We start from the raw sequence: 115,343 nt of genomic DNA on the forward strand, positions 1-115,343 counted from the left end.
GCAAGAGCTCTGGCAAGCTGTTCATTGCCTTGCTGCTGCGGATAGGCCTGCAAATAGAGGGCTTCCGGGTCAAGTCCGTTATTTACGCACCATTGGGCGAATACGAGGATCATCATCTCTTCGTCGCGCTTGTAGCTTTCAACAATACGGTCTTCCACCGATTTGCGGTAATCATCCATTCTCTCTCCCCCTCTCGTGTTAGTCTGTCCTTTCCGTCAGCTGCGCCGCCAGCCTGTGGACAGGAAGCACGGACAATGCGGAAATGCCGCATTCGGACGGCTTTTGAATATGATCGAGAAAATGGTCAACCACGCCGCTGAAGCCTCTGCGCGTTAGTATCGTGTCCCAGCTTCCAAAACCGCGTACGACAGGGGACGCATTCCGGTCATAAAAAACGGCGCGTTCCATGTCCGCAATCTCCGCAGACCTTCCATGGCCGTGCAGCTCCAATTTCTCCAGATCGGCGCCGGCGTCGCGCACCATGCCGTACACGCCGGAAGCGCCGCCGCTCCAACCGAGCATGCCTGCCGCCTGAACCAGCCGGCCTTCAAGGTCGCTGTGCAGAGACCCGCGCAGAAGCTCATAATCATTCCCGCACAGCCACAGGAGCAGCTCAAGCATGTGGATAAGGTCGTCATGCACGGTTTCCCGGCTGCTTAACTTTTGCCGCTTCGTCCGATGCTTGACCGCGCTGCAGTGGGTAACTCCCCCGGCTTCATCCAGCCACGCCTTGGCCTCAGCATAAAGCGGCGCAAAGCGGCGGTTGAAGCCGACGCCGAGAAGCAGTCCTTTGCTTTCGGCAAGCTCGGCCATCTTGACCGATTCCTCCAGGCGGTAGGACAACGGCTTGTCGACATAGACCGCCAGCCCCCGCTCCAGACACTTCGTTACGATTTCGTAATGGTTCCGGGTTGGGGCATGCACAAACACCGCATCCAAATCCCAACCGAGCAGTTCATCCAGGCTGCATGTGCCCTGAGGCAACCGATAAGCGCTTACCGTACTCTCTACCGTGGAGGCCGAAGAGCTGAGAATGCCGGCGATCCGGACTCGCGGTGATTGCGAAAGCAGCGGCAAATATACTTTGCGGGCGATATTTCCGATTCCAATCAAAGCTATGTTTATGATCGCGGAGTCCTTCAATTTTTTCCCCCTCAATGGATGTTGCCACTTGATCTCATTAAGCTATTATACCCTGCCGTGAGGATTCGACAAATGAGCTTTCTTCTATTCTTCGTTTTTTTTCAGTATGATGGGTGAAGATGAAAGAGAAAGGACATATTAAGATGAGAAAATGGCTGCTGGGGCTCCTTTATGTTTCGGGTATGGGCGCCGCGTTTATCTACAGATATAACATTCTCGACTGGCTGGGAAAAGACGGACATGCGCTTCTCTCCGTCCTGGCCGCGACAGCGCTGGCCTTATTTCCGGTCGTACCGTACAAAGCCGTGATCGGACTGTTCGGTTATGTTTATGGAAGCCTGGCCGGCGGAGCGATATGCTGGTTGGCAACTACAGTCGCCGCGGCGCTGATGTTCGGCGCCGTCAAATGGCTGTTCCCAGAACAAGCACGCCGTTATCTGGCCTCCATTCCGGCGCTGAACAAATTTACGGCTGCTGTTCAGCGGCATCCTTTTGCTTCCGTAGCGGCGGCCCGTCTGCTGCCGGTCATTCCGCAAACGGCGGTCAACGCTTACGCCGGCGCGGCCGGGCTGCCCTTCCGAAGCTTTATCCTGGCTACGGCCCTAGGAAAAATTCCGGGCATCGCCCTGTTCGCCTTCCTCGGCGGACATGCCCGGCAGCATCCCGGAGCGGCTGCGGTCGCCGCCGCGCTATACATCGCGGCGCTCCTGACGTTCTTTGCGGTGATGCGCATCGGCAAGCCGCAGAGCAAGGGACAAGCCTGAAGACTTGTCCCTGGAAAGCCACCTGCCTCGGATACGCTGGCAAAAGGCATTTATATAGTTTATAATTAAATTGCAAGCTATTTAATTGCTTATATGAGTGGAGGGACAATCATGAGTGACATAGAGACTAATCGGGCAGGTGCCCGAACGGAAAAAGCGACATTTGCAGGCGGCTGCTTCTGGTGCATGGTCTCCCCGTTTGAGGAGCTGCCCGGCATTATCGATGTCGTCTCCGGCTATACCGGAGGCCATACCGTCAATCCGACTTATGAAGAAGTATGTTCCGAAACGACAGGACATGCCGAAGCCGTGCAAATCACGTTTGATCCCGCGATTTTTCCATACAGCAAGCTGCTTGAGCTATTCTGGCAGCAGATCGATCCGACGGATGAAGGCGGACAGTTTCATGACCGCGGTTCCTCCTACCGGACAGCGATCTTCTATCACAATGAGGAGCAGCGCAAAGAAGCCGAGGCGTCCAAGGTCGCGATCCAACAAAGCGGCCGCTTCTCGGGACCGGTTGTCACGCCCATTGAACCGGCTGGTGTCTTTTACCCGGCAGAGGAGTATCATCAGGGCTATCACCGCAAGAATCCGGGACATTACAAGCGCTACCGCAAGGCCTCGGGCCGGGAAGCTTTTATCGAAAGCCACTGGTCGCATAAAGAAGACAAGCAAAGCCTGAAAGAGCGGCTCACCCCGCTGCAATATGAAGTGACGCAAAATAACGCCACGGAATCCCCGTTTCAAAATGAATTTTGGGATCATCACGGAGATGGCCTTTATGTGGACATCGTGTCCGGAGAGCCGCTCTTCAGCTCCAGGGACAAATATGATTCCGGTTGCGGCTGGCCAAGCTTCACCCGTCCGCTCCGTGACTACTCGGTGAAAGAGAAAACCGATCTCAGCCATATGATGATCCGCACGGAGGTGCGAAGCAAAGAAGCCGACTCGCATCTCGGACATGTCTTCAACGACGGACCGGGGGCGAACGGTTTGCGGTACTGCATCAATTCTGCCGCGCTGCGTTTCGTTCCCGAGGAGGATCTCGAGAAAGAAGGATATGGCGAATACCGGGTATTGTTCAAATAGAATCACCTCCCTTTCCCGGGAGGAATACACAAAAATCCCCCATACCGGGCTACCGCCCGACTGGAGGATTTTTGTGTTATTTGCGTTCAGGAGGTTCCGGCGCCTGAGGCGCTTCACCAGGGTCTTCTTCGCCGCTATCCGGATTGGATCCGGGACCCCCGGATGCTGACCGCCCCTTCTCCCTCTGCCGGTTGGCTTCCCGGATCAGCACCGAAGCCTCCTCGCGGCGGCCGCGTCTTGAACGCCGGAGCCAGAACAGCACGGCCAATATGAGGCCGGCGCCAATCAGCACCGGGAGGGCTCCGGCCAAGAAGATAAAGAGCCACTGGAATGCCATGGACAAGGCATTCAGCGTTCCGCGCAGCGCGTCCGCGGCTCTGCCGAACAGCGGCTGGCGTTCATCCTTACGCAGATTTGCGATGCTCACGTCCGTCTGGTAGAGCCGAAGTTCCACCGTGGAGTACAGCACATTCTGGTCGATATAGCGCATTCTGCCCTTGATCTGCTCGATCTCCGTCTGAACTTGGCTAAGCTCATTGGCAAAAGCCACCAAATCTGAGGCTTTGACAGCCTTTTTCATAAATTCAATGTATTGGGTTTCAAGCAGCTGCTTCGCCTTGAGGCGCGCCTCAAGGTCGACATACTCTTCGGAAACATCCTGGCCCTCGATACTGCGTTGAAGCGACTCATGCTTGACCTTCTCCAGATTGTCCATGAAGGAAGAGAACCCGGTAGCCGGCACCTTCACGACAAACGTGCCGCCATGCTCGGAATCGGACACCGTTTCCGTGAATCCGATAATATAGCCGCGGGCGAGATTGACCCAATTCCGCACTTCCGTCTGCGCTTTCTCGTAATTCTCCACTTCCATGTTGAGATTGGCATGGTAGATCAGCTTCTTGTTCAGACCGGCGGCCACATCGCTTGCCGTGAATCCTCCGGCAGCGGCACTGCCGTTATCTGCCGCGGAGTTGCCGCCCTTCTGGATTCCGCTTCCCTTTCCGTTCCCCTGCGCGCCGGCAGATGATCCTCCGTCGCCGGCTGCGATCGGAGCCTCCTCGCTGGAGGCATCCGATAGAGAAGCTGTGCTGTTTTTCATCTCGGAATGTGCATCCGATTTGGCCTGATCCGCGTTATCGGCACGGCCTCCCGAACCGCAGCCAGCCAGCACAACAGACAACACCAGCAGCGTTACAATGGAATACAACCCCCGTTTTATCATGACCATCCCCCCAAATATGTCTGTTCGTCCTTACATTTAATTTCTAGACGATTCCAGCCTCTGGAAGGTTGCAGGTTGAAAAAACAATACACCGGGATCGGACTCCCGGTGTATCACTATGCCGCTCCTCACGCGCAAGTTACGGCTGAATCGCCCGCGCCTTCTTTCTGGCGTCTTCCGCGGCCGCCACCATATTTCGCAGCGAAGCCTCCGTTTCGCTCCAGCCTCGCGTCTTTAGTCCGCAGTCCGGATTGATCCAGAACTGCTCCGGATGCAGAGCCCGCAGCGCCCGGTTAATGCCGGTCTCCATTTCCTCCACTGACGGAACGCGCGGACTATGGATGTCATACACTCCCAGCCCGAGGCCTTTGTCGTATCTCATCTCCTCGAAGCTTGCAATCAGCTCGCCGTGGCTGCGGGAAGTCTCGATGGAAATAACATCCGCATCCATATCGGAAATGGCATCGATCATATCGCTAAATTCGCAGTAGCACATATGTGTATGAATTTGCGTCGTATCACGAACGAGGCTTGTGGAAATACGGAAAGCTCTTACAGCCCAGTCCAGATAATGCGTCCGGTCCTTCTCCTTAAGGGGGAGTCCTTCGCGCGCCGCCGGCTCGTCCACCTGAATCATTTCCACACCGGCGCTTTCCAGAGCCAGCACCTCCTGCCGGAGAGCGAGCGCAATCTGGTAGGCGACCCTCTCTCTGCTCAGATCGTCGCGCACGAACGACCAGTTCAGAATCGTGACCGGTCCGGTGAGCATGCCCTTTACCGGCAGCTTCGTCAAAGATTGCGCATAGACGCTTTCCTTGACGGTCATCGGTTCGGTGAAAGCAACATCGGCGTAAATCACCGGAGGCTTGACGCAGCGGGAACCATAGGACTGCACCCAACCGTTCTGTGTGAACAGGAATCCGTCCAGCTTCTCCCCGAAGAACTCCACCATATCCGTACGTTCGAATTCACCATGCACCAGAACGTCCAGACCGATCTTCTCCTGAAGTGCGATGGCGTCCGCGATTTGCAGGCGGATAAATTCATCATAGCGTTCCTGGCTCAGCTCGCCTTTGCGCCATTTCAACCGCGCCTGGCGGACCTCCGGTGTCTGCGGAAAGCTGCCGATCGTCGTTGTCGGCAGCAGCGGCAGGCGCCACTTGTCCTGCTGGCGCTTCGCGCGCTCGGTGTAGCCCGGGCTGCGGTGATCCGGCAGTTCGGCCAGGCCGCGTTCAAGCCCCGCCACGTCCGCGCGGCTGCGCTCCGGCAGCTTGCGGAAGGCATCCAGCGCCGCCTTCGCCCCGGTCCACTGCGTACCGGCAGCTTCCCTGCCTTCAAGCAGCGCCCGTTTCAGCAGCGTAAGCTCCGCCAGCTTCTCATCGGCGAAGGCCAGCGCGTTCCGCACCTCCGGCTTCAGCCGTTCCTCGCTCCGCACCGTCACGGGCACATGCAGCAGGCTGCTGGACGGCTGCAGAATCAGCTTGTCTTCCGGTACGAGCCGCTCCAGCCTTTCAGCCAGCGCCAGCTTATCCTCCGGGTCGCAGCGCCAAATGCCGCGCCCGTCGATCACCCCCGCTCCGAGCGTCTTATCCTCCGGCCAGCCCAGGCGCTCGATCGCTTCCAGGTTGGCTCCGCCGTCGTGTACAAAATCGAGGCCGACTCCCTGCACCGGCAGCTTCAATAGAGCTTCAAGCGGTTCGGCGGACTCGAAATACGTCTGAAGCATAATGGAAAGACCGGGAACAGCGGAATGAAGCGCGTCGAAGATGTAGCCTAGAAGTTCAATATCCTCTTTCCCAAGTCCGGTTACTACAGCCGGCTCGTCAATTTGAACCCATGCCGCTCCCTCCCGTTCCAGCTCCTGCAGTAGCTGTACATAAACCGGCAGGAACCGCTCCGCCACACTGCGGATTTCCGAAAGGGCAAAGCCCTTGGACAGTTTCAGAAACGTATAGAGTCCGATAACCACGGGCTTTCCGTCGATGCCCGCTTGCGATTTGGCGAACCGGTATGCGGCAAGCGGTTTGTTCTCCGTTAGAACAGGCTTGATATCGCCGATCTCCGGCACGATGTAATGGTAATTCGTATTGAACCATTTCGTCATTTCGCACGCCGCCGCCCGGGAGTTCCCGCGGGCCATGGCAAAATACAGATCCAGTCCGGCAGGTCCTCCCTCGTACCGGTACCGCTGAGGCACAATGCCGAACATGACCGCCGTATCCAGCATATGATCGTAATACGTGAAATCCCCCACAGGAATCAGGTCGATGCCCGCCTCCTGCTGCTTACGCAAATTACCCAGCTGATAACGTTCCATTTCCGCCCGCAGCTGTTCTTCGCCGATCCGGCCCGCCCAGTAAGCTTCCAATGCTTTTTTCCATTCCCGGTTCGCACCGATTCTCGGGTATCCAAGATTGCTTGTTCTTGTGTTAATTGTCATTTCTCCGTTCCTCCTATTCGTCTGGTCCTACCTTAGGCTCCCAAAAAAACATCATATTCCGTTGTTTAAGGAAGTGAACCTTTTGTCCGTCTCGGAAGAGTCGCTGTCCATTTCACGTAACTTTCCAACAAAAAGGCGTCCTTCCCCCAAAAGCGCAAGGGGAAAGACGCCTACGTTAAAATTACGTTTGCGATCTGACACCTTCCCATCTCCCGTAGGTACAGCAGTGCGTCGAAACAGGCAGGTCTCCTGGCTGCGGCGTCATCGTCATCAGCAGCCTTCCCGTCAGCCCAGGCTGACAGTGGCATAATCTGGCTGAAGACTCGTCCGTTACAGTGGCGGGACCGCGTCGGCTTTGCACCGAGCTTCCCTTTTAAGCCTCCGGAATTCTCTTGTCCGGCAAGCACCCGTTTCCGTTATTTAATGGTCTGTTACTTGAATGTTGAGTACACCATTAATGTTACGGCAAGACCCCGCGGTCCGCAATAGAAGATGGAAGCTCCAGCTATAGCAATACCTGATAACCGGTTAAAAGAAAATAATATAGACGAAGGCGGCCAGCACGATGCGGTAGATGGCGAACGGCAGCAGCTTGATGCGGTTGATCAGCTTCAGGAAGAACCGCATCGACAGCAGCGCGAACACGAAGGCGCTGATAAATCCGGCGATAAAGAACGGCAGCGCGTCCATCGTAAAGTACTGCCAGTTCTTGAGCAATGAGATAAAGCTCGCGCCTGCCATAATGGGCACCGCCATGATAAAGGTGAAGTCGGCGGCGGCGCGATGGCTCATGCCCAGAAGGACGCCTCCCGAAATCGTCGAGCCGGAACGCGAGAAGCCGGGCCACAGTGAGAAACACTGGATCAGACCGACCCCAAGCGCCTGCCCGTATGTAATCTGGTCAACGCTCTGCGCCTTGACACGCTTCGGAGCGAACAAATCCGCGCAGATCATAAATATGGCGCCGATCACAAGCCCGATCAGCACGGTCGACGTCGAGAAGAGGTACTCGTCAATGTAATCCTCGAACAGCATTCCCAGAACACCCGCCGGGATCAGACCAACCAGGACCTGCCCAAGCCTCAGACGGCCTGGCGTATGTATCTGCGGCGGTTGGCCGTCCGGGACCGGCTCAAGCGATCCCCGGCTGAAGCGTTTCAGTCCAAGCAGATCGATGAAACGATTTCTAAAGATGACGACGACCGCAAGGATTGAGCCGAGCTGTATTACGACCTTAAACGTATTGGCCGTGTATTTTCCGAGAAGTTCCTGAGATTTCAACCACATGTCGTCGACAATAATCATGTGACCCGTTGAGGACACCGGAGCAAATTCGGTCAGGCCTTCCACCAGACCCAAAATAACGGCTTTGATAATTGCGAGCAGATCCAAGCTTTCGCCTCCTTAAAGAATGATGATTTAAAGTTTCATTATTAGTAGCTTAAACATCGCCGGCAATTTCTGAAACTTACAAGCCATATTTCCAGGTAAGAATACCTAACGCAAGCATTTCGCCTCATCCTTCCGAACTTGCACTACACCCGAGGAAATGTGCAATAATGAACAGAAAGATCACATTACGGCGGAACAACGTGGGGAGGATGTTCATTGTTTGCAAGCCTGCGCGCATTTCTATCCGCCTGGAGGGATTATCCCCGGGAGGAGGGAGAGCTGATCGGAAAGCGGTACAAGGTGCTGTCCCGGATCGGTATGGGAAGCTATGGACTAGCATACCGCTGCCTGGACACGCTGGAGAATCGCCAGGTAGCCCTCAAACAGGCAAAACCGAGCAAAGGGAATGTTGGGAAAAAAATGCTGATGCGGGAACGGGATATCTTGCGGCAGTTGGATCATCCCTATATCCCTGCCTTCAGAGATTTTTTTGAGGAAGCGGGCTCGGCATGGTTGGTTAACGATTATGTAGAGGGGCTTACGCTGGAACAATTAATTTTCGAGCAAGGCCGCATATTCTGGGAGCAGGACACGCTGCGCTTTGCCTTGAATTTGATGAAGCGGGTGAACCATGTGCATGAACGAGGCTACGTCCACCTCGATCTTCGTATTCCGAATGTCATTATCCGGGGAGAGGATATTTATTTAATCGACTTCGGACTGGCCCGCCGGATCGGGGACGAAAGATCGAGCTGCGACGGCGAACCCGAGCTGGATAAAGACGGGCTGCCGAGGCGCATGCCCGCGGCCATAGCCTCCGATTTGCACGATATCGGGCATCTCATGCTCTTCATGCTGTATTCCGGTTACACCCCGATTCCAGGCAGCGAAGAGCGCAGCTGGTCGGAAGAGCTGGAGCTTACGCCGGGGATGCGGAGGATACTGCTGAGACTTCTGGAAGAATCGAATCGTTATACGGAATCCTGTGAGTTCATTCGGGAAATAGAGCAGGCTATATCCAATTCGGAGTCGAAGTCGACGGATTCATAAAGTCCATGCTTTCCGAATCTTACAAGAAGAAACGGCTTGAGCCTTCCCACAAAGGGCGGCGCAAGCCGTTTCCGCAAAATCTCCAAATTCTTGTTACGATCAACCCGGCTTCAGCTGGAGCTTCCGTGTCTGTTCTTGTAATACCCGTGTCCGCGTCCGCTGCCGTAGCCGTGTCTGCTGCTTGAAGACCTTCCGTAATGCGGCTGTCTGTGGTAGTTGCCGGAAGAACCTCTACGTCTTTCATATTTTGAGTGTCCGACGGAGTGAATGAGTTTGCCGATAAGTTTCCTGAGCATGCTGTCTCCTCCTTTTTTTCGGATACCATTCAGCTAACAGTCTTGCATTCTTACATTATTGCTATACGTAAAAAAAGCCAGCCGGTTTCGGCTGACCTTGTACTTTGCGTGTTATAACTTGCCCGCGACGGTTGCGGCGGCTTCCTGACGGCCTCGAGCTCCAGGCTGAACCCGAAGTTTCTTGCCGCGTTTCGGCTTGCCAAGCGTGGTGGTAAACGTGATCACCTGACCGGCCACAATCACCGCCATAGCCGTGTACATCGTCTCCCTCAGCGGCATGTAGAACAGCGAGAGCAGCAGTACGGCGATATCCATCATGATGAATACCGTACCTACCTTGATTCCCTTCCATTCGCTGATCAGCAGAGATAAAATGTCGTCTCCGCCGCTTGCGCCTCCACATCGCAGCACCAGTCCCGAGCCAAGCCCTGTCAGCAGGCCGGAAAGCAGCGCCGCAAGCGCCAGATTGCCATGGAAATCGAGCATCATTCCCGAGTAACGCTCCATCAGTCCGTAGAATACGGTAAATGATCCTGCGGAAATAAACGTATTGCAGACAAATCCTTTTCCTTTGAACGCCAGCGCTATCAGCAGAACAGGCAGATCAAGCAGCAAAACGGTGACGGATGGCGACAGACCCAGAATATACTTGCCGAGGAGCGACAAGCCTACGAACCCGCCTTCAGTGAGATGATTCTGATAGTTGATGTGATAGTAAGTAAAGCTTAGCAAAAACGTTCCGACCAAATTGACAAATAATTTTAGCGGCAGACGAGCACCGCTGCTTTGATTCCTCATACCGATTCCCCTTATCGTAAATGGCGGCTAAACGTCCCACCAACCTCTACGACGAGGTGAACCGGAGGTCTTTCTCCTTCGCATACCTATTCCCTTCCTTCGTAGAGGCGGTTCGGCGTCAAGTGACTTACACACCTTCTACGGGGAAGCTAAGTATAAGATAGATCATAACGTTTCCAAATCGTCCTTTGGGAATTCGTCCTTCGGGGACACATGGTATCCTGATCCTTTCTCTTATGTTTTATGTTCTGGAATCATTATACCACGGAAGACGCCTTTTCTAAACAGCCTGACAAGTTCTTCCATAAAAAAAGAACAAGCCTTAGCCCCGGAGCAGTCTGTTCACGGTCTCTCTGCGGACGCCGATCAGCTGTCCGATCTCTTCCTGGGTCAGCAGTTCGGTCAGCGGGACTCCATGCGAATAGTCATCCAGCCATCCGCTCAGCAGCTCCAGCCTTTCGGCGGGCGTCCCGACCGTAAGATGGTCCAGACGGGTCTGCATGAATCTTACTTTCTCTTGGAGCAGCAGCGCAATCTCCATAGCCTTGCCGGGTTCATCCCGCAATTGACGGTACCATTCCGATGCGGGGATGCTCTCGACCTCGCTTCTCATGAGCGCCGTGGCCGTCCCATGAGCATCCTTAGGCGATATGAGCGAATGGTGGGGCACCGTCTCGCCGGGATACAAGATGTTGAACAGCACGATATTACCGTTCTCATGCAGCCTTGTCACTTTGAACAAACCGCTCTTCACTTGGTATAGCGTATGGCAGCTGTCGCCCTGCCGGAATAAAATCTCCCCTTTGTGCAGTATCATTGCCTATTCTCCTTTGACCAGTGAGTTGTCAGATAGTTCAAGTATAATCAAAATTACCCGCCCTGCTCAAGGCGCCGGAAAATCCGTCTCATTCGCCTATACCGTATTCGCCCTGCCCGACATATCTTGAAGCATACGATCAGATGAAGCGGGTGAGAGAAGGTGGCAAGTAAAAAAAACAGTCCACTGGAAGACGAACTGTCCGCCGAAGATTATGCCATCATCGCTGCGGCGCTTGTCGCTTTGGGCGATTTCTTTGCTTTTCTGTCCCTCGTAAAAGCCAAGGAAACGACTGAGGCTGAAACGAATAAAAAAAAAGGTAAATCATGAAACAAGGCTGTCCTTTGGTTGCCTGACCGAAAAGATAGCCTTGTTTTGGCGTGTTCGCCGCACTGTTCAAGCTAATTCAAGGGGATGGCTTGATGGCTCTCGAACAGCTTACTGACTCTCCCGCTCTCCGCCTGCTCAAGCGCAGCAATCACGATCACATGTCCAAGGTCCACATGCTTCTCGTATGCCTCGGCGTCCTCTTTCGGAATTCCGATTCCGATCAGGCCGACTACGATTCCGTCCTCTCCCGGATCGTCACCGAACTCCGCGCCAGCGAGCCTCCGTGCCGCCGGTCCCGCCGCAACTGCCGTGTCCGGCAGCATGTTCAGTCCGATCGCGATCCCTTTCGCCGTACCGAACAATCCTATGCTGCCCAGTCCCTCCTGCGGTTTGGCAACGCCGGTATTGCGGCTCAGCTCGCTGACCACGCTTTTTTCTTTGGCTACTACCGAAATTTTCTTGGTTTTGATACCGCTGTCCCGAAGATCTTGAATGGCCAGCGAAGCATCCGTCTTATGTCCGAATATGCCAACGACCAGTATGGTCATAAGTGCTCCTCCTCTCAAGCAAGAACTGCCGTGCACGTCAGCTCAATAGCGCCGCAGATGTGCTTTATTGTCATATTAACTCCGATCCGCAGGATTGAACCCGAAAGGCCGAGTTTAACTATATTAGTAGACCCGCTATGAATATACATACTATTTGATCTATTTAGGAGGTACCGCCATTGCTGCTGCAGAACAAGTTCTTCCGTACCACGCTTGGAATCATATTCCTTCTGCTTATTCTTTATCTGGGCTCCAAAGTCATCGTTCTGTTCTCGCCCATCGCAACCATCATCAATCTCCTGCTCGTGCCGATGATGCTGTCCGGATTCTTGTACTATCTGCTTCGTCCGCTGGTCAATCATCTGGAAAAAAGAAAGCTAAAGCGCCCGGTCTCTATTCTGCTCATCTATCTGGTGTTCATCGGGCTGATCGTCATTTTCTGGGTTGCCGTCTGGCCGACGCTGCAGGATCAGATCCAGAATTTTATCGACAATCTCCCTTATCTGGTTCAGGACATCCAGAAACAGTTTGACCTTCTGCGCGAGAATCCGATGTTTGCGCGGTTCTTCCGGGGCGAATCGGATTTGACCGTACGTCTGACCGAGTATCTGCAAAACGCGGTAACCTGGGTAACCAACTCCATGAGCAATCTCATTACCGTCATTTCCAATATTGTTGTCGTTATTGCCACGCTGCCGGTTATTTTGTACTACATGCTGAAGGACAGCCACAAGCTGCCCCGTATGCTGCTCGGCCTCGTCCCGAGAAAATACCGCAAGGAAGGGCAGGAGACGCTGGAGGATATCGACTCGGCGCTCAGCAGCTTTATCGTCACCCGGGTTATTCTGAACCTGATTCTGGGCGCCATCCTCTATATCGGATTTCTTGTGATCGGTCTGCCGTACGCCCTGCTGCTTGCCCTTGTTTCGGTGCCGCTGAACTTCATCCCCTATATCGGCGCCATTTTGTCCGCGGTTCCGGTTGTCATCGTGGGATTTATTGAATCTCCCATGACCGCCTTATGGTCCCTGGTTATTATCATCGTTGGCCAGCAAATTCAGGATAACCTGCTGACGCCGATCATTTACGGCAAATCCCTGGATGTCCATCCGTTGACTACGGTAATCATTGTACTCATAGGCGGTGAATTTTACGGTATTATGGGTGTGCTTATTGCGCTGCCGGTCTATATGACCGCCAAAATTATTTTTCTGCGGATATACGAAATTGTCGTTGCGGAGCGGACAGACGAAGTCTAAATGACAATCATCATTTAAAAATAGAGCGCACTGCAAAAAGAACCCTGCCTGCCATATTGGCAGACAAGGCTCTTTGCTGTGATTTGCTAAGGTGAATCCTAGCCTCTAAGCGAACGGACAACAAACAGATGCGTTCCCTTGAGCAGCGTTCTTCCGTCTTCCAAAGTGACCGCCCCCTTCGTATGCGAGACAAGGGTAGTGTTGAGCGCAATCAGCCTGTCGCCCTTCCATACGGTTACCGCCGACTTGAAATAGACGGCGTTGTCAAACTGAAGCCGGTCCTTCATGATATAGCCGACCGAATACAGGACCGGAGGGAGCGCCCGTTCCTTTGGGGCAAGCGCCTTGATCATCGCGATATCGCGAATGGGAACTCCGATCTCCTGATGGCCGATGACGACGCGCCCCGCGGCGCTATCCCACTTGCGAAGCACCCCTCGCATGGAGGCATACTGTGGCTCCCGAAGATAAACAATTACCGGCTTGCCTACCCAATGTCTCATTCCAATGCCCCCTTCCTGCCTTAACAGTCCTATATATTCGGTATGGACCAGTCGATCGGTTCCAGACCGTGAGTGTTCAGAAATTCATTCGTCCGCGAGAACGGACGGCTGCCGAGGAAGCCCCGGTGAGCCGAGAACGGACTCGGATGCGGCGACTGGATGACTTTATGACGGCTCTGGTCGATAAAAGCGCCCTTCTGCTGGGCATGACTGCCCCATAAAATGAATACCAGCGGCGTGTCCCTCTCATTAAGCTTCTCCATAATGGCATCCGTAAACCTTTCCCAGCCTATTCCTTTATGAGAATTGGGCTGGCCTTCGCGCACAGTCAGCACCGCATTGAGCAGCAGCACCCCTTGCTCCGCCCAGTGCAGCAGCGATCCGTGATTCGAATTATTAGCTCCCGTATCACTGGCCAGCTCCGAATAAATATTGCGTAGCGACGGCGGAATCTTCACACCGGGCATTACCGAAAAGCTGAGTCCGTGGGCTTGGCCCGCGCCGTGGTAGGGGTCCTGTCCCAAAATAACCACCCTAGTCGCGCTGTAGGACGTCAGCTTCAAGGCAGAGAACAGCAGTTCCTTCGGCGGATAAACCGTATACTGCTTGTATTCTCCCGCCAGTGTATAACGCAGGTCCTGAAAATAAGGCTTTTGCGTCTCGTCATGCAGCACCTCGTCCCAATCGTTGCCAAACATAAAAAAGTTCCCCTTCCGCATCTCCTCTATTATGGATAGTATACATTCCCTATTTTCTATTAACCACTATTAGCGATCCCTTTGACCTGGCATGAATAGCGTTTCGTGCCTTCAGCCATAGGCTCCGGTAATAGCAATTCTTCGGAGGACGTGCTCCTCTTATTTTCTTCCGTAATCGGCCTTGATCTCCCCCCACAGCCGGGTCTGCCACTTCAGCACCTTGTTATCATATGTATGCGTCTGAAGCCAGTTCACTGCGCGGTCAATAAGTCCCCAGATCTCCTCCGTCGTATGATCGCGGGGAAGGGTGGTCGAAACCTTTTTCTCCCTGACCCATTTCATCGCATTGACCGAATCGCTGTATACCGTCTTACCGCTGCCTTCTTTCTGCAAAAGCGCAAGCGCATGCACGATAGCGAGGAATTCCCCGAGATTATTCGTGCCTTTGCTGATTGGACCGCAGGAGAAGATGACTTCGCCCGTCCGTGTATCTACGCCTTTGTACTCGACAGGACCCGGATTCCCTCTTGTTCCCACATCGACCGAAATACTGTCGTAGTCAATGGGTTCCACATGTGTCGGCGTTCCCGATCTCTTGGGGGAATAGCCTCCCTGAGCCCCAGCGCCTGAGCCGCCTTTTCCGGTTCCCGTTTGGCCCCAGTTGCCTTTCCAGCCCGCCCGGAACGCTTCCTCCGCGGCTGTTTTGGACTCATAGGATTTGTATTTCGCACCCGTGAACTGGTCCGTTTGCTGCTTGCAATCCGCCCAGGTCGCGTATACCCCCGGCTTCCGGCCCTCCCAGACCACATAATATTTCTGCTTCGCCATGATGTAGGCTCCTTCCTGCTCAATCCCGCGTAGTACCGAGATTTCATTATTGATCCATAGTAAATGACAAATGAAGAAGACACAACAGGAAAAGCAGCCTGTAAACATGAGATTTACCGGACCGTTTCGACAAACCTCCCCTTTGTTCTAAAGGCGATGTGCAAAATGTCGATACACAGCGGAGCAGACCCGATTCATATGTCAAATTTAAAATGTTAAGAGGAAGGTAAACGATTTACCGAACGACAAGTATGCAGCTTTTCAGGACCATTAGACTATTTTTCGGATTCGTATTTTTCCGACAAAAACATCTCTTCACGCCTGCTTCAAGTTCCGGTATCATACATATATACAGTACAAAAGCATACACTTTCTGAGCGCAGCCGGGTACGACCGCTGATTGAGGAAGTTATGCAACCATACATTTTAGGAGGGGCGGCTATGGTTCTCTTATTTCACAACGCAACTGCAGAAAGACTGGAACGTTTATCCCGGGATGTACAAGCAATTAATGAAGAGGCGCGCGAGGCCTCTTACGAAATGACCGTAACCAGGAAAGCCTCCGAATCCGGTTATGAATGGGAAGTCACGGTTTACGGGAGAAAGGTGAGCGTCAAATCGGAGGATATTTTCAAGATCCAAAGAAGGCGTTTAGATCTAAGTATTAAAGACATTTTCAAGGAGATCGTCGCCTGGAAATTGAAAGCGTTGTCCACATTGCAATCCTAGCATCATTCGGGCGTCAATCCTTACTATAATTTTAGTTTAATTGCCATGAGGAAGCCCTTCCCGATTACGGGAAGGGCTTCCTCGCGTCCTGCGTACTCGCCTAGACGACTCGGATTACCATAACTTGACTCCTTTTGTTATAATTAATAAGTAACTATATAAAAGGAGATGAATCTTTCAATGCCTGACAAACAACAGCTTGGACGAACAGACCTTTATGTTACTCCCATCGGACTCGGAACGAACGCAGTGGGGGGACACAACCTATTCCAGAATCTGAACGACGAGACAGGCAAGCAGCTCGTGCGCACCGCCCTGGAGCATGGCATCAATTTTCTGGATACCGCCTATATATACGGACCGGAACGGTCAGAGCAGCTGATTGGTGAAGTGCTTAAGGAGAAGGGCAATCGGGATCAAGTCGTGATCGCAACCAAAGGCGCACATAAGCCGGTCGGCGGCGAGATGGTCTTCGACAACTCTCCGGCCTTTCTGGAAGCCTCGGTGGATGCCAGCCTGAAGCGGCTGCAAACGGACTATATCGATCTGTATTACATTCACTTCCCTGACCAAAACACCCCCAAAGACGAAGCCGTCGGCGCGCTGCAGCGCCTGAAGGAAGCCGGAAAAATTCGGGCGATCGGCGTCTCCAACTTCACCATCGACCAGCTCCGCGAGGGGAACAAGAACGGCTATGTGGATGTCATCCAATCGGAATACAGCCTGCTCGCTCGACAAGCTGAGAAGGATTTGCTGCCTTATGCCAAAGAACACGGCATTTCTTTTATTCCGTATTTCCCGCTGGCCTCCGGACTTCTTGCCGGCAAATACGACCGGAACACAACCTTCTCCGATATCCGCGCGAACAATCCGCTGTTTGCCGGCGAGGCATTTGTCCGCAATCTGGAGAAAGTGGACCGGCTCCGCGATATTGCATCCGCGAAGGGAACGGAAGTCGCCGATCTCGTGCTCGCCTGGTATCTGACCCGGGACGAAATCGATGCGCTCATCCCCGGCGCCAAGAAGCCGGAGCAGGTTATCGCCAACCTCAAAACGCTGGACGTCAAGCTGAGCGCGGATGAAATCGCCACAATCGATAGCATTTTCCGCGATTGATTCAAGGCATGTCAGCCGCTCTCATCCTAAACTTGCCGCTGCACTGTATGTCAACGGTGATCGGGAAATGGGAGAGGGCGAACGGATGAAACGGAATTCCTCCCTCTTATTTATCTAAAAGCGGCTTAAACAGATCGTGGAAGGGAATTTCTCCGCTTTATTCAGGTGATTTTGCCAAAACCATAAGAAATTGGAGAAATAAACCGGAGCTTTTCCCGCATATCGTTCCGGGACGGCCTTTTTTCCGAAAATAAAAGGGACATTTTCCCGTTCATGCCTGTATCTGCTTGATAATCCAGTATTCATCTCCCGTCCAGGGGATCACGGTTACCTTTGATCATCTTAACCTAAGCAGCATTAGGAATTCTTGCTTGCCCATGGCCAGCCCTTTTGCATATCGACTCTTCCTTGTGCCCAAACCGTTTAATGAAGTCTGTGCTCAATTTCCCTGATCCGGTTTACTCAGTACATAGAAAGACCGGTATTGCATAACCTAATCAGCGGACCTGTGCAGAAAGGAATGAGATATCATGGAGGATGAGAGCAGGCTGACAGACCCCAAGGGAAGCGGCGTGGAGCCGATTCCCGATCCCGACAGCCCTCAAGCGAACAAGGAAGGGTCGACCGGCAAGGTGGAAGATATCGTCAAGGGCATTATGGACAATGTGGAGGAAAGTCTGACCGGTAACCGTGATTCACGCTCGGGCGGCAGCGGTGAAGCATAAAGCAGCCGTATATAAGAAGAAACGGCTTCGCCGTCCTCTGGAAGAGGAAGGCATCCGTTTCTCGTAAAAATATCAGGTTAAGGATAAGCGCGAAGCTTATACTTTCTGATATTTTGAAAAAGCAGCGGATCGAACGTCATTCTGGCGCCGGCCGCTGCTTTATTTTTCTGCCCTTTTTTCCATAAATGTGACCAAAATGAAAACCCATTGAAACTTTCAAAACAGCGATGTATAATTTAGCAAATTAACGCGTTCCAAGAAGCTAGTCCATAATAACAGGAGGGGAAAATCATGCCTTACACCATTATGAAAAACGCCGAATTTTTCACCGCGGCACTTTCGCAGAAGTATGTATTTGCTCTGAAGATCGGTCCTGATGGCATGTATTCTCGCGTAGGCGCCGGTCTAGTCCAAATGTTCTCCGATGAGTATGTCCGGCTTAAAAATTTTGACGGGTCGGTTGTCCTATACTCCAGATCGGACACCAAGTTTCAGCACTAGGTACTTCAATTCGCATTGAAGTACCTAGTGTGGAAAATTGCTATCCGCTTCATTGTTTCATCTCCCCAACTCCACCTTCATTATCCCTCTTCTCGAAGCTCGTAATCACAAAGTATCCGAACAGCACACCAGATATTACATTGATTGGGGCAGAAGTCAGCAATAGATAAACTGCGCCCTTCGGCAGCCAACTCATACCCCAGGGCATATACGGATAAACGCAGAACACCAGGGCAGGCAAAGCAAGAAAAATCAGCCGATACCCGTTAAATGTCCAGCTGCCACTCCGGCCGCGTTCACGAAGCAACGTATCAACTCCGATAACTAAACCGGAAAGGGAGGGGATTAGAGGGTAAAGAAAAAGAAGCTCGTCAGGGAATGGAAACTTGAAATACTGACTTCGGTATTCGGTAATCTCCTTGACAGCGAAACCAACAAGCAGAAGAACGGCGACCAGAATAACCATCTTCAATAAATGAACCAGCACATTTTTCAAGCGTCCCACCCGCTTCGTATCTATAATCATCCTCTAAATCAAAACCCCACGGTAATTTTGTTTGAGCTCTCATACTCTCCTAAAACGCTAAACGCTGTCTCTACTGATCCATCTCATCCCCGGCGCCGCCGCAGGCCGTTCTTCGAATCCGAACTTTTTGTAAAAGTCCGCCTTATGAGCCGCCGCAAACAGTTGGACCATTGGAATCTCCCGCTCTTTGCACTTCCTCAGCAATTTTTTAAGAATACCGGCACCGATTCCCTCGCCCTGTTCATCCGGCACAATAATCAAATCGCAGATCAAAGCCTGAACAACGCCATCCGAGATCACCCGGCCCATTCCAACCAGTTGATCCCCTTTAAAGGCCGAAACAATAAACCAGCTGTTGCACAGAGCAGTCTCCAGCTGTCTGCTTCCCTTCTCCGTTATTCCCTGCCAGCCCGCGCTTTCAATTAAACGGATGAACTCTTCCCCTGTCGGCGTGTACTCGCGATATGTGACGAGCTTCAAATCCTTGGACATGATAATATCCGTACCGAATTCTTCTGATTCGATTACCCGAACGCGGCGGTACCCCATTTTTGCGTAAAAATGCTCAGCCGTCAGGCTGCTGGGAACTTGAAGAACATGAACACCGCTATTCCTAGCAGTTTGTTCCAAGTATTGTATTAGGGAACGCCCCACTCCCGCGCCGTGATAATTCATATCCACAAAAACGGTGTACAGCGTATCTCCATCCAGACTTGCGGTGCCGATCACATTCTCACCTTCAACGGCAACTACCATTTTTCTTACTGCGGAAATGAGCTTTATGTACTCCGGCGAAAACAGATTAACCATTCTATTAATGATCTGTTCCGGATAATCTCTGCTGTTCACCTTAAGCAGGTTCTCTCTGATGAGCGCCGAGACTGCTTCACTGTCATGCGTACCAAAATCCCGAATTGCCACAGAACTCACTTTTTCACCTCCGGCGATGCTTATTCTTTCTTCGCGATCCATATTGTCCATCGGTCCTGTTCCTGTATGGGTTGGCCGCCAGCCAGCTTCGACCCGATAAAATTCACCAGCTCCCAAGAACTGCCCGCAAGCGAGCAATCTTCCGGCGTCCGGTCTTGGATGATGAATGTCCCGCCTGGCTTTAATACCCTATGAGCTTCTTGAAAGCACGTGGACAACCCGCTGCAATTCTCCGCCGCACCTACCAGCATTTCCGCAGAAAAATCCATTCCCGTCACATGGGCCGCCCCGGACAGCGCCAGTACCTTCGTGTAAATACCGCCGCCGCAGCCAAGATCCAGTACTCGCTTCCCTTGAAGCCGGATATGCTGCTCTATCGCTGGACCCAGCGCGCTTCCGCTTCTCTGGAGGCATAGGTAGATTGATTGTTGTGATCGTGAAAGTCGATAGGCATCCCTATTCCCCGCCTTTCCTTTAAAAATGCTTCCGATACCCCTCCACATTCTCTTCCTTATATCCCAATTGTTCGTAGAGCTTATGCGCTTCTTTCCGCTGCCCGCCCGATACCAAAATGATATAGGCGCAGTCTCTCTTCCGCGCCGCTTGCTCGATTTCCAGCATCAAATTCTTGCCGATCCCCTGTCTTCTGAAACTGCCGGCAACGACAACATTCTCAATCACCATAAAAGTCTTGCATTCTCCCACAAGATCCTGGCAGACGATTCCCATCAGCGAGCCGGCTAATATATCATTTTGAAAAGCGCCCAGCAAAATATAACGGTCATCATGCTCAAGCGATTCGAATACGTCAGACAGCTTCGCCTCATTGGTCTTTCGTCCCATCAGTTCCTCATACAGGCTGCTTAAGGCGGGCAAATCATCGCGGCCGATTTTTTTAATGGAAATCATAGGATGTCCGCCCTTCCATTTGAAGCAAATGCTTCATATAGTTCCTGCACAGTATGTATACAATCCGTCGGTCCAATGGCTTCCATCTCAGCCTCGCTTCCGTACCCGTACAAGACGCCAATTGACGATATTCCGTTGTTATGCGCTCCGATAATATCATGCTTCCGGTCTCCGATCATTACGGCGCCGGCAGCTTCCAGATCCTCTTGTTCCAGGATATGCTTAATGATCTCACTCTTATCCGACAGTGTTCCATCCAGGCCGCTCCCGACCACAGCATGGAAGAAGTGCTCCAGCTTAAAGTGCTTCAAAATCTTCTCCGCGAACACAAGCGGCTTGGAAGTTGCAACGATCAGAACGGCCTGCCGCTGAGTAAGCATACTCAAAAGTTCGGGAATGCCGGGGTACAGCTCATTTTCAAAAATACCCCTATCCGCAAAATACTCCCGGTAATACTGCACAGCCTGCCAGGCGTCCGCCTCCGAAAAACCATAAAACTCTTGGAACGAATGGGCCAGCGGCGGCCCGATGAACGGCTCCAACCGATCCAAATCGTCTTCGAAAATACCAAACTTGGCAAGTGCATACTGCACCGACTTGGTAATACCCAGCTTCGGGTCTGTCAGCGTTCCGTCCAGATCAAACAAAATATGCGAAAAATTCAAATGATCACCTTCTCCATCCTCTGAAATTATCCTATATTTTCTTCTCAAAACATAGACTGGACGGACAATCCGCGTATTCTCCGAACCGTTCAATCTCGCCGTAACCGTTCTTCTTATAGAATCCGATGGCCTCCGTCTGCTGATCTCCCGTTTCCAGCTTGATTCCCTGATATCCCTGATGTGCCGCCTCCTCTTCCAGCCGCTGCACGATCATCCGGGCGATTCCCCTGCCCCGGAACTCCGCCTCCACGAAGAAACGCTTCAACTCCACATGATCATTGTCCAGCTTTTTAATCGCTCCGCATCCGACAGGGCGGGAGTCCAGATAAGCGACGATAAAATAAATATCATTCACGTAAGGATCTTCGAAATCAACCAGATAGACTTCTTCCGGCGGGTAAAGTTCAAACAGATAACTGTCAAGCTGTGAAATCAGCTGGGCCAGATCCGGATGCTCCGGCGCCACCTGTACCAATTCAATCTTTTCCATGTACAATCTCTCCTTATTATTAGTTCAAAAAAGCATGAATCCATTGTACCCCGCTAAGCCCAAATGAAAAAGACGACAAGTATGGACAAAAGGCTTCCCCTTTTCGACGTTGGACAACATACTAAAAAATCAATGACAGGTTTAATCGTGCTATAGTAAAATATTTGATAATGATGAAAAAATACGAAAGAGGCGATGAATCTGGAATCCCATTCGAATACGGTTGTACCTCCAAAAAGGCCGAATTTTTACAGAAGGCGCAACACCGCGGCGTATTCCTTTATGGCGTGGACGGCATTTGCCATTGCGGCGGGCTTTGAATTTGTCGGAATCTACACCCTTCAAGAACCATTATCGGTAAAAGGGTATTATGCCGTATGCGGCGTTCTCATTATTATCTCATCATTTATGCTGCAAAAGGTAGTACGAGACAACGATGAGGACGACTTTTTACAGGAGCAAAATCCGTATCACCGCAAGCGGAACACGTCGGCGTTTACTTTTCTGGCCTGGGCGGGTTTTGTGATTGCCATTCTCTTTGAATACATAGGGTTATACACGTTGAAGGAGCCGCTTTATGTCAAGGGATACTACGCCATAGCCGCCGCATTCCTGGTTGTGTCCTGCTTCGTGTTGCAAAAGACGATACGCGATAATGAAGAGGATGATTACAATCTTGGAGTCAGCCCGTCTTCGGAAGGCTAATAATCAGAAGGTTAATAAAACGAAAGGACGTCCAACAGCCAAATATGGCGGGACGTCCTTTTTGTTCGTAATGAACCCGTATTATTGCTTATATGCAATGGCTGAGGGGCGCTGCAGCAGCGGCAGCAGCATGAATAACAATTTATTTCGCTCTGGCCAGCAAATACAGGAAATACGGCGCGCCGATGACGGCTACAATAATTCCCGCCGGCAATTCCGACGGCTGCAAAATCGAGCGGCCGAGCGTATCGGATATAATGAGGAGGAGGGCGCCGACAAGAGCCGAAGCCGGAAGCAGCGCCTGATTCCTCGGTCCGACCAGCCTGACGGCAAGATGCGGCCCGATCAGGCCGATGAAGCCGATGCCTCCGCTCACCGCCACACTGGAACCGGCCAGGGCAACCGCCGACAAAAGAAGCAGGCGTCTGTCTTTTTCCACAGATAATCCCAGCCCTGTCGGGGTCTGCTCTCCGAGATTCAGAATATTCAGCACCCGCGCTTTGTAGAATACATACCCGAATAGCACAATAATCCACGGAAGCAATGCAAGCACAAATTTCCAGTTGGAGCCCCAGATCGTTCCGGCCAGCCATGTAGCAACAAACTGATACTGATTGGGATCGAATTTGAGCGTCAGCACAATCATGGCGGCGCTGATTCCCGAAGCTACCGCAACCCCGGTCAGCAGCAGGCGCGTGGGCGACAGACCACGGTGTTTTTGGTATGCAAGCGTATAGATCAGCATGGAGGCCAGGCCAGCACCAATCAGCGCCAGCACCGGAAGCATAAAGACAGGCACGACTTCCCTTGTCGGATAAAAAGATATGAACAGCACCACCATCAGGCCCGCGCCGGCGTTGATGCCGAGAATGCCCGGATCGGCAAGCGGACTGCGCGTGATGCCTTGAATAATGCAGCCGGAAACGGCCAGGCCCGCGCCGGCAAGAACAGAGATAATGATGCGCGGCAGCCGGAACTCAAACAGAATCAGGGACTGATCCTCCGTTCCCATACCGAACAATGTTCGCATGACATCCATAGGCAGCAGCCTGATGAATCCGGTGTTCATGCTTATAATGAAAGTGACTGCAATCAAGATACCCAGAACAGTCATCACGGCTATATTCCTCGCCCTTCTGCTCTGTTCCGGCGGTAAGTCCTGCGGCATCGGCATCAGTTATCCACTCCTTTCCTTCGGGCCAAATACAGGAAGAACGGAATCCCGATCAAGGCCAGCAGCGCGCCGACGGGCGTCTCCAAAGGCGGGTTGATCCGGCGCGAACCCAGGTCCGCCGCAAGCATCAACAGGCTGCCCAGCACCGCAGAGCAGGGAATAATCCGGCGATAATCCATGCCGACAAGGTAACGCGCCGCATGTGGAACGATGAGGCCGACAAAGCCGACCGAGCCGACAATCGACACCGACGCCCCAGCCAGAACAAGCACGACCCCAATTCCCGCCAGCCGGATCAGCCAGGTCCGTTGTCCAAGCCCGGCAGCTACATCATCCCCGAGGCTTAGGACCGTAATGGAGCGGGACAGCGTCATGGCGGCTATAAAGGCAACTGCAACCCACGGGAACATGATCCTCAGCTCCGCCCACTCAATGCCCGACAAGCCTCCCGCATACCAGTAAGCCAAATCCTGTCCGATCTGAAAATAGATGGCCAAGCCCTGACTTAGCGCAACCAGCAGCGCGCTAACCGCCGAACCGGCCAGGACAAGACGAAGCGGAGTCAGACCGCTTCTGGAGATGGAGCCTATGCCATATACGATTCCCGCTGCGATCCCCGCTCCAAGAAAGGAGTACATCATTAGATAAGAGAAGGCAAGCCCCGGAAAATACGAATAGCAGAAAGCGAGCACGAAGGCCGCACCCGCATTCAGCCCGAGAATGCCGGAGTCGGCAAGCGGATTCCGGGTCATGCCCTGCATAAGCGCGCCCGCAACGGCAAAGGCGGCCCCCACAAGCACACTGCCGACCACACGCGGCAGCCGCAGATCCCAAATGACCTGGTGCTGCGGCAGTTCAGGATTGTAGTGAATGACCGCATCCCACACCGTATTCAGGTCGATCGTTGTTGCGCCATAGGCAATCGACACCGCCATTCCCGCAATCAGCAACAGAAGGCCGCCGATCAGGATAACGGGAAAAGCCGCCGGTTTTGCGCGGTTATTTTCCTGCGGCAGTTCCGCCCGTTTTTTCAGCGTTGTCATCCGTTATCATCACATCCTTGCCCATTGCTATTTTTGTCCGCTTAATTTCTCTGCAACCGTCTTCGCCGTATTAAGTTGGGACAACGGCGTATTGTTGAAGAAGCTGGCATCGACTATGTATACATGATTATTCTTGAAAGCATTCAGCGACTTCCAGACATCCCCTTTGGTAATATCCTCAAGTCGCTCCTGTGAGACTTCCGGCTTCTCGTCCTGCTTGCCTGTTTGAACAAAAATATGATCCGGATTCATTTCAAGTAGCTTCTCCAGAGAAATGGCAGCGAACAAATCTTCGGATTCAATGCCTTTGACGGGAGTCAGGCCAAGATCATGGTATAATACACCGCCGACACTTGTCGGTAAATTATTATAGATCCGAACCTGCTTGTCCAGCAGACGAATGAACACGACGGTCTCGTTGCCCACAGCGTTCTTCAATTGCTCCTTGTATTGGTCAACCTGTGACTGATAATCTTTCAGATAGGCCTCCGCTTCCTTCTCCTTGCCTACGAGGGCCGCGTATTGCGTGAGATCCTTCCGCCAATCCTTCGTTTCTTTAATCATAATAGTAGGCGCGATCTTGGACATCTTCTCATAAGCCTGTGTATCTTCTCTGACAAAGATCAAGTCCGGCTTCTGCGCCAGAAATGCTTCAAAGTTCAACGGAGACGATTCTCCGACCAACTGAATATCCGGGTACTTTTCTTTGGGGAAATAGGGGTAATAATCCGCGGCAGGCATTGCTTTCGGGGCAATCTTGACATTAAGATTAAGCGGAATCAGGTATTCCATAAGCTGCTGGCTGGTCGCGGCAACCTTCTGGGGATCGGCCGGTATCGTCTTCTCGCCTGTCGCATCCGTAATGGTCCTCTCCGCGGGAGTCTGCGTCTGCTGCGCATTGGCCGCGCCCTGCGTATTTCCGCCCTGTGCCGCTTCGCTTTGCGCATTCCCGCCTTGATTTCCTCCACAGGCCGACAGTACGAAAATGGCCAGCAGCAGGATTAACCCGGCTTTGGCCATCGAATTCATATCCATCCTTTTGTTCATCTGTAACACACCTCCATAAAATTTGAAAATGAAAATGAATTTCATTATCAATTGCTATCATTTTCAAATTTTATTAAACAGCCAGTTTCTTGTCAATGGTTTTTGTCGCTTTTTATCACATTTTGGGGAGGTTTTGTCACACTTATGGTGTTCTTTCTGGTGCGGCATTACCAAGCCGAATGATTGAAAAATCCAACGCCGATTGGATTAATAGGTTCCGCAAAGGATTTGAAACAGCTGCTGTTAATGTTGATTTCTTGACCTTGTCCCTGACTTTTACCGGTAAAGACCAAATCTTCTGCGTATCCAGTGAGTAACAAACAAGATGGAGGGAATGACCGCGCAGATTGCGATTAAGTAATATTGTTGTACTATTTTCCCTTCTTCGCGATGTGCGGTATAGCTCTGAACGCTGATGAGGGAGATGAACAGCATGACCACGCCAACAGGAACAGCCAATTTCCGGGGTTCCCGCACCTTGAACAAATCCGAGGCAACAACCATGGCGGCGTAACAATAAACTGTCACTTTGAAAAAGATGCAGATGATCAGGTCCAATATCACAAATGCATCCAATCTCTGGATAAAATCAGCCACATTTACGAGTGAAATGGTCGTGAACAACGGGAAGGTGGTTCTTTGGTATATCTTCTCTCCAAGCACCGACATTTCAATCGCATGCGTAAAGCTCAATAACAGCGCGCTTACTATAAGCGCGGCAAGCCCTGTTCTCCGGGCCGCTCGGCCTATTCGGAGACAGGGCAGGATGGTTGTGAAGACAAGAAGTTCCCCGAACGGAAACATCCATATGTTGGGGTACGCCGAAGCAAAGGCTTCCTTCCAATCCTTTATATGCAGAGGAAACAAATTTTTTATATCCACAAGCCCCGATGCGATAACAATTGAATTGCTGATTACACCGATCGCAACGATTGCTAGGAAATAGATTTCCGCTGTTCTGCCAAACACTTCTATTCCCTTGCTTAATACATACACAACGGCTGCAATCATGGCTGCGTTAATGATCAGGATAGGCGTCTTGTCATATGAGGCCGAGAACAGCAGATCGCCTGCTTCCCGCAAATTTCTGGAACCGCTAAACATAAGAAACGGTACGTACAGCAGGCTTAATGGCCAGCCGATCCATTTGCCCAGGATCTTTTGCATATACCCGCTTAGGATCAGACCGGGAAATTGGCGGTACAAATCGGCATAAATCAAATATAATACAATGCCTCCGGGCAGGGCCAGCAGGATGGACAGCCATACGGAGCGTCCGCTTTCAAGACCTACTGGAACCACAAGCGCCGTGCCCAGCTCAAACAGGACGATCAAGGCAAATAATTGTTTGGGGCTGATGACTTCTTTTCTCATGAACGGCTCACCCGATCCTATCCTAATATTCATCCCTGAAAGCGCCCCGCAAATTATGAGGCGTTATGGACTAGGGGGACTTGCGAAGGGTAATACTAGTTTTAGTTTCCGTCCGGAACCGGCTCTTTACATCCATAACAAAGGGGTAAACTGATGAAAATCCTTTTTCTATATGTACTGCTTTGCTTCTTGGGCTTGTCCATGACTGTCTCTGTAGATCTTATATCCGGCATGAGTCTTCTCTCGTCCCTTCAGTCCATTCGTACCACTTTCCGTACCGCGAGTACACTGGAATCCACAGCCATGGCGCTTTTTTTCTCAGTTCCGTTTATAGCAGTCATAGCGGGATCAATAAAAAACAAGAATAAGCAAAAGAAGTGACTATATCATGGAAAACTCCTACGAGTAAAGCCTGCTAATCAGGCGACAGGAACGGCTTCAGTCTCATTCCCGTACTGCGGACGAACGCTTCGACATGAAGATCCAATTCACCTTTGGCAAATGCATGATCCCAATCCTTCCCGACCGTTTCCCAGGCATTGGGATCCGTTCGCTTGAGCTCAGATCCAAAATTAAAAACGTCGCTGTTCATGCGCTGGGCGGACTGAAAGGCCTGCTTCACCTCTTCCTTCGTAGTTTCCTCAAGTTCAAGTTCAAGCTGCCGGATCACTTTCCTATCGTTAAGGTTAATCATAACCTTCGTTTCATTCATAATCCCTTCCTCAAAAATATGCACATGAAAAACGGGCACTCCCTCCCGGATATCAACTTTGACTTTGGTCTTGGAAGTGAAAATATTGACGGCAATCGCTTCTTTTTGTTCTTCTGAATCAATATTTAGAATGGTCTCATCTATCTTGTCCAGCAGCCACAATGTTCCTCTAGCCTCTGAACCATCCAACCAGCGGTCCAGCTTACCGTCCTTTAGCACACCCAGCCCGCTCATCTCGATGATCGCCGATGACTCCGTTTGTTCCAGATCCGATTTCTTCTTTCCTTCCTCCTTGTCCCCGATGAGCCGGATACCGCTTATGGTCATGTCTCCTTCCTCTGTAATTCCGCTGATAAACTCCTTAACATTGACATACCGGGTTTCTCCCCATACATTGGATGAATTCTTGGTTTTTTTGGCTAATCCAATTGACGGAATGATCTCGACCCGCTGCAAGATCTTCATAATGGAAGCGGCATCCGTATTTCTTGATATAAGCACAGCCGAGTTAAGCCTGAGTTCATGAGACCTTTCGAAAATATCAAATACATGACCAATTCCGGTTTTAGCCAAGGATTCTCCCACGACGACAAGCTGGGTATGTGCAAAAAAAAGCTGCCGGCTTACCTTCTTCGAGGCCTTCCTCAAAGCTCCGAATAAAGTAGTGTCGTTTGCCGAGAAGACTGTAACCGGGGGCTGCCCGGCAGCGGGTCCTGGATTCGATGAAGTAGCCGCCGGATTTACGAGTTGAAACGTAACCCTGTACCCCTCTTTTCCCGGCAGCTCATCAATTCCAATTCCGCTTACGATCGCAAGGTCATTTAATTCCCTGCTGTTCCAACAGCTTGTGAGCAGCAGGGACATGCCTGAAAGAATAACCAGACAGCATATCCATTTAGTCTTCATGCTTGACCTCCCCCGGGTTCGTTGCTCCGCCCTTCCCCCCCGGTCTTATTCAAGAAATTCATCGGGGAACGAACAAGCGTGTCTTTCTGAGCCTCCGGAATAAAGGGAGCTATCGGGGACATGTAAGGAGTTCCCAAGGATCGCAGACTGCACAGGTGGGCGGTAACAATCAAGCTCGTAATGGCTATCCCGTAGAGCCCCATAAAAGCGGCTGCAAACATATTGATAAACCGGAGCAGACGTATGGACAGCGCCATATTATAAGCCGGAGTTGCAAAACTGGAGATGCCTGTCAAGGAAACAATGATAACCATGGCCGATGAGACAATTCCGGCTTGAACGGCCGCCTCTCCCAACACCAGGCCTCCGATAATGGATACCGTTTGGCCGATTGGAGCAGGCATGCGGATACCCGCCTCGCGAATAATTTCAAAAGTGACCTCCATCAGTAATGCCTCGACGAAAATGGGGAAGGGGACGCCTTCGCGTTGTGAAGCCAAGCTTATCAGCAGCGGAGTAGGAATCATCTCCTGGTGAAAATTAAGGGCCGCAACAAAGAGGCCAGGGCCGAATAAAGAAATGAACAAACATAAAAGCCTCAGCATCCGGATCAATGACGAGACACCATACCGCTGGTAATAGTCTTCAACCGTATGGAAAAACATAAAAAAGGTTGTAGGAGCGATCAATACGAAGGGCGTTCCATCCACGAAAACGGCGATCCGTCCTTCCAGGAGATTTCCGGCCACACTGTCCGGCCGTTCGGTATTATACAGCGTCGGGAATGGAGAGTTCTTATTTTCTTCAATAAGCTGCTCAATATAGCCCGATTCCAAAATGGAATCCACATGAATATTGTTCAGCTTTGATCTGAGTTCCTGAATCATTTTTTCGTCTGCAATCCCATGAATATACATGATCGCCACCTCGGTTTGTGTCACCGAGCCCAAAGTCAGCGCCTCTACCCATAAATCCGGATTTTTTATTCTTCTGCGCACAGCCGCAATATTCGTCCCTATCGATTCCGTAAAAGCTTCCTTGGAACCTCGTATCGAAATCTGGGTAGCCGCTTCAGATACCGCCCTTACTTTGCCTCCGCTCGCGGCTCCGCCTATCGCTTGGTTCAGACCGTCGATGAGAATCACCGTATTTCCGGACAGCAGAGCTTCGAACAGCCCGTCCATATCCCGGATAGCCTTCTCTTTGCCCATCCCAAGCGCTTTTTCTTTCATATAATTGTAAATCTCCATACTGTCCGGTTCACTAGGATATCCGCTTCCGGATGTTTCAAAGGACATGGCATGTCCGACAAAATCTTCAATCTCCGCCTTATCGGTTATCCCTTCTATATATACAGTTCCCACTCGAACTTGGGAGTGCATCAATTTAAAATTCCGTATGATGAGATCAGGGCTATTGCCAAAGCCGTCTCTGACACGCTTCAAATTTTCATCCAGACTGGAGGAGAGGGGGGCGTTCTTTCGATTGCCGCTGTTCACCGCCGCAGGTTTTATAGGTTTTGTTCTCCAAATAGACATGCAGGCACCTCCTGCCTTTACTATTTGCCGCCTCCTGTTTTTTATTCATCTTATGGAAAATATTAAGCAAAAACGGGCACCCTCCCTCTGGAAGGTACCCGTTGTCTAGAAAAATTATTTCCCTTTGACCGCAACAGCCAATGAACCGATATACTCCTTCAATACGCCTCCGACCGTTTCGATGGCTCCAGGGCTGGGCGCCAGCTTCCCCGCATACCATGACGCAGAAGCCGCAGTGCTTGCATGATAATCGGTCGGATACGGCTGCACTTCCATCCCGGCCCGCCGGAACTCCGCAACCGCCCGCGGCATATGAAAAGCCGAGGTAACCAGCACAGGGCGGCTCAATCCCTGTTCCTTCAACAGCGCGGCTGTGTATTCCGCATTCTGTTCCGTATTCAGCGAGCGATTCTCTATAAGAATATTCTGCTCGTCCACTCCCAATCCGATCAGCTGCCTGCGGGCGATGTCGCCTTCGTTTCCGCTGTCCGCAAAAACCTGCCCGCCGCTGAACAGCACCGGCAATCCTGTCAGACGGTGAAGCCGCACGGCCGTTATAAGCCGGTTGGCAGCCGAGCCTCCCAAATTGCCCTCGCCGTCCACATCGGGTGTTCCCTGTGTGGCTCCTCCGCCGAGCACAACCAGACAATCGCCCTGCACCTGCGCCGGGGGAGCATATTTCGATTCCAGCGTCCGCATTAGCGGGTTGGCTACCAGCGGGACCGAAGCCAAATACAGCAGCAGCGTTACGGCGAGCAGCAGCGCTGCTGAGCCGCGCTGTTTTTTCCATAGCATCCACAATGCCAGCAGCGTCAGAAGCAGGATAAATATTCCCGGAGGAAGCACGAAACTGTAGATAAATTTAATAACATAAATCAATAGATCCCTCTCCTTTCTGTAATGATGAATCTTAGGTCGCTGATGTTAACCTTGCTCTGATGATCGATACGAGTTTGATTTTTTCACCCTGCGGGACCCCTTCGGTCAATCTGGCCGCGGCTGTCGGCATTATCCACTTATCTATCGTTGAATAATCCTGGCCGGTTACCCGAAGATACTCTTTAATGTAGGCTGACTTCAGCTTGTTTCTTAAGAATTGAGCAAATAACTTAATGAGAGCTGGGGTGCCTTCAGGCATAGATCCTATGCTTAGTAAAATCACCGATCTGGCGACGTCGCCGGCAGGATTTCCCGACATCCCGGTCATCCAGTCAAGAATCCAGCAGCTTCCGTCAAACATCACGTTGTCCGGATGAAAGTCGCCATGGCACAGCTGGTCCCCTTCAGGCAATTCCTCTGTGTAGCGGATAATTATTGCTTTCTCCTGTTCGGTAAGGAGGGGAGCCCTTTGTATGCTTTCACAGAGCAGCTTCTTCTGTTTCCTGTTCAATTCGGACGCCTCGTAAGCATGGATTTCAGCGTGCAGGTTCGCCAGCAGGTTTGAATATTTATTCACAGCCCAAGGCTTCCTGGTGAGAAGATCAAGCAATGAAGCGCCGGAGATGCGCTGAAATATTAATCCGTTCCTACCGTCCAGTTCGGTATGTCCAAAGGGCTCCGGAGTGCGGATACCAAGCGAACAAGCCAGCCTACTGACCACAAGCTCCTGATTGATCGCCTCCGCGGGGAAGTTCTTTTTGTAAAGCTTGATTATTCTTCCTTCGGCAAGTTCAAAAATATCAGCTGTTCTTCCCTGTCCAACCCGATTCAAATTAACCATCCGATTGTCTTCCCTCCCGCTCTTCGCAGCCTGTGAAACTTCCAATCGCAAGAAGCATCCCGTTCATTTCATTGCAATAATATGCGTGAATATCGCAATCTCCCGATATGGGCTCCGGCCTCCAAGTTCAAGCTCCAACTTCGTCGCCCGGCGATGCCAATCTCCATCTTGCTTGATATCGTTATCCGCTATGTATCCGTAAATATTATGTATTCCAAAGCGAACGACCGTCCCATACCCCGATTCCCTCAACCATTCGGACAGCTGTTCAAAAGAATACGTCGTAATGTCCGTCTGAATAATTGCGCTGTACTCCTTACTGCTCTCCATACTCACCAAGGCGCTGTCCGGATCTTTGTTGATGATCGCTTTTTTCATGACTTTAGCCGCCGGATTGTGCGCGATTAGCGACAAATACCCTTTTGTATGCTGACAGCCGCCGATTTTCTCGATAAAAAGCTTCGGGTCTTCCGTATACTCCAATATATTGTGGCAAAATATCCAGTCATAGGTTCCCAGACGATCCGCCATATTCTCAAATGTGTCGCAAGTAAATTGAACGTCCGTTCCCTGTTCTTTTGCAATCTCAATCAAGGATTTCGTCGGATCAATTCCGGTAACCTTATTCCCGCGCCTGGCGTATTCATTGCTGGAAATCCCGAAGCCGCAGCCGATATCCAAAACCGTCTGCCCCGTCCCGGTCATAAACCGGTCGATCTGCTCCCACGCCGTTTCATAGAACAACCGCCCCCAAGGCATCCTTGTATAATTAAAGTACTGCTCGACCGTGTTCGCAAAAGCCTCTGATTTGTTCATGAGGGAACTCCTTTAAGTCAAATAGAATTTCCGATATCAAATAAGTTTTCTAACTTATGGATATTCTGATAATACCTTCGGATAGAAGTGTTGACAAGCGGCCGGCACTTTCAGATAATACATTTATAAGAACGTATGTTTGCAATGGGGAATCAGGATTTTTCCGAACGGCAGTTCATATTTCGATAAGGGAGCGATAACCATGCAGGATCAAAAGATCACCACGTTTTTAATGTTTTCCGGACAGGCTGAGGAGGCGATGAACTTCTATATTTCTTTGTTCGACGGGTCGGAAGTGCTGCATATTCAGCGTTACGGGCCAAACGAAGATGGAGCCGAAGGGAGCGTGAGGAATGCCGCTTTTTCGCTGAACGGACAACAGTTTATGTGCATCGATAGTAATATACCGCATGATTTCACGTTTACGCCTTCCATGTCTCTGTATGTCAATTGCAAGAGCGAGGAAGAGATTGACCTTCTGTATTCGAAGCTGTCCGAAGGAGGCAGCGTGTTCATGCCTTTGGCCTCATATCCTTTCAGCGATAAATTCGGCTGGGTCGGCGATCGATACGGAGTGACTTGGCAGTTGAATCTGGCGGGGAAATAAGTGAAAAAGCAGAAACAAAACCCGCGAAATGCCCCTGCAGCGGGATCAACGTTCTCGCGGGTTAATTCAATAATCATACCTTAACCAGACTTTATCCGGGCAAGAAATCAAGCTCACCCTTCAAATCCAAAAAAACAGACCCGCCAAACTCATATTGGCGGGTCCGCTTGATTAATTCCGCGCAGCTGCGGGAAGCTTGTCATCGTTCAAAAGAAGGTTTACATTAACCGCGCCGTACTTGCGCATGCGGATGGAGTAAATTGGGTCGACGCCAAATGATTGCATATACTCGGTATAGGAATCGACGAGCGCTTTGGGCAGCAGGGCCATAATTACACCGGCAAACCCTCCTCCATGCACCCGGCAAGCTCCGGCTCCGTTATTCTTGATAAACAATTCGGTAACCGCCAGGTACAGGGATACACCTTGTGTTTCCGGGGTCAAATTGGAATAACAATTCTGGAGCCATTTCCAAGACGAATTGCCGGATTCATTGACCAACTTGAGAAATTCATCCGCATGTCCCTCTTCCAGCGCTTTAATCTGCTTCTCCACTCTACCGTTTTCCTCGAAAAAATGCAGGGCTCTCAGAACGGCTCTATCTCCCGCCTTTTCCCTGATTTCCTGCAAACGGCTCAGCACATCCTCCATACTCAATTCGCCGAGAACCTTGGCTCCCAGCTCGCCCGCTACCGCTTTCATTTCCGAAGGAATCGAAGAATACTCACGGCTTAAATCCGCATGGTTGCCTCCTGTGGGCACGATCAGAAGCTTGTAGGCTTGGTCCACCGGCTCAAAATTCAAGCTCGTGATTACAGGGTGCTGCGCATCTTTAAAATCTATGGATATCAGACCGCCGTGACCGCACGCGATTTGGTCGAGCAGGCCGGATTGCTTGTCCCACTTGCTGTTTTCGGCAAATTGCCCGATTTTGGCGCAGGTTACCACATCCATTTGATTATCGTTATACAAGAAATTGAGGATGGCGCAGATCAGCATTTCAAAGGACGCCGAAGAACTCACTCCAGCCGCGCTGATCACATCGCTTGTTACACAAACGTTGAAGCCTCCGATGTTATAGCCTTTTTTTTCAAAACCGTTCAGTATCCCTTCAACGAGAGTGTACGTTCCGGAAGCATTCGGAAGATCTTCTCTGTGGCTAAGATCAATCGTAAAATCTTCGTTGTACGTGATGCTTTTGATGTTGACCTTGTTGTCCCCATTCTTCTCCGCAACGCCTATGCAATCCATATTAATGCTGGCCGCTATTACTTTGCCCAAATTATGATCGGTATGATTACCGCTGATTTCACTGCGGCCGGGTGAGCTAAACAGATAAACATCGGTTCCATTGAATCTTTCGTTATACTCGTGGACCAAAGAGCTGTATCTTTCGATTTGGCTGTTGAGCGTCTCTTGGCCTTCCCCGTAGAGTTCTGACAGCCTGTCTCTGAACAACTCCGAATGGATCAACTGAAGCGTATCTGCAATGGATGGCATGTTACCGTTCCTCCTAAAGTTATTTTTCCGCAAATGCTTAGTCAAGGGCTGCACCTAGCATGACTTAGCATAAGAATAACTCATAATCCTTGTTTGATACATGGAGAAACGTTACTTTCACATGGAATAAAATGACTATCCCGGTTAGTTGGAACCTGCCTGAGCCGCGCACCGCTCCAGAAACTGAAATGCCTTCTCTTTATTCGAGGCGCCTCCGTAAACTCCGGCGATCAGTTCGGCATGCTTCAGTGGCAGGGCCGACGCCAATGCGCTGTCCGTAAAATCGATACCGTACGGATGCTCTATTCCGTCCTTGACGTTTAACGCTTTCCGGACATGACCATCTCTAGAGCCGGAGCCAAACCACTTCGCCAGCTGCGTCTCATCCAGCAGTTCAAGTCCTCCCTGCTGGGCCAGCCAAGGAAGAGTGTCCTTATCCAGCACGAGCAGATCTGGCGGACTGGCGGTCAATTCAGCAACGGCTTTTTGAGTGTACGCCATATCCCCCGCTCCGCCTCCCGAATTGGATGAAGGAATGTATAGGGTTTGGACCTCTACTCTGCGCCAATCGGGAAATGCCTTTAAAATGGCCTCTTCCAGTGGCTGTCCATCTCCATTCGGATCGTTCTCGGGCATGTAGTTGCCGATAAACATAATGTTCAGATCTACGGGAGGCAGACTGGCCTCAATTCTCTTCTCCTCTAGATGATTCTGTAATGCGACTCCCCCGGCAATCAGCACAGCAATAATCGCCACAGTTACCAGAACATGCGTCTTGTACAGTCTGAAAAAGTCTTCCAGCTTGCTGGCTGTGCCTGCGAACCTCCCCCATTTGGCCAGGCGTTTGTTCTCGGCCTCCTGAGTTTCTGTCCTGGCCCAGTCGTCCAGGATCAGGCGGTAAGCCTTCATTTCGTCTTCATATGCCTGGGAGGACCCGGATTCGGCAGTCCCGCTGCCGGATGCCGATTTCCTGCGCTTCAACAGGAGATCGAACCGGCGGTTAACTTCTTCTTTGGTAACATCCTCGGGCAGTCCCAAGAGCTTGTACGCTTCTATCACTTCATCCTTCAAGTCCGTTTCTCTCCTTTTAACAAACCGCCGATATCCCGCCGGCGGCCGAAGCTGAAGCTCCACATTCAATCATTTTATCATAGATTCTATGCGTTTTCATACTTCACCTGGGAGATGACAGGGCGGACTTCCCTTGCGCAGTTCGAGTCAGTTCTGCTGCTCGCTTTGGATCTTCTTATCCCTATACTGAGTGGGTGCGACACCAAGACGTTTCTTGAATGCCTTCGAGAAGGAGAATATATCGGGGTAGCCGACAGAGTGGGCAATTTCGGACAAGGTATAGGAGGTCTGCTCCAGCAATGACCGGGCTTCCTTCATTTTCAACTCCTGGATGAACTGAATGGGAGTGATTCCGTAAGCCTTGCGGTACTGTTTGGTAAAATGGGTGCGGTCTATGCCCACATACTCAGATACTCTTTCGACTGTGATGCCCTCCGCATAGTGAATCTCCATATATTCATGCCCTTTTTGCAGCCAAGAGACATCCCGCCGATCATTACGGGAAGAACCATCAACCGCTGAAGAGAGCTGGTCGAAGATACGATGGAATAAGATAAGCCGTCCCAGGTCTGTGTCGTTATCCGAATTCACCAATCTGAAGAAATCCCACATCAGTTGAATCGCTTCGGGTGTTAAAATAGCTGCTGCATGCGGGCTGTGCATGGTCAGCCCAATCTTCTCAAGCAGCCTTAAAGCCTGCCTCCCGTCAAAGGCAAGAAATACTTTGCGGAGCGGATCGTCCGGACGCGTATAATATTCATGAATGACCTGTGGAAACAGACAGAAAATATCATTTTTACGGAGCTCAAAGGTTTGTTTATTTTGATGAAACGTCCCTTCTCCTTCCAGCACAAAAAGCAAATAATAATAGGGCGTCGTCCGGGGACCGATATGATAATTCGGTTTGGCAATATTGTGTCCAAGGCGAATCGGCCAAGCGGCTCCGGACTTTTCGTATTCGGAAGGGGTAAAAAGGCATAATTCCAAAAACTCATGATTATCCTCTATCATCCTGTCTTTCATATAACATACCTCTTTTTACCATGCGATTTTAATGATTTGGAAATCTTATTTTTATAAATAATATATAATTTCTACAAGGTTCACAATGCCTATCTTTCATCTCTTCTAATCTGCAGCAATCATTCGTCATGACTTAAAATGACAAGCATGAACAACTTAAAATGACATTTACTTCTACGGATTCGGCTTGATAATATATAAAACATAGTAAACCAAGTTAATTTATTGGACATTGACTAGACCACTAGAGAAGCTAATAATAGCATATGTTTGCTAACTAATAACCATTTTAAGGAGTGTACATACGATGAAAAAGAGAACTCTCCTGCTTACGCTGCCAGCGATCCTACTCGTCTTTTCCATACTGCTAAGCGCGTGCGGAGAAAATATCAAAAGCGGCGAAGCATCTGAAATCGAAATCAAATTCCCCAGCATATGGGTAGCAAAAGATTCCAAAGCCGCCTCGTTCGCTCAAATCGTCAAAGATTTCAACGAACAGAATCAAGGCAAAATCAAAGTCGTCGTTGAAGAGATCCCTGATTACGGCGCCTACAAGGATAAGATCCGCACCAATATTACCACGGGGACAACACCGGATATTTTTTCTTTCGATAATCCCGCGGACGGGGAGTTCTATTACAAGTCTGGAAATTTGGCCGATCTCACTCCTTATCTGGACGAGCAGTGGAAAAGCACGTTCCTGGATCATGCCTTTGACAATGCCGCATACGACGGCAAAGTGTACTCAATTCCGTTTGAGTTCGGCGTAACGCCGGTGTTATACAATACGAAGCTGTTCAAACAAGCAGGCATTACCGGATTCCCCAAAACGTACACCGAGCTGTTCGCCGCTTATGACAAACTCAAAGCCGCTGGCATCGCTCCCGCCACACAAATGACCGGAGGCGACGGATGGGTATCCATGCTGTGGTACTCCCAGTTGGTATCCGCAATCGGAGGGCCGGATGTGTACAAACACGGATTGGACGACCCCGCCTTTGTACAAGCCGCCGAGGTATTGAAAAAGCTCTTTGATTACACTACGGGAGATGCGGTCGGACTCGACAATGCAGGCGGGCACTTTTTAAATCAGCAAACCGCCGTGCTGCTTAACGGGCCCTGGTTTATCGGCAGAATCAAAAAGGAAGGCATTGATCATTTGTACGATTCCGTTGAGGTAGCGCCTGCCCCTGTTTACGAAGGCGGGAAAGGACAAGCCGGGCAGTATATCGGTTTTACCCAGGCAAGTCTGGCAGTAGGCAAACAAAAAGATAAAAAGAAAGAAGAGGCCATTGTGAAGTTTCTTAAATATTTGACCTCTCCGGACAATGTGAAGAAAATATCGCTGGATTCCGGATCATTGTTTGTCATTAAATACGACGTTACAAAGGACGATAATGTGGAACGCCTGCAAACCGAGATGAAAAAAGGAATGGAAGCAGCGCCATACATCATCCCCCATTTCCGGGCAAGCGTGAGCCCCGCCGTCGGCGCGGAATTTCCGCAAGCGTTGAGCGGCCTGGTGCTGGGGAAATATACGCCGGAACAATTTGTAGAGCAGCTTAAACAGGCTGATTCAAAATAAGCCCGGTACGCTGGAAGCTGAAGCAAAGGAGGGCAGAACATGCAGCGAACAACCCATTTCCGTACAGGCGCTATTCTTTTTCTACTGCCGGCCTTACTGCTCTTTGCCGCCTATTTCATCTATCCCGTCGGATATGTCGTCGTTGTCAGTTTAATGAAGTGGGACGGCATGAGCAGTCCCGGGTTTGTCGGCCTCCGAAATTACAGCGCCTTGTTTCATGATGAAGTATTTCGGATCTCCATTCGCAACAATTTGATCTGGGCCTGCGCGGAGGCGTTGATTCAGGTACCGCTTGCCATTGTAGTCGCCCTTCTGCTGGCTCGAAAGCCGAAGGGCTGGAAGCTTCTGCGTACGATTTACTTTTTTCCCCATGTCATCTCGGGTATCGCAATTACGATGATGTGGGGAGCCATCTACAACAATGAACGGGGATTGCTGAACGGCTTTCTCCGTTTGGTAGGGTTGTCCGGTTGGGAGCATAACTGGCTTGGAGGGCTGGGCAGCGCCTTTCCTTCTGTACTCGTATACGGACTGCTGTATATCGGCTATTTCATGGTCATTATCTTGGCGGACATCTCCTCGGTTTCGAGGTCCTACTATGAGGCGGCAAGCATTGACGGGGCGACACGCACACAGCAGGATTGGCACATCACGCTGCCGCTGATCAAAGGAACCATAGCCACCTGCGTAACGCTTGCGATGGTGAACGGGCTTCGGCAATTCGAGCAGGTTCTGCTGCTTACGGGCGGCGGTCCGGCCAACAGCAGTTCAGTCCTGGTGCTGTATTTATATAAAGAACTGCAGAACTTCCATTATGGGACGGCCAATGCTTTGGGCACGGTGCTGATTGTTCTCGGCGGCCTGGTCATTCTAACGGTACGCAGATTATTTAACGCCGCCAAATACGACATGTAATTCAGGAGAAGTCTTATGAAAATAAATGCGCTGCTTGAAAAGTTATTGTCCCGAACCATTTTGTCCTTGTTTCTTGTTTATACGCTCTTCCCCATGCTCTGGCTCGTAATGGCTTCGTTAAAAACGAATGTCGAACTGCTTGGCGATCCTTTCCGGTTACCCGCCCCGCCGCAGTTCGGCAATTATGTGAATGCGTTCAAGTCGGCTCATTTGGCTCTGTTATTTTCAAATTCGGTTGTAATCAGCTTTTCGGCAACAGCCTTGAACGCCCTGGTTGCATCCATGGCCGCCTATGTGCTCTCCAGATATAAGTTCAAGTTCGGATCGGTTATATTTTCAACCCTAATCACAGGGATACTGGTGCCGGTCAGCGCGCTGATGGTTCCGTATTTCACTTTAATCCGGACGCTCGGCCTGTATGACACCAAGCTGGCGCTGATTTTAACGTATACGGCAATCTCGCTTCCGCTGTCCGTCTTTATTATCAAAGGCTTCATGGATTCGATTCCCGGGGAACTGGAAGAGGCCGCGCTGCTGGATGGGTGCGATTTCTACCAAAAGTTCTTCAGGGTGATTGTGCCGATTTCCCGCACAGGGATCGTGACTGCGGCGACGTTTCAATTCTTAAGCAGCTGGAACGAGTTCCTGTATGCGATGCTGCTGACTTCCTCCGAACAGGTGCGGACTCTGCAAATGGGCATTCGTTTTTTCGCCAGCCAGTTTACAACCGATTTTACCTCGATGTTCGCGGCGATTGTCATCAGCATCATTCCAAGCGTTGCGATGTACAGCCTTTTTCAAAACCAGATCATTTCCGGACTCACGCAAGGCTCCATTAAAGGCTGAGGGGTTCGGTACATCCTGCTCGAAAAACAAAGAGAGTGCCCTAGCAGCCATTTCAATTATGGCTTTTGGAGCATCCCTTTTTATTTCCCCCAAATCATACTTTTGATTCAGTAGCCAATCATCAATAGACCTCTTTTTACCAAGTTTATATTTGAATTTAGAATCAACCCCTTTTTTAAAAAATATATATTTTCCCGCCAAAATCTACTCTATTCTCTCTGCCCCTCTTCTAATACGATCTGTTCAGCATCTATAGAAAAGACGTAAATTGACAAATCAAAGTTAACGCGAATTGACATTCCCGATAACTGAAACGCTTGTTACAATCAGAATATAAATTTAATCCTATCAGTTTTATATGAATTCGACCGGTTCACCGGAGAAATAAATCAGCAAGGGTGTCATCAAGATACGACATAAGGAGGCTATCATGAGCTTGCATACAGAAGAAATTCGATTTGGCTGGTTTTTGCCGACATCCGGCGACGGCCGCTATGTGGGGACTGATCCGGAGAGAGAACCCTCGCTTGATTATTTAATTGAGGTAGCGCAGATGGCGGAACGCTCCGGCTTTGAGTTCGTTCTGATCCCGACAGGCGGATCATGCCTCGATTCATGGGTAGTCGGATCAGCAGTGATGAGCCACACGACGCGGCTTAACGCCCTCGTAGCGGTCAGACCCGGATTGATTGCCCCGGTGCTCGCGGCCCGCATGGCCGCCTCTCTTGATCAATTGTCAGGAGGACGGGCCATGATCAATGTCGTTACCGGGAGTTCGGTTCAGGATCTGGAGCAGCTCGGCGATCCGCTCGCCCATGCCCATGATGACCGGTACGAACGGGCGATGGAGTACATGCAGGTGATGAAGCTTGCCTGGACCGGATCGGCCGGATCAGCGTTATCTGAATTCTCAGGCCAAGCTGAACATGGTTCTGCCGCAGCCGCAGATTCTTTTGAAGGTAAGTATTTTCAATTTCGCGGCCCGGTCCACACACCGATTGCGGTACAGCGTCCGCATCCTCCGCTTTATCTGGGAGGAAGCTCGCCGATCGCCAAGCAAGCTGCGGCCCAGCATGCGGACACCTATCTGATGTGGGGTGAGCCGCATGAATGGATTGCCGGACAGATTGCCGAGATGGAGGATGTTCGAAAAGAGGTTCTCAGGACTACAGGAATTGACCGCAAACCGAGGTACGGATTAAGGGCGCAGGTGCTTATACGCGACACCGAGGAAGAAGCTTGGGCGGCTGCGTGGAGCTTGATCAGCCGTGCCTCATCGGACACGCTGCAGCAAGCGCAGCAATCTTTTGCACAGACGGACGCTGCCAACCAAAGCAGACAGAACGAGCTCAGGGAACAGTCTGCAGCGAACGACTTCGTTATAGGCCCCAATCTGTGGAGCGGTTTGTCCCTTGTTCGCTCGGGAGGGGCGATGCTGATTGTCGGTACGGCGCAGCAGGTTACGGATGTGCTAATCCGCTATGCGGAAATCGGTATAAGCACCTTTATTCTTTCCGGTTACCCCCATTTGGAGGAAGCGGATAACTTTGGACAAAAGGTATTGCCATTGTTTCGCAAACAGTGGAGTCAGAGACATTAACCTTTGATCTAGCAGGGCTGATGCTGCGCAAACTTGGAATACATTTTTCTAAAAAAATGAAAGCTGGGGTGAATGCGGATGTGTGCAGTTACGACTCACGCTTCTGGACTGACAAGAGAATTAACATTACGGGAAGTTATGGATAAATACAAGGATGTATCCCCTTTTGTCATTATCAAATCGGATGTTACCCGCAGGTCGTTTATCTATACGGACCGGGCGCTGGGAGCGTTGGACAAAAGCAAGCATCAATATCAGCAGAGGGTGCTGATCGGCTCCAACCGGGATAAGAACGCCGCCGTTCCGGTCTCGCTCCTGCTCAGGGACGGAACCTCGATTATCGGCATGCCTTCCAAGACAGCCAAGAACCCTTACGTGGTAGATCAGATCGACGGCAAGCTGTTTCTGACCGATCAGGGCGAAATTGTGGAAGAGGTACATTATTGGTACAAACCGGATTATTATGACAAGTTCACAAGCTCCGGTACTCCGATGTGGCAGGTGGCCTCTTCCAGACCGCAAAGGCTCGACATCGATCCCAACAGCCACTGCCACTTCTGGAACAAAGGGAACGGCTGCAAATTTTGCAATATCAACGCCAACTCCACGCAAAGCGAGAAAGAATGCAACATGTCGAAGCAGCTAACAGCGCAGGATGTTTACGAGACGGTAAAAGAGGCTTTGAAGCAGCCGGGCGCTTTTACCAATCTCAAAATGAGTTCCGGCTCCATTCTCAGCGGCGCGGAAATATTCGATGACGAAGTGGACATGTACATTGAAATGCTTCAGGCCGCCGGAGACAATTTCAAAGACAAGAAATTCCCCAGCACCATCGTTGCCTCGGCTTTCAGCGAGAAACAGCTGGCCAAACTTTACGAGAACACCGGACTGATGACGTACACTTCGGATATTGAAATCCCGAACGAGGCGTTGTTCGCCTGGATTTGCAAAGGCAAGCATCAGGAAGTCGGGTATACCGAGTGGAAGCGGAGAATCATCCGGGCCGTCGATATTTTTGGCGCAGGAAATGTCAGCAGCGGAATCGTCGGCGGGTGCGAGATGGCACAGCCCCATGGATTTACCAATGAGGATGACGCGCTGAAAGCTGTGCTTGAAGAGGCGGAGGATTTTGCGAGCCAGGGAGTCAGTGTCGTTCATTGTGTATGGGTGCCCATGCATGGTTCGGCCTTCCATAACCAACAGAATCCGTCGCTGGAATACTACGTGCGGTTGGCTAAGGGCTTAAGCGATTTAAGAAAGAAATACCGTTTGAATATCGATATGGACAATTACAGAAAATGCGGCAATCATCCGGACAGTGATCTGGACAGAGGAAATTTATAATAAGGAGGAGCGATGAGCCCATGTCAATTTTAACCGAAAACATTCAGGTTCTTCTTCAAGATTCCGAGGCGGCAAAAGTTCTGGCAACCGTCGATAATCAGGGCATCCCTCATATCGTATCGGATAACACCATTACGATAAACGACGAAGGACAGATTATTTATCTTGAGCTGATCGAAACGTCCCGGAACAGTGTGAATCTCGTGAACAGCATCTGGTTCAAGCGCAAGGTCGCTATTCATCTCTCCAAGGGAGAAGAAAGCTATCAGATTAAAGGCTATCCGGCCTACTCTATTATTTGCGGCCCGGTATTTGAGCATTATTACAAACTCTCCTTGGAAAGAAATCCGGAGTTTGATTTGTCCACCGTATGGATCATCGAGCCCGATGAGGTAATAAATGACACCTACGACGCCCGCAAAAATAAAGAACGCGAGGAGCATCCGCTTATTACGCATCTGGATCGGTTGGCGAAATAATTCCAGCAGAAATAATTCCAGCATCAGTATACAATCTATCAGTTGGAGGCTAAGCTTATGTCTGTAAAAGGAAGCTATCTCTTTACATCCGAATCTGTAACCGAGGGGCATCCGGATAAAATATGCGACCAAATTTCCGACGCTGTCCTGGATGCGTTTCTGGCTAATGACCCCCATGCCCGCGTTGCCTGCGAGGTCTCCGTGGCTACCGGTCTTGTGCTGGTCATTGGAGAAATCAGCTCGAGGTCCGGGTATGTGGACATCCAGTCCATCGTCCGCAATACGATTAGGGACATCGGCTATGAGCGGGCCGAGGACGGTTTTAATGCCAATAACTGCGCAGTGCTGGTGTCGCTGAATGAACAATCCGCCGATATTGCCATGGGTGTAAATGCCGCTCTGGAACATCGAGACCCTGCGGCGGTGGCAGAAGAAACCGCGAATATTGGAGCGGGCGACCAAGGATTGATGTTTGGGTTCGCTACCAATGAAACACCGGAACTGATGCCGCTGCCTATCGCTCTATCCCACCGGATCGCGCGCCGTTTGTCTGAAGTCCGCAAGAACGGATTGCTGGACTATTTGCGTCCCGACGGAAAAACCCAAGTAACGATTGAATATCAAGACGGCAAACCGAAACGTATCGACACCATCGTCGTATCCGCCCAGCATGCGGAAGAAATCTCTCTGGAGCAGATTCAAGCAGATATCAAAGAGCTTGTCATTCTGCAGGTGGTACCGCGTGAGCTGCTTGATCAAGACACAAAATATTTTATTAACCCGACCGGGCGGTTCGTCATAGGCGGACCTCAAGGGGATGCCGGTCTGACCGGACGCAAAATTATTGTGGATACCTACGGCGGTTATGCCCGCCATGGCGGCGGCGCCTTCTCCGGCAAGGACCCGACGAAAGTGGACCGTTCCGGAGCCTATGCCGCCCGTTATGTCGCTAAAAACATTGTAGCCGCTGGCCTCGCCGATACCTGCGAAATTCAGCTGGCCTATGCCATCGGGGTGGCAAATCCGGTGTCGATCCATGTGGATACCTACGAGACAGGCCGGATTGGCGAAGACAAGCTGGTGGAGCTGATCCGCGCCAACTTCGATCTGCGCCCGGCAGGCATTATAGCAATGCTGGACCTGCGCAAGCCGATTTACAAGCAAACCGCAGCCTATGGTCATTTTGGCCGGAAGGACCTGGATCTCCCTTGGGAGAGAACGGATAAATCCGATCTTCTGAAATCCCAGGCAGGCCTGGAAGTATATCATACGTAAGAGTGGAATGGCTTGCCTTTGAAGTGAAGACACCCGCATATCAGCCGGACACCGCATTCAGGTGTACGGAGGATAGCGGGTGTTTTTTGACAAGCCCTGAAAAGTAATCTTTAAGTCGTTCGGCCAATAAGCGGTACCAGAAACGAAGTGTTAACAAAAACAATTCTATTGTCAAAAAAGCCATTTAAGTGAATGTCTATAGTTATATAAATATATCAGCGGATGAAGCTGTCCATCTGCATAAGCCATTAGTTCACATGTTCATAGAATATAGTATCTCACTATGAAGGAGTGAAAGAATAATGGCAGAGACTCTGGATTATGCTTCGAATATTAATTTATTCGTACATGCTTACAATACTGAAACATGAAAACATTAATATAATCTTTTGTGATCTTAATAATGCGGAGCAGCTAGTATATTTGATAGCGGATTGAGATATTGATGTGTTTTATCATCATGCCTGGACTGGTGCGTTTGGATCAGGAAGGGCAGACTATAAGCTTCAAATAGAAAATGTATCCAATTCCTTGGAGTGTGCCAAGCAATCAAAGTTTATGGAATGTAAGAGATTCATTGCAATAGGTACGATCAAAGTGTGGGAGGCGATCTTTTGTGAAGAAAGCTATTGTCACGGGTGCAACTGGTTTTATAGGGAGTTATCTTGTAAAAGAATTAATAAATAACGGATATAGAGTATTGGCGATTATTAGACCTAATTCAAATAATAGATACAGATTAGAAAATTTAAGTGATGTAAAGATTTTAGAATGTGACTTATCTGATCTGAAAAATGCTGGGAAAAACATTAATGAAAACTATGATTATTTTTTTCATCTAGGTTGGGAAGGAGTCTACGGTGAAAATCAATCTAATTATATTGTGCAAATAAGAAATATTGAGTACGCTCTCGATGCTATGGAATTAGCAAATAAAACAAACTGCACACGTTTCATAGGAGCTGGAAGTATCCAGGAAAAAGAATGTTTAGTTGAAATGCAGAAAAGCCAAGAGGTTACTAATCAGGGAAACGCATATAAAACAGCAAAATTGGCAAGCCATTTTTATTGTAAGTTAAAAGCAAATAAAGCTAAGATAGACTTTTTTTGGCCGCTTCTTACCAATACTTATGGTGTTGGTGAAACCTCAAGTCGATTAATAAACAGTGTCATACAAAAACTAATCAATGGCGAGGAACCGACCTTAACAAAAGGAGAGCATTTATATAATTTTATCTACATCACTGACGCTGTAAGAGCCTATAGGATTATTGCAGAGAGGGGAATTAGTTATAATGATTATATAATTGGAAGTGAGAGGGTTATACCTTTGAAAGAGTATTTAGAGGAATTAAAAGATGTCGTAAATCCCAATCTCACTCTAGGTTTTGGAAAACATATTTATAATGGAGTTTATATGACTAAGAAAGATCTTTATAATAAAAATTTATATACAGACACTGGGTATAAAACTAATGTGCCATTCAAAGTGGGAGTAAAGATGACTGCTGACTGGCAAAGGAGAGAATTAACTGGCTCAAAAAAGATATCCCTGCCTTAAGTGCCTCCCACCAATTCTCTGCTACCTCGAACTCGTTTGCGTTTGGGTAATCCCCCCACTTCCACATTATATCCCATACATCCTCGGCCATTTGGCGGCTCTCTCAATAGCGTCATCCACCAATTTCTTTAGCCTATCTGTAAGTAAAACGCAATCATATCTCTCGTTTAACTCAAGTTATTGAAGCTGTACATCTGCACAAGCCATTAGCTCAGTTGTTCATAGAATATAGTATCTCTAAATGATGGAGTGAAAGACCAATGGTAGAGATTCTGGATTATGCTTCGAATGTGCCAACACTGCTATATCAATAGGCTCCCAGAACAAGGAGGCTCGTCCAATATGATTATAGGAACGGTAGTCAATGCTTCAGGATTACCCCAAGCGAAGCTGATGGCGGCTTCTGTAAAGCGGATTATGCCTGAGACAACCATAGTAGTCTGCCTAGTGGAACGATACCCGGTAGAACCGCTTCCAGATATTGACTGGATTTTTACGGCCAAGGATATTTCGGCTTATATCGGGTTCCACGATTTTGAAGGGTATATGTTTAAGTTTAACTCCCTCCAATGCGCCACGGCGATGAAAGGACAACTGTTAAGCTATTTGCTCAAAGCCTTTCCGGAGGAGGAGCAGATTGTGTATCTCGATCCGGAGATGTATGCATTCAAGCCGTTCAGTGAAATATGGGCCATGCTTACCTATTATGATGTTGTGCTGACTCCCCATCATCTTGAGCCCTCTGACCCTTGGGATTGCTCCCGCGAGATTGGGACGCTGCAGGACGGGACCTTTAACAGCGCGCTGGTAGGCGTTAGAAACAGCGACGGGGGACGTCATTTTGCGGACTGGTGGGTGAAGATGACTTCAGGTGATTTTTACGGACAGCCGAAAGGGTTGTATATCGACCAGCCTTATCTGAACTTCGTTCCCACTTTTTTTCATACAGGCATTCTTCGTCATCCCGGCTACAATATGGCATTCTGGAACCTGCATGAACGCTGCAGAGAACTCTACTGGGTAGAGGATCAGTATTATTTGACCGACTGGACTCTGCTTCACTGCGTAAACTTCAACAATACGGCCGGGCTGCTGGACAGCTGTATGAACGCCTTCATTCCAGACAACTGGGTTTATGCCCAAATGTGGAAGAACTACAAGCAGGATCTGGAAGCGTTGCAGAAAATCTGATTACCGAATGAAGAGGAGGACTCGTCATGATCATCTGCTCGGCGACTTGTGCAGACAATCTGCATGAGGCTAAAGTGATGGCAAGAATGGCAAAAGTTCAAATGCCATATGCCCGGGTTGTCATATGTCTGTTGGAGAGGTCGATGCATCCGGCAGCGCTTAGCGTTCCATGGTTCGACGAAGTCATTCTGGCCAAGGATATGGGAATCCCCGAATTTGAAACCAATATTCTAAAATATAGACTTTTTGAAGCGGTAACCTCCATTAAACCGGCTTTTCTCCATTTTCTGTTTGCCCGTTATCCGGATGAACTCAACATCGTATTCATGGATACGGATGTCATCCCTTACGCTCCATTCGACGATCTGCTGTTTGCCCTGGAATATCATAACATCTTGCTGTTGCCTCACCTGCTCGAGCCGTGCAGAGATCCGTGGAGCTATTTATGGGTGGGCGTCTTTAACGCCGGCATGATGGCGCTTCGGCGGTCGGAGGAAACCATGCGTTTTCTGGAATGGTGGGGACAGCGGCTGTACCATTACGGGTTTTACGAAGCACCCTTTTATTGTGATCAGAAATGGATCGATCTCGCGCCGGCTTTCTTTAACGTTACAGTATGGGATCACCCGGGGTACAATGTCGCCTACTGGAATCTGCACGAGTCCAGCCGGAAGATCATTTCGGCCGGGGAAGGGCAGTATTGGCTTGAAGGCGGCCTTCCATTCGTCTGCTTTCACTATTCCGGATTAAACAGGGCTCTGCAGTACCATTTGGAGATATGGTTTCCCGATCATTCGTATACGCTGTATGAGTTGATCCGGCTCTTTCAGGAAGAACTGTGGGTTATGGGGAAAGAGGTGTTTTCCCAGATCCCCTGGAGCTATGACTATCACCTGGATGGCACTCTTATTACCGCGGAAGAGAGAAATAGCTATCGCTGCTGAATTTAGTTAGCTTTGGTACAGCCTGAACCATGAGTTGAATAGGCTTATTTTTATAAAAAAGATCGCAAGGCTCCCATTTTTTCATGTGACCTGTGCGATCTTCTGTTGTTATTCCCCCTGGAAAACGAAAAAAGAAGAGAGCTCGATAATAAACTCTCTCCCAAACTGTTTCAAAACAAGATTTTTTGAAAAACCCTTAAAAACCAAGAATGCCGAGGACCGGGATCGAACCGGTACGGTAGTCACCTACCGCAGGATTTTAAGTCCTGTGCGTCTGCCAATTCCGCCAAACCCTTGCTATGAGTGCACTTTTAGCTATCTGTTCGATGTGAGCTCAACAGGATTCTTTAATAATGAAATACAGAAAATCCTGTGTGCTACTCTCAGTATAACATAAAAAAATGTAGAACACCAATTCCCATTTTATATACATATAATGTAATAGATAAATCTGCATATACAAGGATTACTGTTAGGAGAGTCTGATTATCTTCTGTCGCTGACCTAAAGTGAAGCCTACATAGTATTTCCCACTACTCACTGTTTATGCGAAATAATTAATCGAGCTCCAAAAGAAGTTTCTCCAGACTATCAAATGTTTTTTCTTTTATTCCGCCAATTTTTTTGCGTATTAAAGTAAAACCATTTCTGTCGCCACTTTTAGCCCAAGTATCGCCATTCTTTTCATACTTGCCCTCTAATATCAGGGCGACTCTAACTCCAAGTTCGTTAATATCTAAGAGTTTTGTTGATATTGCCGCTTCCAGTAAATGCTTTCCCTTAGGGTCAATGACCCAAATACTCTTATTCGACCAAAAGATAAAATCTGGCATGAAATTCGCACTATCAGCTCCATAAAATGGAATAGGGATATTAAATCCAACTGATGTACTAGGGTTCCTTGTCCAATGTTTTCCTGTTCGATCGAGAGCTTCTGCGACACTAACTTCAAAGGGATTCAGACCATTGTACTCGTTATGGACTGAATTTTTAAATTCGCGCACTTTATATCTTTCTTCTCTTAGAGTACCTACTCCCATTATATTAGGTGTAATTAATCTAAACGAAGGAACTGTATAAGTTTCAATATCCAAACCTAATATCTCAATATTCTCCTCCAATTCCTTTTTTATTATAGGAATTAAGGAAGAGAGTGTAATTAAAGCAGATGAACCCCATTGAATCTTTTGAGTCATTTTCGGATTAATTTGAAGGTCATGCGTAAATATATTCCCTGTACTATTTACAATTCTCGAGTCAATTCTCTGAAGTTGGGAAGAAACATACTCCCAAACTGTTATACTGTCACTATACTCTTTCTCCTCCTCACGACGAAGATAATCAAGTTCGCCTTTAGCTACCTCAAGAACCCTAGTTATAATATTTCCCTTAGCTCTGCATTCACTATCTGCGAAAAGCGGAACATACTTCAAAACAATACTGTCGTTATCTTTAGGTTTGCCACCAGTCATAAATATTTTTGGAACATGAGCAACTATAGCAGGAGCAACTTCTCTACTTTTCGGTAAAGGAAGATCATCTTTAATAATCAGTACTTCATGCCCTTCAATTTCCATTTCTTTTTGAGTCCTCTCTATAAGCAGGGCAAATTCCTCATCAGCAATATTAAAATAGAAATATGCAGAGTTCAAATCAGGATCTTCAAAAAGTTCTGCATTAGGCTGTCTAATAAATCTACCTATTTTTTGAACCATATCGGTATGCGAGCGTCCACGATCATCTATGTAAGCAACGTAGGCTAGAGGTTCATCCCAGCCTTCTCTAAGAGTCAAATTCCAAATTATATGAGAATAGTTACCATTACGTAATATTTCTGGTGATCTCTCTTGTGGCTTTTTCCCTGTATATGTGTCATTTAGCCCATTCAATGATCCAAATCTGTCAACTGCGATATCTTTAGCACCGTTTAAATGAACAGCAATCTTGCTTTTTGGAACACCTAACTTCACCAATGACTCCCAGACATCGATTCCTCTTGACGAACTATTCACAATACAACACATTATTGGCGAAAGTTTCTCGCGTTCCAGCTTTATAGACAATTCCTCATATTTCACCTGTGCATCTTGAATAGCACTATCAGTAGAAGTATTACACTCTGTAAAATAAAGTCTTCTTTTTAGTAACCCTGCATCTACAACTTGTCTTGTTGGCACAGCAACAGTTCGCTCTTTGAGAGCAAACTCTCGTTCTTCTTGATTGTTTCCAGGCAACAAATAGGCAAGGTCAGGAGGAAATGAACTAGCTGATGCCAAGACAAAAGCAATTGGATTTAAATCTGCTAATCTGCGAAACTGTTCAACTGTAGCTCCATGTCCTTCATCATAAAATACATAAAGCTTACGTCTTCTGGATTCTTCAAGTTGTCCATACACATCAAATTTCGACAGCATTTCCCATCTTGAGGTTTTCCCATAAACTCCTGTTTTATGAATCTTCAATGCATCTCCATCCTGATTAAAAGAGGCTACGGTGGCAAGTAAAATAGTTAATCCAGAGGTTGAAGATAAGATATTGTTCCAATCAAAAGTACTCATTTCATTTAACAAGAAAACTTCAGTATTGGGAGGTAACAAATCAGCGTACTTTCCACCTGGTCTTAAATTGTTGAATGTTTGTGAAATAACAGCCCCTCTTGATGTAGTCCACAATATAATCCCATTCTTTATCTGACTTGCAGACAATGCTAGTATGGGGGTTTTTCCAGCTCCAGTAATAGCCTTAAGTCTACATACTACGGGTTCAAGTTCACCACTCGTTCTATTATAGAGAGGCTTCAATTTATTTGACGGATAACTGCTAACGAGTCCAGCTAGATCAGAGGCCGCATTTATTTGAAAAGGCTTGAGTTTATCAATTGTGATCAAGCTCATTCTTCAGTAACTCCTTCTTCTTCAAGAGATAGAATACCAAGTTTAGCTAAAATAGCATCTGGAATTTGATGAAACCGATATATATGATCCGCGAACGGACCTTCATTAGCTCCCGCATAAACATGGATTGGCTTTGAACAACCTATTGCTTCTGCTTCTGATAAAATTGCTTTTAGTACTTCAATGGTTAACGTCCTTCCTTCTTTACCAGCTTCCCAAACCAAAGCGATTCCCATTCCCGATCTAGTGTGACCAATTAAGTATCTACAACCCTGAACTCTACAATCTATTCGATTAGACTCCTCATCAGCAACCTGCAAAATAACATCCGAAAGACTCTCTCTATTCGAGGCCATTATTTCCTCTTTAGTGATTGCCTTGTCGGCTTTAAAAAAAGTGAAACCAGAATCATATGTTTCATGTTGCTTTCCATCGGCCCAATTTCCCGAAATCACCCTTCTTAGCCGTTCTGCAGTCAGACTGTCAGTGTATTCCTTTTGCTTATAAATGGAATTTTTCCCGACATATCCGCCTTCAATTAAAATAAATCTTCTGTTACCCCCGTCCTCTTGGTTCATATCCAAAACTGAATGCCCCGTAGTCCCTGATCCCGCATACGGATCTAAAATGATGCTGTTTTTATCATTCCATGTAACCAAGTTAAATAATTTGCTTAGAATAGTAGGATCTTTAGGATTCTTGAAAGCTTCGTTGCCAAATATCTTTTTTATCTGCATAACAGAACCACGGGAATCCTTTGTAATAACTGATGTAAAGACATCCTTTTCTCTACCCTCAAACAAATATTTTTTAATCTTAGGCGTTCCTTTATCAACTTTTTTCCAAATTACTCTATCATCATTTATTAACTTTTGAAATTCTTCTGGACTGGAGATAATCCATCCTTTTGGAGGCTTCCTTACTGGATTCTTAGTATCAGGATGAAAAATATCATAATCAGGTCCACCACCGCCTGGCCATGAAGGATCATCTTCTTTAAAGGGACCTAGTTCGGAGGATTTACTATCAACCCCTACATATTGTCTAACTGTCCAAAGAGGATTTTCTTTTTTTATTCCTTTTACAAACATTTTCAGACCCTCTGAGATAGAACTATAATCATCCTCAAACTCTTGCTGTAGACGATTGAATTCTTCCATAAATGATTCAAGTCCTGGTTTTATCACTCGCCATTTCCCTTTAATTTTCGCCTTTGCGTCAAGCTCATTTACATTATTTGCCCAAACCAACATATATTCATGTCCCTCGGAAAAATATGTTGTATCATTCTTTCGTGATCTTTCCCATATTAAAGTTGACAACCTATTTTGTGGTTTGAAGATTTCTTCCATTAGCAGCCAAAGTCTAGGCAACTCATGTTCATCAATTGAAGCAATTATTACACCTGTTTGCTTAAGCAATTTTTTCGCTGCCCAAAGTCGTGGTGCCATATGATTAATCCATTTAGTATGTCGATTCGGATCATCAAGAGAGACTAGTTCGGCAGTACGCCCTACTTCTTTCCTTTTTTGTTTCACTTCATTTTTATTAAGTAAGTAATCGTCATTATATGGAAAAGAATCATTTCCAGTATTATAAGGCGGATCGAGATAAATTACATCTATTTTGCCACGGTAATCTTTCAAAAGTGACGTCATTACTGATAAATTCTCACCATCAATAATTAAATTATCTGATTTGTTTGGTGAAAATGATTTTTTTTGTATCGGAACTAGCTTGACAGGTTGTATTTTATCAGCAAGAAATTTTTGTCTACCTCGCCATTGTAAAGAGGAGTCCAAATTATCTTCACTTGAGATAGAAGAAAAAATCTTTCCTAATTTAATTTCTTCATCTTTGTCAATGAGCAAACGTATTAATTCCTCTTTATCTAAATCTCCATAAAATGAATCCATATATAAACCTCCAAATTTACTTGTGTGACAATCATGTAGTTAACAGGTTAGACCTAGAATGCAGCGAGAGGTTCTCTCTCCTCACTGCTGTACTATAATATAGTTCTATAAAATCCGTCAAATCCCTAGTTACCCCAAAACTGTTTAACATTCCATTGCTATGCTCCTTTTATACAGTAAAAATTCTCCCTTTGCTCACTATGATCTTAATCGCTTTATTGGTATCGGCAATACTTCCTTAACTTTTCCATCATATTTGCTTTCCAAGCATATTTTATATTTATCTTATATTCCATAATTTATTAATAGTTGTTTTTTTGGAATAAAAAAGCGTCCTACTGGACGCACAATATAATCATTATTGCCTTGTTAGTTTCTCCTTCCTAAATTCAATATCATACGTTAAGGTATTCTTGTCTGCATCCAAATTCAATTTAACTTGCTCAGAGCCATCAGCCTCTACAACCATGCTATATTCGTCTTCATAAGTAATCACAAAAGACTCCTTAAACGGTTCCCGCTCCTGATAATATTCCAGCGTTCCTCCAGAATCATCTATAAGTTCAAGATCGAAGCATAAAGTTTGCGAAGAATCGCACCATTTGCCTTCAAACCCACTGACACGCAGTTCTCCCTCCTGTCCCGTCTCTGCCGCTGCACTTGTTTTCTCCAAGAAATATTTCTGTTCATTATCCTTATATTCCAATACACCTGAGTCAAAGAGTATGAGTATGGTTGGCTTTTCCTCAATTCCAATTTTGGCCATCAGCGTTCCACTAGGATAAACATACTTAAACGGTTGAGGATTTTCTCCCCCCTGACTATAGAAGGTTATAACACCAGAAGTACTGTCAGTAAAAGAAAGTTTAAATGCCATTTCATCACTGCCAGGTGTACTCCAATTTCCTTCATACAAGCTAAGATCATATAGCCCGTCTGAGTTCTTCTCCATTACTCCGTCATTAGTGATTGTATTATCGGCTGCTTTCACTTCCTGCTCATTGTCAACCGTTTGCTCTTTCTTTACTGCATTTTCGCCACCTTGATATGCTGTGACTGTCTGCTCCATATTTGTAACAATGACACTCCCATTTACAAAGGCTGGAGGATACATAATGTAATCATCCACTGGATAATGCCAGAGCTTCTCACCAGTTTCTTCATTAATAGCTGTAAGGTTCGAGAAATCAGGCAAGTTCTTAAACTGCTCGTCTTGTCCATCAAAGATACCAATGTAAAGAGTATTCTCAATGACCGATGGTGTAGTTATCGCCGCACCCATCACCACGGAATTCTTCTCCTCTCCAAATTGCTTATTCCATGCTTCATTCCCAGAACTCGCATCAAGTGCGATTATGCTTCCACTCTTCTTTTCTGTGAGAAGCACCTTATCCTTTGATATTGTTATATCAGGAGAGTTCGGCAGCCCTAATAATTCATTGTCATACTCCCATAATAGCTCGCCTGTATTGGAGTCATAGCTAGCAACATTGCCGCTAATATTAACGGCGATTATCTGCTGGTCCGAAGCAGCATAGCTATTTATAACTCCTTTAGTGTTAAAGCTATGTAGTTCTTTTCCGTTCTTTTCATTAATAATAAGCATCTTTCCAGCAGCAGGAATGTATAGCTTATCCTGAATCACTGCAGGAGCTATGGTCGACGACCAGTCCCCCGCAAGCTTCCATGCTTCTTTTCCTGATTGGAGATCAATGGCTTTAAGAACCGCTGGCCCTTCCTTGGTTAGGTCTGTGATAAACACATGGTTAGTAGAAGCTACTGTAGTTGGGAATCTCGACGGAAACGCTAATTCAGAACTGAAATTATACTCCCACATTTCCTCTCCAGTTCCCTTCTGAACCGCATGCAAACCTGAGCTATCCGTATAAAGTACGCTATCACTTACAACTGCTGGAACTGAGGCCTGCCCGTTCACACTATGACTCCACTTCTCTTCTCCCGTGGAAGTATCCACCGCATATAGCTTCTCAGCACTTGAGAAATATATATTCTCATCTGTAGTCAGAACCTGTCCAAAAATCTCATTTTCACCACCCTTAAAAACCCACTCTTCCGCAGCAACACCTTTGTTGCTAGACTAAAAAGTAGACATGGGGAACCGAGAATCGGGTAAAATGAACCTATCCAAATTCGAGGTGCTAACATGACGAAAAAATACGATAAAGAATTTAAACTGCAAACGATTCAGATGATCCAGGAAGAAGGAAAGGCGGTGGCGCAGGTCGCCCGCGAACTGGGGATAAGCGACAACACCCTGTATCGTTGGATGGCGGAATATAAGCAAGACGGTGCACAAGCCTTTCCAGGCAGTGGACAACTGAAAGCCGACGATAAGGCAATGAGAGACCTTCAGAAACGCATTCGTGATCTGGAAGAGGAGAACGACATCTTAAAAAAGGCGATGCACTACTTCGCCAAAGACCGGCGCTGATCTATGCCTTCATCCACGATCATCGCTTCAAGTGCCGAGTCTCGAAGATGTGCAAAACCTTTGATGTATCCCGAAGCGGCTATTACAAATGGACCAAGCGAAAAGCCAGCAAACGTGAAAAACGACGTCGCAAGTTGGAGCGGCGGATCCGTCGTATCTTTCTGGAATCGCGTCGATTATATGGAAGCCCCAAAGTAGCAAAAGAACTTCATAAGCAGGGCATACGTGTATCCGAGAAAACGGTCGCTCGGATCATGAAGGAGCTGGGTTTACGCTCTCGCACGGTGAAGAAATACAAGGCCACAACAAATTCGAAGCACAACCTGCCCGTCCAAGAGAACGTGCTGAACCGCGAGTTTAATCCGGCAGCTCCAAACAAGGCCTGGGTGGCTGATATTACGTATATCCCGACCGATGAGGGTTGGCTGTATTTGGCGAGCATCATGGACCTGTACAGTCGTAAAATCGTTGGCTTCCACATGGATCAGCGAATGACGAAAGAACTGGTGTTAACGGCGCTGGATCGTGCCTACAGCCAGCAGCGGCCTCGTGGTGAGGTGCTGCATCATTCGGATCGTGGCAGTCAGTACGCTTCCCATGACTACCAAGCGCGACTGCGCACCTATAAGATGAAAGGCAGTATGAGCCGTAAAGGGAACTGTTACGATAATGCGTGCATCGAATCGTTCCACAGTGTGCTCAAGAAAGAACTCGTCTACTTGGAAAAATTCAAAACACGCAAGGAAGCCAAGAAACGCATTTTTGAATACATTACTTGTTTTTACAATGGAAAGAGAATCCATTCAGCAATTGGGTACTCTACGCCCAATGAGTACGAACGTATGTACCGATTCGCTGCATAATTTTCTCGATTCTTTGTGTCTACTCTATTGACAGAGGTACAGATTTTTCTTTTTCTTCTTTAAAGTCTCCCGCAGCATCAGTTATGCGCTGCATGAAAGTGACGTACATATAGATATACTTGCATTACAGGTTAAAAGGTTTGGATTATAGATGAATTTTTTTATGAACTAGCCCTCCATCTGCTAGTATGACTCGGATTCTTCGCATATGGGTTTTAACCGTATTAAGTGGAATTCCACACTCGCTGGCTATGACACTTAGCTTGAACCCCTTTATTCGTAGATAAGCAATCTGTGCCTGAACAGAATTCTTTCCTTCAATAAACTGGACAATCTCTCTTTCCATCTCTTCCTCCATAAGCCGATTTCCTGTACCTTAAGTTATCGACCCCTTGGGACTCCAATAACTCAAATGCAATTCTGGCACCTTTAAACGGTACTTGTGTGCTTTCCTGTCATATTTGAATCCTAACTGTTTAGTCATATAACCGTGCTTTAGACGTAGGTACAGAAACCTCCCCAGATACATTAAGAAACCGTCAGAAAGGTTGCCGTACCTGTGCTCCCGCTCCCAGAACCGCTTTACTACATCAGAAAAAACAAGATATGAATCCTGATACAGTCCGAGCATAGGCGGCTTCGCATACCAGCAACATGCCATCAGGCGCTGAATCGTACGGGAGATCACAACTTGGACTAAGGGATTGCTGAAAGTAGCATTTACATTTTCAGCAGTATGCGTCTTCTGACTCAACAACCCCTCCAGCAAACTATAAGCTTCTTCAATGAGTTCCATGGGATGCTCAACTTTGCATTCCATTTGACTGAACACAAGCTGGCTTTGACTTCGCCATAATTGAGCACGTTCAGTACTATGAAGAAGAGTACTACCTGAAGGCGGACTCTGCCATATCTTCATGAACACCACAAACTGTCTTTCAAAACCTTTCCTCCACGCTTGATAATCCATAGATAACTTCCTTTCTTTTTGAGGTTAGTAGTAGTACTGCTGAATGCAAAAAAGGACAGATAGCAGCCGCAGTTAAAGGCACCGTTGCACCTTTGATCTACGAACTTCTACCTGTCCTACTGTCCTACTGTCCTTCACTACATCCCATTCACAATCCTACGCATATAGCTGTTCCAATAAACCTGGAATTTAATCCCCCTACAGCAAATTCCCTAGCTTAGCCTGATCAGTATAACTGCCTAATTGGTTGATCCGGCCTATCCCAAAGAGCTCTGATCTCCTCCATACGCTGCTTATTCATGACAGCTCCAATGTTCCCCGCACCTACTGAACCCTGGCTTAAAACGTCAATAAATTGCTCTGTGAAGGCTCTCATGTCCATCGCTCTACAGATGTCTTCTACTGTAATGTAAACCATACGGCAGTATCTTGGATTCCATATCCCCAGCCTGTCTATCTGAGGATGAAAGTCTGGAGTAAGGCAGGATAATATCCAATAGCCAATAAGCTGTCGCAGATGACGTATGGCATATTTGAAGCTGGATTCCACCTTAATCTCAATCAGCATATCATCCAGAATTAGATCCCCGTCAGCGCCGCCCACAAGCCCTGCAATAGCCCTTCCAAATGATGGATTACAAACAACTCCCCGCTCTGCTATGAAGAGTGATTGCCGTTCCTGAGTGGCTTTAATCAAGCTTCTAAGGTCAACAATATCTGCATCCACTACATTCAAAGGGCCCTGCACATCCATGTATCCAGATCGGTAATAGCTTTCAAGATGGGCTAATACCAGGCTGTCTTGCAATAAAATATCGTCCAGTTCCACTTGACCGTTAATATACCTATTCCTGTGCTCTATTATAGAAGCAAAACGGGCATTCAGATGTGCATCTGAAGTTGACCACCGCTCCAAGCCAGCAAATGCCGCAAGCTCTTCTGCTGTCTGTTCCTGATGGACACCGTTTATTTTCTGCACATAGGCACGAAGCAGATAATCGTAGGCATGACCTATTAGTCCTGCTGTGGAATGCTTTCGCGGGACAATCTGTACAGGATTCGTTGGGAATGGATCTCCACCATCAACATTCTGGAAGTGCACCTTCATATTTGGGATTGTTGCAAATAGAGCCTTGATGTTTTTATCGAACGTCAGCAAGCTTGTCAGAGACATAGACTGTTCCTTTCTGGATTCATATCCATACCCACTAAAAAACTTTATCCTCAACCGACTATGTTACATCCCGTTGACCCATTTCTCTTTTACGTGGCAGTCTTCTATACTCAGGACACCTTTCAGTTGCTATCCCTTCAACAGGAGTAAATGTTTGCAGATCAGCGAAGGGAAGAATTAACGGTGGCAATGTTAGGTTTTCAAGTATGGGAGATATCCCAGCTTTTCGAAGCTTCCTTAAATACCTTCCTTTTGTATCGCTATACACACCGTCCAATGCATTGCGTCCATATGCATCAATGAAACCCATCATGTGAATTGCCGCCGCTCCCCCATATAAAACCGTGAGCTTCTTTTGCACCTCATTAGCTGACGAGATTGTTAGATTGGCCATAGGAAGTGTATTAAAATACTTTGCAATCATTGAACCAGTTACTTCATCCGTGCACAGCTCACCAAACTTCCGAGAGTTTGCGTTTCCAAGACTTAATGTTCTGTATCGCACTTCATATCTTAAGATTCCCTGACAGCGCTCAACCTCTTCCATAGTTACACCCTGCTCTTTCAGTACTTTCTTCTGCTTGTCATAAACCTGATGTTCCATGTGATCGCACTTAAATGATACAGATTCACCTGCATACGTTATTGTCTGGTACCTTGGCAGCTGAGCCTTGCTGAAGACCGATATATAGTCCTGTACTTGATCTCCCACCTGAAAGTCGTGATAGGTATGCATTTGGCGGACTGACCATTCTGGAATGGGATCTGCTTCTATCTTGATGCCTTCCAGACACTTCTGTAACGTTAAGAATACCTGATCCCGATGACTATCATTTAAGGAGATTAGCGAAGAACCCGTTATCAGTTTTGGCAGTGATGAAATATGAAGTCTCAACTTGTAGTTCTGAACTGTGTATTGAACAACAACTTTACAGGTGGCTCCTTGAATTTCATATTTATAGCAATCATATTCTCCTGTTTCCTTGTGGTAGGTATTATGTGCCTTTGAGCTTAGAATCTGCATTGCCTCTTCAGAAAGTATTGCCCTGGTCTGCAACTCCAGTGTATCTATCTTCATGATGTTAACCTCCTTATACGGATGTAGTGCCTGTAACTTAGTTAACTACTGCAGAATTGCCGTACTTTTTGGTATTGGTATTAGAGACATTCTCTTTTAAACAGATGCTTCGATCTTGTGAGAACGAATTCCGCATCTTTACCGCTTTTTTTTAATAACTGTGAGCTATGAAGTTCTCAAAGATCATTGCACCTGAAACATTTCCAGGATACGGTTATAATACAACGTTGTAAACTTAAAGTAAAGTTTATTTTATATTTACTTTTCTAGTGTTTCTGTTATACTGTACATAAGAATAAGGAGGTAGTTGTATCATGAAAAAGGACAACGCTGGAAGAATGGTGAATGGTGAAGAGCTTATGGAGTTTAAAGGTCTAACATTTAATGAACGAATTAAGTGGGTACGGGAGGAGTTAAATAAGATCTACATTGGCGAGTACAGTGTCAAACAAGTCGCAATAAGCAGCGGAGCAATTAGTCACGTGGGATTGTACAATCTGGAAAAAAGTAGTGATAGTTCGCCAAGGAAAAATACACTCAAAGAACTAGCGAGTTTTTATCAGGTGCCTCTGGCAATCTTCAGCGCAAATGATCCAGACCCATTCTTTCTGGGAAAACAATTTGGCGATGAAAACATTGAACAGAAGACAGCTGATATTCGTGATCCACTTTACAAGCTTCGTCACACCTTTGTTTTATACTCACCTGAAGGTAAGCCTGTTTTAGAAGAGGCAATCGAAGTGGACGTAAGACATATCGATGCAGAAGAGTGGTTACAGCGTCTTCAGTATGAAAAAGATATATTACAGAAGCGATTATTGAAGCAGAAGAAAATAGATGAAGCTTATGATTATTTAAACGGGAGAAAGCACCATGATTGATTTGATGGCAGGAGTGGACATATCAACACAGGGGATAGAAACAGTCGTCAGCCTATCGACTCCTACATTCATTGACATTAGGAATAGCAGTGTTGAATACGCGCCCAACTTCCCCAATATGATGTACACTCTATGGGCGTTTATTTGTAGTCATAGAAGGTTCCCTTCACAAACTGAATATACGCAGTACTTTTTAAGTGTCCATTCCAGTACCTTATCCACTCTGAATGAAGCAGCAGTCAAGGCTAGACTGCTTCGATCATTCCCTTCCCTTATCAGGGAGATTCATTTTTATGCTCTGGTTAAGGAATCTGGCCTCTTTCAAGAAGTAAACTATTCAGCTAAATTGGATGTGGAGGATGGCACAGATCTTTCCGTAAAATGTGGAGGCTATGAATATGGAGTTTCTTGTTACGTGCAAACCGAAAGATCTTTGGAGTACAGGAGAAGGAAGAGAAGCCGCCCGCGTACTCCAAAAACCAATTCGATTGAATTACCGCTGGACCTAAGCTCAGGCACCACAGTCAACGGGTGGATATTCTATAATAGAAATCATGTTCACGATTTGCTGGACCACATAATCGAATATGCTTCCAAGAACTACAATCAATGCTTCCTGGATGTTATGGGTGTCTAGCAGCAATGCATACAGTAAGGCAACCATACTCAAAATGAGTACAGTTGCCATCTTGTTATTACCGTATCTTCCCAACCCGCTTCTTCTGCTGTATCAAGCGATTCAACGGAGATGCCGTATTATGCTGTTCCTTCATATCATTGTCAGAGAGCCGCACATACCGCTTCGTCATGGTCATGTCCACGTGGCCCAGCATACGCTGTAGGCCGAATGCATTGCCGCCACCTCTCAGGAAGACCACAGAGAAGGCATGACGCAGCGCATAAGGCCAGATATGAATACCCAACTTCTTGCCGTACATTTCCACACGGTCACCCCATGTGTGTCTGGTCAGTGGCTTCCCTTCATTAGTACAGAAGATAGGTGCCTTTCCCTTCCACTCTTCGGGATGAATGGAGATTAGCTCCGAGATAGCATCTACTGTGATTGGAGATAATGGCAGTGTGCGTGTCACTCTTGTCTTGGCTTTCGTAGCATCTATACGGATCTCATAGGCTCGGGGATGAAAATCGTCCTCCATTAGTCCAAAGGCTTCCTTCGGCCGTATGCCGCAATCCAGAAACATCAGGAACAGTGCATAGTCCCTCAACCCAGCGAAGGTTTCCTGATTGGGTAATGTGATTAATCGGGCCAGCATCTCTTCATCAATAGTTACGGACCTGCCTTCGTCCTTACGCTTTTTGAAACCATCCAGAGGGTTATCTTCCAGCACACCATGCTCACAGCACCATTTGAAGAAGGTCCGCAGGTACACTAGCCGATTGTTATAAGTGGCTGGCTTAATGCCTTCCTGGCTCAAATGCTCGCAGACGGCGTTCTCCAGCTCATCGTAAGAGTTTCTGGCTTCTGGATACCGTTTATACAGCAGCTGTATATGCGTGGAGTAGTCCAGCAGCGTCTGCTCGCTGATACCGTTTGCCTTCTTCCAAGTAATGAACCGATCCATAGCCTCTTCCATTGTTGCGGGGGTTTTCTTGATCTTGTTTACGCGTGACGCCATAAAAGAATCCTCCTTTGCTTCTACCTGTTTTGTGAAGAACAGATAGCTCAAAAGAGGACCTCTAGCAGGGAATCCTGTGCGGCTGTTGCAGCCCATTTAAAGCACACAGGATTCGCTATTTTTCTGGTTTGCGGAAATGAATCCAAAGGGCCAAAACCCTTATAAATCAAGAATGCCGAGGACCGGGATCGAACCGGTACGGTAGTCACCTACCGCAGGATTTTAAGTCCTGTGCGTCTGCCAATTCCGCCACCCCGGCAGGGGTAAATTACTTTATTCCGCATAACGCGACAAGATATATAATATCATGGTTTCGGGTTTGACGCAATCTTATTTTTTTAACAAAGCATAGCCCGTACCGGCGCTTTACCGGATACGGGCCATGGGTGCTGCTTCAATTAACGGTGTTCGCGACTTCTGTTTCTCATGCCCGCCAGACCGAGCAGACCAATCAGGCCAAGCCATCCCCAGTCAACGTTGTTGTTCCGGTTGTTGTTTGCTGCGGTGGCACGGTAATTTCCTGTGCGCGTCGTGTTCGCGAGCGGAGTAACCGTATTGTCATTGGTGCGCGTCGTACCAACGCCTGTAGGATAGGTTGTCCGGTCTCCGCGGTACATATTGCCGGTCAGTCCATCATTGGTCCCAGTACCATGGATCGCGATATCTCCCGCTCCCACTGTCTCGGACGCGTTCGATGCATACCCGACCCCCATCAGACTCATCGATAAAACAGCAGTGCATGCAAAGCTAGCCATCAGCTTGTTCAAAGGTGAGTACCTCCTTGTTGTGTTAGTCGCTGTTAGCTTCCCCCTCATGTCTACACTCTATTCACAGCACAGCATACCGAATGATTTAACCTTCTGCCGGGAACACTAACTCGAAGAAAGGTGGGGTGAACTTATGGATATACACAGCGACAGCTACAAAGTTGCAGCTCTGGACCAGAAGGATGCCATTGAAATCATCCGCAGCGCTGAGGCCAGCATTGCCCAATTAACGGGCAGTCCCGTTACGTTGATCGCCTACGAAATAAGCGGAGATCCTGAAAGTTAAACGTACGTATCAATTGCACAATCGCAGCTGAACATAAGGCGCGGACTGCCGTTGGGCTGTTCGTGCTCACTTTAACTAACCGGGATGTACTTCCAAGATACTATCCAGTCCGATCCACTTCCATTCGTCCGCCCATTGGAGCTTGATTTCCCGAGTGTGGGCATGAATGGAGGTGACAAATCCGCTCAGCTTCATCTCCTCCAACGAATCCCACAAAACAACCGTTATCCGAACATGCTCCCGCAGCGACAGAGACAGCGTTCTTTCCATCTCTTCCCGCTTCCGTTCATCAATCACGGGCTGCTTCCGGCGAAGTATCTCCCGCTGCCCTTCCGGAATCCGCTGCATCTGCTCTTTAATCATCATACGGCTGCTCTCCAGCAGCCCATTTCCCTCCAGTTTCTTGCCCAAAGGGAGTCGCCTCCTTTTTAAAATAACCCACAAAGTACCTAGTTGTCGCGAAATAGGAACGTATGTTTGTATTATAACCACTGTTTATATTTTGAATCAACAAGAAAAAAATAACAGCGAAAAAGGCGCGGACAGCTGCTGCTGCGCGCCTTCTTATTCGGACGGTTTGACCCGGTCTATTCGCTTTTCTTCGTATCCAGCAGGCCGGTCGCTTCTCTCGCTTCGTTAAGCTTGGAAATGCCGTACAGCATGACAATATCCGCATTTTTGTTCATTTGATTGAACTGTTCGGCGGTTACATCGGGAGAATCAGCGCTTTGCGAGGCTTCTTTCTTGATTTCATAGGCTTTTTGAAAAGAGTCTTTGGCTTCGGTCAGCAGCTTCTCGACGTTATCCGGAAGTCCGGGTGTAACCTTTACGTCATCGGCCTTGTCCGACAAATCGGAGGCCGTATCCTGGAACTTCTCGATCGCCTTCTCCAATTGGTCTGCCGTCATGTTGCCTCCGGAATAGGAAGCCAACGCTTCATTGAAATCTTCAAGGGATGATTTCGCAGTCTGATCAAGTGACGATATCTCGTTGTAAAATTGCTGAACGCTTTCCTGCACATCTTCATGGGACAATGCAGCTGGCGCTTTTCCGCCGCAGGCGCTTAGAAGCACAAATGCTAATGCTATGCCTGCCAGTAAGGCTTTTCTCATTTCTTCTATCCCTCCTTTTAAAAGGATAGAAAAGATTGCGAAAATGCGCAACTAAAAAAAATGGGAAATGATCTGTGAAAGAATCAATAAAATGAATTATAATAAAATTCATGGCTTTATTAACAGAAAAGGAGTATGACGTTGCGTAAACGAAAACGAATGATATATCTTCTTGCAATGCTCCTGCTGCTTCTGCTGCTGTCTTATCTTGCCGAACAGAACGGGTGGGATATCGGGAACTCTCCTTCATCCGACTCGGAAGTGGTGCAATTGATTTTTCCGTCGGACGAATACCCGGAAACGGCGAAGCATATTGAAAAAGCGATCTCCAAAGGCGAGCCCAAGATATGCACGATCGACCGGGAAGGAGCTGAAGAGAACCGCCGGGAGTCGCTGAAGGGCATTCCAACCAAAAAACATTACGACCGCGATGAATGGCCTATGGCCATGTGTAGAGAAGGCGGAACGGGAGCGGACATCGCATACATATCGCCGGCCGATAACCGCGGAGCAGGCGGCTGGGTAGGCAATCAGTTGGAGAAATATGAGGATGGGACACGGGTTGAATTTATTTTGAGATAAAAGAAACTACCCGAACGCGGAAGAATAGTGCTGCCCATACCATATAGTTTCCTGTGACATATTCTGTGTTGTATCCATTTCAGAGGAGTTCTAAAAGGAATAATCTGTGCGACCCCTTTAAGCCTTACTTAAAGGGGTTATTCTGCTTTCAAGAGTGCCGACCTCCCTATTCACACAACCTTTAAGAAAGCATATAGTGTAGCACAGAAGATGCGCCAATTATCCGTTTTCATGATAAAGCTTAGGGAGGAAGGGAGAATTATGGCTCCTCTCGGAAAACGCAAAAATTCAAGCTCAAAAAAGCAAACCAAAGCTTCCGGACTTCAGGGTTGTAAAGGACTTGAATTAACCGTGGCCGCACTTTTGTTGACCGGAAAGCTTAAAGTGGATTCTGTGCAATTGTACACTGACGCTTCTCTTGTTATCAGCCTGGTAGGCAAATACAAGACCCTAAGCGATTTAAGCGATAGCAATGTCGACAAGCTGGTTAGCTTCATGAATGATAACGGCGGTTTAACATTGAACGATCTTATGGAAGCATTAAAAAAGAAAACCGGGAACAACAGATAATCTCTCGAAAGAGGTGGGCATCCTAATGAGCGGCTTCGACGGAGAAAATTTTGCCGGAAACATTCTTCTTATTATCGCTATTGCTTTGTTTATTTGTGGATCAACGGATATCGAGGATTTAACCGGCGCACCGTCTTCATCCTGAATGGATTGCGGCAATCCTTCCGGACAACTTAGGAACTTCGTTAATAAAAGAAAAAAGCACCTAAACTAGGTGCCTCTTTTGCTTAAGCATTAAGTTTTCTTTTATGATACCCAATCTTGCTAAAGATCTTCGATCTCACACTCTCACACATACAATCCTCAAGAATAACTTCGTTAAATCCCAACCAAAAAGAATGCCAATACTTTCCCATACTTTTCCTCCTTAAATTCACATAAATCAACGGGAGGTGCGATTATTCGGGAGCTGGCTGACATGCGGATTTCTCCATTTAGTCCCTTTAGCTTTGCGTCACTGATTTTCATCAGTTTTGCCTTTATCGTACGATTTATGTGATTATGTATATAGGAATATATTAACATAGAAAAAATAATTTATACAACGGTTTTAAGTAAATTTGTCCTATACTTCATCAATCCAACACTACTATATCACTATTTAGTATAATTGAACACTCCCCTCCCTACGCTGATGCTTAGAGGAAGGAGGATTCTTGGGTAGTCCCTTCTAGCGAAGAGAAGTTAACCAAGCGATCCCTGCCGTTCCGGCAGTTCGTGTAAGGCTCATACCTCAAGAAGTCTTTTGCCTTCGGTTAGAATATTCCGACTTGCGTTCAAGTCCCTGTCATGGACGGTTCCACACGACGGGCAGGTCCATTCACGCATGTTCAGGTCCTTAATCTCCTGATTCCGGTATCCGCAGCAAGAACATAATTGGGAGGAGGCAAAAGTGCGGCCTACGGTGACTAATACTCTCCCGTACCATGCGCATTTATATTCCAGCATCTTGCGAAACAGGGACCAGGAGGCTTCACTAATCGCTTTGGATAGCCTCCCACTTTTTAGCATGTTGCGAACGGACAAGTCTTCGATGGCAATCCTGTCGTGGTTTTTGACAATATGCGTCGAGACTCTGTCCAAATAGTCTTTTCTCGCATTGCGGATATCTTCATGTATCCGGGCTACTTTAATCCGCTGTTTATTCCAGTTTGATCCGCCTTTCTTCCGGCGGGAAAGCTTGCGCTGGGCCCCAGCGAGTTTGTTCTCAATGGTACGAAAGAATTGGGGATTCTCAAACACTTCACCATTTGACAAAACCGCAAAATCTTTGAGTCCCAGATCAATGCCCACCTCGGAATGGGCCGGGGGCAGCGGCTCTACCTCTGTTTCCGCAAGCACGGAGACAAAGTATTTTCCCGAAGGATTACGCCGAAGGGTAGCATGGATGATGCGCCCGGTCACTTCACGGCTTTTGACAAACTTCACCCATCCCAGCTTGGGAAGCTTGATACGGCTCTCTACAATGCTTACTTTCGGAGACTGACTTTTTCCTTGGATTTGGGTGGTGTAGGATTGCACCGGATTTTTCTTGCTTTTAAAACAGGGGGCATTGTTCCGTTTTTCGAAAAATTGTTTATACGCATCGGCAAGATGCTTAAGCGCTGACTGCAAAGCGGTACTGTCGACTTCGCTAAGCCACGCCAATTCTTGTTTGAGACCGGTTAATTCGGCTGAGCACGCGCTGTAGGTTAGACCTTTTCCAGTCTTGTGGAACGTATCCGTCCACCTCGCTAGAAAACGATTGTATACAAAGCGGCTGCATCCAATCGCCTTGTTAATGAGTGTGGCTTGTTCGGGTGTGGGGTAGATGCGGAATTTGTAGGCTTTTTTGATCAACATAGCCAGGCCCCCTCTGTTCACCTCAATTATAACCGAACGCATGTTCTTTCTCAAGGAGTTTCCAAAAAAAGTTGCTGTAACGCGAGGGGAAAGGCTGGGAGTCATCGAAGAGGGGCCCAAGTCAGAGTTTTGAAGTATGTTGAATAGGATGCTTGAAGATGTCGGACAACCCAGGGGGCTAATGCCCCCATTGTCCGAAGTCGATTCATCCCCTGCCTACAGAGGTAGGGGTCTTCTCTCCTTTTTCTGATAAATATGTTAAGAAAGCCGATCGAACCTCTGGATTATAACTCGCGTTAGCAAATCCGTTAGCAAATCGATTTTCCTAATTAGTTCCGTTGCCTTTTCCTCTCATAAAAAGACTTCTAGACAGCAAAAAACCCTTGGCAAGCCAAGGAATACAAAGAGTTCGTTTACAAATTCGTTAGCAATATCTTATTGAAGGGCTGTCCCAAAGGCAGGATTTTAAAGCTTGAGGGACAACCAAATGTTTAAAAAACAGCAAACCGGCCGGTCAAGGGGTTCATCCTTGGCCGGCCGGTTTGGCATTTTGATCCACCGCATGTTTCTTCTGCAGATTGTGGGCGAGCGAAAGCCACCCGACCTTCAGGCTTACTTTCGCAAGCCCTCAAAGCAGGAACCGCCGGAATCCCAGGTTGTTCTCTTCTAAATTCAATGAGAACAAGCTGGTTAAGGCTTTGAATGACGCCAGTATGTTCTACCTTGCCAGTGTGTCGTTAGACAACGGCTATCATGTGGTTGCTTATATGGACATTACGCCGTTTCGAAATTTTGAAACAGGCTAAATCCATTAAGCGGCTACAAAAGAGCTTTCTTAGCTACATTCTGTAATTATGCGAACCGATTTTTATGATAACTGTATAGCCTGTATAACGGCCTACCGCTGACGGAAGCCTTCTTCCCGCGGGCAATCTCTGCAAATACTCAAAATCCGGGTGAAACGTCTCATCCAGAAGATAAGCAGATGTTCTGCTGCCCGGCACTCTCTTTCTGTTCAGAGCGGTAATAATTCCCTCGGCGGTGGTAATACCGATTCCATGCCCGTAATACATTCCTTTGCCCAGCACGATAACATTCTCGCCCTGCCATTCCGGTTTGTTCGGGTCATGGTCTGGATTCTTGAAATACTGCACATCACCGGGATAGGCTTCCTCCCTGTTACTGATCGCAGTTAACTGTAAATCGCTGTCATAATGCCAATCATAGAGCAGCAGGTTTCTAAAGTACGAATTAAATACCTCTTCGCCCAGCGCATCAAGAACTCCCTTATATAAAACAACCACCACGGCTGTTGCGCACTCAAAGGCATACAGACGGCCGTTCCGGAAAATATCATTGATCGCGTCGGACGGTAAAACCCCGTTATTTAAGAGGAGTCCTCCTTTATTCGTACGCGACCAAAAGTAACGATTGCCCCTGGTGTTCTCAAACGGGACAAAGGTCACTCCGCTTGCATTAAGCGCGACAGCCGCTTCAACAATGCGCCTTCTGGTATTCAGCTCAAATACGAGTGCGGCGGGTGATTCGTAAACATAGGTTTCCGGACTTCTCTGCTTCTTCTCCACTATCTCTCTCTCCACACCTGATAGCGTTGACATATCAATTCCGTTCTGGTCGCCGTTCAAAAAAATAATCACCGCTGCTCCTCCATTACTCGTTTTTCTCTGGATATGGGTTATTGTACGTGGCGTCGCCCAGGTATGTGCGAAATTGAATATCTATCCTTAGACAGCAAAAAACCCTTGCTGCGCAAGGGTTTCAGTGAAGTGGGCCCTGAGGGACTCGAACCCCCGACCAATCGGTTATGAGCCGACCGCTCTAACCAACTGAGCTAAGGGCCCTGATCAAATATCCGTATACAATAATTGCTGTTTGAACTTTCCGGTAAATAAATTGGTTGCGGGGGCAGGATTTGAACCTGCGGCCTTCGGGTTATGAGCCCGACGAGCTACCGGGCTGCTCCACCCCGCGTCAGTAATCATATTCAAACAGCGACAATAAATAATATACATTACAACATGGTGTAAAGTCAAGGGCTGACCGCTAATCTTTTTCAGGGAAGAAAACGGACACCGTATTTTCCTTTGCGCGAACGGTAAATTTCCACCAGTTGCGGATCATGGTAGCCATAAATCCAGCCATCCTGTTCAAGCCGCTTGGCCAGACAGCCCGCCTGAAACCTTGTTCTGAACAGCTTGGCGAAATAAACCCAGTTCATGATGCGCTCTGCCCCTTCCATAAAAGATGTTCATGTCCTCTTCGATTGTTAGCTTGCCCATTTTAATAAAAAACTTGCGGCACCCGTTCAAGTTCTCCGGAATAGCACAATCACGTGACCTGATAAAATTAATGATTAAAACCGCCCATTGCTGGACGGTTTTAATACAAGTCGTTAATATCATGCGCTTCAAGTAAACGATATTATTTCCCGAATGCGGATGGATCGCGTCTCCACGACTGCAACAGCTCTACATCTTCCGCTGCGATTTTGCCTTGACCCAGAGCAACATCGATCAGGGTGCTGTAATTGGACAGGCTTTGCAGCGGAATTCCCGCTTCTTCGAACGCGTTAGTCGCACGGTCCAGTTCATAGCTGAAAATCGCCAGTACCGCAAGCGGTTCGCCTCCTGCTTCCTTCACAGCCTGCGCGGCTTTGAGCGAGCTTCCTCCGGTGGAGATCAAGTCCTCGATTACTATGACCTTTTGACCGGGGGAGATAATGCCTTCGATCTGGTTCTGTTTGCCATGTCCTTTAGCCTTATCACGGATATAGGCCATCGGTAGATTCAGCTTGTCCGCTACCCAGGCGGCATGAGGAATGCCGGCGGTTGCGGTTCCGGCGATAACCTCTGTGCCGGGATACTCGGCCGCGATCAATTCCGCGAACGCGTCGGCGATGTAGCTGCGGATTTCCGGGTACGAAAGGGTAAGCCGGTTATCGCAGTAAATCGGGGACTTGATGCCCGATGTCCACGTAAAAGGCTCCTGCGGGCGCAGGGCGACCGCTTGGATCTTCAATAAGTAAGCGGCAATTTGTTCACTTCTATTCAGCAATGGGCTCACGCGTGAATCATCTCCTCAATTATATGCTCAGCAGCCTGATGCGGGTCTGAAGCTGCCGTTATAGGCCGTCCTACGACCAGAAAGTGGCTTCCCTGCCGGATCGCCTGTCCCGGCGTCATGACGCGGCTCTGGTCGTCCAGCGAAGATCCGGACGGACGAATGCCGGGGGTCACGGTGCAGAATGCAGGGCCGCAGGCTGCCGATATGGCAGCGGCTTCCATAGGCGACGCCACGACGCCGTCAAGACCGGCGGCTGCGGCGAGCTTCGCGTACCGCACGACCGTATCCGGCACTTCGCCGGGAATGCCGATCTCGCCGTTCATGACGGCCTGACTGGTGCTGGTAAGCTGGGTCACCGCAATAACCAGCGGACGGGTTAGCGCAGGGTTATTGCGCAAGGCCGCATCGATGCCTTCCCTTGCGGCGGCCATCATGGCCGAACCGCCGGATGCATGTACGTTGAACATATCGACGCCAAGGGCGGTCACGCTCTCGGCTCCGCCTTTTACCGTGTTCGGGATATCATGCATCTTCACATCAAGAAATACGGAGTAGCCGAGGGATTTCAGCTCTTTGACAAAATCCGGACCGGCAGCGTAGAACAGCTGCATGCCGACCTTCATATAGCACGGAATGCCTTTCAGCTTATCGATCAGTTCCTTCGCCTGCCCGGCATCCGGGTAATCAAGCGGGATCATCAGACGATTGGCCATGCTCTCCCACTTCTTCATAACAACACTCCTTCGCTGGATATGTGAACAAGCTCTCGATCTTTCTGTCCGACGAAAAGGCCCAGGCACAGCGGAACGGTCTGCGAGATGACGCAAACCGTTCCTGATATTTCTTATGCCTTACGCACTTTTCTTATTGTCCCACAAAAGCGGGCATCGACTGCGAGGAGAAGTTGATCGTCTCCAGCATGCGCAGCAGCGCCGTTACGGTATCCAGCGACGTCATGCAGACGATGCCGTTCTCGACCGCTTCGCGGCGGATAAGGAAGCCGTCCCGCTCCGGCGTCTTGCCCTTCGTGAGTGTGTTGAACACGAAGTTCGCCTGGCCGCTGCGGATAATGTCGATAATGGTAGGCTCCCCTTCGCCGAGCTTGTTGACGTTCATGACGTTGAGGCCCGCATTTTCCAGCGCCGAAGCGGTGCCGCCCGTAGCAATGATCTTATAGCCCAGGCGGTGGAAGCCTTTCATCAGCTCGACCGCTTCCTCTTTATCCTTGTCGGCCACGGTTACGATAATCGAGCCGGTGGTTGGGATTTTCATGCCTGCACCGATCAGACCTTTATACAGAGCCTTGGCATACAATCTGTCGCGGCCCATGACTTCGCCGGTCGATTTCATTTCCGGACCCAGCGTCGGTTCTACTCTGCGCAGCTTGGCGAAGGAGAAGACCGGCACTTTGACGGAGACGAAGTCGCTCTCCGGCCACAGGCCTTCGCTGTACCCTTCGTCCTTCAGCTTGCCGCCGAGAATAACCTTCGTTGCCAGATGAGCCATCGGAATGCCTGTCACTTTGCTCAGGAACGGTACGGTACGCGACGAACGCGGATTCACTTCGATCACGTAAACCTCGCCCTTGTAGATGACAAACTGGATATTAACCAGTCCGACCGTCTTCAATTCTTTGGCGATCTTGATCGTGATCTCCGAGATTTTGCGTTTCAGGTCTTCCTTCAGATGCTGCGGAGGATATACCGCGATGGAGTCGCCGGAGTGGACGCCCGCGCGTTCCACGTGCTCCATAATGCCGGGAATAACTACCGTTTCGCCGTCGCAGATGGCGTCGACTTCAACCTCTTTGCCGAGCATGTAACGGTCGATCAGCACAGGGTGATCCGGGTTGACCTTAACCGCCTCTTTCATATAGGTCAGCAGTTCGTTATCGGAATAGACAATCTCCATCGCCCGTCCGCCAAGCACGTAGGAAGGACGCACCAGAACCGGATAGCCGAGCGACTGGGCCGTACCTACGGCTTCTTCCACCGTCGTTACGGTGCTGCCCTGCGGCTGCGCGATATCCAGACGCGACAGCAGTGCTTCGAACCGCTTGCGGTCTTCCGCCTCGTCAATGCTTGTGAGGCTTGTGCCAAGAATTTTCACGCCAGCTGCGCTGAGCGGCGCGGCCAGGTTGATCGCTGTCTGTCCGCCGAACTGTACGATGACGCCGATCGGTTTCTCCTGCTCGATGACATTCATTACATCCTCAAAGAACAGCGGTTCGAAATAGAGCCGGTCGGAGGTGTTGAAGTCGGTGGATACCGTCTCCGGGTTATTATTGATAATGACCGCTTCGTATCCGGCCTTCTGGATTGCCCAGACGGCATGCACCGTAGAGTAGTCAAACTCAATGCCCTGGCCGATACGGATCGGGCCGGAGCCAAGAACAACCACTTTTTGCTTATCGGATGGAAGCACTTCGTTCTCGGTTTCGTAAGTCGAGTAATAGTATGGCGTAGTCGCCTCGAATTCGGCCGCGCAGGTGTCAACCATCTTGTAGACGGGCTTAAGTCCCTGCTCCAGGCGCAACGTCCGCACCTCGGCTTCCTTCGTTTGTTTGCCTCCAGGCTGGCCTTCGGCCCGCAGTTCGGCAATGGCGCGGTCGGTAAAGCCAAGACGCTTCGCCTGGTACAGCGTTTCCGGCGTCAGGCTCTCTTCTTCGCGAATGCGGTCCTCGAAGCCGATCAAGCCTTCGATCTTATCGAGGAACCACCAGTCTACCTGGGTAATATCCTGAATCTCCTGAAGCTGATATCCGCGGCGGAATGCCTCGGCAATCAGGAAGATGCGCTCGTCGTCCGGCTTGGCCAGACGGGTCTTCAGCACTTCATCCTCAAGCAGTTCCGCTCCCGGCAGCTTGAACCGGTGAACCCCGATCTCCAGCGAACGGATCGCTTTGTGGATTGACTCCTCGAAGGTGCGGCCGATGGCCATGACTTCGCCGGTCGCCTTCATCTGCGTGCCGAGCTTGCGGTTCGCATGCGTGAACTTGTCAAACGGCCAGCGCGGGATTTTGCTGACGATATAATCCAGCGTAGGCTCGAAGCAGGCATAAGTCTGCCCCGTAACCGGGTTGACGATTTCATCGAGCGTGTAGCCGAGAGCGATTTTGGCCGCCATTTTGGCAATCGGATAGCCAGTAGCTTTCGAAGCCAGCGCCGACGAACGGCTGACACGCGGGTTAACCTCGATGACATAGTATTGATAGCTCTGAGGATCAAGCGCGAACTGCACGTTGCAGCCGCCTTCGATGTTCAGCGCGCGGATGATCTTCAGAGAGGCGCTGCGGAGCATTTGGTACTCACGGTCAGACAGCGTTTGGCTCGGAGCCACAACGATACTGTCGCCGGTATGCACGCCGACCGGGTCAAAGTTCTCCATGTTGCAGACCACGATGCAGTTGTCGTTCGCATCGCGCATAACTTCATATTCGACTTCCTTCATGCCGGCGATGCTCTTCTCGATCAGGCACTGGCCGATCGGGCTGTAGCGAATGCCGGATTTGACCGTCTCGCGAAGCTCTTCTTCATTCGCGCAAATCCCGCCGCCGGTGCCGCCCAGCGTGTAAGCCGGACGGACGATCAGCGGATAGCCGATCTCCTCGGCGAACGCCAGCGCTTCTTCCAGCGTCGTAACAATCGTGCTGTCAGGTACGGGCTGTTCAAGTTCCCGCATCAGGTCGCGGAACAGGTCGCGGTCTTCCGCTTTCTCGATGGAATGCAGCTGGGTGCCGAGCAGCTTGACGTTCTCCTGCTCCAGCACGCCGGCGCGCGCCAGCTCGACGGCCATGTTCAGGCCGGTCTGACCGCCAAGTGTTGGCAGCAGTCCGTCGGGACGCTCCTGGCGGATAATTCCGGTGACGAAGTCGAGCGTAATCGGTTCGATATATACTTTATCCGCCATGTTCGTATCGGTCATGATGGTGGCGGGGTTGCTGTTGATCAGAATAACCTCGACGCCTTCTTCTTTCAGCGCCTGGCAGGCCTGGGTTCCGGCGTAGTCGAATTCGGCCGCCTGGCCGATTACAATCGGTCCGGAGCCGATCACGAGTATCTTTTTGAGCTTATCGTTCTTAGGCATTCTATTAGTAGGCTCCTTTCACGGCTTCAAGCTGCTGTCTCGGGGTTGGCGCCGCGATCCGCGCGTTCGCCGCAAGCTGGGCTTGACGGGAAATAGCGGGAGTATTGCGCTTGTGCTCCGCGATCATATCCAGAAAACGGTCGAATAAATAGCTGCTGTCATGCGGTCCCGGAGCCGCTTCCGGATGGTACTGCACCGAGAAAGCGGGGTAGCGGGTGTGCTTCAGCCCTTCAATCGTCTTGTCGTTATTGTTGATATGCGTAACTTCAAGCTCCGTACCGTTTACGGACTCTTCGTTTACGGTGTAACCGTGATTCTGCGACGTAATGTAGCAGCGTCCGCTCTCCAGCTCTTTGACCGGATGGTTGCCGCCGCGGTGTCCGAATTTAAGCTTCTCGGTATCCGCGCCGCAGGCTAGCGCAAACAGCTGGTGTCCAAGACAGATGCCGAAGATCGGGTATTCGCCGAGCAGCTCGGAAATCGTCTTAACCGCGTATGGCACGTCTTTGGGGTCCCCGGGACCGTTGGACAGCTGGATGCCGTCCGGGTTGATGCGGCGGATTTCGTCAGCCGTAACGTTATGGGGAACGACGATGACATCGCAGCCGCGGTTGTTCAGTTCGCGCAGAATCCCCGTCTTGGCGCCGTAGTCCACGAGCACGATTTTTTCCTTGGTTCCGGGACTGCTGTATGCGCTGGCGGTTGAAGTGCGGGCTACCTGGTTGCGCAGCTCGGCGATCGATGTATCGTTCATCATTTCCATCAGCTCTTCCACCGGCTTGATCGAAGTGGTCAGGATAGCCTTCATCGTGCCGTAGTGGCGGATGATGCGCGTCAGCATCCGGGTATCGATGTCGCTGATGCCGGGAATGTCGTATTCTTTCAGCAGGTCGTCGACGCTGTATTCGGCGCGCCAGTTGCTCGGCACCGTCTCATGCCGGCGCACGACGAAGCCGTGCACGAAGGGGCGCACGGACTCAAAATCATCACGCGTAATCCCGTAATTCCCGATCAGCGGATAAGTCATCGTGACGATTTGCCCGCAGTACGAAGGATCGGACAGCACCTCCTGATATCCCGTAATCCCCGTATTAAAAACAACCTCGCCAGTCTTCTCGCCCTCTGCGCCGAATGCGGTGCCGGTAAACAGCGTTCCGTCCTGTAGCAGCAATCTAGCCTGCATTCCTTTCCACTCCCTCTTCATTCTGTAGTTTCAAACTGTATATTTCCTGTTTCGCCGGAGTGTCCCGCTTCGCTTGTTAAGCTTATTAGGCCTGCAGCCCGCTTCGTTCTTCCGGTTCGATTCTTATTCTTCACTCCATACAACCCGGCCGTCCGTAATGGTCATCACCGGCCAGCCTTTAAGCTTCCAGCCCGTAAACGGTGTATTCCGTCCCTTGCTGGCGAAGCTTTCCGGGTCAACTTCCTTCTCCGTCTCCAGATCGATGAGCGTCAGATCCGCCGGAGCTCCAGGTTCCAGCACACCGGTGTTCAGACCGAACACGCGGGCCGGATCGGCGGTCATTCTCTTGACCAGCAGGGAAAGATCCATCTTGCCGGCGGCGACAAACTTCGTATACATCAGCGGAAAAGCAGTCTCGAATCCGACAATGCCGAACGGTGCAGACTGCATCCCTTTGGCTTTCTCTTCCGCGCTGTGCGGCGCGTGGTCCGTCACGATGATATCGATGGTTCCGTCAAGCAAAGCTTCAATGCAGGCATCCACGTCGCGGCGCGAGCGCAGCGGCGGGTTCATTTTCCAGTTGGCGTCAAGGCCAGGGATGTCTTCTTCCGACAGCAGCAGATGATGAGGACAAACCTCGGCGGTCACACGGATGCCGATTTCCTTGGCCTGGCGAATCAGCCGCACCGACTGCTCCGTGCTGACATGGCACACATGGTAATGCACGCCTGTCGCTTCCGCGAGCAAAATATCCCGGCCGACATGAATCGCTTCCGACTCGTTCGGAATGCCCTTCAGCCCGTGCTTGCGGGCAAAGCTTCCTTCGGCCACCGGCGCTCCCACAACCAGTGAATTGTCCTCACAGTGTGCGATTACCGGCATATCCATCTTCGCGGCGATATTCATCGCATCCTTCATCATTTGAGCCGTCTGCACGCCTACGCCGTCATCCGTAAAGCCAATGGCTCCGGCTTCCTTCAATGCGGCAAAATCCGTAAGCTCCTGTCCCTGCTGACTCTTCGTGATCGCGGCGTAAGGCAGCACCTTGACCAGTCCCGCCGAGCGGGCCTTGTCCTCAACCAGCTTCACAACTTCCGGGCTGTCTGTCACCGGCTTGGTGTTCGGCATGCAGGCAATCGTTGTAAATCCGCCTTTGGCTGCCGAACGGCTGCCGGTCTCAATCGTCTCCTTATGTTCAAAGCCCGGTTCGCGCAAATGCACGTGCATATCGATAAGCCCCGGAGCAAGCAGCTTGCCGGCGGCATCGATAGTATCCGAACCTTCGGCGATCGTCTCGTTCCCATTCAGAATCGCGGAGATCACACCGTTCTCAATCTGGATATGCTTGCGTTCCAAGACACCTTCCGCATTCAAAACACTGGCATTTTTGATAATCACGTTCATGCTTCTCCTTTTGCCCGCGACAAGAGCATCCGGGCTCTATCGTTATTATATAATAAAAATTCATGTTTGTGTATATTTATTAACCCTATTCAACTCGTTTATCGAATCGCTCTCTCAATGACCGCCATCCGCACCGGAACTCCATTGGACATCTGCGGAAAAATCAGCGATTTGGCGCTCTCGACTACCGCGTCGTCAATTTCGACGTTCCGATTGACCGGCGCCGGATGCATAATGACCGTATGCGAATCCAGTTTAGCTGCTCTCTCCTCCGTCAGGCCGAACTGCCGCCGGTACTCTTCAGCCGATTGCAGCATTCCGGAAGCATGCCGCTCCAGCTGTACGCGCAGCATCATGACCACGTCCGCTTTCAGCGCTTCGTCTATCGTGACATAAGGCGCATGTTCCATCAGCTCGGGAGCTTTCATATTCTCCGGCGCGCAGAACTGCACCTTGGCTCCCATCTTCGTCAGTCCCCACAGATTGGAGCGGGCTACCCGGCTGTGCATAATATCTCCGATAATCGATACGGTCAGGCCTTTGATTTCGCCGAAGGTCTTGAGCATGGTGTACAAATCCAGCAGCGCCTGTGTCGGATGCTCGTTGTTGCCGTCGCCGGCGTTAATCAGCGGAATGGATACTTTTTCGGAAAGCTGGGCCAGCACGCCGCTCGGCTTCAGCCGGATGACTCCGGCATCGATGCCCATCGACTCCAGAGTGCGGACGGTATCGTAGATCGACTCGCCTTTCTCCACGCTGGAAGCCGCGGCTGTAAAGTTCAGCACCTGGGCTCCAAGACGCTTCTCCGCCATTTCAAACGAGAAGCGGGTGCGCGTGCTGTTCTCGAAGAACATGTTGGAAACAAACCGTGAGGCAAGCACCGAGCTTACCTTCTCCGTATGCTTGTCCCAATACGCCGCTCTGTCCAGTATGGCGGAAATTTCCGATGCGTCCAAACCTTTCAGCCCAAGAAGACTCCGTTCCTTTACTCTGGTAGCTGTCATCATTTTATTTTGCCTCCCAGTTCGATAGTATGTGCACTTCGTCCGTGCCGTCGACTTCCTTCAGCGCCACTTCAATCGATTCATGCCTCGAGGTCGGAACGTTCTTGCCTACATAGTCCGGGCGAATCGGCACTTCGCGGTGGCCTCTGTCGGCCAGAACCGCCAGTTGGATCATCCGCGGCCGTCCGCAGTCCATCAGCGCGTCCATCGCCGCCCGAATCGTCCGCCCGGTGTAGAGAACATCGTCGAACAGGATAATCTTTTTGTCCCGGGTGCCTGAAACGCTGGCTGGAAGGATCAACGTCCCTTTTCCGTTACAATCTCCGTCGTTCGCATTCTTATTCTTCCCCGGCTCTAAATCATCGCGGTAAGAAGTCACATCAAGCTCGCCGCAAGGAACATCCGCGCCCTCAATCTCTTTGATTCGCTCCGCAATCCGCCGCGCCAGATATACGCCCCGGGTGCGGATACCGATCAGCATGCAATCTTCGATGCCTTTGTTCTTCTCCAGAATCTCATGCGCTATGCGCGACAGCGCCCGGCGGATCGCCGTCTCATCCATAATGACATTCTTCTCGATAATCATGCCAGGTTACCCTCCAGGTAATGCGCCGTATCCCCATATCTATGGTGAAAATCAAAAACTCCTTGCCTAAAGCAGGCAAGGAGTGAAATCCGCAGATTGAAGAAGATTGGCGGGCGCGCAGCAAAAGATCCCCGTACAGACAGACGGATACCTTCCGAAAAAGCCGCGAACCTCGATTCACGTTACCTTGCCAGCCTCACGGGACTGATTTAAAGGCGCTATTCATTTATCATTAGAATTATGACAGAATGGACAGCCAGTGTCAACTCCGGACAACTTCAAAATTCTTAGAGGGTTTTCTCGTAAAAAAACAGCCCCCGAACCCTAAACCGGCACGGAGGCTGCTGCATTCAAAAGCATTGATTAAAATTCAAATTCCACGTCGCTGAGACGGCGTTTGATTTCGGAAATTACGCGCAGTTCTTCTTCTTCGCCCTTGGCGATAAAGGTGACGGAGAAGCGTACGAACGCGCCGGCATCGTCCCAAGGCACCGTGGAAATCAGCTTCTCGCGGATCAGGTACTGGGAGAAATCCTCGCCCGACTCGAAGCGGCGTCCGCCTTTGACTCCTTTTGGCGCCTCTACATACAAGAAGAAAGAACCTTTCGGTTTCTTTGCTGTAAAGCCCAGGCTGTTCAGCGCATCAACCAGCAGATTGTGGCGGCGGGAATATTTGGCCGCGATGGCTTCCGTGATTTCCGGATGGGCCAGGCCGTAGGCTGCCGCTTTCTGGATAGCGATAAACTGGCCGGAATCGTTGTTGTCCTTCACGTCGCCGAAAGCTTTGACGATCAGCGGGTTGCCGGCTACAAAACCGATTCTCCAGCCGGTCATATTGTACGATTTGGAAAGGGAATGCAGTTCAACACCGACATCCTTCGCACCCGGAACGGACAGGAAGCTGAGCGGCTTCAGGCCGTCATACGTCAGTGCGGCATAAGGGGCGTCGTGAATGACGACGACATTGTATTTCTTGGCCCAGGCCACCACTTCGGCAAAAAACTCAGGAGTCGCGCTCGCGCCCGTCGGATTGTTCGGATAGTTCAGGTAGAGCAGCTTCGCCTTGGTTGCGATGTCGTCCGGAATGGAGCTCAGGTCAGGGAGAAAGTTATTCTCCTTCTTAAGCTCGACATTATAGACTTGGCCGCCCAAATATTTCGTATGCGTGCCAAGCACCGGATAGCCCGGAATGGTCATGATCGTAATATCGCCCGGATTGATAAAAGCGGAAGGCAGCATGGCCAGCGCCGGTTTCGAGCCGATGGAATGCAGCACTTCGGTAACAGGATCAATGCCGTCGACATTAAATACGTCTTTCAGGTATTTGGCTGCCGCTTCCTTGAAATCGGCAATGCCGTTATCGGAGTATCCGCGGTTCTCTTCCTTGGCTGCTTCTTCGGCCAATTTGGCAACGATGCCCGCATCCGCCATTTCGTCCGGCTCGCCGACGCCCATATCGATCAGTTCGATATCGGGAAAATCTTTTTTGGCCGAAGCCTTGGCGCGTTTAATCTTCTCAAATTTATAGATGTTGGTATCCTTGCCGTAGTTCGCTCCACCGATGCGGTCCGCGAAATTGTTCTGGATAAACGTATCCTGATATTGTTCGATACTCATAAAAGTGTTCTCACTCCTGGCTTGTGAAATGTAAGACGGATGAATAAGCACCCAGCTTATTCATTTCCATACTGTTAAATATGACGTAAGAGCCGCTTCAAGACAATGGACAAATCTGCAGTTCATTTGTACTTATCTGCTCCGCAAACGGGCCAGCAGTTCTTCCATATCTCCAGGCAGCGGAGCTGAGAACTCCAGATATTCTCCGGTGGAGGGATGAACAAATCCCAGTACGGCCGCGTGCAGAGCCTGTCCGCCCTCCATGAAGATGCCTTTGCTCCGGCCATATACGGGATCGCCGACGAGCGGATGACCGATAAATTTCATGTGCACCCGGATTTGGTGGGTGCGTCCGGTCTCCAGCTGCAGCTGCAGCAATGTACAATCGCCAAACCGCTCCAGCACGGTAAAATGGGTAACAGCGGTTTTGCTGTTCTTCTCGGTTACCGTATACAGCTTGCGGTCATGCGGGTCTCTGCCGATCGGAGCATCGACCGTTCCTTGGTCATGGGCCACATTGCCCTGAACAACCGCCAAATAGCGCCGGGTCACACTGTGCTCCTTGAGCTGAGCTGCGAGCGAATTGTGGCTGGAGTCGTTCTTGGCGGCCATAATCAGGCCGGAGGTGTCCTTGTCGATCCGGTGCACGATGCCGGGACGGATCTCGCCGTTAATTCCCGACAGGTCCTTGCAGTGATACATCAAGGCGTTGACCAGCGTGCCCGAGGGATGTCCCGCCGCCGGATGCACGACCATGCCCCGCGGCTTGTTGACGACAATAACGTCCGAATCCTCATAGGCGACGTCCAGTGGAATATTTTCCGGGGTCAGCTCCGCGGCTGCGGGCTCAGGAACCGCCACGGAGATCAAATCTTCCGAGAACAGCTTGTAGTTCGCTTTTACCGTCCGACCGTTTACCGTTACATGTCCGGCTTCGATCCACTGCTGCACCTGGGAGCGGGAAATGTCCTCCTCCCAAGCCTCGGTAATATATTTGTCGATTCGTTCACGGGCGTATTCCTCCTGAACGTTCCAGACAACGACGCCATTTTCCGGGCTCTCGCCTTCCGTCTGTTCATTAAGAGCGTCCTTATCCAATACTATTCATTCCCTTCCTTTGCCTCGCTTGTTTCCTTCACTTCTAATACTTCCGTTTTGCCGCCCCTCATATCCAGGAGGGAATCCAGAATGATGAGCGCAACGCCGACAACAATGCAGGAATCCGCCACGTTAAAGATCGGAAACGTATAGCTGCCGAAATTAAACTGCAGAAAATCGACAACCTCGCCTGTCAAGAGCCGGTCGAGGAAGTTGCCCACCGCGCCGCCAAGCACAAGCGCCAGCGCCAAAGGCAGCAAGCGGCGTGTCTTTCTGACCTTATTCAGGTACCAGACAATTCCGACCACGACAACGACCGTCACGAGTATGAGGAACCAGCGCTGATTTTGCAGAATGCTGAAAGCGGCGCCGCGGTTGCGGTGCGATGTGATGAGAAAAAAGTTGCCGATTACCGGGATTTGTTCATCGAGCTGCAGACGCGAGGAAATCAAATATTTCGTTCCCTGGTCAATCAAAAACATAATGAGCGCGATCAGATAGTACACCACTTCAGCTTGTCACTCCGTTCTTATTTTTCCCGCCCGAAAGCGATCCAAAACATGTATAAAGACTTGTACATTGTAGCACACGCTTCAAGAACCCGTCCATTGACCCCTTCCTTTCGCGGTCTCATCCGGAGCACAATTTGCCAGCGGTAAAAAGCCGGCCAACAGGCCAACCTAGTAAGGAAAAAGGCACAAGGAAAGGAGCCGAGACTTATGAATCACCTGACCTCGGAACAGCTTGCCAGCCTGCGCGGCCTTCTTGTCCGGCAGCGGGACGATATCCGACACAGGCTTAAGGAAAACGAAGATCATGGTCTGGAGGATTCCATGCGGGATATGTCGGGCGAGCTCTCGGAAATCGACAATCATCCCGGCGACGTCGCCACCGACCTGTACCACCGTTCCATGGATATCTCGCTTCAAGAGCGGGAAGAGCTGGAACTAACGGACATTGAGGACGCGCTTCGAGCGATGGATAACGGCACATACGGTATTTGCGCAGCGAGCGGCCAACCGATTCCGTATGAACGCCTGGCCGCCCTTCCCGCCACACGCTACAGCAAGGAGAACAGTCCCCGTCAGGAAAAACCGCATACACGGCCCGTCGAAGAAGAGTTTCTGACCCCTCCCTTCGGACGGAGCAGCCTCGATGACAAGGAGTATAACGGTTTTGACGGCGAGGACGCCTGGCAGATCGTCGAAAGCTTCGGCACCTCCAATACGCCGGCCATGGCGGAGGGAAATAATATCGATTCCTACAATGATATGGAGATCGAAGCCGACGATCCGGACGGGTGGGTCGAGCCTTGGGAAAATTTCGTCGCCACGGATATGACCGGCAGCCACATCACCATTATGCGCGGCCACCAGTACCAGCAGTATATCGACAGCGGAGAAGGCGACTATTTGCTTGATCCTCACGCCAAAAGAGAGAAGGAGTAGCCACAGGGGCTGCTCCTTTTCTTTGCATCTAATACGTGTTGAGTTCAAGCTGATGCTGGACGATGCGGACGATATCGGCGATGTAATCCCCTATTATCGGCAGATTAAGAGCCCCCAGCACCTGAAGCACATAAATAATCGTCGCCGCAAAAAAGGTAAACCCGATTGCGATTCCGACGCCGCGCGCGGTTCCCGCTAGCACATTCAGCCATATGAGCCGCCATGGGGAATAGAGCAGCTCCGTATATTCGGAGATCCGGGACTTTTCCATCCGCTGCGCCCATTCGGAAGCCAGCCGGTATACCCTGTTTATCTTTTCCTTGTCGGAAGGTTCAGGCGGCTCTCCTCCCCGCTCCTGCAGTTTCCAAGATTTTAGGCTTTCCTTCCGATTCGTTCCGCTTTCCTGGTCCTCCTTCATTCAGCGGCTCCCTCCGTCCTTTTGCGCCGCAACGTAAGACGAGCCCGGACAGGAGAGACTGTTGGTCTTCTCTTGCGCTCGGGACTCGTCTTCTTTTTGCGCCGAAATATTCAAGCAGGAATATTCCTCGCATAAACGCCTGCGTTTATACTTCTGACGCTAGTATATGCTTTTTACGGATGGGACATGCGCCGCTTCTGGGCGTGATGGAACTTTTTATCCAATAACGATGCCGATCGTTTTGCCGCCGATGTCCACCGTTTCAGGCGCTTTATTGCCGCCAAAATCGATCGTCGTGACAAGCACATTGTCCCGGAGGACATTTTCGAATGCCGTAACCGCCGCTTTCAGCTCGTCATCGACATTCAGAGTCAGCGCGACGCGCTTGTCAATCGGCAGGTCAAGGCGTTTGCGGTAATCCTGAACCGCCCGCACGATTTCACGCACCCAGCCCTCTTGTTCAAGCTCTGGAGTGATTTCCGTATTCAGGGCAACCGTAATTCCGTAACCGGACGCGGACGCAAAGCCCGGCTTGGCCTGCTTGTCGATCAGCAGCTCTTCCGCGGTGATTTGCAGCTCTTCGCCTTCCGGAGAGATAACGGCCACCGCTCCGCTTTGAACCGCTTCGCGTGTAGCGTCGCTGTCCATCGATTTCAGGAACCCTTGGATAAAGCCGACGTTTTTGCCGTATTTTTTGCCCGCGACCTTGAGATTCAGCTTCAATGTAAAATCGACAAAGCCGCTGTCGCTCGTCTCCAGCACTATGGACTTGACGTTGATCTCGTCCTTGATGATTTCCTCGTAATCCGCGACATTAAAGCTTTGGCTGATGGAAACGATCAGCTCGGAAAGCGGCTGACGCGTCTTGATTCCGGTCTCATTGCGGACGTTGCGCGCCAGTTCGACGATGTTACGGGCGCTTTCCATGTCCTGCTCAAGCACGGTGTCGATCAAGCTCTCGTCTGCTGCCGGATAATCCGCCAAATGCACACTTTCTCCGCCGCCCAGGTTGATGAAAATATCCTCGGCCAGCATCGGCATAAACGGAGCGACGATCTTCGCCGTCGTCAGCAGCACATGCGTCAGCGTACGGTAAGCGTCCAGCTTCTCTTCACCCAGTCCACTGCCCCAGAAACGGTCGCGGGAACGGCGGATGTACCAGTTGCTAAGCTCGTCGATAAAGTTCTCGATCGCTTTGGACGAGTTGACGAAGTCGTTGACCGCAAGCCCTTTATCCACTACAAGGATCAGACTGTTCAAACGGGACAAAATCCAGCGGTCCAGCTTGTGCCCGGACAGCTTGAACGGATGCTCCGCCGGATCATAGCCGTCAATGCCCGCATACAGCGTCAGGAAAGCGTGGGTATTAACCAGCGTATCGACGACCTTCGACTTGCTCTCGCCAACAATCCCACGGGAGAAACGCTTATTGTTCCACGGCGCGCTGTCGGCCAGGATCGCCCAGCGGAACGCGTCGGTGCCGTATTCGTTCATGATATCCCAAGGGTTGATGACATTGCCTTTGGATTTGGACATCTTCTGGCCGTTTTCGTCGAGGATGTGGCCTGTAGCGATAACCGCCTTGTAAGGGGCTTTGCCCTTGAACAGCGTTGATACCGCAAGCAAGCTGTAGAACCATCCGCGTGTCTGGTCGATGCCTTCGCAGATCATGTCCGCCGGATATTGATCATCCAGCTTATCCGCGTTCTCGAACGGATAATGGCTCTGGGCAAAAGGCATCGAGCCGCTGTCGAACCAAACGTCGATCACTTCGGAGGTGCGCACCATCTCGGCGCCTTCCTTGAACGGGCTGCGCAGGCGGATGTTATCCACATACGGCTTATGCAGCTCGATGTCTTTCGGCACATCGCCGATCGCCATTTCTCTCAGTTCGGCGATGCTGTGCGGCGCGAACTCCTTGCCCGTCTCCTGGCAGACCCATACGTTCAGCGGAGTGCCCCAGTAGCGGTTGCGGCTGATGTTCCAGTCCACCAGCTCGTCGAGGAACTTGCCGAACCGGCCTTCGCGGACATGACCCGGATACCAGTCGACGCCATTATTATTGGCGATCAGTTGATCCTTGATGGCCGTTGTGTTGATGAACCAGCTGTCCGTTGCGTAGTATAGCAGCGGTGTATCGCAGCGCCAGCAGAACGGATAGCTGTGCTCGTATTTCTCCTTGCCGTACAGCAGGCCCTTCTCCGACAGTACCTTGACGATATCAAGGTCGCAGTCTTTTACAAAGCGTCCGGCAAAATCGGTTACCGTATCGGTATATTTACCCGACGTATCCACCACGTTCACGAAGCTGATGCCGTTCTCGCGGCAGGTTTTGTAGTCGTCCTCGCCATGAGCCGGAGCCATATGCACGATCCCCGTACCGCTGGCGTCCGTAACGAAGGAAGCGCCGACGATGACATTGCTTCTCTCCGCCTGAATGTAGCTGAACGGAGGCTGGTACGTCTTACCGACCAGATCAGAGCCTTTCAGCTCGGACAGCACCGTATGCTCGCCCTTGGCCACTTCTTCCACCAGGTTCTTGGCCATGATGTAGACGCCGTCCTCCTGCTGCACCCGCACATAATCCATGTCCGGATTGACCGCAAGGGCCATATGCGCCGGAAGCGTCCAAGGCGTCGTCGTCCAGGCCAGCACATATTCGCCGCTGTCGTCCAGCTTGAATTTGGCCGTAGCGCTGAGATCTTTGACCGTCTTGTACCCTTGAGCCACTTCATGCGAGCTGAGTGTTGTCTGGCAGCTCGGACAGTAAGGGCTTACGCGGTGTCCGCGGTACAGCAGCCCTTTCTCATGAACCGTTGCGAGAATGTTCCACACGCTCTCGATGTATGTGTTGTTCAGCGTGACGTATGGGTTGTCAAGATCGGTCCAGTACCCGATTGCTTCCGTAAATTCGCGCCACTGCTTCTCGTAGCCGAAGACGCTGTCTTTACACTTTTTGATGAACTTCTCTACGCCGTAGGCTTCGATTTCCTGCTTGCCCGAGATGCCGAGCTGCTTCTCCACGCCAAGCTCGACCGGCAGGCCGTGGGTATCCCATCCGGCCTTGCGCACAACGCGGTAGCCCTTCATCGTCTGATAACGGCCGATGAAGTCCTTGATAACGCGGCCGAGCACATGCCCGATATGCGGCGCGCCGTTAGCGGTCGGCGGTCCTTCGTAGAATACATAGTTCGGCTTGCCTTCGCGATACTCGATCGATTTGCGGAACGTATTCTCCTCGTTCCACTTCTTTAAGATGCGGACGTCTCTGTCCCGCGCTTTTTCTTTGATGTCTACTTTATGCATTATGGTCAACTCCTTATGGTGGTTCTAATCTTTAAAACCGTTTTCGATCCCCCTAAATCCCCCTTAGCCAAAGCTTATGCTTCCGAAGAGAGTTTCCTAAAGGAAACTTTTAGGACCCCGAGGGCCCGCCCTCTGGACACCCGGAAATTTGCCTGGGTCCAGGGCAGCGGCGGGTTTAAGGTTAAATTTGCGGTAGGCCCGCTTGCCGCAAGCGGCCGCTCTACGTTGGCGCCCTCCAAAAACAAATAAACGCCCCGCCCCCAAAGGGGCGAGGCGACGCTCGCGATACCACCCTAATTCCACGCAAACCCCAACCGTATAAACGGCCGAAGATCATACGCGATCTCAGCTCCCGCGCAAAGACGCGGGTCCGGTGTAACGTCCGGGAGACGGCTCGCCCTACGCACGACACAAAGTTCGTTTCAGGTTCGCTTCTTGGGGAGGATATTCCGGCATGGTTTGAACATCGGCTTTCAGCAGTCGCCGACTCTCTGGGGATCGTTGCCATGACGTACTGGTCCCGTCATCGAATACTTATGGAAAGTTGCAGATATGTTCTATTTATAGCCTCTTTATCAATAAAAGTCAACAGGCCAAGGCAATAGCCTTAAAATACTTCTTCGCGGACCTCGCGGCTCTCCAGCGCGTCCCAATCGTCCTGGGACAACAGCTCGAGCTGAGCTTCAACCAGCGTCCGGAAACGTGTACGGTAAATGGAGGCCTGCTTGCGGAGCTCTTCGGTTTCGATGGCGACTTTGCGGGATTTGGAAAGCGCCTCGTTGATAATGCGGTCGGCGTTCTTCTCCGCTTCCTTGATGATGAGCTGCGATTCTTTCTTGGCGTTGTTCTTCACTTCGTCGGCAGCTTCCTGGGCAACAATGATGGTCTTCGACAAAGTCTCTTCGATGTTTGTAAAATGGTCCAGACGCTCCTGCAGGGCCAGAAGCTGATTGTGCAGCTCCTTGTTCTCTCGGATGACGCTCTCGTAATCCTTGATGACCTGATCCAGAAATTCATTGACCTCGTCTTCATCATAACCTCGGAGCCTCCGGGAAAACTCCTTGTTATGTATATCGAGCGGCGTTAATGGCATGCTGTGCACCTCCTAGAAATTTCGGGCCTCTTCCGCCCAGCCGTCACTTCATCTTTTCGGACGAAGAAGGAAATCTGAACAATAAGCTAGCTTTAGGACAGGCAAGCGGCCCATTTTTTCCGTGACTGTCTGAGATTTCGCCTCTTCTAAAACTATCGGCGCCCAGCTCCACAAATGTTAGCTGCCCTATAGAGTTAATCAATTTCGACAAGCGGACTGAAATTCCTGCAAGAAATTTATACAAATTTGCCGACCCGAATCCGGTATCGGGCTTTTTTTGTCAGTCCGCCGACCTCCAGCACTTTAAAACGCCCAAAGCCCTGAACGGAGACGACATCGCCTTCGTTCAGATGGCAGGAAGGGTCTTCCTCCACCTTCCAGTTAACCCGGACGCGTCCGGCCTTGATGGGAACGAGAATTTTTGCCCGGCTAAGCCGGCACACATCCGCCGCGATGCCGTCCAGCCTCAGGGAAGACACAGTAAGCTCCATCGTATCCAGCTTGACCTCGGCACGCCGCAGCTCCGATACCGGCAGTATCTCCACGCTGACGGGAGCACGGCCGACGCTGCTCATGTGGAGGGCCAAATAATCGGCGATATCCGACGTCACGACGGCATGGCAGCCGTCCTCCAGAACGTGGATATCGCCGATTTTGCTTCGCTTAATCCCCAGACCGAGCAGGGAACCCATATAATCCCCGTGCTCCAGCTCCGGAAGTTTCTGCTCCGCCGGTGTTATATTCAGCACCTTCAGTGACATATCTTCATCTTCCAAATCACGATAATCGGGAGCAATCAGCGCTCTCCGCCGCTCCGCCTCTTCATGCCCGCCCCCCCATTTGAGTTTCACATCCGGTTGACGGTTCACCAAAGATTGCAGAATATACCCCTGCCGCGGATCGAGGAAATCCGTCAGCTTCAGTTCATGATAACGGGCCGCATTCTCCACCCATTCATAGGCCCGGTCCACAAACGGCCGCTCATCTGGCTGAAAATGACCGTAAATTTCGTTCTTCATATTTTATCCTACCAGATAAAACAGTACGGACCGCAATCCGTTCGCTGCAAGCTCAAGCACGAGCAGCGCTACGATCGGCGAAAAATCGATCGTTCCGAACAGGGGAGGAATAATCTTGCGGAACGGCGTCAAATAAGGCTCCACCAGCTTTCCAAGCAACTCTCCGATGAAGTTGTCACGGACATTAGGCAGCCAGGACATCAGAACGTAGAAAATGATCATGTAGAAGTAAATATTGAAAAGGATATTAATTATCGAATCGATTTGGGACAAAGCCCGTTCACCTCATTCTGTTATAGTCTTGATCGTCGGCGAGAATTTCCGAAATGGTGCCTTGAATTTCAACGGTATCGGGCGTGCAGAGAAAGATATTCCCGCCAATTTTGGAGATGCCTCCTCCCAAGGCGTACACCGTCCCGCTCAAAAAATCGATAATCCGCATCGCCTGGTCGTTGCGGACCCGCTGCAGATTGACGACGACGGTGCGGTGCGAGCGGAGATGGTCGGCGATTTCCTGAGCTTCGTCGTACGACCGGGGTTCGTACAGCACGACCTTGACATTCTTTTGAGAATGGATGCTGACGACATTTCCGACCCGCTGGTTTTTGCGCGTTTCTACAGGACCCGGAGCATAATCTTCCTCATCATGCTGACCCAGCGGTTCTTGTTCAACGATCTCCTCTTGTTCCTGTAATCCCAAAAAGCTCATAAAGCGGTTCATGACACCCATTATGATTCCTCCTCATGGCCTACCAGTACCGTCCCCAGGCGAACCCAGGTGGCTCCTTCTTCAATCGCCACTTCAAAATCATTCGACATGCCCATCGACAGTTCTGTCATCGGCTCCGCCGTCAGCCCCATGCCATTAAGCTTGTCCCGCAGTTCGCGAAGGCCGCGAAACACCGGACGGGTAAGCTCCGGATCTTCCTCATGCGGCGCCATTGTCATCAGTCCGATGATCTTGAGCCGGTCAAATTTCGAAATCTCCTGCAAAAAACCCGGAACGGCATCCGGATTCAGACCGAACTTTGTTTCTTCCCCGGAGATATTCACCTGAAGCAATACATTGACGTCCAGCCCGGCCGCTTCCGCCTTCCGCTGAAGTTCCCGGGCCAGCGACAGACGGTCCAGTGAATGGATATATTGAAATTTGCCGATGATATCCTTCACCTTATTGGTCTGTAAATGCCCGATAAAATGCCATATTCCTTGACTCCCAAGCGCTTCCCACTTGCTCTCCGCATTCTGCCAGCGGTTCTCGCCGATATCTCTAAGACCGGAAGCCAGCACGGCAGCTGTCGTCTCCGGCGACACATATTTGGTCACCGCGATAATCTTGACGTCCCGGGTGTCCCTTCCGCCTTTGACGCACGCGCGTTCAATGCGCCGGCTGACTTCGGCTATTCGTTCCTGCAATGTCGAAGACAACTGTCAACTCTCCTTTTTTACTCAAGACAGACTTAATAAGTTTCCGAAAGTTCCCCGCATTGTTCCTGAGTAAACCTCGAAGTCTAGGCCCCACCTTATGGGGATGTTATTCCGATCCAGCTCGCCATTCTTCCCGTAACCCCATTTTCCTTGCGGTAAGAGAAGAACAAATCATGACTGCAGCTTGTACACCAAGTTGTACATTCGATATGAGTCGGCAATATTCCTGCTTTTATCATAATGCGTCGGTTCAATTCTTTCAAGTTGAGCATCATTTTGCTAATATGCGCTGTCGAAGGGCTGTACAGGCTCTCCGCTGATTCCTGTTCCCTGACCAGACTGTCCTCCAGGCTGCGGACACGGTCCATCACGAAATCGTCCACCTCGTAACAGCAGGCGCCGATGCTTGGCCCGATGGCTCCCCGGATATTTTCCTTGCGGCTTCCGTAAACGTCTTCCATCCGCCTTACCATAGCCAAAGCGATTTCGGCCACTGTTCCTTTCCAGCCTGCATGGGCCAGACCAACGGCTCCCGCCACCGGATCATGGAAGAAGAGCGGCACGCAATCCGCGTAAAAAGAAACGAGCAGCACGCCGGGCACATCGGTCAGAAGTCCGTCCGTATCTACAAAAGCCGAAGAGCGGTCAAGACTGCCCCGCCCCTTGTCATCAGCCGTTACAACAGCGATTTCCGCGCCGTGCACCTGCTCCCCGCATGTCCAGTCTTCGAGCGCAAAGCCGAGGCTTTCGGCGACCATTTTGCGGTTCTTGATGACATCCTCCGGAATATCGCCTACATGAAAAGCGCAGTTCAGGCTTTCGTAAGGCGCGCGTCCGGCGCCCCCGGTCCGCCCGGTAAATCCGGCAGTTATTTTCGAATACGGGCCAGTCCACGGCTTTAGGCTGAATAATGCCGGACTGCCGCTTTTTTGAACAAACGGTTCCATTCTCTCACCCCTCCTTTAAGTGTACCACATGACAGACCTATGAAGTGGAGCACTGGCCTTTGATGCGGTTTCCCAAGGTGTCCGGCTTGGACTTGCTTGCACATTTCCTTCTTCGCAAAAAAGACAGCGCAGCGTTCAGTACGTGCGCCGTTCATTCCTTTCTTCCCGCTGAAGCACCAGGATTTCACGCTCTTCCGCCTCCAGCGAAGGACGGGGCTCCTCCATTTTGACGAGTACGACATCCGAACCGATCTTCACAATATTCCGCCAAGGAATGACGAGGTCGGCTCCGCCGCCGAACAATCCCAGAAACCGCGTATATCCCGGAACGATAATGGCATCGATAACCCCGCGCCGCAAATCCAGCTCCAGGTCGCTGATCTGCCCGAGACGCCTCCCGTCTACAATATTGATGACATCCTTGGCCTGGAAATCGGAAATCTTCATTTTTTTGCCCGAAGCCAGTGTTTCCTGATTCATTTCCGCCACCTCTGTAAGTTAAACGTACACCTAAGTATATGTGCCGGAAGCTTGGTCAAATGCCTCTAATTACAGCTTTTTAAGAAGAAACGGCTGCGCCGTCCTCTGGAAGAGGAAGGCATCCGTTTCTCGTAATAATATCAGGTTAAGGATAAGCGCGAAGCTTATACTTTCTGATATTTCAAAAAAAACAACCCCACCTTGAGGCCGGGCCCTCGAGTGGGATTGGTTGTCCTATTTTCTTCTAAGTTATGACTTCACATGCTTTTGCATCTGCTGAATAGCCGATTTCTCAAGCCGGGATACCTGCGCCTGGGAAATGCCGATCTCATCGGCGACTTCCATTTGCGTCTTGCCCTCGAAAAACCGCATCGACAGGATGCGTTTTTCCCGCTGCCCCAGCCTCTGCATCGCCTCCCGCAGCGCAATTTCCTCAATCCAGGAGACGTCTTTATTTTTGTCGTCGCTGATCTGGTCCATGACGTAAATCGGATCGCCCCCGTCGTGGTAGATCGGCTCGAATAAGGAAACGGGGTCCTGAATGGCATCGAGCGCGAACACGACGTCCTCTTTCGGAACACCCAGCGCCTGGGATATTTCATAAATCGTGGGCTCCCGCGAGTTCTTGTTGGTCAGACTGTCTCTCACCTGCAGCGCCTTGTAGGCGATGTCCCTGAGCGAGCGGGAGACGCGTATTGGATTGTTGTCCCGTAAGTAGCGGCGGATTTCGCCGATAATCATCGGCACCGCATAGGTGGAAAATTTTACATTCTGCGACAGGTCGAAGTTATCAATGGCTTTCATCAGCCCGATGCAGCCCACCTGAAACAAGTCATCAACGAATTCTCCGCGGTTATTGAACCGCTGGATTACGCTCAGCACCAGTCTCAGATTGCCGTTGACCAATTTCTCTCTGGCGGATTTTTCGCCCTTCTGCTGCAGCGAAGTGAACAGCTCCCGCATCTCCACGTTCGTCAGAACGGGCAGCTTGGCGGTATCCACACCGCATATCTCGACTTTATTTCGGGTCATGATGATTAACCTCCCAAGGAGAAACATTACTGTACATTATCTCCCCGGTCGGCCATTTTATTCCTTGGTCATTCGTCCGCTTGGCCGCCCTTTAAAAAGGACTAAACCATCTTGTTGAACTCCTTGCGCAGCCGTTTGATTATTCTTTTTTCCAGGCGGGAAATATAGGATTGGGAGATGCCGAGCAGATCGGCGACGTCTTTCTGCGTCTTCTCCTCGCCTCCGCGCAGTCCGAACCGAAGCTCCATAATGAGCCGCTCCCGCTCGCTCAGCTTTTCCAGCGCCTTTTGCAGCAGCTTGCGGTCCACCTGCTCCTCTATATTGCGGTAAATGGTGTCATTCTCCGTCCCGAGCACGTCCGACAGCAGCAACTCATTGCCGTCCCAATCGATATTAAGCGGCTCATCGAAGGATACCTCGCTGCGCGTTTTGCTGTTGCGGCGCAGGTACATGAGGATTTCGTTCTCAATACAGCGCGACGCGTACGTGGCCAGCTTGATTTTTTTCTCGGGGTCGAACGTGTTGACCGCCTTGATCAGACCGATTGCGCCGATAGACACCAGGTCCTCGATATTGATGCCGGTATTTTCGAATTTGCGGGCTATGTACACGACAAGGCGCAGATTGCGCTCGATCAGCACTGCGCGTACGGCCGCATCGCCCGAGGGGAGCCGCTGGAGCAGATAATCCTCCTCCTCCCGCGTCAGCGGCGGGGGAAGCGCCTCGCTGCCTCCGATATAATAGATTTCCTGGCTTTTCAAACCCAGCAGAAACAGCACCCGGTAATACTGGAGCTGCAGCGTCAGTTTCCATTTGATCATCGTTGTTCCTCCTTCCAGAAGTAAGCACTGAAAGCTGCCGCATCCGCTTCTCCCATCCGAATGCCAGGGCCTGCATTTCCGGACAGAACGCGTCAGGCAACTCCTCCCGGATGAACGGCAGGCTCTCCCTGCGCCAAGTCGGGATGAATAATCGCCCGGTAAGCCCCATCCCCGGACAGCGTGCCGCCGTCTAGGCCAATTAATACTTTCCTGTGCTCGGTTGTCTCTTCGCCAAGCGTTACGGCAACATGATCGGGCTTCAGCGCGAGCATAAAGGACGCTCCCCTGTTCACTCCGCGGTAGGGTACGAGTCTTAGCCGGTCCTGCCATATAAAGGACTGCCCGTCCGTTTCCAAAAGCAGCTGATCCGCCCCTTCCTGCGATAAGCGCCCTTTCCAGCCCTCCGGCAAATAGTCCTCCCACAGCGAAGCTTCCATCACCATAACGGGGGTTTTGGTCAGAGGGTCGTACAGTCGGTTGCCCGTATCGAGCAATCCGGAGCAGGTGACCGTCACGCCTTCAATTTCCACTTGTACGGTGCCGATATAAGCTTCCAGTTTCTCTCTTCGCAAGCGGGAAGAATGAACGGCTTTGTAACAGCCCAGCACGGGCAGCAGTATGAACAGCACGAACCAAAATCCGATTTTTAACCGGTAAGCATAACCTCCAGCCGCCGTATACAGAATTCCGTTCCAGATATCCCCGGAGCTCTGAAGCAGGTAATGAATGCCCAGAATGCCGCCCGCCGCAGCAAAATTAATGATATAGAAGGCCCCTATGCTCCGGAAAAAAACCTGCAGACTGGAAAAACCGAAAGCGACCCAAATCATAATGACCGACAAGCCGAACTTGATCAGAAAGGTATACATAAACGAAAGCTCCGGCACAAACATCATGACGACATACGTTGCGCCAACCAGGGCGGAAAGCCAAAGCCTCCACCACTTGGTCCTGACCTTGATCATCCATCCGGTAAGCCACAGCAGCACCGCGTCGATCAGCAAGTTGGCGGCAAAGATCAAGTCGATATAAACTACCATAGATTCACCTGCCTAAGGCCGATATTGGTAGCCACTAGATGCTTGGCTTCAGGTCTTTTTGCTGCGATAGGAATAGTATAGAAAGTCTGAAGTCCAAAGTCTGTCTAAACCTGGTAGGCGTTAGCGGGCTATTTTTGTCGAGTTTTCTTGTATCTCACCTATCCAGTAAGCCTATGCTCGGATGCCGGTTTTCAGTACATGCATTTCTTCTGCCACACAAGAAGAAACGCCTGAAGGCGTCTTTATAAGACGCAAGTACGTTTCTCGTAGAAATATAAGTCAAAATGTTAAGCCCCCGGCTTATACATTCTTATATTTCAAAAAAACGGAAGCCCCTCCTTATCTGGATGGCTTCCGTTGGATCTTGCAACTATGCAATTGGATTATAGCAGAAACTTAAAACTGGCAGGATCAGTCGTGATTGCCCCGTGAGCGGTTGCGCAGGAAGGTCGGAATGTCCAGCTGGTCGGAGCTCGTTTGGTTGCCGAACGGGCGAAGGTTGTTCCCCTTGTCCGGCGCGGGCTCGGTCTGATTCGAAGCCGGACGGCGTCCAGGCGCTGCAGGAGCTCCCTTATGCTCGAAGCCGGTAGCGATTACCGTTACCTTGATCTCATCCTTCATGCTCTCTTCGATAATCGCACCAAAGATCATGTTGACTTCGGGGTCAGAGGCAGATGTGACGATCTCGGCCGCTTCATTGACTTCATACAGTGACAGATTGGAACCGCCGGTGATATTCATAATGACGCCTCGCGCGCCCTCGATGGAAGTCTCAAGCAGCGGACTCATAATCGCCTTGCGAGCCGCTTCGGAAGCCCGGTTCTCACCGGTCGCGATTCCGATACCCATTAGCGCGGAGCCACGTTCCGTCATGATCGTCTTCACGTCGGCGAAGTCAAGGTTGATCAGGCCGGGAACGGCGATCAGGTCGGAAATGCCCTGTACCGCCTGTCTCAGCACGTTATCCGCTTCGCGGAACGCCTCCAACATCGGAGTCTTCTTATCAACGATTTCGAGGAGACGGTCATTGGGAATGACGATAAGCGTATCGACTTTTTCCTTCAGCGCCTCGATGCCAAGCTCGGCTTGCGTAGAACGCTTGCGGCCTTCAAAGGTAAAAGGGCGGGTAACTACGCCAACCGTGAGCGCTCCGCATTCTTTGGCGATTTCAGCAATCACCGGCGCAGCGCCTGTGCCGGTACCGCCGCCCATGCCTGCGGTAACGAACACCATGTCGGCTCCCTTCAAAGTATTCGAAATCAGATCACGGGATTCTTCGGCCGCCTTCTTTCCAACCTCCGGATTGGCGCCTGCACCCAAGCCGCGGGTCAGCTTGTCCCCGATTTGCAATTTATGTTCCGATTTGGCCATATGCAGCGCCTGGGCGTCCGTATTAACCGTGATGAACTCTACGCCCTGCACGCCATTTTCGATCATCCGGTTGACAGCATTGCTGCCGCCGCCGCCAACGCCGATGACCTTAATTTGCGCCAGGCTCTCCATTTCAAAATCAAATTCCAACATATTGTTCCCTCTCCCCCTCAATGTGCTTGGATGGCCGGTCCAAGTGTATCTGGACGTTCACTATATGAAATCGCTGAAAATATTTTTGAGTCGCTCCACGAATCCTTGCTTCGGGACGGCCTCCTGGCTTGGCGCGGCATTCGGCTTGCTGCGGCTGACCGTTTTCTTGTTCGCGCTCGCGCTGCTGCCGCGTCCCCTAAAGCTGCGGACGATGTGGTACAAAATGCCGACGCCGCTTGTAAATCCGGGGTCTCTCACCCCGATGTAGTCGGGAACCGCAATCCGGACGGACGCGGATAATTCCGCTTGCGCCGCCTTCAATACGCCCGGCATCGATACAGTGCCACCCGTTAGTATATAACCTCCCGGAAGGTCGCTGTAACCAAGACGTTTCACTTCTTGAAGAATCAGGTGGAAAATCTCTTGGACCCGAGGCTCGATAATCGCTGCCAAATCCTCCTGATTGAACTCCTTCTCCACATTGCTGCCGATTCTCAGCACCTTGAACACAACTTCGGAGGCTGCGTCGTCGATCCAGGCGCATCCATATTTAAGTTTGACTTTCTCCGCCTGATCGGTCAACGTGCGCAGTCCGTAGGCGATATCATTCGTAACAAATTCTCCGCCGATCGGTATCGTTGAGGTTGCAATAAGGGAACCTTCTTCATATACGGCTATCGTCGTTGCGCCAGCACCGATATCCACCAGTACCGCTCCCATTGATTTTTCGTCTTTGGAAAGCGCTAACCCGCCGGCTCCAAGAGACATCAGCACAAGATCCTTGATCTTCAGTCCCGATTTCTCCACACAGCGCAGCAGGTTATGTATTGGCGTCTTGGCTCCGGTAACGATGGTGGCTTCCACTTCCAAGCGAACACCGATCATTCCGCGTGGGTCCTGAATGCCTTCAAGACCATCGACGATATATTGCTTAGCGACGACATCGATCACCTCACGTTCAGGAGGCAGAGCGATGACTTCCGCAGCCTTGAGAACGCGCAGGATATCCTCCTCGCCGATTTCGCGATCTTCATTCTGGACGGCAACTACGCCATGGCTGGATTGCAGGCCGATATGATTGCCGGAAATGCCGACATACACTTCGGATATTTGAATGCCCACCATCTGCTCGGCGTGCTCAACGGCGCTTTTGATGGATTGGACCGTCTGGTCGATGTCTACAATCGCGCCCTTGCGTATGCCCTCCGAGTCGGCAGATCCGACACCGATAATATTCAAGGTTCCATTGGTAACTTCCCCGATAATTGCCCGAACTTTGGATGTACCGATGTCCAAACTAACAATGATGTCATTGTTGCTCAAGTCCTATGGCACCTCCTGATTGATCGTAATGGTTTCCAGCCGCTTTCCAGAGACGGGAAACGTCTTTCTACATATTCCACATGCCTATTCCTTTCCCTCTTTTTTCTACAAATTTTTTGACCGGAAAGAAAGAACTTTTCTTGGAAATGAAAGCAATAAATGGATGTAAAAGAGTTTGCTCAAATTTCAAAAAATCCGGAGAAAAAAGAGGGATGAAATTTTATTGCCCATAAAACCGATTGTAGCATTTTTTACTCTCTGTGAGTAGTGGCTATTTATCTTCGGTGCCCTCTTGAGCACTGTCGCTCTGGAAAGGAACATAGGAATCCGCCTCAAGCATGGTGATCATTCCCGGCTCTTTCGTTTCAATGACCTGGTTCAAATACTCCACTTTGTCTTTAAGCAGCGAAACGGCCGTAGTCACTTCAAAGTGCGAACGGGTATAAAGCTTGATCCGGTCCGGAAAAGAGAGCGTCGGCGACGGCACGATTTCGGAGATGTCGCTGGTCAGTTCATTCGGTATCCCTGCCAGCGCCCCGCACAGCTTCGCCTTATAAGGGTCTGAAGCCTTCCAGCCCGTCAGGATCGGCTTCTCCACGGCGATTCCGCTCTCATCAATGGATACCGAAGCGCCGCTGGAAAGGATGGCCTTCAAGCTGCCGCTTGGATCAAGTTCATAGGCAACTGCCGGAAATTCCGTAATCTGAACGGAAACGACGCCGGGGAAACGCTTGTCCACCGTCACCTTTTGTACCGTCTTCAGTTCAAGCAGCGACTGCTCCACTCCACTTTTCGATACGGCAAAAAACTGTCCCCCTTTTTTGAGACCGCTTTGCCGAAGGAGCTCTTCCGAGGTGGAGTATTTGCTGCCGCGGAAGTCAATTTCCGTAATGCGGCTGGCCGGCGAACGAAAAAAAATGACGCCAAGCAGCGCGATAAACAGCAGCATCAGGATCGCCGTTACTTTTCGGCTTCTTTTTTTCTTGGGCTTGTCCTCTTGGAGAACAGGCAGTCGGGTATTTGGCATTCTATAGTCTCCGTAGTAAGGCCCTGCCTCCCCCCGTCTTTCAATTGGAGGAGACAGGGGAGTTTAATTGGCAAGATCGATGGGGCCCGGAACAGGCGTCTTGCGGCTGATGCGGGCGCCCAGCTTCTGAAACAGCAGTTCAATGCCGTCGTATCCTCTGTCAATATGATGAGCCTGCTCGACAATGGTGGTGCCTTGGGCGGCCAGCCCCGCAATGACAAGCGCCGCGCCGGCCCGCAAATCGGTCGCTTCCACCGTTGCACCGTAGAGCCGTTTGACGCCGCGGATGAACGCACGGTTCAAATGGGTAGAAATATCAGCGCCCATCCGGGCCATTTCTTCCACATGCTTGAATCTGCCTTCAAATACTGTCTCCTTGATGACGCTAAATCCGTCGGCCAAAGCGAGCAATACCATGATCTGGGATTGAAGATCCGTCGGAAAAGACGGATAAGGCGAAGTCACAATGCGTTCTACGGACCGGGGGCGCCCCATACAACTAATATTAATTATATCATTGCAAACTGTGATTTGAACACCGGCGCGCTTCAGGACGTGAATCAGCGAATTCAGATGACCCACATTGGTATGCGTAAGCGTGACGTCTCCCCGGGTCGCCGCTGCGGCGATCATGACGGTGCCCGCGACAATCCGGTCGGGAATAACTTCATAGCTACAGGACTGCAGCTTCTGTACGCCCTGAATCGTAATCGTATCGGTGCCCGCTCCGAAAATGGAGGCGCCCATCCGGTTCAAGAAGTTCTGAAGATCCTGTATCTCCGGCTCCCGGGCCGCTCCGGAAATTGTCGTGGTGCCCTCCGCGGTCGCTGCAGCCATCATAATATTTTCCGTCGCGCCTACGCTCGGATAATCCAGATGAATGTCACAGCCCCTCAGCCGCTCCGCACTGCAGTAAATTTTCCCGTTCCCTTCTTCGATCTCCGCCCCAAGAGCCTGCAGTCCCCGCAGATGCAGATCGATCTTGCGTTCGCCGATTGCACAGCCTCCCGGCTGATAGATCGTTACCTCCCCGAATCTGGCCAGCAGCGGCCCCATAAGGAAGATGGAAGATCTCATTTGCTTCATCAAGTCTTCCGGAACATGGGATGAACAGGCGGGCGCAGTATCCACCGTTACCGTATCCCCGTCATGTCCGGCACTGCAGCCGAGCCGCTCCATAATCGCAAGCATCGTTTCGATGTCCAGCAGCTTCGGCACATTATGCAGCGAGTGAACGCCTTCGGCCAGCAGGCTAGCCGCCAGAATGGGCAGCGCCGCGTTTTTTGCTCCATGGATGCGTATGGTGCCTGACAGGGGAATTCCACCTTCAATCACCAATTTGTCCAATGTATCACCTCCGAGATTACCGCTCACCCCCCGCTTGATGCCGCCGGCGCTTTGTAATAAAAGCACGCTTAAGCCGGCAAGGGCAGCCGCTTCCGTCTACGTCAGGCAGGCGAAAAATCTCTCATCGGACGCAAGTTGCACGCCCTCCGCCCTTCCGGTAAGCAGCCCTAGGTGATAGTCACGATTTATACGATATCGTATGTAGTTTCCCTCGGGTGTGTGACAGGATGGAGCACAGGAACGCGGGATGCTGCCGCCCACCTGCTCCGTGCCTGACGGACAAGCGGTCACTTGCCGCCCGTAAGCCGCCGAAGCTCCTCAACAACAAGCGCAGCGGAATCCCGCTTGCCCAGTTTGCTCGAGGCTTCGGACATGGACTTGCGGAGCGCCGGGTCGCCCGTAATGGTGCGAACCGCCTTGTACAGCGACTGTCCGGTTAAATCCTTCTCCAGGATCACAACCGCCGCTCCCGCGCGTTCCAGCTGCCGCGCATTCGCCTCCTGATGGTTGTTCGTCACATTCGGTGACGGAATGAGAACGGAGGGGATGCCCAGCGCCGTAATTTCCGCGAGAAACGAAGCTCCCGCACGGTTCACAATCAGGGAGGTGCAGGCGAGCACTTCCGGCATATTATGAACATAGGGCAGCACATGCAGCCAGTTCGGAAGGCTTCCCAGCTTCTCGCGCAGGCTCTTGCGTGTCCCCTCGTAATAAGGCTCTCCCGTGACGTACACGTAATGGACCTGCGATTCCTTGACGGCAAGCGAAGCCATCTCGATCATCGCCTCATTGATCGCTTTCGCCCCCCGGCTGCCGCCCACCACCAGCACGACCGTGCTGCCGTCCGGAATACCCAGGGAAGCGAAGCCCCGCTGCGGATTTGCCTTGCTGACCGTTGTAGCACGCGGGTTCCCCGTGTAAATCACGCGCTTGCCTGCCGGGAAGGCCGATTCGGTTCCCTCGAAGCTGACCGCCACCGTACTCGCATACCGGCTAAGAAAACGGTTAGTCAAACCGGGAATAGCGTTCTGTTCATGAATCAGCGTGGGGATGCCGAGCTTGGAGGCGGCATAAACGACAGGGCCGCAGACATACCCGCCCGTCCCGACGACAACGTCGGGTTTGAACTCCTTCAGCATCCGCTTGGACTCCTTCACGCCTTTCAGGAAACGCATAACCGTCTTCACATTGTCCAGGGACAGCTTCCGCCGGAACCCGGTAATATCGATCGAGCGGAACGGAAGGTTCTCCTGGGGAACCAGCTTGCTCTCAAGCCCGCGCGTCCCGCCGATATATAAAAATGCAGAGGCGTCTTCCTCCGCCTCCAGCTGCCTTGCCACGGCGACGGCGGGATAAATATGCCCTCCCGTGCCGCCGCCGCTTAATACGATACGCATTGCCTTCACCTCGCATAACGGGATAAGTTAAGTAAAATGCCGAGCGCCGTAAGCATCAGCGTCAGCGAAGAGCCTCCGTAGCTGATCAGCGGAAGCGTAATGCCCGTGACCGGCATCATGCCGATGACCACGCCGATATTGATGACGACCTGCACCGCCACCATGCAGACGATTCCGACGGCCAGATAGCTTCCGAAACGGTCCGGCAGGCTCATGGCAACCCTCATTCCCCGCCAGATCAGGATAAGGAACAGAGTCAGCACCGCAAGTCCGCCGATAAAGCCCAGCTCTTCGGCCAGGATAGAAAATATAAAGTCCGTCTGCGGCTCGGGCACATAGCTGTATTTCTGCCGGCTCATGCCGAGCCCAAGTCCCCCAAGTCCTCCGGGGCCGATCGCATACAGCGACTGGATGATCTGATAGCCCTTGCCGAGCGGATCGGACCAGGGATCAAGGAACGCGGTAATCCGCTGAATCCGGTAAGGGGCGGCTGCGACCAGCGCGGCAAATCCGGCGGCCCCCGCCGCGCCGAGTCCCAGCAGATGCTTCATTCTCGCCCCGGCGGTAAAGACCATCATCAGGGCCGCCCCCATCATCACCGTTCCCGTGCCGAGATCGGGCTGAAGCATAATCAGTCCGAAGGCTGTCCCGATCAGGGCCAGCGGCGGCAGAAGTCCCCGCGTGAATGAAGTGATGTCATAATCCTCGCGGCTCAGCCAGTTCGCCAGATAGAGTATCATCCCCATCTTCATGAATTCGGAGGGCTGGATGCCGAAAGAGCTGATGCCGAGCCAACTACGCGCACCGCCGCGCACAACCCCGATTCCGGGAATCAATACAATTACAAGCAGAACGAAGCAGACGATAAGCGCCGGCCTGGACAGCCTCTTTAAGACACGGTAATCCACGTTCGCCGTAAAAAACAATGCGGCAAGACCAAGGACGGCAAAGAGCAGCTGCCTTTTGACAAAATAAAAAGAATCGCCATAATTGCGGAAGCCCAGCACGGAGCCCGCACTGTACACCATAATCATGCCTATGGCCAGCAGCGCAAGAATCGGAATCAGCAGCCAGATATCCGGCGCAGGACGGGTCTTGTTCATGAGGAGCACACCTCTTGCATCGTAGTGGAGGCTTATCCAATGCCCCCCTACTTACAGATTATGCACCGCCTCTTTAAAAATACGCCCGCGCTCTTCATAGGATGTGAACATGTCCCAACTGGCGCAGGCGGGCGACAGCAGCACCACATCCCCCTCTTCGGCGAGAGCGGCGGCTTCCCGCACGGCCTTTTGCAGCACCGAGGCGGCGCTGTCTTCATTATCGACCGTGATAACCGTCTTTAACCCGGCGAGCTTCGCGACATGCGCGAGCTTGTCCTTCGTCTGCCCCAAGACCACCATCGCTTTGACGCGCCCTTCAAGGACCTGGACCAGCTCCATGTAATCGGAGCCGCGGTCAAGCCCTCCAGCGATCAGCACGATAGGCTGGCGGAACGAGGCAAGCGCCATCGACGTCGCCTTGGAGTTGGTCGCTTTGGAGTTGTTGTAATACGCCGCGCCGCCCTTGCCAGCGACATATTCCAGCCGGTGCTCCACGCCGCGGAAGGAAGCCAGCGCATCGGCGAGTCCTGCAGGGTCCGCCCCGGCGGCAATCGCGATGGCGCAGGCCGCCAGCGCATTCTCCACGTTAAAGCGGCCGGGAAGTCCGATGGAGGCCACTTCAGCGATCACCGTATCGCTCTCCGTATAGTCGCGGTAGACAATGACCCGTTTCAGATCGTCCTCGGTGCCCGGCACGTAGGAGGGGCGAACAAACACGCCCTGCACCAGTTCTTCCGTCATCGAAAAGGGCAAAATAATTCCCTTGATATAAGGCACAAGCTCTCTGCAGTATGAATCGTCCCAGTTCAGCACGGCCGTGTCTCCCGCTCCCTGATTGGCAAACAGCTTGGCTTTGGAAGCCACGTAATCGCTCATATCGCCGTGGTAGTCGAGATGAGTCTCGGCCACATTCAGCAGACAGCCCACTTTGGGCCGGAATTCTTCCGTCCCTTTAAGCTGAAAGCTGCTCAGTTCCACGACCATCCAGTTGTCCGGGGAAGCTTCCTGAGCCGCCTGGCTGAGCGGAGTTCCGATATTTCCGGCCACGATCGGCTTCATACCGGCGGCTTCCAGCATTTTTCCTACCCAGGTTGTTGTGGTCGTCTTGCCGTTGGACCCGGTAATGCCGATGATCGGCGCCGCGCACAGATGATAGGCTACCTCAACCTCCGTCACCACCTCGATGCCCAGCTCCAGCGCTTTGCGGACCGGTGGAACGCTGTACGGAATGCCGGGATTCTTCACGACGAGCCGCACGCCTTCGTGAATGAGTCCGTCCGGATGCCCACCGCATATAACAGAAATTCCCAAAGACTCCAGTTCGGAAGCTTCGGGACATTGTTCTCTCTCTTTTTTGTCGTTCACCGTGACGACGGCGCCGCGCTCATGCAGCACCTTGGCCACTTGAACGCCGCTCTTCGCAAGCCCTACAACGACGACCTCTTCACCGCGGTACTTATCCGGATGTTTCATTTTCTACAACCCCTTGCTGATATAAAGTCCCAGGCCGGCCAGCACGATGCCTACCGCCCAGAAGGTAATGACGACACGCCATTCCGACCAGCCGCCAAGCTCGTAGTGATGATGGATCGGGCTCATTCTGAAAATACGCTTGCCGCGTGTCTTAAAAGACGCGACCTGCAAAACGACGGACAGCATCTCAATGACAAAGACGCCGCCAATCACTACAAACAGAAGCTCTGTTTTGGTGACAATGGCAATAGCGCCGAGAGCGCCGCCAATGCCGAAGGAGCCGAAATCTCCCATAAACACCTTGGCAGGATGGGCATTGAACACCAGAAAGCCTAGTACCGCACCAATCATCGCCGCCGCACATACTCCAGCCGCAATTGAAGTGGCCTGCATGGCCACTACGGCAAAAGCAGCAAGCGCAATGGCGCTGACGCCCGATAACAATCCATCTACTCCATCGGTAAAATTGACCGCATTGGTTACCGCCATCATCATGAGGATAATAAACGGATAGTAGAACCAGCCGCCCCAGTCAAAGCTGATGGCTGTGCCCGCGATGCTGATGCTTGTATTGTGTCCGGCGGAAATCAGCAGGCCGCATATGACGGCGCCCACCAATAACTGTCCTAACAGCTTTTGCCGCGGCGTCAGCCCGAGGGAGCGTTTAAAGACGATTTTGATATAATCATCCAGGAAACCGACCAGGCCATAGCCAAGCGCGGATACCAGAAGGACATAAAAGTCCGTATTTACAACTGAAAATTTCAGAAAAGACAAGGCGAACGCCAGCATGATGATGATTCCGCCCATTGTGGGCGTTCCTGCTTTTTTCAAATGAGTTTGAGGCCCGTCGTCGCGGACCTGCTGTCCGAATTTCATGCGGCGCAGCAGCGGAATGATGAGCGGAGCGGCAATCACCGCAAGGATAAAGGATACAGCGATAGTCAGAAGCAGCAGTTGATAATCCACGGGTTCACCCTCTCCAAATCTTTAACTTTGATCAAAATGGGCATGCAGACGCTGAAGCGATTCTTCCAGCCTCATGCCTCGGGACGCCTTGAACAGCACGATGTCTTTCGGATCGGTCTTCTTAAGAAGCAGATCGGTCATTGCAGACTTGTCGGTAAAAGCATACACCCGGTCCGGACCGAACCGCAGCGCAGCAGCCTCTGCCAGATGTGCGGAGAGCGGACCGTAAGCAAAGACAAGGTCGACTTTCTCCGGGTCCAGATAGGCCCCGACTTCCGCATGGAAGGTAGCTTCGTCCGGCCCAAGCTCAAGCATGTCCCCCAACACCGCAATTTTGGCTCCAGCACCCTTCATGGACTGAAGCACATCGATCGCTGCCTTCATCGACGTTGGACTGGCATTGTACGCATCGTTCAGCAGTGTAAGGCCGGAGGACGCGCGGATCAACTCGATCCGCATTCCGGTCAGCTTGAGCCTGCCGAGGCCGGCAGCCAACTCCACTTCGTTCACGCCGTAATGGCTTGCCACCGCCATCGCAGCCAAACTGTTCACGACATTATGCCTGCCGGGCAGCGGGAGCGTGAAGACATGCTCGCCGTGAAGGCTTGAAGTGAACGTCGTTCCGCCTTCATGCGCCATAATCCCTGTCGGATAGTCGTCATTGCCGGTCCCAAGTCCGAAACGGAACGTCCGCAGATCTTCCGGCGCCGCAAACCCCGGCTCGCCCATCACCTCGGCAAGCAGCGGCTCATCCCCGTTATAAATGAGCAGGCCGCCGGGTTTAAGCCCTTCGGCGATTTCCAGCTTCGCCCGCGCGATTTCCTTGCGCGAGCCCAGCTGGAGAAGATGCGATTCGCCCACATTGGTAATGACAGCCGTATCGGGCTTAGCGAGGCAGGAGAGCAAAGAGATTTCCCCCCGCGAGCTCATGCCCATCTCCAGCACGGCGATTTCTGTATCGGCCGCCATGGACAGGACGGTGAGCGGCAGTCCGATATGGTTATTGAAATTCCCCTGCGTCTTGTGTACCTTGAACCGCGTCTCAAGGAGAGCGGTAATGATATCCTTGGTCGTCGTCTTTCCGTTGCTGCCGGTGACGGCGACTACACGCGGTGCCACTTCCTTAAGGTAGGCGGATGCCAGGCGCTGCAGCGCGTCCAGCGTGTCGTCCACCAGAACCGCATTCTCCTGCGGAGCAGCGCCTTTATTCCGCGTCCACAGCGTTGCGGCCGATCCTGCTTTCAGAGCGGACTCGCTGTAATCATGTCCGTCAAAGCTGTCGCCGACCAAAGGTACGAACAGGCAGCCGGGCGTAATTTTACGGGAGTCGGTAACAACTCCCGTAACTTCCGCATCGGCTGCGCTGCCTGGGGACAGCTCGCCCCCGCACATGGCGGCAATGCTTTGCAGTGTTCTTGTAATCAATGGCTTCTACCCCTTATGGCTTCTTTGGCGACGATGCGGTCATCGAAATCGAGAACGGCGCCGCCAATCAGTTGGTAGGTCTCATGACCTTTCCCCGCAATCAATACTACATCGCCGGGGCTTGCCACATCAATAGCTTTCCCGATCGCTTCGCGCCGGTCAACGATCAGTTCATACCGGCTGCGGTCCACGCCGTCATCAATCAACCCTGCTTCGATGTCCTTCAAAATGGTCTCCGGATCTTCAGTCCGCGGGTTATCGGAAGTGACAAGAATGTGATCGCTGTATTTGGCGGCGATTTTGCCCATCAGCGGCCGTTTCGTCCGGTCGCGGTCGCCGCCGCAGCCGAAGACGGTCAGCACTTTCCCCTCCGCAAATTCCCGAACCGTGCGAAGCACATTTTCCAGTCCGTCCGGAGTATGCGCGTAGTCCACAACGACCGCGTACGGCTGGCCTTCGTCCACCGACTCCACACGACCGCTCACGCCCGGCACCGCTTCAAGGCTTGCCTTGATATCCGCAAGCGGAACTTCCTCCAGCAAGGCCGCCGTTATGGCGGCAAGCGCGTTGTACACATTGAATTTGCCTACCATTTTCAGCGAAATATCGGCTTCTCCCTTAAAGGTGTCCACGTGAAATGCGGTGCCTTTGGCCGTAATGGAAATTTGCGAAGCGCGGACGTTGGCATCATTGTCTATCCCGTATGTAATGATTTCCGCCGCCGTCTGGGCCGCAAAGTAAGAGCTAGCCGCGTCGTCCGCATTCAGTACGGCGTATTTGCGTTCTTCTTTCCAGGGGGAAATTGCATTTCCGAGTCTGGAGAAGAACAGTCCCTTCGCCGCACGATACTCTTCCATCGTATGATGATAATCCAAATGATCCTGTGTCAAATTGGTGAAAATGGCGGTGCGGAAATCCGTCCCTTTTACCCGCCCCTGTTCGAGCGCATGCGAGGAAACCTCCATCACGCAGCACTGCACGCCCTTGGAAACCATGTCGTTCAGCGAACGCTGAAGCTCAAGAGACTCCGGCGTCGTACGGGGCATCGGATAGCTGACTCCGCCGTAACGCATTTGAATCGTCCCGATGAGCCCTGTCTTTACCCCGTGATCCTCCAAGATGCGTTCGATCAGATAGGTTGTCGTCGTCTTTCCGTTCGTTCCGGTAACACCGATCATCTTCATCCGGCTGCTGGGCGACCCGAAGAACGCACCCGCCAGGACGGACATCGCAAACCGGCTGTCACCCACAACAATCTGCGGCAGATCGATATCGAGCTTGCGTTCCACAACAAGCGCCGCCGCACCACTTGATGCGGCCTGCGGCGCAAATTCATGCCCATCCACGGTAAAGCCGGGGAGGCAGATGAACAAATCTCCAGGCTTTACCTTCCGGGAATCAGCCTGCAAATCGGTAATCTCGGTTTCGCCGTTCCCAAATAAATGCGAAACCGCCAGACAAGAAGACAGTTCTTCAAGTTTCATCTCAATCCCTCGCTCTATTGTATCGAATAATCTCTTTATCATTATGGACTGGAAGAGCCCATATAAATCCTGATCGTCGATCCCCGTTCCACTCTTGTTCCCGGTTTGGGAGCCTGATTGATGACCGTATCTCCGGTGCCGGAACGGACAAGGTTGAAATTCATATTCATATCCTCGTAAATATCCTGTACCGTGGCGCCTACGAGGTCCGGTACGGTGTCGATTGGCGTCTCCCCAAGCTTGTAGGCTTTGGGCAGTTGGTCCGCGCGCTTAGGAACCTTCATATAATTAAGGGAATCCTCCAGAATGTTCTGCACAATCGGCGCGGCCACAACGCCGCCAAACTGGATTCCTTTCGGATTATCCACTGCGGTATAAACGACAATTTGCGGATCGTCCGCAGGCGCGAAGCCGATGAACGAAACGATATGCTCCGTCGCGGAATATCTTCCGTTAATGACTTTTTGCGCGGTCCCCGTCTTGCCGCCGACACGGTAGCCGTCAATGAACGCCGGCCGGCCGGTTCCTTTGGCGACAACGCTCTCCAGCGCCTCGCGCACCTTCCGGGACGTTTCTTCTGTGATGACCTGCCGTTCCATCTCGGGCTGGATCTCGGATACGGCCTGACCGGTATCCGGGTTGATCCATGCTTTGGCGACATGCGGCTTATACAGCTTCCCGCCGTTTATAGCCGCCGATACCGCAGCGATCTGCTGGATCGGCGTTACGGATACGCCCTGTCCGAAGGCCGTGGTCGCCAGTTCGACCGGACCGACCTGCTTTGGCTTGAACAGGATGCCGTTCTCCTCACCGTTCAAGTCGATTCCCGTTTTGCTGCCGAAGCCGAAATTGCGGATATATTGGAACAGCGTATCTTTTCCGAGCCTCTGTCCGAGGGCGACAAAACCGGGATTGCAGGAATTTTCGACCACCTGCAGGAATGTCTCGCTGCCGTGGCCGCCTTTTTTCCAGCAGCGCAGCTTCGCTCCGCCCACCTCAATAAAGCCGGGATCATAGAAGCGTTCATTCTTCAAATCAACCTTATTCTCATTGAGCGCAGCCGCGAGCGTAATGATTTTGAACGTCGAACCGGGCTCGTATGTCATCCATATCGGCAGGTTCCGGTTATATATCGCGGAATCATACTCCTTGTACTGCCCCGGCTCATATCCCGGGCGGCTTGCCATCGCGAGGATCTCCCCGTTCTTCGGATTCATGGCGATCGCCCAGCTCGCATTGGCCTGATATTTGACCATCGCCTGGTCCAGTTCCCTCTCCATGATGGATTGAATCTGCTTGTCGATGGTCAATTCCAGATTCAGACCGTCCTGCGGCTTCGCGTATTTCTCGGAAGAGCCGGGCATCAGCCGCCCGCCCGCGTCGGACAAATACGAAATATTCCCGCCGTTTCCTTTCAGCAGCTTCTCATAGACGCTTTCGATCCCCGTAATCCCCTGATTGTCAATGCCGGTGAATCCGAGGATATGCGCCGCCAGATCTCCATAAGGGTAATACCGCTTGCTGTCCTCAGCCACAACGATGCCCGGCAGCTGCAAATCACGAATGTCCCCGGCAAGCTCCATCGTAATTTTGCGTCCGCCGGGCTGCAGTCTCACCGTGGATTCACGTTTTGATAACAGGGTCACCAGCTTCTCCTGCGTCATTCCCAGAAGAGGGGCCAGCTTCATCGCTGTCCCTTCCTTATCCTTGACCTGCACCGGAATAGCGTACACGGTCGGCGAGCTGATGTTGTAGGCTAAGGGAATCCCTTCGCGGTCCAGGATTTCGCCGCGTTTGGCCGTAAAAGGGATGTTCCGGCGCCACGAATTCTCCGCCTTGGCCGACAGTTCTTCGCCCTTGGACAACTGTACATAGGCAAGACGCAGGACCAGAGCTATAAATAACACGGCCAGCCCCAGCAAAGTCCACAACATCCGCCGCCGCGACACGACTTTAGAAACTTTCATTTCCATCAACCCCGCTTTCCATGCAATAGACATGTACTCTTTCCTTCATGACTATTCAGGACAAACAGGGCTTAGAACAAGCCTAATTCGAGGAAGCGGCATTCTCTCCGGTATTCAAATCCGAAGTTAATTCGGAAGTTAATTCGGAAGTCGGTTGGGTGCTTGGATCGCCCGCTTCAGCTGACGCTGTATCGGATTCTTCCCCCATTTGCTCATCGGGCTTCAGGGTCAGGGAGACTTTCGTTTTGCCGTTATTTACGGACTCCTGCTGCTTCGAGACATACCCTTCTCCATCGACCTGGATACCCACCTTCAGCAAGGTTAGCACTTCAAGCGCATCCCGAAGCGATTCGCCGCGCAGATCGGGGATGGTCGGCTTATCCCCCTGCTCGCTGAGCAGGTATACCTTCTGCCCGGAGGACAGTGCCGTTCCCGCCGCGGGGTACTGGCTGACCACGGACGGGCCGCCGCCGACGCTTTCGAAGTCAAAGCCCTGGTCTATTAGCTCTTCTTTGGCCGATTTCATATTCTGCCCAACCAGATTCGGAGTCTTTCGCACGGAAGCGGCCGCTGTCTGCGCTTTGCCCGCTTTCTTGTCTTTCTCCGTGTAGACCTTGGGCACTCCCATATATTCAAGCGACTGAGAAACAATCTTCTTGAACACCGGCGCGGCGGCCGTGCCTCCGCCGACTTCAGCGTTCGGCTCATCGATGATGACGATGACGGCAATCTTCGGATCATTCACGGGGGCGTAACCGATAAAAGAGACCAGAACCTTGGAATTGTCGTAATTTTGGCCTTCAACCTTGATGGCCGTTCCTGTCTTGCCGGCTACGCGATAGCCTTCAATATAAGCATGGCGGCCGGTTCCGATTTCCTGGTCGGCGACCACTTGCTCAAGGTAGCTTCCCGTCTTCTTGGCAGTCTCCGCCGAGATCACCTGCCGCACAACTTCCGGCTTCGTGACGGTGACTTTGCCGGTATTCGGGTCAGCGATTTCCTTGACCATATGAGGCTTCAGCAGCTTGCCGCCGTTGGCAACGGCCGATACTGCCGCAAGCTGCTGAATCGGCGTAACCTGCACTTTCCCGTGACCATAAGCAAGAGTAGCGAATTCGACCGGCCACTCCGGTGTTATTCTTCCTTTGACCTCTCCTGGGAGGTCGATGCCGGTCTTTTCATCGAAACCAAAATTATCAATATATTGTTTAAGCTTGTCCTGTCCGAGCATCTCATAGCCGAGCTTGACAAAAGCCACGTTACTGGATCGCTTGACACCTTCCAGATAGGTGATCTGTCCCCAGCCTGCGCGTTTAATGTCGTGGAGAGGTCTGCTGTATCCTTTAATCCGAATCTGGCCCGACTGAAACTTCGCGTTCGGATCGAACAGCTTCTCCTGCACCGTCCCGGCCAGTGTGACGATTTTGAACGTTGACCCCGGCTCGTAGATGGACTTGATCGCATGGTTATAAAAATCGCCCTGATCCTGTGTCTTCCAGTATTCGTTAGGATTGAAGGTAGGCAGATTAGCCATGCCCAAAATCTCCATCGTGTTCGGATCGGCGGCGATTACCGTCATGCTCTTCGGCTGGTATTCGTCATAGGCTTCCTTCATCGCGTCTTCGATGTAATACTGGATCGTACTGTCAATCGTCAGCCTCAATTTGTCGCCGTTGACGACAGGCTTGTACGTTTCTGCGGCATCGGGAAGCTTGACGCCCTTGCCGTCGCTCTGGTAATCAAGATAACCGTCAGTACCCTTAAGCAGCTTGTCATAGAAGTATTCCAGCCCGGCTACGGCTTTGCCGTCACGGTCCGTATACCCGAGAACATGGGCCGCCAGCGAGTCTTTGGGATAGTACCGTTTCTGGTCCTTGACCCAACCGACGCCGGTTTCGCGGATATCATGCTCCTTCTCCAGCTTCTTCGCGAACTCGGTAATCTTGTCGGCAACTTCCTGATCGACCTTCCAGCCTTCGTTGCGGACCTCGCGGTTCTTGTATAAATTGCCGTCCTTGTCCTTGGCATCAATCAATTCTTCAAGCTCCGATACCGGCTTGTTCAAGATCCCATGTAGTCCCTCTACTACCTCGTCCCGGATGCCCTGCTCCTGAATCACGTCGGGCTCCACGACTACCGTATAGGCGGGCACGTCGCTGGCAAGCATGCTGCCGTTGCGGTCGGTAATTTGTCCGCGCTGTGCTCTGATGATCGTCGTATGCGCCCAAGTGTCCGCGGCCCTTTTTTGCCAGAAGTCCCCCTGCAGCACCTGAATCCAGAATACCCGTCCGACCAGAACAAGAAAAAAGAGGGTAATACATCCCCCTATGAACAGTGAACGAAGCTTTATTCTTTTTATCATACGCGAACCTCACAACCTCTATTTTACAATCCTGACGGCCGCTTCCGGCTCATTTCAAACCCGGCTGGGCATTAGTTGTTCCGGGATACGGTGATGCTATCTTCCGGCACGCTGTAACCTTGTTCCCGGGCTTTCATTGCCACCTGCTGCTCAAGATCCTGCTTCTCTTTCTGATAGACGGCAATCTGCTTCTTGGCCTTTGAAATCTCCGTATCCAAGTCTTGCGCCTGCTTGTTCAAATCGTAAATGTGGACGTAGCGCCATACCAGAACGCTGGACACAAGGACGAATAAGGCAAGAGTCAGCAAATACAGAAGCTTTTCCTGCATAGGGAGCGTCGTTCGCCTTGTGACTACTTTAGTCTTTTCGCGGTAGCGCGGATTAACTTTCTGTTCCCTTTGTTGCTGCACTGCCAAATTGCCGCGGGTATACGCCATCTCTGACTCTCCTTTTATCGTCTTTTACAATTTCTCCGCAATGCGCAGCTTGGCAGAACGGGCGCGAGGATTAAGTTTAAGTTCCTCTTCGCCGGGTATAAGCGGCTTGCGATTGATCAGTTTCACCTGGCCTTTCCCGCCGCACACACATAGCGGAAAATCCGGCGGGCACGTACAGCGGCCCACATAGCTGTTCAGGATTTGCTTGCAAATCCGGTCCTCCAGGGAATGGAACGTAATCACGGAAACTCTGCCTCCGGGAGCAAGACACCGCACAGACGCATGCAGGGCCTCTTCAAAAGCGCCCAATTCGTCGTTAACGGCAATGCGCAGCCCCTGAAAGCTTCGTTTGGCGGGATGTCCGCCCGTCCTGCGCGTCGCGGCCGGAATTGCCTCCTTGATTATATCGGCTAATTCCCCCGTACTTTCAATAGGGCGCACCGCTCTTCGCTCCACAATTTTTCCCGCGATCCGCCTGGAGAACTTCTCCTCTCCGTATTGGAACAGCACGCGCGCGATTTCCCGCTCCGGCCAAGTATTGACGATTTCGGCAGCAGTCAATTCGGCGCTCCGGTCCATCCGCATATCGAGCGGAGCGTCATGGTTGTAACTGAAACCGCGCTCTCCTTCGTCAAACTGCGGGGAGGAAACACCGAGATCGAACAGAATTCCGTCCACCTGGGGGACGCCGTCTATCTGCGGAACCGCCTGCAAAGACCCCAACACTTCCTCCAAATCCCGAAAATTCGTCTTGACCAAAATAACTTTGTCTCCGAAGGCGGCCAGCTTTTCCCTGGCGTTATCCAAAGCCCAATCATCCTGATCAAGAGCGATCAGCCGTCCCTTGCTGCCCAAGCGGGAAGCGATCAGGGCGCTGTGCCCGGCTCCTCCGAGCGTACAATCCACATAGATGCCGTCTTCTCTGACGCGCAAGCCTTCCGTTGCTTCTTCCTTCAGAACCGTGATGTGATGAAACAAGCTGCAGCCCTCCAAACAGTATTCGGTAAATAATTATAAATCAAAGTTGAAATCCACCAGCTTCTCGGCGATTTCGTTGAACGACGCCTCCGACTGCCCGAAGTACTGTTCCCAAAGCTCCTTGTTCCAGATTTCCACCCGGTTCGATACGCCCAGAATGACACATTCCTTGTCCAGCTTCGCATACTCTCGCAGATTGGCCGGCAGAGTTACCCTGCCCTGCTTGTCCCACTGGCATTCCGTCGCTCCCGAGAAAAAGAAACGGCTGAACGCGCGGGCGTCGGACTTCATCAGCGGCAGACTTTTCAGCTTTTGTTCCATGATTCCCCATTCATCCATGGGATAAACGAAAAGACAGGAGTCGAGTCCGCGGGTCGCCACAAAAGAGGCTCCGAGCAGTTCACGAAATTTAGCCGGTATAATGATACGGCCTTTATCGTCAATGCTATGCTGGTATTCCCCCATAAACATTGGCTGCCCACTCCTTAATCCCCTCGGGTCCCCACTTCCCCCCACTTTTCACCACTTAAGCATAATAGATTCGTCGCCAAAAATCAAAAACCTTTTTCCGTTTAAAGGCAATTTCTTCCTGCGGCAAACTCTCCTCCAGCATGTCTATATTTGGCGGAAAATACGTTGGCAAGCGCCATGCGACATCAAACGGGGCATACCCTATCGAACCCGGATGAAAGACCTCTGCCGAAAAACCGCAGGTCACCGCTCAGGAAGGAGTTACAGGGGCAAATTTATCGAAGCAGATGATGGAATCGAGCTTTATGTCGAAGAGACCGGTCAGAGGCTTACTGTCACGAAAATCCGGAAAAATAAAGGCTTCTTCGAGTTTCCAGACCTCCACCCGGCCGCAAAAAAGCACCTCGCGCCAATGCAGGATTGGCCAAGGTGCCGTTGCTCGTTAAAGCTACTATTTTCGCCCCAAATTAATCGTTCAGATTCCAGCTGTCAAGATAAGCGACCTGTTCCGGTGTCAGGGAGTCAATGCCAAGCCCCATGCTTTCCAGCTTGTAGCGGGCCACCTGCTCGTCCAGTTCGTAAGGAACATTTTCGACTTTAACGCCGATCTCGCGGTAGCTGTCATTCACATATTTCAGCGAGAGCGCCTGAAGCGCAAAGGTCATATCCATGATTTCGGCCGGATGGCCATCCGCCGCGCCCAGGTTGACGAGCCGCCCTTCGGCCAGCAGGTACAGCTTGCGACCGTCCTTCAGCTGATACTCCTCGATGTTTTTACGGACAACACGCTGCACTGCCGCTCTTTCCGCAAGCTCCGGCTTGTTAACCTCCACATCAAAATGGCCGGCGTTGCACATAATGGCTCCATCCTTCATCACATCGAAATGCTCGCCGCGGATGACGTAACGGTTGCCCGTTACGGTAACAAAGAAATCGCCCAGCTTGGCTGCTTCCACCATCGGCATGACATGGAAACCGTCCATATGCGCCTCAACCGCCTTGATCGCGTCGACTTCCGTGACGACAACGTTGGCGCCGAGCCCTTTGGCCCGCATCGCCACACCCTTGCCGCACCAGCCGTAACCGACGACAACGACCGTTTTGCCCGCCACCATCAGGTTAGTCGTGCGGATGATGCCGTCCCAGGCAGATTGTCCGGTTCCATAACGGTTATCGAACAAATGCTTGCAG

General features: G+C 50.7%; 110 protein-coding genes, 4 tRNA genes, 1 pseudogene and 2 riboswitches (2 of these 117 only partly in view). Of the genes and pseudogenes, 30 read left to right on the forward strand and 85 right to left on the reverse strand.

The window, feature by feature from the left end:
- Positions 1-179, reverse strand: the 5' portion of a protein-coding gene (locus PUR_RS17880) for a hypothetical protein (protein ID WP_179036413.1). The gene continues 136 nt to the left of window position 1, outside the view; 179 of the gene's 315 nt are visible here — the first part of the coding sequence; it begins with the start codon at positions 177-179; the stop codon falls past the left edge of the window.
- Positions 180-198: 19 nt separating this feature from the next.
- Positions 199-1,143, reverse strand: a complete 945-nt coding sequence (locus PUR_RS17885; RefSeq protein ID WP_179036414.1) for a Gfo/Idh/MocA family protein — start codon at positions 1,141-1,143, stop codon at positions 199-201.
- Positions 1,144-1,286: 143 nt separating this feature from the next.
- On the opposite strand from PUR_RS17885, the gene PUR_RS17890 reads away from it, so the two are divergent.
- Both PUR_RS17890 and msrA read left to right on the forward strand, forming a co-directional pair.
- Positions 1,287-1,907 carry a TVP38/TMEM64 family protein gene (locus PUR_RS17890; protein ID WP_179036415.1) on the forward strand — a complete coding sequence of 207 codons (621 nt, stop codon included), beginning with the start codon at positions 1,287-1,289 and terminating at the stop codon, positions 1,905-1,907.
- A gap of 111 nt (positions 1,908-2,018) precedes the next feature.
- Positions 2,019-2,999 (forward strand): peptide-methionine (S)-S-oxide reductase MsrA, encoded by a 981-nt coding sequence (msrA, locus tag PUR_RS17895; protein WP_179036416.1) that lies wholly within the window; start codon positions 2,019-2,021, stop codon positions 2,997-2,999.
- A gap of 76 nt (positions 3,000-3,075) precedes the next feature.
- On the opposite strand, the gene PUR_RS17900 is transcribed toward msrA, so the two are convergent.
- The 3 genes from PUR_RS17900 to PUR_RS17910 form a co-directional block, all read right to left on the reverse strand.
- The gene (locus tag PUR_RS17900) at positions 3,076-4,221 is read right to left on the reverse strand and encodes a DUF4349 domain-containing protein (protein WP_179036417.1); all 1,146 of its coding nucleotides are present in this window, start codon (positions 4,219-4,221) and stop codon (positions 3,076-3,078) included.
- Between the two features lie 139 nt (positions 4,222-4,360).
- A complete protein-coding gene (gene metE / locus PUR_RS17905) occupies positions 4,361-6,661 on the reverse strand; it encodes a 5-methyltetrahydropteroyltriglutamate--homocysteine S-methyltransferase (RefSeq protein WP_269474673.1) in 2,301 nt (766 codons plus the stop codon).
- 222 nt (positions 6,662-6,883) lie between these two features.
- A riboswitch (cobalamin riboswitch) is annotated at positions 6,884-7,087 on the reverse strand.
- A 102-nt stretch (positions 7,088-7,189) separates the two neighbouring features.
- The gene (locus tag PUR_RS17910; RefSeq protein ID WP_179036418.1) at positions 7,190-8,053 is read right to left on the reverse strand and encodes an undecaprenyl-diphosphate phosphatase; all 864 of its coding nucleotides are present in this window, start codon (positions 8,051-8,053) and stop codon (positions 7,190-7,192) included.
- Positions 8,054-8,269: 216 nt separating this feature from the next.
- Between PUR_RS17910 and PUR_RS17915 the strand changes: the two genes are divergently transcribed.
- Positions 8,270-9,103, forward strand: coding sequence for a serine/threonine protein kinase (locus tag PUR_RS17915; RefSeq protein WP_179036419.1), 834 nt, complete (start codon positions 8,270-8,272; stop codon positions 9,101-9,103).
- Positions 9,104-9,213: 110 nt separating this feature from the next.
- Here the strand turns inward: PUR_RS17915 and PUR_RS17920 are convergent, their stop codons facing one another.
- The 3 genes from PUR_RS17920 to PUR_RS17930 form a co-directional block, all read right to left on the reverse strand.
- Positions 9,214-9,399 carry a hypothetical protein gene (locus PUR_RS17920; RefSeq protein WP_179036420.1) on the reverse strand — a complete coding sequence of 62 codons (186 nt, stop codon included), beginning with the start codon at positions 9,397-9,399 and terminating at the stop codon, positions 9,214-9,216.
- 111 nt (positions 9,400-9,510) lie between these two features.
- Positions 9,511-10,197, reverse strand: a complete 687-nt coding sequence (locus PUR_RS17925; protein WP_179036421.1) for a YitT family protein — start codon at positions 10,195-10,197, stop codon at positions 9,511-9,513.
- Positions 10,198-10,519: 322 nt separating this feature from the next.
- Positions 10,520-11,014 (reverse strand): Crp/Fnr family transcriptional regulator, encoded by a 495-nt coding sequence (locus PUR_RS17930; RefSeq protein ID WP_179036422.1) that lies wholly within the window; start codon positions 11,012-11,014, stop codon positions 10,520-10,522.
- Between the two features lie 162 nt (positions 11,015-11,176).
- On the opposite strand from PUR_RS17930, the gene PUR_RS17935 reads away from it, so the two are divergent.
- Positions 11,177-11,344 carry a hypothetical protein gene (locus PUR_RS17935; RefSeq protein WP_179036423.1) on the forward strand — a complete coding sequence of 56 codons (168 nt, stop codon included), beginning with the start codon at positions 11,177-11,179 and terminating at the stop codon, positions 11,342-11,344.
- 71 nt (positions 11,345-11,415) lie between these two features.
- Here PUR_RS17935 and PUR_RS17940 read toward each other — a convergent pair whose 3' ends face one another.
- Positions 11,416-11,892 carry a general stress protein gene (locus PUR_RS17940; protein WP_179036424.1) on the reverse strand — a complete coding sequence of 159 codons (477 nt, stop codon included), beginning with the start codon at positions 11,890-11,892 and terminating at the stop codon, positions 11,416-11,418.
- Positions 11,893-12,071: 179 nt separating this feature from the next.
- Here PUR_RS17940 and PUR_RS17945 point away from each other — a divergent pair, with 179 nt between their 5' ends.
- Entirely contained in the window at positions 12,072-13,151 is a 1,080-nt protein-coding gene (locus PUR_RS17945; RefSeq protein ID WP_332107910.1) for an AI-2E family transporter, read from the forward strand.
- 98 nt (positions 13,152-13,249) lie between these two features.
- Here PUR_RS17945 and PUR_RS17950 read toward each other — a convergent pair whose 3' ends face one another.
- The 3 genes from PUR_RS17950 to rnhA all read right to left on the reverse strand — a co-directional run bounded on the left by PUR_RS17950 (position 13,250) and on the right by rnhA (position 15,180).
- A complete protein-coding gene (locus tag PUR_RS17950; protein ID WP_179036425.1) occupies positions 13,250-13,654 on the reverse strand; it encodes a hypothetical protein in 405 nt (134 codons plus the stop codon).
- A gap of 29 nt (positions 13,655-13,683) precedes the next feature.
- Positions 13,684-14,352, reverse strand: a complete 669-nt coding sequence (locus PUR_RS17955; protein ID WP_179036426.1) for a uracil-DNA glycosylase — start codon at positions 14,350-14,352, stop codon at positions 13,684-13,686.
- A 159-nt stretch (positions 14,353-14,511) separates the two neighbouring features.
- On the reverse strand, positions 14,512-15,180 hold the full coding sequence (gene rnhA, locus PUR_RS17960; protein ID WP_179036427.1) for a ribonuclease H: 669 nt from the start codon (positions 15,178-15,180) through the stop codon (positions 14,512-14,514).
- 441 nt (positions 15,181-15,621) lie between these two features.
- Here rnhA and PUR_RS17965 point away from each other — a divergent pair, with 441 nt between their 5' ends.
- The 4 genes from PUR_RS17965 to PUR_RS17980 all read left to right on the forward strand — a co-directional run bounded on the left by PUR_RS17965 (position 15,622) and on the right by PUR_RS17980 (position 18,251).
- Entirely contained in the window at positions 15,622-15,909 is a 288-nt protein-coding gene (locus PUR_RS17965; RefSeq protein WP_124695600.1) for a hypothetical protein, read from the forward strand.
- A gap of 180 nt (positions 15,910-16,089) precedes the next feature.
- Positions 16,090-17,025 (forward strand): aldo/keto reductase, encoded by a 936-nt coding sequence (locus tag PUR_RS17970; RefSeq protein WP_179036428.1) that lies wholly within the window; start codon positions 16,090-16,092, stop codon positions 17,023-17,025.
- Positions 17,026-17,555: 530 nt separating this feature from the next.
- Positions 17,556-17,750, forward strand: a complete 195-nt coding sequence (locus tag PUR_RS17975) for a hypothetical protein (RefSeq protein ID WP_179036429.1) — start codon at positions 17,556-17,558, stop codon at positions 17,748-17,750.
- A gap of 291 nt (positions 17,751-18,041) precedes the next feature.
- Positions 18,042-18,251, forward strand: a complete 210-nt coding sequence (locus tag PUR_RS17980; RefSeq protein ID WP_038596000.1) for a hypothetical protein — start codon at positions 18,042-18,044, stop codon at positions 18,249-18,251.
- A gap of 49 nt (positions 18,252-18,300) precedes the next feature.
- Here PUR_RS17980 and PUR_RS17985 read toward each other — a convergent pair whose 3' ends face one another.
- The 3 genes from PUR_RS17985 to PUR_RS26095 form a co-directional block, all read right to left on the reverse strand.
- Entirely contained in the window at positions 18,301-18,747 is a 447-nt protein-coding gene (locus PUR_RS17985; RefSeq protein WP_232101552.1) for a hypothetical protein, read from the reverse strand.
- Positions 18,748-18,834: 87 nt separating this feature from the next.
- Positions 18,835-19,707, reverse strand: a complete 873-nt coding sequence (locus PUR_RS17990) for a GNAT family N-acetyltransferase (RefSeq protein ID WP_179036431.1) — start codon at positions 19,705-19,707, stop codon at positions 18,835-18,837.
- Positions 19,708-19,727: 20 nt separating this feature from the next.
- Positions 19,728-20,003 carry a class I SAM-dependent methyltransferase gene (locus PUR_RS26095; protein ID WP_232101888.1) on the reverse strand — a complete coding sequence of 92 codons (276 nt, stop codon included), beginning with the start codon at positions 20,001-20,003 and terminating at the stop codon, positions 19,728-19,730.
- Here PUR_RS26095 and PUR_RS26100 point away from each other — a divergent pair.
- Positions 19,899-20,123: a hypothetical protein gene (locus tag PUR_RS26100; protein ID WP_232101917.1), complete on the forward strand. Its 225-nt coding sequence runs from the start codon at positions 19,899-19,901 to the stop codon at positions 20,121-20,123. The two genes, PUR_RS26095 and PUR_RS26100, sit on opposite strands and share 105 nt — an antisense overlap.
- A gap of 58 nt (positions 20,124-20,181) precedes the next feature.
- Here the strand turns inward: PUR_RS26100 and PUR_RS18000 are convergent, their stop codons facing one another.
- The 3 genes from PUR_RS18000 to PUR_RS18010 are packed head-to-tail and all read right to left on the reverse strand — an operon-like array spanning position 20,182 to position 21,771.
- On the reverse strand, positions 20,182-20,616 hold the full coding sequence (locus PUR_RS18000; RefSeq protein WP_179036432.1) for a GNAT family N-acetyltransferase: 435 nt from the start codon (positions 20,614-20,616) through the stop codon (positions 20,182-20,184).
- Positions 20,613-21,281, reverse strand: a complete 669-nt coding sequence (locus PUR_RS18005; protein ID WP_179036433.1) for an HAD family hydrolase — start codon at positions 21,279-21,281, stop codon at positions 20,613-20,615. The genes PUR_RS18000 and PUR_RS18005 overlap by 4 nt, the downstream gene beginning before the upstream one ends.
- Before the next feature lie 31 nt (positions 21,282-21,312).
- Complete coding sequence (locus PUR_RS18010; RefSeq protein WP_179036434.1) at positions 21,313-21,771, reverse strand: GNAT family N-acetyltransferase; 459 nt, start codon at positions 21,769-21,771, stop codon at positions 21,313-21,315.
- Between the two features lie 282 nt (positions 21,772-22,053).
- On the opposite strand from PUR_RS18010, the pseudogene PUR_RS26595 reads away from it, so the two are divergent.
- Both PUR_RS26595 and PUR_RS26110 read left to right on the forward strand, forming a co-directional pair.
- Positions 22,054-22,191: pseudogene (locus PUR_RS26595) on the forward strand (YiaA/YiaB family inner membrane protein); the annotation flags it as partial.
- Between the two features lie 84 nt (positions 22,192-22,275).
- The gene (locus PUR_RS26110) at positions 22,276-22,476 is read left to right on the forward strand and encodes a YiaA/YiaB family inner membrane protein (protein ID WP_232101889.1); all 201 of its coding nucleotides are present in this window, start codon (positions 22,276-22,278) and stop codon (positions 22,474-22,476) included.
- 142 nt (positions 22,477-22,618) lie between these two features.
- Here the strand turns inward: PUR_RS26110 and PUR_RS18020 are convergent, their stop codons facing one another.
- From PUR_RS18020 to PUR_RS18060, 9 genes are all read right to left on the reverse strand, one after another.
- Positions 22,619-23,590 (reverse strand): FecCD family ABC transporter permease, encoded by a 972-nt coding sequence (locus PUR_RS18020; RefSeq protein ID WP_442953847.1) that lies wholly within the window; start codon positions 23,588-23,590, stop codon positions 22,619-22,621.
- 59 nt (positions 23,591-23,649) lie between these two features.
- Entirely contained in the window at positions 23,650-24,693 is a 1,044-nt protein-coding gene (locus PUR_RS18025; RefSeq protein WP_179036436.1) for a FecCD family ABC transporter permease, read from the reverse strand.
- 27 nt (positions 24,694-24,720) lie between these two features.
- On the reverse strand, positions 24,721-25,740 hold the full coding sequence (locus tag PUR_RS18030) for an ABC transporter substrate-binding protein (protein WP_179036437.1): 1,020 nt from the start codon (positions 25,738-25,740) through the stop codon (positions 24,721-24,723).
- Positions 25,741-26,016: 276 nt separating this feature from the next.
- The gene (locus tag PUR_RS18035) at positions 26,017-27,114 is read right to left on the reverse strand and encodes a GerAB/ArcD/ProY family transporter (RefSeq protein WP_179036438.1); all 1,098 of its coding nucleotides are present in this window, start codon (positions 27,112-27,114) and stop codon (positions 26,017-26,019) included.
- Between the two features lie 415 nt (positions 27,115-27,529).
- A complete protein-coding gene (locus tag PUR_RS18040; RefSeq protein WP_179036439.1) occupies positions 27,530-28,732 on the reverse strand; it encodes a Ger(x)C family spore germination protein in 1,203 nt (400 codons plus the stop codon).
- Positions 28,729-30,270 (reverse strand): spore germination protein, encoded by a 1,542-nt coding sequence (locus PUR_RS18045; protein WP_179036440.1) that lies wholly within the window; start codon positions 30,268-30,270, stop codon positions 28,729-28,731. Before PUR_RS18045 ends, PUR_RS18040 begins: the two co-directional genes overlap by 4 nt.
- A 114-nt stretch (positions 30,271-30,384) precedes the next feature.
- Positions 30,385-31,149 carry a YdcF family protein gene (locus PUR_RS18050; protein ID WP_179036441.1) on the reverse strand — a complete coding sequence of 255 codons (765 nt, stop codon included), beginning with the start codon at positions 31,147-31,149 and terminating at the stop codon, positions 30,385-30,387.
- Between the two features lie 31 nt (positions 31,150-31,180).
- Complete coding sequence (locus PUR_RS18055; protein WP_232101553.1) at positions 31,181-31,990, reverse strand: phosphotransferase family protein; 810 nt, start codon at positions 31,988-31,990, stop codon at positions 31,181-31,183.
- Between the two features lie 63 nt (positions 31,991-32,053).
- Positions 32,054-32,806: a methyltransferase domain-containing protein gene (locus tag PUR_RS18060; RefSeq protein WP_179036442.1), complete on the reverse strand. Its 753-nt coding sequence runs from the start codon at positions 32,804-32,806 to the stop codon at positions 32,054-32,056.
- A gap of 202 nt (positions 32,807-33,008) precedes the next feature.
- Between PUR_RS18060 and PUR_RS18065 the strand changes: the two genes are divergently transcribed.
- Positions 33,009-33,413: a VOC family protein gene (locus PUR_RS18065; RefSeq protein ID WP_442953731.1), complete on the forward strand. Its 405-nt coding sequence runs from the start codon at positions 33,009-33,011 to the stop codon at positions 33,411-33,413.
- Between the two features lie 171 nt (positions 33,414-33,584).
- Here the strand turns inward: PUR_RS18065 and PUR_RS18070 are convergent, their stop codons facing one another.
- The 3 genes from PUR_RS18070 to PUR_RS18080 form a co-directional block, all read right to left on the reverse strand.
- Positions 33,585-34,913 (reverse strand): galactokinase, encoded by a 1,329-nt coding sequence (locus PUR_RS18070; RefSeq protein WP_179036443.1) that lies wholly within the window; start codon positions 34,911-34,913, stop codon positions 33,585-33,587.
- A gap of 144 nt (positions 34,914-35,057) precedes the next feature.
- On the reverse strand, positions 35,058-35,984 hold the full coding sequence (locus PUR_RS18075) for a hypothetical protein (RefSeq protein ID WP_179036444.1): 927 nt from the start codon (positions 35,982-35,984) through the stop codon (positions 35,058-35,060).
- A gap of 147 nt (positions 35,985-36,131) precedes the next feature.
- Positions 36,132-37,007, reverse strand: a complete 876-nt coding sequence (locus PUR_RS18080) for a helix-turn-helix transcriptional regulator (RefSeq protein WP_179036445.1) — start codon at positions 37,005-37,007, stop codon at positions 36,132-36,134.
- A 307-nt stretch (positions 37,008-37,314) separates the two neighbouring features.
- On the opposite strand from PUR_RS18080, the gene PUR_RS18085 reads away from it, so the two are divergent.
- The 10 genes from PUR_RS18085 (at position 37,315) to PUR_RS18130 (ending at position 48,747) form a co-directional block, all read left to right on the forward strand.
- The gene (locus PUR_RS18085) at positions 37,315-38,592 is read left to right on the forward strand and encodes an ABC transporter substrate-binding protein (protein WP_179036446.1); all 1,278 of its coding nucleotides are present in this window, start codon (positions 37,315-37,317) and stop codon (positions 38,590-38,592) included.
- Between the two features lie 39 nt (positions 38,593-38,631).
- The gene (locus PUR_RS18090) at positions 38,632-39,507 is read left to right on the forward strand and encodes a carbohydrate ABC transporter permease (protein ID WP_179036447.1); all 876 of its coding nucleotides are present in this window, start codon (positions 38,632-38,634) and stop codon (positions 39,505-39,507) included.
- Between the two features lie 15 nt (positions 39,508-39,522).
- Entirely contained in the window at positions 39,523-40,353 is an 831-nt protein-coding gene (locus tag PUR_RS18095) for a carbohydrate ABC transporter permease (protein ID WP_179036448.1), read from the forward strand.
- A 430-nt stretch (positions 40,354-40,783) separates the two neighbouring features.
- Complete coding sequence (locus PUR_RS18100) at positions 40,784-41,953, forward strand: LLM class flavin-dependent oxidoreductase (protein ID WP_179036449.1); 1,170 nt, start codon at positions 40,784-40,786, stop codon at positions 41,951-41,953.
- 138 nt (positions 41,954-42,091) lie between these two features.
- Positions 42,092-43,297, forward strand: a complete 1,206-nt coding sequence (locus PUR_RS18105; protein ID WP_197970095.1) for a radical SAM protein — start codon at positions 42,092-42,094, stop codon at positions 43,295-43,297.
- Between the two features lie 20 nt (positions 43,298-43,317).
- Complete coding sequence (locus tag PUR_RS18110; protein ID WP_179036451.1) at positions 43,318-43,776, forward strand: hypothetical protein; 459 nt, start codon at positions 43,318-43,320, stop codon at positions 43,774-43,776.
- A gap of 57 nt (positions 43,777-43,833) precedes the next feature.
- The gene (gene metK / locus PUR_RS18115) at positions 43,834-45,051 is read left to right on the forward strand and encodes a methionine adenosyltransferase (protein ID WP_179036452.1); all 1,218 of its coding nucleotides are present in this window, start codon (positions 43,834-43,836) and stop codon (positions 45,049-45,051) included.
- Between the two features lie 616 nt (positions 45,052-45,667).
- The gene (locus PUR_RS18120; protein ID WP_179036453.1) at positions 45,668-46,612 is read left to right on the forward strand and encodes an NAD-dependent epimerase/dehydratase family protein; all 945 of its coding nucleotides are present in this window, start codon (positions 45,668-45,670) and stop codon (positions 46,610-46,612) included.
- A 342-nt stretch (positions 46,613-46,954) separates the two neighbouring features.
- Entirely contained in the window at positions 46,955-47,803 is an 849-nt protein-coding gene (locus tag PUR_RS18125; RefSeq protein ID WP_179036454.1) for a hypothetical protein, read from the forward strand.
- Positions 47,804-47,829: 26 nt separating this feature from the next.
- On the forward strand, positions 47,830-48,747 hold the full coding sequence (locus PUR_RS18130; protein ID WP_179036455.1) for a hypothetical protein: 918 nt from the start codon (positions 47,830-47,832) through the stop codon (positions 48,745-48,747).
- A 213-nt stretch (positions 48,748-48,960) separates the two neighbouring features.
- On the opposite strand, the gene PUR_RS18135 is transcribed toward PUR_RS18130, so the two are convergent.
- The 4 genes from PUR_RS18135 to PUR_RS18150 all read right to left on the reverse strand — a co-directional run bounded on the left by PUR_RS18135 (position 48,961) and on the right by PUR_RS18150 (position 55,598).
- Positions 48,961-49,035: transfer RNA gene (locus PUR_RS18135), tRNA-Leu, on the reverse strand.
- A 269-nt stretch (positions 49,036-49,304) separates the two neighbouring features.
- A complete protein-coding gene (locus PUR_RS18140) occupies positions 49,305-51,641 on the reverse strand; it encodes a DEAD/DEAH box helicase (RefSeq protein ID WP_232101554.1) in 2,337 nt (778 codons plus the stop codon).
- Positions 51,638-53,557, reverse strand: coding sequence for a site-specific DNA-methyltransferase (locus PUR_RS18145; protein ID WP_179036457.1), 1,920 nt, complete (start codon positions 53,555-53,557; stop codon positions 51,638-51,640). The genes PUR_RS18140 and PUR_RS18145 overlap by 4 nt, the downstream gene beginning before the upstream one ends.
- Before the next feature lie 358 nt (positions 53,558-53,915).
- On the reverse strand, positions 53,916-55,598 hold the full coding sequence (locus PUR_RS18150; RefSeq protein WP_269474733.1) for an outer membrane protein assembly factor BamB family protein: 1,683 nt from the start codon (positions 55,596-55,598) through the stop codon (positions 53,916-53,918).
- A 123-nt stretch (positions 55,599-55,721) separates the two neighbouring features.
- On the opposite strand from PUR_RS18150, the gene PUR_RS18155 reads away from it, so the two are divergent.
- A protein-coding gene (locus tag PUR_RS18155; RefSeq protein WP_197970096.1) for an IS3 family transposase occupies positions 55,722-56,872 on the forward strand; the annotation gives its coding sequence in 2 pieces (ribosomal slippage) (positions 55,722-55,977 and positions 55,977-56,872; 1,152 coding nt in all).
- 376 nt (positions 56,873-57,248) lie between these two features.
- On the opposite strand, the gene PUR_RS18160 is transcribed toward PUR_RS18155, so the two are convergent.
- The 3 genes from PUR_RS18160 to PUR_RS18170 form a co-directional block, all read right to left on the reverse strand.
- A complete protein-coding gene (locus PUR_RS18160; RefSeq protein WP_179036459.1) occupies positions 57,249-57,842 on the reverse strand; it encodes a hypothetical protein in 594 nt (197 codons plus the stop codon).
- 226 nt (positions 57,843-58,068) lie between these two features.
- Positions 58,069-59,070 (reverse strand): hypothetical protein, encoded by a 1,002-nt coding sequence (locus PUR_RS18165; protein WP_179036460.1) that lies wholly within the window; start codon positions 59,068-59,070, stop codon positions 58,069-58,071.
- Positions 59,071-59,074: 4 nt separating this feature from the next.
- A complete protein-coding gene (locus PUR_RS18170; protein ID WP_179036461.1) occupies positions 59,075-60,094 on the reverse strand; it encodes a hypothetical protein in 1,020 nt (339 codons plus the stop codon).
- 314 nt (positions 60,095-60,408) lie between these two features.
- Here PUR_RS18170 and PUR_RS18175 point away from each other — a divergent pair, with 314 nt between their 5' ends.
- Both PUR_RS18175 and PUR_RS18180 read left to right on the forward strand, forming a co-directional pair.
- A complete protein-coding gene (locus PUR_RS18175; protein ID WP_179036462.1) occupies positions 60,409-60,975 on the forward strand; it encodes a hypothetical protein in 567 nt (188 codons plus the stop codon).
- Positions 60,968-61,612, forward strand: a complete 645-nt coding sequence (locus PUR_RS18180) for a hypothetical protein (protein ID WP_179036463.1) — start codon at positions 60,968-60,970, stop codon at positions 61,610-61,612. Before PUR_RS18175 ends, PUR_RS18180 begins: the two co-directional genes overlap by 8 nt.
- A 58-nt stretch (positions 61,613-61,670) precedes the next feature.
- Here PUR_RS18180 and PUR_RS18185 read toward each other — a convergent pair whose 3' ends face one another.
- The 3 genes from PUR_RS18185 to PUR_RS18195 all read right to left on the reverse strand — a co-directional run bounded on the left by PUR_RS18185 (position 61,671) and on the right by PUR_RS18195 (position 63,427).
- Complete coding sequence (locus PUR_RS18185; RefSeq protein ID WP_179036464.1) at positions 61,671-62,612, reverse strand: tyrosine-type recombinase/integrase; 942 nt, start codon at positions 62,610-62,612, stop codon at positions 61,671-61,673.
- Positions 62,613-62,785: 173 nt separating this feature from the next.
- Positions 62,786-62,871: transfer RNA gene (locus PUR_RS18190), tRNA-Leu, on the reverse strand.
- A 139-nt stretch (positions 62,872-63,010) separates the two neighbouring features.
- Positions 63,011-63,427, reverse strand: coding sequence for a WGxxGxxG family protein (locus PUR_RS18195; RefSeq protein ID WP_179036465.1), 417 nt, complete (start codon positions 63,425-63,427; stop codon positions 63,011-63,013).
- Between the two features lie 85 nt (positions 63,428-63,512).
- On the opposite strand from PUR_RS18195, the gene PUR_RS18200 reads away from it, so the two are divergent.
- A complete protein-coding gene (locus tag PUR_RS18200) occupies positions 63,513-63,665 on the forward strand; it encodes a hypothetical protein (RefSeq protein WP_179036466.1) in 153 nt (50 codons plus the stop codon).
- A gap of 75 nt (positions 63,666-63,740) precedes the next feature.
- Here PUR_RS18200 and PUR_RS18205 read toward each other — a convergent pair whose 3' ends face one another.
- On the reverse strand, positions 63,741-64,076 hold the full coding sequence (locus PUR_RS18205) for a YolD-like family protein (RefSeq protein WP_179036467.1): 336 nt from the start codon (positions 64,074-64,076) through the stop codon (positions 63,741-63,743).
- A gap of 176 nt (positions 64,077-64,252) precedes the next feature.
- Positions 64,253-64,777 (reverse strand): hypothetical protein, encoded by a 525-nt coding sequence (locus PUR_RS18210; RefSeq protein WP_179036468.1) that lies wholly within the window; start codon positions 64,775-64,777, stop codon positions 64,253-64,255.
- Positions 64,778-64,954: 177 nt separating this feature from the next.
- Here PUR_RS18210 and PUR_RS18215 point away from each other — a divergent pair, with 177 nt between their 5' ends.
- Together PUR_RS18215 and PUR_RS18220 are read left to right on the forward strand one after the other, a co-directional pair.
- Complete coding sequence (locus PUR_RS18215) at positions 64,955-65,359, forward strand: NucA/NucB deoxyribonuclease domain-containing protein (RefSeq protein ID WP_442953848.1); 405 nt, start codon at positions 64,955-64,957, stop codon at positions 65,357-65,359.
- A gap of 261 nt (positions 65,360-65,620) precedes the next feature.
- Positions 65,621-65,929 (forward strand): hypothetical protein, encoded by a 309-nt coding sequence (locus PUR_RS18220; RefSeq protein WP_179036470.1) that lies wholly within the window; start codon positions 65,621-65,623, stop codon positions 65,927-65,929.
- Between the two features lie 401 nt (positions 65,930-66,330).
- A riboswitch (cyclic di-GMP riboswitch) is annotated at positions 66,331-66,417 on the reverse strand.
- A gap of 238 nt (positions 66,418-66,655) precedes the next feature.
- On the opposite strand, the gene tnpB is transcribed toward PUR_RS18220, so the two are convergent.
- The 15 genes from tnpB to lspA all read right to left on the reverse strand — a co-directional run bounded on the left by tnpB (position 66,656) and on the right by lspA (position 82,342).
- Positions 66,656-67,771, reverse strand: a complete 1,116-nt coding sequence (tnpB, locus tag PUR_RS18225; protein ID WP_179036471.1) for an IS200/IS605 family element RNA-guided endonuclease TnpB — start codon at positions 67,769-67,771, stop codon at positions 66,656-66,658.
- Between the two features lie 839 nt (positions 67,772-68,610).
- Complete coding sequence (locus PUR_RS18235; protein ID WP_232101556.1) at positions 68,611-69,429, reverse strand: protein-glutamine gamma-glutamyltransferase; 819 nt, start codon at positions 69,427-69,429, stop codon at positions 68,611-68,613.
- A gap of 130 nt (positions 69,430-69,559) precedes the next feature.
- A tRNA-Ile gene (locus tag PUR_RS18240) sits at positions 69,560-69,633 on the reverse strand.
- Between the two features lie 53 nt (positions 69,634-69,686).
- Positions 69,687-69,763 (reverse strand) — tRNA-Met (locus PUR_RS18245).
- 82 nt (positions 69,764-69,845) lie between these two features.
- Complete coding sequence (locus tag PUR_RS18250) at positions 69,846-70,010, reverse strand: hypothetical protein (RefSeq protein WP_179036473.1); 165 nt, start codon at positions 70,008-70,010, stop codon at positions 69,846-69,848.
- A gap of 203 nt (positions 70,011-70,213) precedes the next feature.
- On the reverse strand, positions 70,214-70,855 hold the full coding sequence (gene pyrE, locus PUR_RS18255) for an orotate phosphoribosyltransferase (protein WP_179036474.1): 642 nt from the start codon (positions 70,853-70,855) through the stop codon (positions 70,214-70,216).
- The gene (gene pyrF / locus PUR_RS18260) at positions 70,852-71,586 is read right to left on the reverse strand and encodes an orotidine-5'-phosphate decarboxylase (protein ID WP_179036475.1); all 735 of its coding nucleotides are present in this window, start codon (positions 71,584-71,586) and stop codon (positions 70,852-70,854) included. The genes pyrE and pyrF overlap by 4 nt, the downstream gene beginning before the upstream one ends.
- Before the next feature lie 133 nt (positions 71,587-71,719).
- Positions 71,720-74,941 carry a carbamoyl-phosphate synthase large subunit gene (gene carB, locus PUR_RS18265; RefSeq protein ID WP_179036476.1) on the reverse strand — a complete coding sequence of 1,074 codons (3,222 nt, stop codon included), beginning with the start codon at positions 74,939-74,941 and terminating at the stop codon, positions 71,720-71,722.
- 4 nt (positions 74,942-74,945) lie between these two features.
- Positions 74,946-76,124 (reverse strand): glutamine-hydrolyzing carbamoyl-phosphate synthase small subunit, encoded by a 1,179-nt coding sequence (carA, locus tag PUR_RS18270; RefSeq protein ID WP_179036477.1) that lies wholly within the window; start codon positions 76,122-76,124, stop codon positions 74,946-74,948.
- 123 nt (positions 76,125-76,247) lie between these two features.
- Complete coding sequence (locus tag PUR_RS18275; protein ID WP_179036478.1) at positions 76,248-77,528, reverse strand: dihydroorotase; 1,281 nt, start codon at positions 77,526-77,528, stop codon at positions 76,248-76,250.
- Positions 77,529-77,626: 98 nt separating this feature from the next.
- Positions 77,627-78,535 carry an aspartate carbamoyltransferase catalytic subunit gene (locus PUR_RS18280; RefSeq protein WP_179036479.1) on the reverse strand — a complete coding sequence of 303 codons (909 nt, stop codon included), beginning with the start codon at positions 78,533-78,535 and terminating at the stop codon, positions 77,627-77,629.
- Between the two features lies 1 nt (position 78,536).
- Complete coding sequence (pyrR, locus tag PUR_RS18285) at positions 78,537-79,118, reverse strand: bifunctional pyr operon transcriptional regulator/uracil phosphoribosyltransferase PyrR (protein WP_124695649.1); 582 nt, start codon at positions 79,116-79,118, stop codon at positions 78,537-78,539.
- A 363-nt stretch (positions 79,119-79,481) separates the two neighbouring features.
- Positions 79,482-80,735: an LL-diaminopimelate aminotransferase gene (locus PUR_RS18290; RefSeq protein ID WP_179036480.1), complete on the reverse strand. Its 1,254-nt coding sequence runs from the start codon at positions 80,733-80,735 to the stop codon at positions 79,482-79,484.
- Positions 80,736-80,867: 132 nt separating this feature from the next.
- Positions 80,868-81,833 carry an RluA family pseudouridine synthase gene (locus PUR_RS18295; protein WP_179036481.1) on the reverse strand — a complete coding sequence of 322 codons (966 nt, stop codon included), beginning with the start codon at positions 81,831-81,833 and terminating at the stop codon, positions 80,868-80,870.
- A gap of 2 nt (positions 81,834-81,835) precedes the next feature.
- Positions 81,836-82,342: a signal peptidase II gene (gene lspA / locus PUR_RS18300; RefSeq protein WP_179036482.1), complete on the reverse strand. Its 507-nt coding sequence runs from the start codon at positions 82,340-82,342 to the stop codon at positions 81,836-81,838.
- Positions 82,343-82,552: 210 nt separating this feature from the next.
- On the opposite strand from lspA, the gene PUR_RS18305 reads away from it, so the two are divergent.
- Positions 82,553-83,281: a TraR/DksA C4-type zinc finger protein gene (locus PUR_RS18305; protein ID WP_179036483.1), complete on the forward strand. Its 729-nt coding sequence runs from the start codon at positions 82,553-82,555 to the stop codon at positions 83,279-83,281.
- A gap of 28 nt (positions 83,282-83,309) precedes the next feature.
- Here the strand turns inward: PUR_RS18305 and PUR_RS18310 are convergent, their stop codons facing one another.
- From PUR_RS18310 to PUR_RS18445, 28 genes are all read right to left on the reverse strand, one after another.
- On the reverse strand, positions 83,310-83,699 hold the full coding sequence (locus PUR_RS18310; protein WP_232101557.1) for a DUF5665 domain-containing protein: 390 nt from the start codon (positions 83,697-83,699) through the stop codon (positions 83,310-83,312).
- Positions 83,700-83,915: 216 nt separating this feature from the next.
- Positions 83,916-87,005 (reverse strand): isoleucine--tRNA ligase, encoded by a 3,090-nt coding sequence (gene ileS, locus PUR_RS18315; protein WP_179036484.1) that lies wholly within the window; start codon positions 87,003-87,005, stop codon positions 83,916-83,918.
- A 607-nt stretch (positions 87,006-87,612) separates the two neighbouring features.
- Complete coding sequence (locus tag PUR_RS18320; RefSeq protein ID WP_179036485.1) at positions 87,613-88,098, reverse strand: DivIVA domain-containing protein; 486 nt, start codon at positions 88,096-88,098, stop codon at positions 87,613-87,615.
- A gap of 236 nt (positions 88,099-88,334) precedes the next feature.
- Positions 88,335-89,117: a YlmH family RNA-binding protein gene (locus tag PUR_RS18325; RefSeq protein WP_179036486.1), complete on the reverse strand. Its 783-nt coding sequence runs from the start codon at positions 89,115-89,117 to the stop codon at positions 88,335-88,337.
- Positions 89,118-89,120: 3 nt separating this feature from the next.
- A complete protein-coding gene (locus PUR_RS18330; RefSeq protein ID WP_179036487.1) occupies positions 89,121-89,390 on the reverse strand; it encodes a YggT family protein in 270 nt (89 codons plus the stop codon).
- A 7-nt stretch (positions 89,391-89,397) separates the two neighbouring features.
- Positions 89,398-89,847 (reverse strand): cell division protein SepF, encoded by a 450-nt coding sequence (locus PUR_RS18335; protein ID WP_179036488.1) that lies wholly within the window; start codon positions 89,845-89,847, stop codon positions 89,398-89,400.
- Positions 89,847-90,545, reverse strand: coding sequence for a YggS family pyridoxal phosphate-dependent enzyme (locus tag PUR_RS18340; protein WP_179036489.1), 699 nt, complete (start codon positions 90,543-90,545; stop codon positions 89,847-89,849). Before PUR_RS18340 ends, PUR_RS18335 begins: the two co-directional genes overlap by 1 nt.
- Positions 90,546-90,640: 95 nt before the next feature.
- Entirely contained in the window at positions 90,641-91,492 is an 852-nt protein-coding gene (gene pgeF / locus PUR_RS18345) for a peptidoglycan editing factor PgeF (protein WP_179036490.1), read from the reverse strand.
- Between the two features lie 135 nt (positions 91,493-91,627).
- Entirely contained in the window at positions 91,628-91,972 is a 345-nt protein-coding gene (locus PUR_RS18350; RefSeq protein WP_232101558.1) for a YlmC/YmxH family sporulation protein, read from the reverse strand.
- Between the two features lie 249 nt (positions 91,973-92,221).
- A complete protein-coding gene (gene sigG / locus PUR_RS18355; protein ID WP_179036491.1) occupies positions 92,222-93,004 on the reverse strand; it encodes an RNA polymerase sporulation sigma factor SigG in 783 nt (260 codons plus the stop codon).
- A 101-nt stretch (positions 93,005-93,105) separates the two neighbouring features.
- Positions 93,106-93,825: an RNA polymerase sporulation sigma factor SigE gene (gene sigE, locus PUR_RS18360; protein WP_179036492.1), complete on the reverse strand. Its 720-nt coding sequence runs from the start codon at positions 93,823-93,825 to the stop codon at positions 93,106-93,108.
- Positions 93,826-93,917: 92 nt separating this feature from the next.
- A complete protein-coding gene (gene spoIIGA, locus PUR_RS18365) occupies positions 93,918-94,865 on the reverse strand; it encodes a sigma-E processing peptidase SpoIIGA (protein ID WP_179036493.1) in 948 nt (315 codons plus the stop codon).
- A gap of 411 nt (positions 94,866-95,276) precedes the next feature.
- A complete protein-coding gene (gene ftsZ, locus PUR_RS18370; RefSeq protein ID WP_179036494.1) occupies positions 95,277-96,389 on the reverse strand; it encodes a cell division protein FtsZ in 1,113 nt (370 codons plus the stop codon).
- A gap of 60 nt (positions 96,390-96,449) precedes the next feature.
- Positions 96,450-97,712 (reverse strand): cell division protein FtsA, encoded by a 1,263-nt coding sequence (gene ftsA / locus PUR_RS18375; RefSeq protein ID WP_179036495.1) that lies wholly within the window; start codon positions 97,710-97,712, stop codon positions 96,450-96,452.
- A 271-nt stretch (positions 97,713-97,983) separates the two neighbouring features.
- A complete protein-coding gene (locus tag PUR_RS18380) occupies positions 97,984-98,739 on the reverse strand; it encodes a cell division protein FtsQ/DivIB (protein ID WP_179036496.1) in 756 nt (251 codons plus the stop codon).
- Between the two features lie 63 nt (positions 98,740-98,802).
- Complete coding sequence (murA, locus tag PUR_RS18385; protein ID WP_179036497.1) at positions 98,803-100,086, reverse strand: UDP-N-acetylglucosamine 1-carboxyvinyltransferase; 1,284 nt, start codon at positions 100,084-100,086, stop codon at positions 98,803-98,805.
- 287 nt (positions 100,087-100,373) lie between these two features.
- Positions 100,374-101,483 (reverse strand): undecaprenyldiphospho-muramoylpentapeptide beta-N-acetylglucosaminyltransferase, encoded by a 1,110-nt coding sequence (murG, locus tag PUR_RS18390; RefSeq protein ID WP_179036498.1) that lies wholly within the window; start codon positions 101,481-101,483, stop codon positions 100,374-100,376.
- A 5-nt stretch (positions 101,484-101,488) separates the two neighbouring features.
- Positions 101,489-102,586, reverse strand: coding sequence for a stage V sporulation protein E (gene spoVE, locus PUR_RS18395; RefSeq protein ID WP_179036499.1), 1,098 nt, complete (start codon positions 102,584-102,586; stop codon positions 101,489-101,491).
- 51 nt (positions 102,587-102,637) lie between these two features.
- The gene (gene murD, locus PUR_RS18400) at positions 102,638-104,059 is read right to left on the reverse strand and encodes a UDP-N-acetylmuramoyl-L-alanine--D-glutamate ligase (RefSeq protein WP_179036500.1); all 1,422 of its coding nucleotides are present in this window, start codon (positions 104,057-104,059) and stop codon (positions 102,638-102,640) included.
- A 3-nt stretch (positions 104,060-104,062) separates the two neighbouring features.
- Entirely contained in the window at positions 104,063-105,028 is a 966-nt protein-coding gene (mraY, locus tag PUR_RS18405; protein WP_179036501.1) for a phospho-N-acetylmuramoyl-pentapeptide-transferase, read from the reverse strand.
- 21 nt (positions 105,029-105,049) lie between these two features.
- Complete coding sequence (locus PUR_RS18410) at positions 105,050-106,453, reverse strand: UDP-N-acetylmuramoyl-tripeptide--D-alanyl-D-alanine ligase (protein ID WP_179036502.1); 1,404 nt, start codon at positions 106,451-106,453, stop codon at positions 105,050-105,052.
- The gene (locus PUR_RS18415) at positions 106,450-107,937 is read right to left on the reverse strand and encodes a UDP-N-acetylmuramoyl-L-alanyl-D-glutamate--2,6-diaminopimelate ligase (protein WP_179036503.1); all 1,488 of its coding nucleotides are present in this window, start codon (positions 107,935-107,937) and stop codon (positions 106,450-106,452) included. Before PUR_RS18415 ends, PUR_RS18410 begins: the two co-directional genes overlap by 4 nt.
- A 41-nt stretch (positions 107,938-107,978) precedes the next feature.
- Positions 107,979-109,904, reverse strand: coding sequence for a stage V sporulation protein D (locus tag PUR_RS18420; RefSeq protein ID WP_179037982.1), 1,926 nt, complete (start codon positions 109,902-109,904; stop codon positions 107,979-107,981).
- Between the two features lie 82 nt (positions 109,905-109,986).
- Entirely contained in the window at positions 109,987-112,266 is a 2,280-nt protein-coding gene (locus PUR_RS18425) for a penicillin-binding transpeptidase domain-containing protein (protein ID WP_179036504.1), read from the reverse strand.
- A 71-nt stretch (positions 112,267-112,337) separates the two neighbouring features.
- Positions 112,338-112,703: a hypothetical protein gene (locus PUR_RS18430; RefSeq protein WP_179036505.1), complete on the reverse strand. Its 366-nt coding sequence runs from the start codon at positions 112,701-112,703 to the stop codon at positions 112,338-112,340.
- 24 nt (positions 112,704-112,727) lie between these two features.
- Entirely contained in the window at positions 112,728-113,681 is a 954-nt protein-coding gene (gene rsmH, locus PUR_RS18435) for a 16S rRNA (cytosine(1402)-N(4))-methyltransferase RsmH (protein WP_179036506.1), read from the reverse strand.
- Positions 113,682-113,714: 33 nt separating this feature from the next.
- Positions 113,715-114,152 carry a division/cell wall cluster transcriptional repressor MraZ gene (mraZ, locus tag PUR_RS18440; RefSeq protein WP_179036507.1) on the reverse strand — a complete coding sequence of 146 codons (438 nt, stop codon included), beginning with the start codon at positions 114,150-114,152 and terminating at the stop codon, positions 113,715-113,717.
- Positions 114,153-114,619: 467 nt separating this feature from the next.
- Positions 114,620-115,343 carry the 3' portion of an adenosylhomocysteinase gene (locus tag PUR_RS18445; protein ID WP_179036508.1) on the reverse strand. 548 nt of this gene lie beyond the right edge of the window, so the window shows 724 of its 1,272 coding nt (coding positions 549-1,272); its start codon lies beyond the right edge, outside the window; the stop codon is at positions 114,620-114,622.

This window comes from Paenibacillus sp. URB8-2, from assembly GCF_013393385.1.
Taxonomy (GTDB): domain Bacteria; phylum Bacillota; class Bacilli; order Paenibacillales; family Paenibacillaceae; genus Paenibacillus_AQ.

Bases quoted from the DNA above. Each gene is read 5' to 3' on its own strand.
- PUR_RS18210 (WP_179036468.1), bottom strand. From the start codon at position 64,777: ATGAGAAAAGCCTTACTGGCAGGCATAGCATTAGCATTTGTGCTTCTA.
- PUR_RS18100 (WP_179036449.1), top strand. From the start codon at position 40,784: ATGAGCTTGCATACAGAAGAAATTCGATTTGGCTGGTTTTTGCCGACA.
- PUR_RS17890 (WP_179036415.1), top strand. From the start codon at position 1,287: ATGAGAAAATGGCTGCTGGGGCTCCTTTATGTTTCGGGTATGGGCGCC.
- PUR_RS18010 (WP_179036434.1), bottom strand. From the start codon at position 21,771: ATGGAAAAGATTGAATTGGTACAGGTGGCGCCGGAGCATCCGGATCTG.
- PUR_RS18030 (WP_179036437.1), bottom strand. From the start codon at position 25,740: ATGAACAAAAGGATGGATATGAATTCGATGGCCAAAGCCGGGTTAATC.
- PUR_RS18335 (WP_179036488.1), bottom strand. From the start codon at position 89,847: ATGGGTGTCATGAACCGCTTTATGAGCTTTTTGGGATTACAGGAACAA.
- PUR_RS18320 (WP_179036485.1), bottom strand. From the start codon at position 88,098: ATGCCATTAACGCCGCTCGATATACATAACAAGGAGTTTTCCCGGAGG.
- PUR_RS18290 (WP_179036480.1), bottom strand. From the start codon at position 80,735: ATGAGTATCGAACAATATCAGGATACGTTTATCCAGAACAATTTCGCG.
- murG (WP_179036498.1), bottom strand. From the start codon at position 101,483: ATGCGTATCGTATTAAGCGGCGGCGGCACGGGAGGGCATATTTATCCC.
- PUR_RS18070 (WP_179036443.1), bottom strand. From the start codon at position 34,913: ATGCCATCCATTGCAGATACGCTTCAGTTGATCCATTCGGAGTTGTTC.
- PUR_RS18180 (WP_179036463.1), top strand. From the start codon at position 60,968: ATGATTGATTTGATGGCAGGAGTGGACATATCAACACAGGGGATAGAA.
- rnhA (WP_179036427.1), bottom strand. From the start codon at position 15,180: ATGGCGAAGCAGAAATATTATGTGGTCTGGGAGGGCCGGAAGCCGGGG.
- PUR_RS18105 (WP_197970095.1), top strand. From the start codon at position 42,092: ATGGATAAATACAAGGATGTATCCCCTTTTGTCATTATCAAATCGGAT.
- metK (WP_179036452.1), top strand. From the start codon at position 43,834: ATGTCTGTAAAAGGAAGCTATCTCTTTACATCCGAATCTGTAACCGAG.
- PUR_RS18215 (WP_442953848.1), top strand. From the start codon at position 64,955: ATGCTCCTGCTGCTTCTGCTGCTGTCTTATCTTGCCGAACAGAACGGG.
- PUR_RS18055 (WP_232101553.1), bottom strand. From the start codon at position 31,990: ATGGTTAATTTGAATCGGGTTGGACAGGGAAGAACAGCTGATATTTTT.
- spoIIGA (WP_179036493.1), bottom strand. From the start codon at position 94,865: ATGGTAGTTTATATCGACTTGATCTTTGCCGCCAACTTGCTGATCGAC.
- pyrR (WP_124695649.1), bottom strand. From the start codon at position 79,118: ATGATTATCGAGAAGAATGTCATTATGGATGAGACGGCGATCCGCCGG.
- PUR_RS18280 (WP_179036479.1), bottom strand. From the start codon at position 78,535: ATGATGACAGCTACCAGAGTAAAGGAACGGAGTCTTCTTGGGCTGAAA.
- PUR_RS18025 (WP_179036436.1), bottom strand. From the start codon at position 24,693: ATGACAACGCTGAAAAAACGGGCGGAACTGCCGCAGGAAAATAACCGC.
- PUR_RS18175 (WP_179036462.1), top strand. From the start codon at position 60,409: ATGAAAAAGGACAACGCTGGAAGAATGGTGAATGGTGAAGAGCTTATG.
- PUR_RS18425 (WP_179036504.1), bottom strand. From the start codon at position 112,266: ATGATAAAAAGAATAAAGCTTCGTTCACTGTTCATAGGGGGATGTATT.
- PUR_RS18275 (WP_179036478.1), bottom strand. From the start codon at position 77,528: ATGAACGTGATTATCAAAAATGCCAGTGTTTTGAATGCGGAAGGTGTC.
- PUR_RS18250 (WP_179036473.1), bottom strand. From the start codon at position 70,010: ATGAACTGGGTTTATTTCGCCAAGCTGTTCAGAACAAGGTTTCAGGCG.
- PUR_RS18185 (WP_179036464.1), bottom strand. From the start codon at position 62,612: ATGGCGTCACGCGTAAACAAGATCAAGAAAACCCCCGCAACAATGGAA.
- PUR_RS17900 (WP_179036417.1), bottom strand. From the start codon at position 4,221: ATGATAAAACGGGGGTTGTATTCCATTGTAACGCTGCTGGTGTTGTCT.
- PUR_RS18110 (WP_179036451.1), top strand. From the start codon at position 43,318: ATGTCAATTTTAACCGAAAACATTCAGGTTCTTCTTCAAGATTCCGAG.
- PUR_RS18095 (WP_179036448.1), top strand. From the start codon at position 39,523: ATGAAAATAAATGCGCTGCTTGAAAAGTTATTGTCCCGAACCATTTTG.
- PUR_RS17980 (WP_038596000.1), top strand. From the start codon at position 18,042: ATGCCTTACACCATTATGAAAAACGCCGAATTTTTCACCGCGGCACTT.
- PUR_RS18160 (WP_179036459.1), bottom strand. From the start codon at position 57,842: ATGGATTATCAAGCGTGGAGGAAAGGTTTTGAAAGACAGTTTGTGGTG.
- mraZ (WP_179036507.1), bottom strand. From the start codon at position 114,152: ATGTTTATGGGGGAATACCAGCATAGCATTGACGATAAAGGCCGTATC.
- PUR_RS18220 (WP_179036470.1), top strand. From the start codon at position 65,621: ATGGCTCCTCTCGGAAAACGCAAAAATTCAAGCTCAAAAAAGCAAACC.
- ftsZ (WP_179036494.1), bottom strand. From the start codon at position 96,389: ATGTTGGAATTTGATTTTGAAATGGAGAGCCTGGCGCAAATTAAGGTC.
- carA (WP_179036477.1), bottom strand. From the start codon at position 76,124: ATGCAGGCTAGATTGCTGCTACAGGACGGAACGCTGTTTACCGGCACC.
- PUR_RS18140 (WP_232101554.1), bottom strand. From the start codon at position 51,641: ATGAGCTTGATCACAATTGATAAACTCAAGCCTTTTCAAATAAATGCG.
- PUR_RS17975 (WP_179036429.1), top strand. From the start codon at position 17,556: ATGGAGGATGAGAGCAGGCTGACAGACCCCAAGGGAAGCGGCGTGGAG.
- spoVE (WP_179036499.1), bottom strand. From the start codon at position 102,586: ATGAACAAGACCCGTCCTGCGCCGGATATCTGGCTGCTGATTCCGATT.
- PUR_RS18310 (WP_232101557.1), bottom strand. From the start codon at position 83,699: ATGAAGGAGGACCAGGAAAGCGGAACGAATCGGAAGGAAAGCCTAAAA.
- PUR_RS18420 (WP_179037982.1), bottom strand. From the start codon at position 109,904: ATGAAAGTTTCTAAAGTCGTGTCGCGGCGGCGGATGTTGTGGACTTTG.
- carB (WP_179036476.1), bottom strand. From the start codon at position 74,941: ATGCCTAAGAACGATAAGCTCAAAAAGATACTCGTGATCGGCTCCGGA.
- PUR_RS17970 (WP_179036428.1), top strand. From the start codon at position 16,090: ATGCCTGACAAACAACAGCTTGGACGAACAGACCTTTATGTTACTCCC.
- PUR_RS18000 (WP_179036432.1), bottom strand. From the start codon at position 20,616: ATGATTTCCATTAAAAAAATCGGCCGCGATGATTTGCCCGCCTTAAGC.
- PUR_RS18170 (WP_179036461.1), bottom strand. From the start codon at position 60,094: ATGAAGATAGATACACTGGAGTTGCAGACCAGGGCAATACTTTCTGAA.
- PUR_RS18350 (WP_232101558.1), bottom strand. From the start codon at position 91,972: ATGAATCAGGAAACACTGGCTTCGGGCAAAAAAATGAAGATTTCCGAT.
- PUR_RS18305 (WP_179036483.1), top strand. From the start codon at position 82,553: ATGAATCACCTGACCTCGGAACAGCTTGCCAGCCTGCGCGGCCTTCTT.
- PUR_RS18430 (WP_179036505.1), bottom strand. From the start codon at position 112,703: ATGGCGTATACCCGCGGCAATTTGGCAGTGCAGCAACAAAGGGAACAG.
- tnpB (WP_179036471.1), bottom strand. From the start codon at position 67,771: ATGTTGATCAAAAAAGCCTACAAATTCCGCATCTACCCCACACCCGAA.
- PUR_RS26100 (WP_232101917.1), top strand. From the start codon at position 19,899: ATGAGCTTCTTGAAAGCACGTGGACAACCCGCTGCAATTCTCCGCCGC.
- PUR_RS18080 (WP_179036445.1), bottom strand. From the start codon at position 37,007: ATGAAAGACAGGATGATAGAGGATAATCATGAGTTTTTGGAATTATGC.
- PUR_RS18195 (WP_179036465.1), bottom strand. From the start codon at position 63,427: ATGAGGGGGAAGCTAACAGCGACTAACACAACAAGGAGGTACTCACCT.
- PUR_RS17920 (WP_179036420.1), bottom strand. From the start codon at position 9,399: ATGCTCAGGAAACTTATCGGCAAACTCATTCACTCCGTCGGACACTCA.
- PUR_RS18090 (WP_179036447.1), top strand. From the start codon at position 38,632: ATGCAGCGAACAACCCATTTCCGTACAGGCGCTATTCTTTTTCTACTG.
- PUR_RS18040 (WP_179036439.1), bottom strand. From the start codon at position 28,732: ATGAAGACTAAATGGATATGCTGTCTGGTTATTCTTTCAGGCATGTCC.
- sigE (WP_179036492.1), bottom strand. From the start codon at position 93,825: ATGATCAAATGGAAACTGACGCTGCAGCTCCAGTATTACCGGGTGCTG.
- PUR_RS17930 (WP_179036422.1), bottom strand. From the start codon at position 11,014: ATGATACTGCACAAAGGGGAGATTTTATTCCGGCAGGGCGACAGCTGC.
- metE (WP_269474673.1), bottom strand. From the start codon at position 6,661: ATGACAATTAACACAAGAACAAGCAATCTTGGATACCCGAGAATCGGT.
- pgeF (WP_179036490.1), bottom strand. From the start codon at position 91,492: ATGGAACCGTTTGTTCAAAAAAGCGGCAGTCCGGCATTATTCAGCCTA.
- PUR_RS18380 (WP_179036496.1), bottom strand. From the start codon at position 98,739: ATGCCAAATACCCGACTGCCTGTTCTCCAAGAGGACAAGCCCAAGAAA.
- msrA (WP_179036416.1), top strand. From the start codon at position 2,019: ATGAGTGACATAGAGACTAATCGGGCAGGTGCCCGAACGGAAAAAGCG.
- sigG (WP_179036491.1), bottom strand. From the start codon at position 93,004: ATGACCCGAAATAAAGTCGAGATATGCGGTGTGGATACCGCCAAGCTG.
- PUR_RS17940 (WP_179036424.1), bottom strand. From the start codon at position 11,892: ATGACCATACTGGTCGTTGGCATATTCGGACATAAGACGGATGCTTCG.
- PUR_RS18085 (WP_179036446.1), top strand. From the start codon at position 37,315: ATGAAAAAGAGAACTCTCCTGCTTACGCTGCCAGCGATCCTACTCGTC.
- pyrF (WP_179036475.1), bottom strand. From the start codon at position 71,586: ATGAAGAAGTGGGAGAGCATGGCCAATCGTCTGATGATCCCGCTTGAT.
- ileS (WP_179036484.1), bottom strand. From the start codon at position 87,005: ATGCATAAAGTAGACATCAAAGAAAAAGCGCGGGACAGAGACGTCCGC.
- PUR_RS18035 (WP_179036438.1), bottom strand. From the start codon at position 27,114: ATGAGAAAAGAAGTCATCAGCCCCAAACAATTATTTGCCTTGATCGTC.
- PUR_RS17950 (WP_179036425.1), bottom strand. From the start codon at position 13,654: ATGAGACATTGGGTAGGCAAGCCGGTAATTGTTTATCTTCGGGAGCCA.
- PUR_RS18130 (WP_179036455.1), top strand. From the start codon at position 47,830: ATGATCATCTGCTCGGCGACTTGTGCAGACAATCTGCATGAGGCTAAA.
- PUR_RS17925 (WP_179036421.1), bottom strand. From the start codon at position 10,197: ATGAGGAATCAAAGCAGCGGTGCTCGTCTGCCGCTAAAATTATTTGTC.
- PUR_RS18065 (WP_442953731.1), top strand. From the start codon at position 33,009: ATGCAGGATCAAAAGATCACCACGTTTTTAATGTTTTCCGGACAGGCT.
- murD (WP_179036500.1), bottom strand. From the start codon at position 104,059: ATGAAACATCCGGATAAGTACCGCGGTGAAGAGGTCGTCGTTGTAGGG.
- PUR_RS18145 (WP_179036457.1), bottom strand. From the start codon at position 53,557: ATGGATTCATTTTATGGAGATTTAGATAAAGAGGAATTAATACGTTTG.
- PUR_RS18200 (WP_179036466.1), top strand. From the start codon at position 63,513: ATGGATATACACAGCGACAGCTACAAAGTTGCAGCTCTGGACCAGAAG.
- PUR_RS18020 (WP_442953847.1), bottom strand. From the start codon at position 23,590: ATGACTGTTCTGGGTATCTTGATTGCAGTCACTTTCATTATAAGCATG.
- PUR_RS18325 (WP_179036486.1), bottom strand. From the start codon at position 89,117: ATGAAGAACGAAATTTACGGTCATTTTCAGCCAGATGAGCGGCCGTTT.
- PUR_RS18125 (WP_179036454.1), top strand. From the start codon at position 46,955: ATGATTATAGGAACGGTAGTCAATGCTTCAGGATTACCCCAAGCGAAG.
- PUR_RS18045 (WP_179036440.1), bottom strand. From the start codon at position 30,270: ATGTCTATTTGGAGAACAAAACCTATAAAACCTGCGGCGGTGAACAGC.
- PUR_RS17955 (WP_179036426.1), bottom strand. From the start codon at position 14,352: ATGTTTGGCAACGATTGGGACGAGGTGCTGCATGACGAGACGCAAAAG.
- PUR_RS17965 (WP_124695600.1), top strand. From the start codon at position 15,622: ATGGTTCTCTTATTTCACAACGCAACTGCAGAAAGACTGGAACGTTTA.
- PUR_RS18060 (WP_179036442.1), bottom strand. From the start codon at position 32,806: ATGAACAAATCAGAGGCTTTTGCGAACACGGTCGAGCAGTACTTTAAT.
- PUR_RS18415 (WP_179036503.1), bottom strand. From the start codon at position 107,937: ATGAAACTTGAAGAACTGTCTTCTTGTCTGGCGGTTTCGCATTTATTT.